This window comes from Streptomyces jeddahensis, assembly GCF_001642995.1.
In the GTDB taxonomy this organism is placed as follows: Bacteria; Actinomycetota; Actinomycetes; order Streptomycetales; family Streptomycetaceae; genus Streptomyces; species Streptomyces jeddahensis.
Genome location: NZ_LOHS01000088.1, coordinates 1 through 115,343, shown reverse-complemented (window position 1 = coordinate 115,343; position 115,343 = coordinate 1). Strand labels below are relative to the sequence as shown.

General features: G+C 70.5%; 96 protein-coding genes and 3 pseudogenes. 38 read left to right on the top strand and 61 right to left on the bottom strand.

From position 1 onward, the window contains the following. Nucleotides 1–78: 78 nt before the first annotated feature. Both STSP_RS19635 and STSP_RS19630 read right to left on the bottom strand, forming a co-directional pair. Nucleotides 79–1,737 carry an amidohydrolase gene (locus STSP_RS19635; RefSeq protein WP_067279800.1) on the bottom strand — a complete coding sequence of 553 codons (1,659 nt, stop codon included), beginning with the start codon at nt 1,735–1,737 and terminating at the stop codon, nt 79–81. A gap of 166 nt (nt 1,738–1,903) precedes the next feature. Continuing rightward, nucleotides 1,904–3,415, bottom strand: a complete 1,512-nt coding sequence (locus STSP_RS19630) for an APC family permease (protein ID WP_067279629.1) — start codon at nt 3,413–3,415, stop codon at nt 1,904–1,906. A 169-nt stretch (nt 3,416–3,584) separates the two neighbouring features. On the opposite strand from STSP_RS19630, the gene STSP_RS19625 reads away from it, so the two are divergent. Together STSP_RS19625 and STSP_RS19620 are read left to right on the top strand one after the other, a co-directional pair. Then, nucleotides 3,585–4,283 (top strand): TetR/AcrR family transcriptional regulator, encoded by a 699-nt coding sequence (locus STSP_RS19625; RefSeq protein WP_067279627.1) that lies wholly within the window; start codon nt 3,585–3,587, stop codon nt 4,281–4,283. 99 nt (nt 4,284–4,382) lie between these two features. Next, the gene (locus STSP_RS19620; protein WP_067279625.1) at nt 4,383–4,985 is read left to right on the top strand and encodes a YdeI/OmpD-associated family protein; all 603 of its coding nucleotides are present in this window, start codon (nt 4,383–4,385) and stop codon (nt 4,983–4,985) included. Between the two features lie 34 nt (nt 4,986–5,019). Here the strand turns inward: STSP_RS19620 and STSP_RS19615 are convergent, their stop codons facing one another. Further along, on the bottom strand, nt 5,020–9,327 hold the full coding sequence (locus tag STSP_RS19615; protein WP_067279622.1) for a cation-translocating P-type ATPase: 4,308 nt from the start codon (nt 9,325–9,327) through the stop codon (nt 5,020–5,022). Nucleotides 9,328–9,576: 249 nt separating this feature from the next. Here STSP_RS19615 and STSP_RS19610 point away from each other — a divergent pair, with 249 nt between their 5' ends. Next, complete coding sequence (locus STSP_RS19610; RefSeq protein WP_067279619.1) at nt 9,577–10,056, top strand: hypothetical protein; 480 nt, start codon at nt 9,577–9,579, stop codon at nt 10,054–10,056. Nucleotides 10,057–10,128: 72 nt separating this feature from the next. On the opposite strand, the gene STSP_RS39225 is transcribed toward STSP_RS19610, so the two are convergent. Both STSP_RS39225 and STSP_RS19605 read right to left on the bottom strand, forming a co-directional pair. After that, the gene (locus STSP_RS39225) at nt 10,129–10,266 is read right to left on the bottom strand and encodes a hypothetical protein (protein ID WP_157902870.1); all 138 of its coding nucleotides are present in this window, start codon (nt 10,264–10,266) and stop codon (nt 10,129–10,131) included. A 187-nt stretch (nt 10,267–10,453) separates the two neighbouring features. Beyond that, nucleotides 10,454–10,840: a PPOX class F420-dependent oxidoreductase gene (locus STSP_RS19605; protein WP_067279617.1), complete on the bottom strand. Its 387-nt coding sequence runs from the start codon at nt 10,838–10,840 to the stop codon at nt 10,454–10,456. A 336-nt stretch (nt 10,841–11,176) separates the two neighbouring features. Here STSP_RS19605 and STSP_RS19600 point away from each other — a divergent pair, with 336 nt between their 5' ends. Then, nucleotides 11,177–11,593, top strand: coding sequence for an SHOCT domain-containing protein (locus STSP_RS19600; RefSeq protein ID WP_067279615.1), 417 nt, complete (start codon nt 11,177–11,179; stop codon nt 11,591–11,593). A 36-nt stretch (nt 11,594–11,629) separates the two neighbouring features. Here STSP_RS19600 and STSP_RS19595 read toward each other — a convergent pair whose 3' ends face one another. Next, nucleotides 11,630–12,406 carry a ribonuclease H family protein gene (locus STSP_RS19595; RefSeq protein ID WP_067279613.1) on the bottom strand — a complete coding sequence of 259 codons (777 nt, stop codon included), beginning with the start codon at nt 12,404–12,406 and terminating at the stop codon, nt 11,630–11,632. A gap of 75 nt (nt 12,407–12,481) precedes the next feature. Between STSP_RS19595 and STSP_RS19590 the strand changes: the two genes are divergently transcribed. Both STSP_RS19590 and STSP_RS19585 read left to right on the top strand, forming a co-directional pair. After that, the gene (locus STSP_RS19590; protein WP_067279611.1) at nt 12,482–13,057 is read left to right on the top strand and encodes a dihydrofolate reductase family protein; all 576 of its coding nucleotides are present in this window, start codon (nt 12,482–12,484) and stop codon (nt 13,055–13,057) included. Between the two features lie 73 nt (nt 13,058–13,130). Continuing rightward, nucleotides 13,131–14,792 (top strand): serine/threonine-protein kinase, encoded by a 1,662-nt coding sequence (locus STSP_RS19585; protein ID WP_067279609.1) that lies wholly within the window; start codon nt 13,131–13,133, stop codon nt 14,790–14,792. A gap of 48 nt (nt 14,793–14,840) precedes the next feature. Here the strand turns inward: STSP_RS19585 and STSP_RS19580 are convergent, their stop codons facing one another. The 15 genes and pseudogenes from STSP_RS19580 to STSP_RS19520 form a co-directional block, all read right to left on the bottom strand. Continuing rightward, the gene (locus tag STSP_RS19580) at nt 14,841–16,421 is read right to left on the bottom strand and encodes an aspartate:alanine exchanger family transporter (protein WP_067279607.1); all 1,581 of its coding nucleotides are present in this window, start codon (nt 16,419–16,421) and stop codon (nt 14,841–14,843) included. 121 nt (nt 16,422–16,542) lie between these two features. Further along, nucleotides 16,543–17,403 (bottom strand): glutathione S-transferase C-terminal domain-containing protein, encoded by an 861-nt coding sequence (locus STSP_RS19575; RefSeq protein ID WP_067279604.1) that lies wholly within the window; start codon nt 17,401–17,403, stop codon nt 16,543–16,545. Nucleotides 17,404–17,627: 224 nt separating this feature from the next. Continuing rightward, the gene (locus STSP_RS41005) at nt 17,628–17,747 is read right to left on the bottom strand and encodes a putative leader peptide (RefSeq protein ID WP_332835382.1); all 120 of its coding nucleotides are present in this window, start codon (nt 17,745–17,747) and stop codon (nt 17,628–17,630) included. Between the two features lie 80 nt (nt 17,748–17,827). After that, a complete protein-coding gene (locus tag STSP_RS19570) occupies nt 17,828–19,276 on the bottom strand; it encodes a sulfatase-like hydrolase/transferase (protein ID WP_067279602.1) in 1,449 nt (482 codons plus the stop codon). A gap of 206 nt (nt 19,277–19,482) precedes the next feature. Beyond that, the gene (locus STSP_RS19565; protein ID WP_067279600.1) at nt 19,483–19,941 is read right to left on the bottom strand and encodes an RrF2 family transcriptional regulator; all 459 of its coding nucleotides are present in this window, start codon (nt 19,939–19,941) and stop codon (nt 19,483–19,485) included. Nucleotides 19,942–20,031: 90 nt separating this feature from the next. Then, nucleotides 20,032–21,246, bottom strand: coding sequence for an acyl-CoA dehydrogenase family protein (locus STSP_RS19560; protein WP_067279597.1), 1,215 nt, complete (start codon nt 21,244–21,246; stop codon nt 20,032–20,034). A 389-nt stretch (nt 21,247–21,635) separates the two neighbouring features. Next, the gene (locus tag STSP_RS41260) at nt 21,636–21,755 is read right to left on the bottom strand and encodes a putative leader peptide (protein ID WP_408646331.1); all 120 of its coding nucleotides are present in this window, start codon (nt 21,753–21,755) and stop codon (nt 21,636–21,638) included. A 103-nt stretch (nt 21,756–21,858) separates the two neighbouring features. Then, on the bottom strand, nt 21,859–22,935 hold the full coding sequence (locus STSP_RS19555) for an ABC transporter ATP-binding protein (RefSeq protein WP_078067324.1): 1,077 nt from the start codon (nt 22,933–22,935) through the stop codon (nt 21,859–21,861). Further along, nucleotides 22,932–23,834 carry an ABC transporter permease gene (locus STSP_RS19550; RefSeq protein ID WP_067279795.1) on the bottom strand — a complete coding sequence of 301 codons (903 nt, stop codon included), beginning with the start codon at nt 23,832–23,834 and terminating at the stop codon, nt 22,932–22,934. Before STSP_RS19550 ends, STSP_RS19555 begins: the two co-directional genes overlap by 4 nt. Before the next feature lie 77 nt (nt 23,835–23,911). Then, nucleotides 23,912–24,781, bottom strand: coding sequence for a molybdate ABC transporter substrate-binding protein (gene modA, locus STSP_RS19545; RefSeq protein WP_408646330.1), 870 nt, complete (start codon nt 24,779–24,781; stop codon nt 23,912–23,914). A 35-nt stretch (nt 24,782–24,816) separates the two neighbouring features. After that, entirely contained in the window at nt 24,817–25,203 is a 387-nt protein-coding gene (locus tag STSP_RS19540) for a TOBE domain-containing protein (RefSeq protein ID WP_198547389.1), read from the bottom strand. A 105-nt stretch (nt 25,204–25,308) separates the two neighbouring features. Beyond that, the gene (locus tag STSP_RS19535; protein ID WP_232789725.1) at nt 25,309–29,397 is read right to left on the bottom strand and encodes a molybdopterin-dependent oxidoreductase; all 4,089 of its coding nucleotides are present in this window, start codon (nt 29,395–29,397) and stop codon (nt 25,309–25,311) included. Nucleotides 29,398–29,602: 205 nt separating this feature from the next. Further along, nucleotides 29,603–30,172, bottom strand: coding sequence for a hypothetical protein (locus STSP_RS19530; RefSeq protein ID WP_067279593.1), 570 nt, complete (start codon nt 30,170–30,172; stop codon nt 29,603–29,605). Next, nucleotides 30,165–31,844: pseudogene (locus tag STSP_RS19525) on the bottom strand (helix-turn-helix domain-containing protein). The gene STSP_RS19530 and the pseudogene STSP_RS19525 overlap by 8 nt, the downstream one beginning before the upstream one ends. Beyond that, nucleotides 31,841–32,161 (bottom strand): helix-turn-helix transcriptional regulator, encoded by a 321-nt coding sequence (locus STSP_RS19520; protein ID WP_078067322.1) that lies wholly within the window; start codon nt 32,159–32,161, stop codon nt 31,841–31,843. Before STSP_RS19520 ends, STSP_RS19525 begins: the two are co-directional and overlap by 4 nt. 443 nt (nt 32,162–32,604) lie before the next feature. On the opposite strand from STSP_RS19520, the gene STSP_RS19515 reads away from it, so the two are divergent. Continuing rightward, nucleotides 32,605–33,705 carry a baeRF3 domain-containing protein gene (locus STSP_RS19515; RefSeq protein ID WP_067279587.1) on the top strand — a complete coding sequence of 367 codons (1,101 nt, stop codon included), beginning with the start codon at nt 32,605–32,607 and terminating at the stop codon, nt 33,703–33,705. A 139-nt stretch (nt 33,706–33,844) separates the two neighbouring features. Here STSP_RS19515 and STSP_RS19510 read toward each other — a convergent pair whose 3' ends face one another. From STSP_RS19510 to STSP_RS19485, 6 genes are all read right to left on the bottom strand, one after another. Further along, nucleotides 33,845–38,344: a galactose-binding domain-containing protein gene (locus tag STSP_RS19510; RefSeq protein ID WP_067279586.1), complete on the bottom strand. Its 4,500-nt coding sequence runs from the start codon at nt 38,342–38,344 to the stop codon at nt 33,845–33,847. 331 nt (nt 38,345–38,675) lie between these two features. After that, complete coding sequence (locus STSP_RS19505; protein WP_067279583.1) at nt 38,676–41,087, bottom strand: SpoIIE family protein phosphatase; 2,412 nt, start codon at nt 41,085–41,087, stop codon at nt 38,676–38,678. A 478-nt stretch (nt 41,088–41,565) separates the two neighbouring features. Beyond that, nucleotides 41,566–42,600 carry a LacI family DNA-binding transcriptional regulator gene (locus tag STSP_RS19500; RefSeq protein WP_067279579.1) on the bottom strand — a complete coding sequence of 345 codons (1,035 nt, stop codon included), beginning with the start codon at nt 42,598–42,600 and terminating at the stop codon, nt 41,566–41,568. Continuing rightward, nucleotides 42,597–43,502: a carbohydrate ABC transporter permease gene (locus STSP_RS19495; protein WP_067279576.1), complete on the bottom strand. Its 906-nt coding sequence runs from the start codon at nt 43,500–43,502 to the stop codon at nt 42,597–42,599. Before STSP_RS19495 ends, STSP_RS19500 begins: the two co-directional genes overlap by 4 nt. After that, nucleotides 43,499–44,422 carry a carbohydrate ABC transporter permease gene (locus tag STSP_RS19490; protein WP_067279573.1) on the bottom strand — a complete coding sequence of 308 codons (924 nt, stop codon included), beginning with the start codon at nt 44,420–44,422 and terminating at the stop codon, nt 43,499–43,501. The genes STSP_RS19495 and STSP_RS19490 overlap by 4 nt, the downstream gene beginning before the upstream one ends. Further along, nucleotides 44,419–45,750: an extracellular solute-binding protein gene (locus STSP_RS19485; protein ID WP_067279570.1), complete on the bottom strand. Its 1,332-nt coding sequence runs from the start codon at nt 45,748–45,750 to the stop codon at nt 44,419–44,421. The genes STSP_RS19490 and STSP_RS19485 overlap by 4 nt, the downstream gene beginning before the upstream one ends. 185 nt (nt 45,751–45,935) lie before the next feature. Here STSP_RS19485 and STSP_RS19480 point away from each other — a divergent pair, with 185 nt between their 5' ends. Then, entirely contained in the window at nt 45,936–48,011 is a 2,076-nt protein-coding gene (locus STSP_RS19480) for a beta-galactosidase (protein WP_078067321.1), read from the top strand. 213 nt (nt 48,012–48,224) lie between these two features. Here the strand turns inward: STSP_RS19480 and STSP_RS19475 are convergent, their stop codons facing one another. Beyond that, nucleotides 48,225–49,151 (bottom strand): class I SAM-dependent methyltransferase, encoded by a 927-nt coding sequence (locus STSP_RS19475; RefSeq protein WP_232789716.1) that lies wholly within the window; start codon nt 49,149–49,151, stop codon nt 48,225–48,227. Between the two features lie 188 nt (nt 49,152–49,339). Between STSP_RS19475 and STSP_RS19470 the strand changes: the two genes are divergently transcribed. Together STSP_RS19470 and STSP_RS19465 are read left to right on the top strand one after the other, a co-directional pair. Further along, a complete protein-coding gene (locus STSP_RS19470) occupies nt 49,340–51,394 on the top strand; it encodes an elongation factor G (protein ID WP_067279567.1) in 2,055 nt (684 codons plus the stop codon). Between the two features lie 202 nt (nt 51,395–51,596). Continuing rightward, entirely contained in the window at nt 51,597–51,896 is a 300-nt protein-coding gene (locus STSP_RS19465; RefSeq protein WP_067279564.1) for a hypothetical protein, read from the top strand. A 148-nt stretch (nt 51,897–52,044) separates the two neighbouring features. Here STSP_RS19465 and STSP_RS19460 read toward each other — a convergent pair whose 3' ends face one another. Further along, nucleotides 52,045–52,437 carry a hypothetical protein gene (locus tag STSP_RS19460; protein WP_232789715.1) on the bottom strand — a complete coding sequence of 131 codons (393 nt, stop codon included), beginning with the start codon at nt 52,435–52,437 and terminating at the stop codon, nt 52,045–52,047. Between the two features lie 211 nt (nt 52,438–52,648). On the opposite strand from STSP_RS19460, the gene STSP_RS19455 reads away from it, so the two are divergent. The 3 genes from STSP_RS19455 (at nt 52,649) to STSP_RS19445 (ending at nt 54,634) form a co-directional block, all read left to right on the top strand. Next, nucleotides 52,649–53,761 (top strand): glutathione S-transferase family protein, encoded by a 1,113-nt coding sequence (locus tag STSP_RS19455; protein ID WP_078067320.1) that lies wholly within the window; start codon nt 52,649–52,651, stop codon nt 53,759–53,761. 28 nt (nt 53,762–53,789) lie between these two features. After that, entirely contained in the window at nt 53,790–54,098 is a 309-nt protein-coding gene (locus STSP_RS19450; RefSeq protein WP_067279559.1) for a DUF4235 domain-containing protein, read from the top strand. 173 nt (nt 54,099–54,271) lie between these two features. Next, nucleotides 54,272–54,634, top strand: coding sequence for a four-helix bundle copper-binding protein (locus STSP_RS19445; protein ID WP_067279556.1), 363 nt, complete (start codon nt 54,272–54,274; stop codon nt 54,632–54,634). Between the two features lie 151 nt (nt 54,635–54,785). On the opposite strand, the gene STSP_RS19440 is transcribed toward STSP_RS19445, so the two are convergent. Further along, nucleotides 54,786–55,310 (bottom strand): hypothetical protein, encoded by a 525-nt coding sequence (locus STSP_RS19440; RefSeq protein WP_067279553.1) that lies wholly within the window; start codon nt 55,308–55,310, stop codon nt 54,786–54,788. Between the two features lie 386 nt (nt 55,311–55,696). On the opposite strand from STSP_RS19440, the gene STSP_RS19435 reads away from it, so the two are divergent. The 4 genes from STSP_RS19435 (at nt 55,697) to qcrB (ending at nt 59,823) form a co-directional block, all read left to right on the top strand. After that, on the top strand, nt 55,697–56,758 hold the full coding sequence (locus tag STSP_RS19435) for a PHP domain-containing protein (protein WP_067279550.1): 1,062 nt from the start codon (nt 55,697–55,699) through the stop codon (nt 56,756–56,758). Nucleotides 56,759–56,947: 189 nt separating this feature from the next. Then, on the top strand, nt 56,948–57,448 hold the full coding sequence (locus STSP_RS19430) for an SPW repeat protein (protein ID WP_078067319.1): 501 nt from the start codon (nt 56,948–56,950) through the stop codon (nt 57,446–57,448). Between the two features lie 300 nt (nt 57,449–57,748). Further along, nucleotides 57,749–57,994 (top strand): DUF5133 domain-containing protein, encoded by a 246-nt coding sequence (locus tag STSP_RS19425; RefSeq protein WP_067279548.1) that lies wholly within the window; start codon nt 57,749–57,751, stop codon nt 57,992–57,994. A 182-nt stretch (nt 57,995–58,176) separates the two neighbouring features. Continuing rightward, nucleotides 58,177–59,823, top strand: a complete 1,647-nt coding sequence (gene qcrB / locus STSP_RS19420; protein WP_078067318.1) for a cytochrome bc1 complex cytochrome b subunit — start codon at nt 58,177–58,179, stop codon at nt 59,821–59,823. A 32-nt stretch (nt 59,824–59,855) separates the two neighbouring features. Here the strand turns inward: qcrB and ctaF are convergent, their stop codons facing one another. From ctaF to STSP_RS19400, 4 genes are all read right to left on the bottom strand, one after another. Then, nucleotides 59,856–60,245: an aa3-type cytochrome oxidase subunit IV gene (ctaF, locus tag STSP_RS19415; protein ID WP_067279546.1), complete on the bottom strand. Its 390-nt coding sequence runs from the start codon at nt 60,243–60,245 to the stop codon at nt 59,856–59,858. Then, nucleotides 60,242–61,981 (bottom strand): aa3-type cytochrome oxidase subunit I, encoded by a 1,740-nt coding sequence (ctaD, locus tag STSP_RS19410; RefSeq protein WP_078067317.1) that lies wholly within the window; start codon nt 61,979–61,981, stop codon nt 60,242–60,244. The genes ctaF and ctaD overlap by 4 nt, the downstream gene beginning before the upstream one ends. Before the next feature lie 129 nt (nt 61,982–62,110). Beyond that, the gene (locus tag STSP_RS19405) at nt 62,111–62,947 is read right to left on the bottom strand and encodes a VOC family protein (RefSeq protein ID WP_067279780.1); all 837 of its coding nucleotides are present in this window, start codon (nt 62,945–62,947) and stop codon (nt 62,111–62,113) included. Nucleotides 62,948–63,215: 268 nt separating this feature from the next. Beyond that, the gene (locus STSP_RS19400; protein WP_067279544.1) at nt 63,216–63,785 is read right to left on the bottom strand and encodes an ATP-binding protein; all 570 of its coding nucleotides are present in this window, start codon (nt 63,783–63,785) and stop codon (nt 63,216–63,218) included. Nucleotides 63,786–64,197: 412 nt separating this feature from the next. Between STSP_RS19400 and STSP_RS19395 the strand changes: the two genes are divergently transcribed. The 4 genes from STSP_RS19395 (at nt 64,198) to STSP_RS19380 (ending at nt 66,765) form a co-directional block, all read left to right on the top strand. Continuing rightward, nucleotides 64,198–64,884 (top strand): HemK2/MTQ2 family protein methyltransferase, encoded by a 687-nt coding sequence (locus tag STSP_RS19395; RefSeq protein WP_067279541.1) that lies wholly within the window; start codon nt 64,198–64,200, stop codon nt 64,882–64,884. Continuing rightward, the gene (locus STSP_RS19390) at nt 64,868–65,119 is read left to right on the top strand and encodes a CDGSH iron-sulfur domain-containing protein (RefSeq protein ID WP_067279540.1); all 252 of its coding nucleotides are present in this window, start codon (nt 64,868–64,870) and stop codon (nt 65,117–65,119) included. Before STSP_RS19395 ends, STSP_RS19390 begins: the two co-directional genes overlap by 17 nt. Next, the gene (locus STSP_RS19385; RefSeq protein WP_078067316.1) at nt 65,116–66,198 is read left to right on the top strand and encodes an iron-containing redox enzyme family protein; all 1,083 of its coding nucleotides are present in this window, start codon (nt 65,116–65,118) and stop codon (nt 66,196–66,198) included. Before STSP_RS19390 ends, STSP_RS19385 begins: the two co-directional genes overlap by 4 nt. 120 nt (nt 66,199–66,318) lie before the next feature. Next, complete coding sequence (locus STSP_RS19380) at nt 66,319–66,765, top strand: nitroreductase family deazaflavin-dependent oxidoreductase (protein ID WP_067279537.1); 447 nt, start codon at nt 66,319–66,321, stop codon at nt 66,763–66,765. A 45-nt stretch (nt 66,766–66,810) separates the two neighbouring features. Here STSP_RS19380 and STSP_RS19375 read toward each other — a convergent pair whose 3' ends face one another. The 4 genes from STSP_RS19375 to STSP_RS19360 form a co-directional block, all read right to left on the bottom strand. Continuing rightward, nucleotides 66,811–67,317, bottom strand: coding sequence for a metallophosphoesterase family protein (locus tag STSP_RS19375; RefSeq protein ID WP_067279776.1), 507 nt, complete (start codon nt 67,315–67,317; stop codon nt 66,811–66,813). A gap of 81 nt (nt 67,318–67,398) precedes the next feature. Next, nucleotides 67,399–67,659 carry a hypothetical protein gene (locus tag STSP_RS19370; RefSeq protein ID WP_067279536.1) on the bottom strand — a complete coding sequence of 87 codons (261 nt, stop codon included), beginning with the start codon at nt 67,657–67,659 and terminating at the stop codon, nt 67,399–67,401. 140 nt (nt 67,660–67,799) lie between these two features. Next, entirely contained in the window at nt 67,800–70,406 is a 2,607-nt protein-coding gene (locus STSP_RS19365; RefSeq protein WP_232789714.1) for a SpoIIE family protein phosphatase, read from the bottom strand. A gap of 132 nt (nt 70,407–70,538) precedes the next feature. Further along, the gene (locus STSP_RS19360) at nt 70,539–71,558 is read right to left on the bottom strand and encodes a zinc-dependent alcohol dehydrogenase family protein (RefSeq protein ID WP_067279533.1); all 1,020 of its coding nucleotides are present in this window, start codon (nt 71,556–71,558) and stop codon (nt 70,539–70,541) included. A gap of 184 nt (nt 71,559–71,742) precedes the next feature. On the opposite strand from STSP_RS19360, the gene htpX reads away from it, so the two are divergent. Next, a complete protein-coding gene (gene htpX / locus STSP_RS19355; RefSeq protein ID WP_067279530.1) occupies nt 71,743–72,639 on the top strand; it encodes a zinc metalloprotease HtpX in 897 nt (298 codons plus the stop codon). A 111-nt stretch (nt 72,640–72,750) separates the two neighbouring features. Further along, entirely contained in the window at nt 72,751–73,329 is a 579-nt protein-coding gene (gene pspAB / locus STSP_RS19350) for a PspA-associated protein PspAB (protein WP_067279528.1), read from the top strand. A 135-nt stretch (nt 73,330–73,464) separates the two neighbouring features. On the opposite strand, the gene STSP_RS19345 is transcribed toward pspAB, so the two are convergent. After that, nucleotides 73,465–73,704 carry a hypothetical protein gene (locus STSP_RS19345; RefSeq protein WP_067279527.1) on the bottom strand — a complete coding sequence of 80 codons (240 nt, stop codon included), beginning with the start codon at nt 73,702–73,704 and terminating at the stop codon, nt 73,465–73,467. Between the two features lie 243 nt (nt 73,705–73,947). On the opposite strand from STSP_RS19345, the gene STSP_RS19340 reads away from it, so the two are divergent. Beyond that, nucleotides 73,948–74,217 (top strand): hypothetical protein, encoded by a 270-nt coding sequence (locus tag STSP_RS19340; RefSeq protein ID WP_067279524.1) that lies wholly within the window; start codon nt 73,948–73,950, stop codon nt 74,215–74,217. Between the two features lie 398 nt (nt 74,218–74,615). Further along, the gene (locus STSP_RS19335; protein ID WP_067279521.1) at nt 74,616–76,310 is read left to right on the top strand and encodes an RICIN domain-containing protein; all 1,695 of its coding nucleotides are present in this window, start codon (nt 74,616–74,618) and stop codon (nt 76,308–76,310) included. Between the two features lie 175 nt (nt 76,311–76,485). On the opposite strand, the gene STSP_RS19330 is transcribed toward STSP_RS19335, so the two are convergent. Further along, nucleotides 76,486–76,722: a hypothetical protein gene (locus tag STSP_RS19330; RefSeq protein ID WP_067279518.1), complete on the bottom strand. Its 237-nt coding sequence runs from the start codon at nt 76,720–76,722 to the stop codon at nt 76,486–76,488. A 261-nt stretch (nt 76,723–76,983) separates the two neighbouring features. Between STSP_RS19330 and STSP_RS19325 the strand changes: the two genes are divergently transcribed. Both STSP_RS19325 and STSP_RS19320 read left to right on the top strand, forming a co-directional pair. Next, nucleotides 76,984–77,685 (top strand): hypothetical protein, encoded by a 702-nt coding sequence (locus STSP_RS19325; RefSeq protein ID WP_067279515.1) that lies wholly within the window; start codon nt 76,984–76,986, stop codon nt 77,683–77,685. 342 nt (nt 77,686–78,027) lie between these two features. Then, a complete protein-coding gene (locus STSP_RS19320; RefSeq protein WP_067279512.1) occupies nt 78,028–78,837 on the top strand; it encodes a class I SAM-dependent methyltransferase in 810 nt (269 codons plus the stop codon). Between the two features lie 81 nt (nt 78,838–78,918). Here the strand turns inward: STSP_RS19320 and STSP_RS19315 are convergent, their stop codons facing one another. After that, complete coding sequence (locus STSP_RS19315; RefSeq protein WP_067279510.1) at nt 78,919–79,695, bottom strand: alpha/beta fold hydrolase; 777 nt, start codon at nt 79,693–79,695, stop codon at nt 78,919–78,921. 673 nt (nt 79,696–80,368) lie between these two features. Here STSP_RS19315 and STSP_RS19305 point away from each other — a divergent pair. After that, nucleotides 80,369–80,716, top strand: a complete 348-nt coding sequence (locus tag STSP_RS19305) for a hypothetical protein (protein WP_067279505.1) — start codon at nt 80,369–80,371, stop codon at nt 80,714–80,716. 63 nt (nt 80,717–80,779) lie between these two features. On the opposite strand, the gene STSP_RS19300 is transcribed toward STSP_RS19305, so the two are convergent. From STSP_RS19300 to STSP_RS19285, 4 genes are all read right to left on the bottom strand, one after another. Then, nucleotides 80,780–81,694, bottom strand: a complete 915-nt coding sequence (locus STSP_RS19300) for a YceI family protein (RefSeq protein ID WP_067279503.1) — start codon at nt 81,692–81,694, stop codon at nt 80,780–80,782. Between the two features lie 433 nt (nt 81,695–82,127). Continuing rightward, nucleotides 82,128–83,120: an aldo/keto reductase gene (locus STSP_RS19295; protein WP_067279500.1), complete on the bottom strand. Its 993-nt coding sequence runs from the start codon at nt 83,118–83,120 to the stop codon at nt 82,128–82,130. A gap of 72 nt (nt 83,121–83,192) precedes the next feature. After that, nucleotides 83,193–83,990, bottom strand: a complete 798-nt coding sequence (locus tag STSP_RS19290) for a VOC family protein (protein ID WP_067279497.1) — start codon at nt 83,988–83,990, stop codon at nt 83,193–83,195. 242 nt (nt 83,991–84,232) lie between these two features. Next, on the bottom strand, nt 84,233–84,940 hold the full coding sequence (locus tag STSP_RS19285) for a chaplin (protein ID WP_332835381.1): 708 nt from the start codon (nt 84,938–84,940) through the stop codon (nt 84,233–84,235). Nucleotides 84,941–85,381: 441 nt separating this feature from the next. On the opposite strand from STSP_RS19285, the gene STSP_RS19280 reads away from it, so the two are divergent. After that, nucleotides 85,382–86,905 carry an MFS transporter gene (locus tag STSP_RS19280; protein WP_067279493.1) on the top strand — a complete coding sequence of 508 codons (1,524 nt, stop codon included), beginning with the start codon at nt 85,382–85,384 and terminating at the stop codon, nt 86,903–86,905. 365 nt (nt 86,906–87,270) lie between these two features. On the opposite strand, the gene STSP_RS19275 is transcribed toward STSP_RS19280, so the two are convergent. Further along, nucleotides 87,271–87,741 (bottom strand): DUF5709 domain-containing protein, encoded by a 471-nt coding sequence (locus tag STSP_RS19275; protein WP_067279774.1) that lies wholly within the window; start codon nt 87,739–87,741, stop codon nt 87,271–87,273. Nucleotides 87,742–88,072: 331 nt separating this feature from the next. Here STSP_RS19275 and STSP_RS19270 point away from each other — a divergent pair, with 331 nt between their 5' ends. Both STSP_RS19270 and STSP_RS19265 read left to right on the top strand, forming a co-directional pair. Next, complete coding sequence (locus tag STSP_RS19270) at nt 88,073–89,347, top strand: DUF4032 domain-containing protein (protein WP_067279490.1); 1,275 nt, start codon at nt 88,073–88,075, stop codon at nt 89,345–89,347. A 178-nt stretch (nt 89,348–89,525) separates the two neighbouring features. After that, on the top strand, nt 89,526–89,996 hold the full coding sequence (locus tag STSP_RS19265; protein WP_067279487.1) for a GNAT family N-acetyltransferase: 471 nt from the start codon (nt 89,526–89,528) through the stop codon (nt 89,994–89,996). Between the two features lie 65 nt (nt 89,997–90,061). Here the strand turns inward: STSP_RS19265 and rocD are convergent, their stop codons facing one another. The 4 genes and pseudogenes from rocD to STSP_RS19245 form a co-directional block, all read right to left on the bottom strand. Then, on the bottom strand, nt 90,062–91,309 hold the full coding sequence (gene rocD, locus STSP_RS19260) for an ornithine--oxo-acid transaminase (protein WP_067279484.1): 1,248 nt from the start codon (nt 91,307–91,309) through the stop codon (nt 90,062–90,064). Next, entirely contained in the window at nt 91,306–92,151 is an 846-nt protein-coding gene (gene ddaH, locus STSP_RS19255; protein ID WP_067279483.1) for a dimethylargininase, read from the bottom strand. Before ddaH ends, rocD begins: the two co-directional genes overlap by 4 nt. 278 nt (nt 92,152–92,429) lie before the next feature. Then, nucleotides 92,430–92,927: pseudogene (locus STSP_RS19250) on the bottom strand (Lrp/AsnC family transcriptional regulator); the annotation flags it as partial. Nucleotides 92,928–92,953: 26 nt separating this feature from the next. After that, on the bottom strand, nt 92,954–93,859 hold the full coding sequence (locus STSP_RS19245; protein ID WP_067279773.1) for a LysR family transcriptional regulator: 906 nt from the start codon (nt 93,857–93,859) through the stop codon (nt 92,954–92,956). Nucleotides 93,860–94,599: 740 nt separating this feature from the next. On the opposite strand from STSP_RS19245, the pseudogene STSP_RS19235 reads away from it, so the two are divergent. Continuing rightward, nucleotides 94,600–95,020 (top strand): annotated as a pseudogene (locus tag STSP_RS19235) (hypothetical protein); the annotation flags it as partial. 46 nt (nt 95,021–95,066) lie between these two features. Here the strand turns inward: STSP_RS19235 and STSP_RS19230 are convergent. Continuing rightward, nucleotides 95,067–95,486, bottom strand: coding sequence for a TOBE domain-containing protein (locus STSP_RS19230; protein ID WP_067279479.1), 420 nt, complete (start codon nt 95,484–95,486; stop codon nt 95,067–95,069). Nucleotides 95,487–95,857: 371 nt separating this feature from the next. On the opposite strand from STSP_RS19230, the gene STSP_RS19225 reads away from it, so the two are divergent. Next, complete coding sequence (locus STSP_RS19225; protein ID WP_067279477.1) at nt 95,858–97,282, top strand: PP2C family protein-serine/threonine phosphatase; 1,425 nt, start codon at nt 95,858–95,860, stop codon at nt 97,280–97,282. Between the two features lie 211 nt (nt 97,283–97,493). Here STSP_RS19225 and STSP_RS19220 read toward each other — a convergent pair whose 3' ends face one another. After that, a complete protein-coding gene (locus STSP_RS19220; RefSeq protein WP_067279474.1) occupies nt 97,494–98,993 on the bottom strand; it encodes a DNA-binding protein NsdB in 1,500 nt (499 codons plus the stop codon). Nucleotides 98,994–99,228: 235 nt separating this feature from the next. Between STSP_RS19220 and STSP_RS19215 the strand changes: the two genes are divergently transcribed. Together STSP_RS19215 and STSP_RS19210 are read left to right on the top strand one after the other, a co-directional pair. Next, entirely contained in the window at nt 99,229–100,401 is a 1,173-nt protein-coding gene (locus tag STSP_RS19215; RefSeq protein WP_067279473.1) for an aminoglycoside phosphotransferase family protein, read from the top strand. A gap of 396 nt (nt 100,402–100,797) precedes the next feature. Further along, the gene (locus tag STSP_RS19210; RefSeq protein WP_067279471.1) at nt 100,798–102,786 is read left to right on the top strand and encodes an N-acetylmuramoyl-L-alanine amidase; all 1,989 of its coding nucleotides are present in this window, start codon (nt 100,798–100,800) and stop codon (nt 102,784–102,786) included. A gap of 79 nt (nt 102,787–102,865) precedes the next feature. On the opposite strand, the gene STSP_RS19205 is transcribed toward STSP_RS19210, so the two are convergent. Next, a complete protein-coding gene (locus STSP_RS19205) occupies nt 102,866–103,366 on the bottom strand; it encodes a hypothetical protein (protein ID WP_067279469.1) in 501 nt (166 codons plus the stop codon). A 171-nt stretch (nt 103,367–103,537) separates the two neighbouring features. On the opposite strand from STSP_RS19205, the gene STSP_RS19200 reads away from it, so the two are divergent. Continuing rightward, complete coding sequence (locus tag STSP_RS19200) at nt 103,538–104,299, top strand: leucine-rich repeat domain-containing protein (protein ID WP_232789712.1); 762 nt, start codon at nt 103,538–103,540, stop codon at nt 104,297–104,299. 96 nt (nt 104,300–104,395) lie between these two features. On the opposite strand, the gene STSP_RS19195 is transcribed toward STSP_RS19200, so the two are convergent. The 6 genes from STSP_RS19195 to STSP_RS19170 form a co-directional block, all read right to left on the bottom strand. Further along, nucleotides 104,396–105,310 carry a universal stress protein gene (locus tag STSP_RS19195; RefSeq protein WP_067279468.1) on the bottom strand — a complete coding sequence of 305 codons (915 nt, stop codon included), beginning with the start codon at nt 105,308–105,310 and terminating at the stop codon, nt 104,396–104,398. 154 nt (nt 105,311–105,464) lie between these two features. Continuing rightward, nucleotides 105,465–105,710 (bottom strand): DUF397 domain-containing protein, encoded by a 246-nt coding sequence (locus STSP_RS19190; RefSeq protein ID WP_067279466.1) that lies wholly within the window; start codon nt 105,708–105,710, stop codon nt 105,465–105,467. A gap of 105 nt (nt 105,711–105,815) precedes the next feature. Beyond that, nucleotides 105,816–107,015 (bottom strand): thiolase domain-containing protein, encoded by a 1,200-nt coding sequence (locus tag STSP_RS19185; RefSeq protein WP_067279464.1) that lies wholly within the window; start codon nt 107,013–107,015, stop codon nt 105,816–105,818. Next, nucleotides 107,012–108,076 (bottom strand): thiolase domain-containing protein, encoded by a 1,065-nt coding sequence (locus STSP_RS19180; RefSeq protein ID WP_067279462.1) that lies wholly within the window; start codon nt 108,074–108,076, stop codon nt 107,012–107,014. Before STSP_RS19180 ends, STSP_RS19185 begins: the two co-directional genes overlap by 4 nt. Beyond that, nucleotides 108,077–109,018: a Zn-ribbon domain-containing OB-fold protein gene (locus STSP_RS19175; protein WP_067279461.1), complete on the bottom strand. Its 942-nt coding sequence runs from the start codon at nt 109,016–109,018 to the stop codon at nt 108,077–108,079. A gap of 33 nt (nt 109,019–109,051) precedes the next feature. Further along, on the bottom strand, nt 109,052–109,852 hold the full coding sequence (locus STSP_RS19170; RefSeq protein ID WP_067279457.1) for a crotonase/enoyl-CoA hydratase family protein: 801 nt from the start codon (nt 109,850–109,852) through the stop codon (nt 109,052–109,054). Between the two features lie 174 nt (nt 109,853–110,026). On the opposite strand from STSP_RS19170, the gene STSP_RS19165 reads away from it, so the two are divergent. After that, entirely contained in the window at nt 110,027–111,661 is a 1,635-nt protein-coding gene (locus STSP_RS19165) for an acyl-CoA synthetase (protein WP_067279454.1), read from the top strand. Nucleotides 111,662–111,780: 119 nt separating this feature from the next. Beyond that, nucleotides 111,781–113,145, top strand: a complete 1,365-nt coding sequence (locus STSP_RS19160) for an MBL fold metallo-hydrolase (RefSeq protein ID WP_067279453.1) — start codon at nt 111,781–111,783, stop codon at nt 113,143–113,145. Nucleotides 113,146–113,157: 12 nt separating this feature from the next. On the opposite strand, the gene STSP_RS19155 is transcribed toward STSP_RS19160, so the two are convergent. Together STSP_RS19155 and STSP_RS19150 are read right to left on the bottom strand one after the other, a co-directional pair. Next, nucleotides 113,158–114,654 (bottom strand): acyl-CoA synthetase, encoded by a 1,497-nt coding sequence (locus tag STSP_RS19155; protein ID WP_067279451.1) that lies wholly within the window; start codon nt 114,652–114,654, stop codon nt 113,158–113,160. Nucleotides 114,655–114,840: 186 nt separating this feature from the next. After that, a partial coding sequence (locus tag STSP_RS19150; protein ID WP_157902869.1) for an AMP-binding enzyme occupies nt 114,841–115,343 on the bottom strand: 503 nt, incomplete at its 5' end.

The window sequence follows — 115,343 nt, the reverse complement described above, 5'->3', positions numbered from 1 at the left end:
CGCGTCAGGCACCGCACCCCACGCGTCAGGCACCGCACCCTACGCGTCGGGCCGCACCCACGCGTCAGGCACCGCACCCTATGCGTCAGGCGCCGCATACACCCGGCGGCCCTCGACGAAGGTCTGCAGCACTCGCGTCGCGGCGATCTCCTCGGGTGGCCCGGCGAAGGGGTCGCGGTCCAGGACGACGAGGTCGGCGAGCTTGCCGACGGCGATGCTGCCGGTGGTGTCGTCCAGGTGGTTCACATAGGCGCTGCCCGCGGTGTAGGCGGCGATGGCAGCCCCCAGGTCGATGCGCTGCTCGGGCAGGAACACTCCGGTGCCGTCCGGCGCGGCGGGCGCGATCCGGTTGACGGCGACATGGATCGCCGCCAGCGGGTCGGGGCTGGTGACCGGCCAGTCGCTGCCCGCCGCGAGGGTGGCTCCGGCGCGCAGCAGATCACCGAACGGGTACTGCCACGTGCCGCGTTCGGCGCCGAGGAAGGGCAGGGTGAGCTCGTCCATCTGCGGTTCGTGCGTGGCCCAGAGCGCCTGGATGTTGGCGGTGGCGCCCAGGGCGCGGAAGCGTGGGATGTCGTCGGGGTGGACGACCTGGAGATGTGCCAGGTGGTGCCGCGTGTCGCGCCATCCGTTGGCGGCGCGGGCGGCCTCGACGGCGTCGAGTGCCTCGCGCACCGCGCGGTCGCCGAGGGCGTGGAAGTGGACCTGGAAGCCGAGTGCGTCGAGCTCGGTGACGTGCTTCTTCAGCTCGCCTGGCCCGACGAAGCTGATGCCGCTGTTGTCGGAGGCGCACCCGCAGCCGGTCAGATACGGGTCTAGCATGGCGGCGGTGTGGTTCTCGGCGATGCCGTCCTGCATGATCTTCACGGTCGTGGCCTGGAACCGGCCGCGGCTCAACTCCTCACGCAGAGCGACGAGTTCGGGGATCTGCTCAGCGCCCCGGCCGCGGTCCCACCACAGGGCGCCGACCACCCGGGCGGTGAGCAGCCCGTCCGCCAGAGCCGCGTGGTAGGCGGGGGCCGGGTCGGTCATGTTCGTGTAGGTGCCGATGATGGCGTCCTGCCACGCGGTGACACCGTACGAGTGGAGCACGGCCTGCGCGCGCAGCAGGGCGGCGGTCTGCTCCTCGAGCGTCGGGTCGGGCACCAGCCGGCCTACGAGGTTGGCCGCGCCTTCCTGGAGCATGCCGGTGGGGTTGCCGTCGGTGTCGCGTTCGATACGGCCGTCCGCGGGGTCGGGGGTGCGGGCGTCGATCCCCGCCCGTTCCAGGGCGCGGGTGTTGACCCAGGCGCCGTGGTGGTCGCGGTTGGGCAGGAAGACGGGCCGGTCGGGGACGATCGCGTCGAGCAGAGCGGCCGTGGGGGTGCCCCCCGGGAAGGCCTCCATGGACCAGCCGCCGCCGGCGATCCACTCGACGTCCGGGTGCTCGTCGGCGTACGCCTTGATGCGCCGCAGGTACTCCGCCGGGTCGACGGTGTCGCCGAGGTGGCACAGCCCCAGTTCGAGGCCCGCGCCCTGCGGGTGGACGTGCGCGTCCTGGAAGCCTGGCAGCAGCAGCCGTCCGGCGAGGTCCACGACCTCGGTACGGGGGCCGATCAGCTCGTGGACCTCGTCGTGGCCCACGGCTGTGATCCGCCCGTCCCGCACGGCCACGGCGGTGGCGCGGCTGCGGGCGGGATCGATGGTGTGGACGGGTCCGCCGGTGAGGACGAGATCGGCGGCCTGGGGGTGCGACATGAAGGTGGACTCCAAGGTGGGTGCGGGCCGGACGGCTGTCCTGGCCATGGGCGGGGCCGGGGGCGGACTGCCGCATGGTGCCATGCGCAGGGTGGGCGCCAGACGGCCGTACCGCGAAGGGCAGGGCGGGAGTTGGGCGGCGACACGGTGCCGTGCAGGGTGGGCGTCAGAGGGCCGTGCGGTCCATGGGCAGGGCGAGGGCGTCGGCGTCGGTGCCGCGTCCGGTGGCGAAGTACGGCGAGCGGCGGGCGTACTTGGCGACGGCGGCCATCACGAGCCCGCTGACGACGATGGTGGCGGGCAGCGAGAACATGAACCAGCCGTTGTCGGGGCTGAGTTCGAAGTGGTCGCTCATGGTGAGGTACGAGTACCCGAGGTAGGCGCCGAGGCCGAGCAGGACCAGGCCGGACGCGGCGGGTACGCCGACCGCGAGCAGTGCCTCCCGGAGTCCGTCGCGGCGGGCGGCGCGGAAGCGGACGGCGCACGCGAGGGCGGTGAGGCCGTAGTAGAGGGCGACGACCAGGCCGATGGCGTTGACGGCGGCCAGCAGCATGTCGCTGAGCTTGGGGATGGCCACGGCCAGCAGGGCGATGCCGGCGGCGATCGACATCACGATGACGGTTCCGGCGGCGGGGGTGCCGTACTTGGGGTGGACGCGGGTCCACACCGGGCCCAGGGTGCGGTCGCGGCCCATGGCCAGCAGCCCGCGGGCGGTGGGGATGACGGCGGCCTGCACGGAGGCGACGGCCGAGAACATCAGCGCGAGCAGGGGCAGACTCGCCCACGGTTCGGCGGCCAGCTTGGCGCCGAGGTACGGGAGTGCCTGGGGGCCGTTCTTGATCAGTTCGGGCAGGCTCATCTCCCGCTGGAAGGCGACGGAGGCGAAGAGGAACAGGCCGAGCATGGCGAACAGGGCGATGAAGCCGCCGCGGGCCGAGTCGCCGGGGCTCCTGGTCTCCTCGGTGACGCTGAAGGCCGCGTCCCAGCCCCAGAAGAAGAACACCGCCAGGACCAGTCCCTGCGCGAACGCCGTGCCGCTGGACATCTCGAACGGGTTGAACCACGACAGCGAGAACTGCTGCTCGCCGGTGACCAGAGCCCACGTACAGAAGCCCAGCAGCACGGCGTACTCGAAGACCAGAAGCCCGAACTGCAGGCGGGTGGCACTGCGCACCCCGGTCACGGCCATGGCCGTGACCGCCGTCAGGGTCACCAGTCCGACGACGGTGCTGACTGCGGTGGACGTCGGATCGAGGGCGATCCCGGCGAGGCTGTCCAGGCCCGCCTTGTTGGCGAAGATCAGCACGACCGAGCCGGTGACCGCGCTGGTATAGGCGAGGAAGATGATCGAACCGACCAGGGTGACCCAGCCGGTCAGAAAGCCGGGCCAGGGGCCGAGGGACTTGCCGACCCATACGTAGCCGTTGCCGCAGTTGGGTTCCGAGCGGTTGAGGCGGGCGTAGGCGGTGGCGATGCCGAGCACGGGCAGGAACGCCAACAGCAGGAGGGCGGGCGCCTGGAGCCCCACGGTGGCGGCGATGGTGCCCATGCCGATGGCGATGCTGGTGGTGGCCGCCGTGCTGGAGGCGGCGATGGCGACGCCGTCGACGACGCCGAGGGAGCGGCGCAGTGGGGCGGGGGAAGCGGACTGGGCTGGTCTGGGTGCGTTGAGGGTCATCGGGAGGGCTCCTCGCGGGGACGGGGGCGGGCGGGGAAGAGCCGTGCGGAGATGCGATGGAACAACGAGGCTGCACTTTGCGTCAACGGTGTTGACATAAGCCTGTGCCGCGCCGTTCACTGCAACCGGCCGGCACAGAGCGCCGGGGCGGCGGAAGAGAGGAACCGGTATGACCACCCGTGTGCCCCAGGAGAACAGACGCCGTCGTCCCACCCGCTCGGGGGTGCTGCTGTCCCAGGACCTGATCGTGGAGACCGCGCTGCGGCTCATCGGCGAGCACGGTCCCGAGGCGCTGAGCGTACGACGTCTCGGCAGCGCCCTGGGATGCGACCCGAGCGCGCTCTATCGCTACTTCCGCAACACCGACGACCTGCTGCTGGCCGTCGCCGACCGGATCATCGGGGACGCCATGGAGGGGTTCACCCCGGGCCCCGACTGGGTCGCCTCGCTCCGCGAGATGGCGCTGCGCGTGCGCGCCGGTTACCTCGCCCATCCGCGTGCGGCCGCCATGGCCTCGTACCGCGTGACCCGCCGCGAGAACGAGTTCCGCGCCGTGGAGACGGGAGTGGGCTTGCTGCTGTCGGCGGGCTTCGCCCCGGATCGCGCGGTCCGTCTCTACCTGGCGTTCATCGACACCGTCCTCAGCCACGCGGCCATGGACGCCGCCTGCCTGGCCCTGCCCCCGCAACAGCGCGAGGCCGACCAGCAGGCGTGGACGGAGGTCTACCAGGCCGCGGACCCCGAGACGTACCCGGCCCTGAGCACGGCACGCGGCGAGCTGCACGCCATGGCCGAGAGCTCCTTCGAGGAAGCGGTGGACCTGCTGCTCGCCGCCCTCGCCGCGCGTGCGCCGGGCGGGCAGGACTGACGGCCCGGCAGTCGCTTCGTGCGTACGGCCCGACGGCGAATCCTCGGCGGCATCGTTGGCATCGTTGCACGGCCCGCCCGCCTCCGCTTGGATGCCGCCATGACGCCAGCTGAGCGCGCCGGACCCGGACCCCAGCCGGAGCCCACCCACCGCTTCGCCGACCAGGGGGCCTGGACGGCGTGGCTGGAGGAGCACCACGACCGGAGCACCGGCGTGTGGTTGCGGATAGCCAAGAAGGGCACAGGAGAGACCACGGTCACCGCGCCACAGGCCCTCGACGTGGCCCTGTGCTTCGGGTGGATCGACGGGCAGCGCAAGCGGGAGGACGACACGTACTTCCTGCAGCGGTACTGCCCGCGCCGTCCGCGCAGCGCCTGGTCGCAGATCAACCGGGAGAAGGTGCGGGTCCTCACCGAGCGGGGTCTGATGCGGCCGGCGGGGCTGCGCGAGGTGGAGCGGGCCAAGGCGGACGGCCGGTGGGACGCCGCCTACGCCGGGCAGGCCGCGGCCACCGTCCCCGAGGACCTGCAGGCAGCCCTGGACGCCGACCCCGTGGCGGCCGCGTTCTACGCCGGCCTCGACAGCCGTAACCGCTACGCCCTTTACCACCGCCTGCAGACGGCGAAGCGTCCCGAGACGCGGGCGCGGCGCCTGGCGCAGTTCGTGGAGATGCTGCGCGAGGGCCGGAAGTTCTACGAGTGAGGACCTTCCGCGGGTAAGGACGCCGGTCGGCCCTTCACAGCGCGGCGCGGACCCTGCTCACCACCGCCGGGGCCCTCCTCACCACCGGCGGGAGGAGGAGCGAGCTCGCCGTCGCGGCTGTCGCGGCGGACAGGGCGATGGCCCAGCCGACGGGCCCGAGCGGGGTGCAGCCGAAGAAGTGGCTGAGGCCGGGGATCTGGACGACGGCCGCGAGTGCGGCCATGGACCCCAGGGACGCGGCGACGATCGTCCGGCTCCGGCCGCCGGCCAGGAGCGTCTGCCCGAGCTGCGTACCGACGAGCGCCACGAGGGCGACGGTGCGGGCGCGGGCGGCGCGGCCCGTGAAGCGGGCGGCGAGCCAGCCGGCGGTGGCGCCCAGCGTGGTGGCCACGGCGCGTACGACGGTCTCCTCGGTGAGGGCCGAGCCGAGGGACGCCTCGGGCCCTTCGTGGAGCATGCGTTCGGCCGCCTCGGGGTGAGGCGGGCGCAGCGCGACGGCCATGGCCGGGGCGAGGTCGGTGAAGAGATTCACCAGCAGGAGTTGACGGGCCGTCAGCGGAGAGGTGCCGGTGGCGGCCGCGCCGAGCAGCGTGAACGCGATCTCGCCGAGGTTGCCGCCGACGAGGATCGCCAGGGCCTGGCGTACGGACGCCCACATCGCACGGCCTTCCACGAGGGCGGCGAGGACCGTCTCCAGCTGGTTGTCGGTCACGACGAGGTCGGCGGCGGCGCGTGCGGCCGGGGTGGCCCGCGTCCCGAAGGCGATGCCGACGTCAGCGAGCCGGATGGCGGGGGCGTCGTTGGCGCCGTCGCCGGTCATGGCGACCGTCCGGCCGAGGCGCTGGAACGCCCGCACCACGCGGACCTTGTGGACGGGTGTGCCGCGGGCCACGACGCCGACCTCCGGCAGCAGCTTGTCGAGCGCGCGGTCGTCGAGCTCGTCGAGTTCGGCGCCCGTCACCGTCCGGCGGCCGTCCAGCACGCCGAGGTCCCTGGCCGTGGCGTCGGCGGTGCCCGGGTGGTCGCCGGTGATCATCACGATGTGCACGCCGGCGTCCACGAGTTGGCGCACCGCGTCGGCGGCGGTGCCGCGCACCCGGTCGGCGAAGGCGAGGAAGCCGAGGAAGTCCAGTCCGGTGACCGCGTCGTCGGTGAGAGCGCCGTCGGTGGTGTCCCTCGACTCCGCGACGGCGAGGACCCGGTGGCCCTCGGCGGCCAGTTTCTCACCGGCCGCCAGGATGCCGTCCCTGCCCTTGTCGTTCAGAGGCTTGCCGCCGCGTGTGGCGCATCGTCCCACGACCTCTTCCGGCGCTCCCTTCACCGAAAGCATCCAGCTCCCGCCGTAGCGGCCGCGGGTGGCGTGGAAGCCGCGGCTCGGTTCGAACGGCAGGCTGGCGGACCGCCGCCAGCCCGGCGCGCTCGTCGTGCGGCTCACGCCCGCCTCCTCGGCGCCCGCGACGACCGCGCCGTCGGTGGCGTGTTCGAGGCCGTGGTCGCCGTGCGGGCGCGGCGTCGCCCGCAGCGCGGAGGCGAGTACGGCACGCTGAGGGTCCGCCAGGTCCTCGAGGGGTCGGCTGGCGCCGTCCGATGAGACGGCGACCAGGGAGATCCGGCCGTGGGTGAGGGTGCCGGTCTTGTCGAAGCACAGCACGTCGGTGCGGCCGGCGGCCTCGATCGTGCGGGGATCGCGTACCAGGGCACCTCGCGCGGACAGCCTTCGAGCGGCGGCGAGTTGGGCCGCCGAGACGAGGAACGGCAGCCCTTCAGGAACGCTGGCCACCGCAAGTCCGACGCCTGCGCCGATGGTGTCGCGGGCCGGCCGGCCGCGCAGCAGTCCTGCGGCCATCACCGCCGCGGCCGAACCGAGCGCCACCGGCATCGTCGTACGGGTGATGTCGGCCAGACGGCGTTCGACACCGACCTCCGGCGCGGCGCGGCGCTCGTCCACCGCGGCACGGCCCGCCTCCGTAGCGGTACCGGTGGCGACGACCACGGCCCGGCCTCGTCCGGCGGCCACGGTGGTGCCCTCGTAGACCATCGACGTACGGTCCGCCATGGCCGATGCCAGCACGGGCGTCGCATCCTTGGCGACCGGCAGGGACTCGCCGGTCAGCGCGGACTCGTCCGCCTCGAAGTGATGGACCTCCAGCAGGCGGCAGTCGGCGGGTACGACGTCGCCGGCGTTCAGGATCACCACGTCCCCGACGGCCAGTTCGTCGGCCGGGACGGTGGTCTCCCGCCCGTCGCGTACCACGGTGGCCATGACCGCCGACTCCCGGCGCAGCCGGGAGACCGCACGGTCCGTCGAGTGGCGTTGGATCGCTCCGATCAGCCCGGACACGGCGGTGACGGCGATGATCAGGCCGGCGTCGAGGACCGCGCCGACCGCTGCCGACAGAGCCGCTCCCGCGCCCAGGATCGGCGTGAGCGGGTTGGCCATTTCTGTGAGGTAGGCCCTGAACAGCGAGGGTGCTCGGGCCTGTTCACCCGCCGGTACGGCTCGTGCCCGGGCTTCCTCGGCCGTAAGTCCGCTGTCCCTGGCCCCGGTTCGGGCGAGCACGGTGGCCGGATCCATCGCATGCCACGGATACTGGCTGGTGGGGGGCGGGGCGGGATGCCGCAAAAGCCGCGCGGCCGACCAGACGCCGGTCGCGATGCCGAGGGCGGCTGCGCCGTTGAAGGCCGTCATGCTGCGGGCGGCCGTACGCGGTGATCGGCCGGCCATGGCCGTGGCCGCGCCGATGGCGGCCGATGCCTGTGCCAGGCGCACGCCGCGGTGTGCGGCTTCGCGTGCGGCGCGGCACGCTTCCACGACGACGACGGCCGCGGCGGGGTCGGCGTCGACGTACAGGTCGGCGCCCCAGGGCGGCGCTCCGTCCGCGCCGGTCACCCCCACGCCGACGTCTGCGGCCTGGAGCGCGGCCCGGTGCCGGGAAATGACGAGTACGCCGGTGCCGTCGCGCTGCAGGTCCCGTACGGAGTCGGGCAGCCGGTCGCCGCCGTCCATCACGCCGTCGGCCTCGCGGACGGCCGCATCGGTGGTGTGCCCGCCCGCGGTCAGGACGGTGAGCCCGGCCGCGTGGGCGGCGGGGACGAGCGCGCTCGCGGTGTCGTGGACCTCCGGTGTCACGCTGATGACGGCCATCAGGCGGCGGTCGTGCGCCAGGCCGAGTACGAGGTGCGCGCCGCCGCGCCGCAGTCTGTCCCGGGCCTGGGCGCCTTTGCGTCCCTGGAGAGGCAGGCGCTCGAGGGGGCCCAGCGCCCAGGCGCCGTCCCGGTGGGTCCGGTCGGGGGCGGAGCGGTCGAAGAGCCGGTGCGCGGTCGCGGCGAGTTCGCCCGGCTGTGCGTCCTCGTCGAGGGGCACCAGGTCGCTGAGGAGATACGCGCCGGTGCCCAAGACGTCCGTGTCGAGCAGGACGGTGCCGATCCGGTCGAGTCGGCGGAGTGCGTCCGGCCGCGCGACGACGGTGCCCCGTCGGGCCAGTCCTCTGCCCAGGACGCAGGCGAAGCCTTCGCGGGCCATCACCGGTGCTTTGGGGATCGCCGCGAGCGCTCCCGCCGCCGCTCGGGCGGGGCGCCGGGTCACGAGCAGCGAACCGGCGAAGGAGGCTGCCGCGACGGCCGCCGACTGGTTCTCGGCGTAGCGCTCGACCGGCCCGTCGTTCAGGGGCACTTCGCGTGGCGGTGGCGTTCCCGTCGCACCGGTGGCGCCGGCTCCGTGCGGCGCGCCCGTGAGGCGGGACTCGGCCGCGGTCCAGGCCGCACGCTCGGCGTCCGCCTCCAAGACGCGCAGGGCGTGCCGGACGGTGTCCACGCCGATTCCGAAGAAACCGCCGGTGCCGGCCTGGAAGAAGGCGGCTGCTCCCGTCATGAGCATGTCGGCGTTCCGGGGGCCGAGAGCGCTCTCCACGAGGCGCCGCAGCCGGGGCTGGTAGTCGACCAGCGGGACGAGTGCGGCGATCCCGGCCGGAATGGGGGTGCGGCGGGTGAGCCGTGCCGCGGTGGCCAAGGGCGCGGCGGCGAGATGCACGGCCATGGCGCCCACGGCGCGCCGGACCGGCCCTCCCGACTGCGGGTGTTCGGGCAGCGGCCCTTCGGCGCCGTGCTTCTCCTCGACGGCTTCGACCGCGGCGACCAGGGCCTCCACGACGGCCTCGGCCTCGGCCCCGCCGTCGATGGTGACGACGACATGTTCCAGGACGGTGTTGACCACGGCCCAGCGCACGGAGGGCAGAGCGGAGAGTGCTTCCTCGAGGTCCCGCACGAGCAGCGCGGCATCGGCCTCACTGCGGTCGCGCAGCCCGCGTACGCCGACGTGGAACCGCTCCTCGAAAGAACGCACCCGTGGCTCGGTGGCCCCACCCAGGACACCGGCAGCGGACGACGCGACGGCGCGCAGCAGTCCGCTTCCCGGAATTCCCACTGTGCGTCACCGGCTTTCTGGACTTGGGCAGGTCTTATTAGCCGTACCACGGGTAGCCGGGAATCACAGCTTCAATCGACGCGCTTTCGGCGGCGTCCTGCGTCCGTTTGCGCGTCAGAATGGAAAGTGAGGTGGGACGTACCGTTCTCGGACGAAAGGAGGAGACGGATGCCCACGACAGCGAGGACCACGCGGAAGACCACCGCGTCGCGAGCCACGCCCCGCAAGAAGGCCGAAGCGACGCGGGTCGAGGAGAAGACGCCCGCGAGGACCGAGAGGGCCGAGAGGGCCGAGAGGGCCGAAGAGACCCACGTCCATGAGGGACCAGGGGGTATGACCGTCCACACGCACACGTTCCACCCTCCGATGCCGGTTGCCTACCTGACCCGGCAGGACCTGGCCCACACCGCCCGAGCGGCCACGTCGATGCTGCCCAGGCCGGGCCGTCCGCAGGCCAAGGACGTCGCCTTCTACGGCGGCCTGGGAGCGCTGACCGTGGCCGGGGCCCTCGAGTGGCCCGTCGCCGTGGCCGTCGGCGGGGCCACCTGGCTGCTGCGCAGCAAGGGAAAGGAAGGTCGTAGGGAAGCCATGGAGTCGCGAGAGGCGAGCGGCTCCCGGACGGTCAGGCCCGCCGGAAGGGCTGTCTGACCGAAGTCACGTTCCGGCGCGCGGCGGCGTCAGCCCTGTCGTGCGCCGGAGGATTCAGATATCTCTGAAAGATCAGGCGGCGGCCATGACCGTCGCCGTGCGCAGCGACCGCGAGTACGCCGTCCACAGCTGCCACAGAACGCGAAGGATGATCGCCTCGGCGATCGCGGCAGCGGCGCTCGCGAGTACTGCCACAAGAAACTCGCCCATGGTGTCGTCTTTCTGTATTCGGAATGCTGGTATCCGCTTCCGAATGTGACTCGCCTGGTGACCTCAGGGCCGTCATCCAGACGTATCGTCGATGTCGCTTAGGTGAACGGAAGGTGTCGCAGGTCGTCCCGCGACGCTGCGTGCCGCGGCAGGCACTGAGGGCGCTCCCGCCGTCACTGCGTGGCCGTCACTGCGTGAGCGAGATACGAATACCGACCGTCCCGTTCACTCCGCGACGCAGCCGGCTGCCGAGCAGCGTCAACCGGCCGATGAGGCCGTATTTCCGAGCGATCAGCGACCGATAGCGGGCGGTGACGGCCTGGTCGCAGATCTCGGCGGTGGCCGGGACCTGGTCGCCGGTCGGATTCCCCCGTAGATCGCACGGCCCCACCAGCACATCGGCGCGGTGGCGGATCCGCTTCACCTTCCAGGAGTCCGCGACCGTCCACACCCCGAGCGCGGTCCCGTCCTGGACGACCCACACGGGCGTGGACACGGGAGTGCCGTTCCTGCGGTAGCTGGTGACCAGAAGGTACTTACCGCTTGCGAGCCGTGTCGGCAGAGTCTCATCCATGACTGCCCGGCCTATCACATACCGGCGAGTACGGGGATCGTCATGCGACCACATCCGGCCTCGGCCGACGCGGTCATCGACAGGGTGCCGTGGCGCCATGGACGGTCGCCGCCGCCCGAGGCTCGCGTAGCGATCAGCGACCGGTCACGTGACCATGGGGGTGGGCCTCGGTACGGGCGGCCGACACAGAGGCCGGCCCACCCGGGGCCCGGTGCAGCCCGGGCCCGGTACATCCGGCGCCGCGGACGATCCGGCCGGGTCACGGGCGACCGGGTCGCGGGTGTCCGGGGCGCGGACCATCCGACCGGTGGGGGGATGGCGTGGACAGGAGAAAGAATGGACGGCTACACGTACATCGCGTACGACTATCCGGTGCTGGGCGCGTTCTGGACCATGATGTGGATCTTCCTCTGGGTCATGTGGCTCTTCCTGCTCTTCCGGATCGTCTTCGACATCTTCCGCGACGACACGATGAGCGGGTGGGCGAAGGCGGGGTGGCTCCTGTTCGTACTGGTCCTGCCGTTCCTCGGCTGCTTCGTGTACCTCCTCGCCCGCGGCAAGGACATGGGCAAGCGTGAGATAGAGCAGGCGCGGGCCCAGCAGAAGGCGTTCGAGAGCTACATCCGCGAGACCGCTGCCGGTGCCGGCAAGCCGTCCGAGGTCGAGGAACTGGCGAAACTCTCGGAGATCAGGGCCAGGGGCGACCTCTCGGACGAGGAGTTCCAGCGGGCCAAGGAGAAGATCCTGCGCTGAACCCGCAAACACCCCCTGAGCGGGGGCCTTGTCCGCCTATGCCGGTCGGCACTCCGGGTGCCCCCACCCCTGCGCGTTCTTGGCGATGGACTCGCCCGCGGCGTACGAGCGGCCGCAGACGCACCGGCCGGGGAACTTCGCCTTGATCGTCCGCGAGCTTGTCCGCGAACCCCCCGAGCCGCGCTGGCGCGGTGAAGCCGTCGGCTGCAACGCCGGGCCGCTCGAGGAGCGGCCGCGCGCAGCACCACCAGAGCGCCCACCACCAGAGCGCCCACCGCCGGAGCGTCCACCGCCGGACGTGGCGACGTCGGGTGCGGGCGGCGGCTCCGGCGAGTCATACTCGCTGCCCGCGGGTTTCTGGACGAGCGCCGCGTGGCTTGCGGCCCGGTCGGCGAAGTCGTTGAGGCGGTCGCCGTCGACCTGGTGCGCGGGGACGTAGCGGAACTCCACGGAGCGGCCGTCGAGCAGCGCGTCGATGCGCTCGACGAGTTCCTGGTTGGCGACCGGCTTGCCCGCGGCCGTCTTCCAGCCCTTGCGCTTCCAGCCGGGCAGCCATGTCGTGACGGCCTTCATCGCGTACTGGGAGTCCATCCGGATCTCCATCGGCACGGACGGGTCGACGGCCGTCAACAGGCGTTCGAGCGCGGTGAGTTCCGCGACGTTGTTCGTCGCCGTGCCCAGCGGCCCGGACTCCCACCGGTCGGGGATCTCCTCGGCCCCGGCGATGACCCAGGCCCAGCCTGCGGGCCCCGGATTCCCCTTCGAGGCCCCGTCGCACGCGGCGACAACACGTTCCACCATGCCTCCGATCATGCCAGTACTGTGAGGGTGGCCCGGCACACGTGCCGGACGCCGCCGACCGCCTCGTCGACTTCCGTGGGAGCCGCGATGAGAAAGATCGTCCTGATGATGTCGGTGTCTCTCGACGGCTTCATGGAGGGACCGGACGGCGAGATCGACTGGCACCTGGTCGACGACGAGCTGCACAGCCACTTCAACGAGCAGCTCGCAGCGATGGGCGCCTTCCTCGACGGGCGCGTCAGCCACGAACTCATGGCCGAGTTCTGGCCGACCGCCGACTCCGATCCCACCAGTTCCGCACCCATGGTGGAGTTCGCCCGGATCTGGCGCGACATGCCCAAGATCGTGTACTCCCGGACCCTGGAGCGGGCCGACTGGAACACGACCATCGTGCGGGACGTCGTGGTCGACGAGGTCATGGCGCTCAAGGCCCAACCGGGCGGAGATCTCGCACTCGGCGGTGCCGGCCTCGCCGCGTCCTTCATGGAGCACGATCTGATCGACGAGTACCGCCTCTACGTCCACCCGGTGCTGCTCGGCCGGGGCAAGCGCCTGTTCGAGCAGGCGGACACCATGACCCGTCTCCGCCTGGTCGAGACCCGGACGTTCGGCAACGGAGTCGTGCTCCTCCGTTACCAGCGGGCGGAGACGTCCCCTCGCTGATCGCCACGAGCCCGGCACTGGCTATCGTGTCGCCACGAATCGAACGCAGGCGGGCAGGCAGAGGGGTTGCGCTGTGTCGGACGAAGGGCGGCTGGTCGCCGGGCGGTACCGGCTGGCCGAGCAGATCGGCCGTGGCGGCATGGGCACCGTGTGGCGTGCCCAGGACGAGCTCCTGGGCCGCCAGGTCGCACTCAAGCGCCTGCACGTGCAGCCGCATCTCGCCGACGACGAGCTCACCACGCTCTACGAACGCACCCGCCGCGAAGCGCGCAGCGCCGCCCGTATCACTCACCCCAACGTCGTCGTGGTCCACGACGTCGTCGAGGACGACGGACTGCCGTGCATCGTCATGGAGTACGTGCCCTCGACCACCCTCGGCACGCTCCTCAAGGGCGGCAGGACCATCCCGCCCACGGAGGCGGCCCGTATCGGCCGCGGCATGATCGCCGCGCTCAGGGCCGCACACGCGGCCGGAGTCCTGCACCGCGACGTCAAACCCGGCAACGTGCTGCTGGGCGCCGACGGCCGGATCGTCCTCACCGACTTCGGCATCGCCATGGCGACCGGCACCTCGACGCTGACGAAGCCCGGCGAGGTCATCGGGTCGATCGACTACATCGCGCCGGAACGGATCAGGGGCAGGACACCTGGCCCCGCCTCCGACCTGTGGGCGCTGGGTGCCACGCTCTACCAGGCGGTGGAAGGTCGGCCCCCGTTCCGCAAGGACACGGCGGTGGAGACGGCGTACGCGATCGCCGTCGACCCTCCGGCCCCCATGCAGCAGGCCGGGCCGCTCGAGCCCCTGATCGAGGCCCTGCTGGCCAAGGACCCCGACGAGCGGCCATCGGCTGACGAGGTCGAGCGGGTGCTGCGGGCGCCGGAATCCCAGGCGGCGACGGTAGTGATCTCGGCCGGAAAGCCGGCCGCGCAGCAGAACGCCTCGGACCCGGGAGCCCCGAGCCTGACGTGGGACGGCGTGACCGTCGTGGACGATGCGGCCTCCGACCAGGACGGCCGGCCCTCGCATGCGGCACCACCGGCCCCGGCGCCGGGCGGCAATGCGGCCGCGCCCGAGCCCGTACGGGGCGGTGACGACCGGGCGAGCCGACGCGCTCGCCGGGGCCGTGCGCCGGTGTGGACCGCCGTGGCGGTGGTGGTCGTGGCCGCATCCGTGGCCGGCGGGCTCTACGGAGCATCACGCAGCCCGTCCAGCGACACACACAGCTCGTCCGGCAACGGCAAAGCGACGACCGTAGCGGCGACGACCCCCGCCGCCACCTCGTACGCGCCCTCACCCGTCCCGCAGGGCTACCACCTGGTCGAGGAGCCGGAGCTCGGCGTCGCCTTCCCCGTACCGGACGGCTGGAAGCGCGGCGAGCGGTCGGCCGAACAGGTCACCTACATCGACAGCTCGGGCCTGGTCGGCATCACGGTCGCTGTCGTGAACCCCGCGGGCTCGGACCCCTTGGCCCACTTCGAGGACGTCGAGAGAAACACGAAGATCAACTATTCCGTGTACCGGAGGCTCTACCTGCAGCACGCCACGTTCCGGGGGCAGCCCGCGGCGGTGTGGGCGTTCACGTTCGAGGGGCGGGTGCGCGCGTTCCGCGCCGTCGAGCTCGGATTCACGCAGGACGGCAAGGAGTACGACATCTACCTCTCGGCCCCCGAGCAGACGTGGGACACCCACCAGCCGGTCTTCGACAAGGTCAAGGACGGCTTCCGCCTGGACTGAGACCCGCGCCCGGCCTGAGACCCGCGCCTGGACTGCGACCCGGCCGTCCTACAGGCCGACGATGAGCTGGATGCAGATGATCTTCACCAGGATGGCGAGGGCGAAGAGCGTCGAGTAGCCGGTGTTGACGCGGCTGTCGGTGACCCGGCTGTTGGCGTACGCGGTGATCGCCGGATTGCCGACGTACCCCGCGAGCAGACCCATGGTCCGCTCCCGGCTCTGCCCGAGCAGTCGGCACGCCACGACCAGCAGTGCGTAGCTGACGACGGCCCCGATCAGCAGGACGACCAGCAGTTTCAGCCCGAACAGCGAGAAGGCGTCCCGCCGGAAGGAGTAGCCGGAGGTCAGCCCGACGCAGGCGAGGAAGACCAGCAGGCCGATCTGCCGCAGGGTCAGGTTGGCCCGTGTGGGCAGCGTCCACACCAGCGGACCGGTACGGCGCCGCCAGCCCAGGACCATCGCCACGAGCAGCGGTCCTGCGGCGGTGCCCAGGGACAGCGTGGTGCCGCCGACGGTCAGGCTGGGGATGCCGATGAGGAAGCCGAGGGCGAGTCCGAGGCCCAGGCTCACGGCACTGACCTCGCTGACCTTCGCCTCGGTGTCGCCGAGCAGGTCCGTCACCTCGGCGGCCTTGTCGCGCGGCATCACCACGCGTACGCGGTCGTCGAGTTGGAGCAGCAGCCCGTCGTGCGCCAGCAGATCCACGTCACCGCGCCGCACCCGTGACGCCATGGCGCCGAAGCGGCCCTCGAGGTCCAGTTCGCCGACGGTGCGCCCGGCGAGGTCGGGGTTGGTGAGCAGCACGCGCCGGTAGTCGACGGTGTCGCGCTGGTCGAGCAGGTGGGCTGGCGCGTATTCGCCGAGGGCCTTGGCCCCTGCTTCGACCTCGGCGGGGCCGCCCACCAGCACGAGTTGGTCGCCGGCGGCCAGGTGGTCGAGGCTGTGGGCGACCCTCGTGGTCCCCTCCCGGGGGCGGATCACGCTGGCCCGAAGGCGCCTCTCCGCCACCCCGGGCACCTGTGCCCACTTGGTGGGTCGCGTCACGAGAACCGTTCGGGTGACGAGCCGGTCGGGCAGGCCCTCACCGGGATCGCGGCGGGCCGGCCAGTTCCGTCGCCCCGCGATCGCGGCGACGAACATGATGGTGACGATCACGGCCAGGGGGTAGCCGATCGCGTATCCGGTGGCGGGCTCGGTCGGGTCGGCAGAGGTGGCCTGCGCGGCGGCCAGGCCGGGTGTGGTGGTGCCGATGCCCGCGTAGCCGCCCGCGAGGAAGGGGCCGCTGATGCCGAACACCGAGTTGCCCAGCAGTCCCACCGCCAGGGCGGTGACCACGAGGGCTGCCACCGCGCCCAGCATGACGACCAGTTGGGGCCTCAGTTCGCGGAAGAAGGCCGGTCCGGACTCCAGGCCCACGGTGTAGACGTACAGCGCAAGACCGAACACCGACAGACCGGCGGGCACCGCAGGACCGATGTCCGGATCCAGCGCCCCCACCAGCAGGCCGACGAACAGGACCCCCGCCGCCCCCAGCTTCACCGGCCCGAAACGCACCATGCCGAAAAGCGACCCCAAGGTGATCACTACGAAGAGCGTCTCCCAGGGGTTGTCCGCAAAGAACTGCCACATACGCACACTCAGCCACACCCCCGGACGCTTCGCACGTCCACCCGGCCAGCCGAACGACGCATGGAGCGCGGGCGTGCGGGCACGCCCGGGCTCCCCGGCACGTCCTGCCAGTGCCCCTCTGTCAGCCCGCCTGCTCCCCCGCCGCGTATGCCGCCGCCCAGTCCACGATCTGCACCGCCGCACCGGCTGACTCCAGGCCCCGGCAGTGTGCGTCGTGCCTGCGGTCGATGCCGTCCAGGTCGAGGTGGGAGCCGAAGGCGGGGAGCGACGCCAGGCGGCGGGCGTACCCCCACAGCCGGGGATGGCCGACGATGCGGTGCACCGCTGCGGCGTCCAGATGGCGGCGGTGCACGGTGTCCAGCTGCAGCAGTGTGACCCACACCTGCACGTCGGCCGTGGTCAGTTCGCCGCCCATTACGTGGTCCTGGAACACGAGCCGCTGCTCCAGTTCGTCCAGCGCGCCGAAGAGGGTGCCGAGGGCGGCGTCGCGTGCCGTGCCGTCGACGCCGGGCTGCCCGGCGCGCTGAGCTGCTTCGTTGATGCCCTGCTCGCAGAGGCGCCCGATGGCGTCGATCTGGTCCTCGGTGCCGTAGTGCTGCAGCTCCGGGCCGCGGTCGCCGAACTGCCGCGCCAGGTCTCGCAGGATGTCCGGGGTGTGCGTACTGACGATCCGTCCCGTCCATCCGTCGCTGAGCACGGGTGCCGCGGCGGGTCCGCGGTACTGGTGCGCGCTGGCCTCGTACAGCGGGCGCAGGGCGGCGTGGCTGCCCTCGGGTCCGTCCGGCACGGCCGGCAGCAGGATGACGGGGAGCGCCTCGCCGAGGCCGAGCAGGCTGTGTGTGATGGCGATCTGGAGACAGTACGGGCAGGTCAGGGACAGATGGAGGCGGTAGCGGTGCGGTGCGGCGTAGTAGCCGCTGCGGGTGTCGCAGCCGATCCTTCCGCGGAAGGGCGGCGTGGCTGTCGAAGGTGCGGCGAGCATGAGTCTCCCTCGGTCCGGTCCGGGGTGCGGCACGCGGCTGGTGGTGGCGGTCTGCTCCGTCGTGTTCGGTACGCAGACATGCGGCGGCGTGAGGAGGCGCGGCTGCGTCGGCGCGCGACCAGCACTGGAGATCAGGAAGGGTGAACGGGACGTGGGAGGGAGCGCGGTGTCACAGCCGCGACGATGCTGCTGCGCTGCGGAAGTCCGCTGCTACCGCTGCCGCGTCACACGAGCAGACTTGCCGCGCTGCAGACGCGCAGCAGGTCGATGTGGCGACGGGAGGTCAGCAACGGCAGCTGGAGCGCGCGAACCGCGCGGATGGTGTCCAGCTCCGAAGTCCCCATGGTCTCCTGCCCGTTCACTCGCATCTGCCCTGGAGTCTCGAACCGCGCGCGGACTCCGTCAAGAGTGGCGGGTCGGTGCGCTACGTCGCGGGCGGCTGATGGCCGAAGCGGGCCTCCGACCAGGGGAGCGCGGCCACCTCGGGGTCGGGGCGCCGCTGGGCGGCGGTGCGCGGGGGTGCGGGGTCGATGACGGCGTCGTCCTCGCCCGCGCGCTCGAGCCAGGCCCGCAGCGCCTCACGCAGTTCGTCGGCGACGGCGCGGTGTGATGTGAGGCCCGCGAGGTTGTCCAGCTCGTACGGGTCGGCGTGCAGGTCGTACAGCTCCGTCTCCACGTAATGGGTCGCGGCGGGCTCGTTCCAGGCGTCGGCGCCGGGCGCGGCGACCGCGTACTTCCAGCGGTCGGTCCGTACGGCTCGGCCGACGTGGTCCTCGCTGATCTGGACGTAGGCCTCGGCGGGACGGCCGGGGTCGGTGCCGCCGCCGGTGAGCGGCAGGAGGGACCGGCCCTGCACACCGTCCGGCACGGGGATCCCGGCGGCAGTCAGCAGGGTGGGGACCAGGTCGATGGTGCTGACCGGGTGCCGGATGCGGCCCCCGCCGGTGAACCCGGGCCCGGTCAGGGCCAGCGGCACGCGCACAGACGCCTCGTGTGCGGATCGTTTGTACTCGCCGTTGCGGGTGCGGAAGTGCGAACCGTGGTCGGCGGTCCAGGCCAGGACCGTGTCGTCCGCGATGCCGAGGCTCCGCAGGGCGTCGCGCAGGCGGCCCACCCCTTCGTCCACCCGCTTGATCTGCCCGAGATAGCCGCCCAGGTGGCGGTGGGCTCCGCCCTGGGGGGCGTTCGGGCTCAGCGCGGCCAGGTCCGGGGGCAGCCATCGGCCCTGGTAGCGCTCGCGGTAGCCCTCGGGCGCCGGATAGTCGTCCGTGGCGTTCTGGTGGTGCGGTTCCAGCAGCGACAGGAACAGCAGGAACGGGCGGTCGTGGTGGTCAGCGACGAACCGGATCGCGGCGTCGACCAGGGCGTCCGAGCGGTAGCCGGGCAGCCTGACGGGCTCCCCGGCATCGTCGTACACCACGGTGCGGTACGCGTCCGAGGTGAACTCCAGCCGGTCGGAGGCGAGCCATTCCTGGTAGCCGCCGCGTCGCTCGGGCGGGACCGGGCCGTCCGGCTGGTCCGCGCCGGCGAGGTGCCACTTGCCGATGTAGCCGGTCACGTACCCCGCTGCCGCGAAGCTTCCGGCCAGCGTCGGGATGTCGGGTGGCAGAGGAAGGCCGTTGCGGAACACCCCGGTCGCGGTCGGGAAGCGTCCCGTCTGCAGCGCGGCACGCGCCGGGGCGCACACCGGGTTGGGTGTGATCGCCTGCTCCACGTGCGTGCCCTCACGGGCGATCCGGTCGAACTCCGGTGTCACGTCGGCCGGGTTGCCGTGCACTCCTGTGGTGTCCCACCGCTGCTGGTCGGTGAGCACGACGATGACGGAGGGCCGGGGGCGAGAGGAGGCCGGGGAAGGCGAGGCGGGGACGGTCATCGGTTCAGGCCTGCGCGAGAACGCCGTCGTCGGACGTACCGGTCATGTGCATGCTCCTGAGCATGGCCGTCGGCGCGGAGACCGGTCAATGACCTTCCGGCCGACTTCACGACCCTGCAATGTGCCCGGACGACCCTGCACCATGCCCGCCGGCGGCGATGCGCCCGACGGCGATGTACTCGATGCCGGGATTGATGCCGGGCTCCCTAGGGATTCGTCCAGGCGTCCGGGTCCTCGGCGAGGCCCACCACCTCGTCCGGCAGCTTGGCCGCCGCCACCTCGGCGAGGGTGACCTCGCCGAGGATCTTGCGGACGTTGGCGCGTACCGCGATCCACAGCGGCAGGAGGGCCTCCGCCGGTCCGCTGTACGACAGTTCCGGCGGGCGCACGCCCCGTACCGACACCAGCGGGCCGTCCACGACGCGGATCACGTCGGCGATGGCGATCGAGTCCGCCGGACGGGCCAGCCGGTAGCCGCCCTTGCCTCCGCGCTGGCTGGCCACCAGTCCACCCCGGCGCATGTCGCCCAGGATGCCCTCGAGGAACTTGTGCGGGATGCCCTGCGCCGTGGCGATCGCCTCGGCCTTGACCGAGGTGTCGTCCCCCGCCGCGGCCAGCTCCAACGCAGCCCGCACCGCATAGTCCGCCCTCGCCGAGATCCGCATGCCGCGATTATCCGACACCGGTGCGCGGGCGGATCTCGGGGCACGCGTGCGTGGCGGCGGAGGTCCGCCCCTTACATCTGATGCACGCAATCAGGAGGGCAGGACGAAGGGAGGATGTGAACCATTGAGGACGTAGTCCCCGACCTCGCGGAATCTGTGGGCCACGGGCTCGTACAGGGTGTGCGTGCGGGCGTTGCGCCAGAAGCGGTCGAGGCCGTGGCGTGAGGCGGCGGAGTCGGCGCCGATGACGTCCAGGGCGCGTGCGGTGATCTGCTGGGCGGCCCGCGATGCGGCTGCCTCGGCCGCGGTGGCGAGTACGGCGATCTCTGCGCACTCGTCGTCGTCGAGGTCCTCCCCGCGAGCGAGTCCCTGGTCGAGGGCGTCCAGGGCCTGGTCGGCGAGGGCGGACGCAGCGCGCGCGGCCACGGCGAGTTCTCCGTACGCGGTGAGCACGTAGGGGTCCTGGGGCGGGCTGTACGGCTGGGCGTGTGCGTTGACGGGCCTGCTGTACTCGCGGACTTCGGCGAGTACGCCCTCGGCGATGCCTAGGCAGAGCTGTACGGAGACCAGACGTGCGGTGGGTGCGGCGAGGCCGGCGAAGGGCGGCAGAACGCCCTCGTCCGGGGAGAGGGAACCGAGAACGTCATCGTCCGCGACCGGCACGGAGTCGAACCCCACGCTGCCGCCGGCCGCCAGCCGCTGCCCGAACGTCTCCCCGTCGTCGCTGCACACCACGCCCGGTTGGGCGGTATCCACGAGGACGGCCATGGGCTCGCCCGTGTCGGACCGGACGGCGCGGACCGCGAGCCGGTCGGCGACCCTCGCTCCGGTGGGATAGGACTGGTGGCCGTCCAGCAGACAGCCGCTGCCGGTCGCCGTGAGCGTCACATGCGGTTCACGGGCCGCGAAGCCGCCTCCCCAGCACCACTGGCCGGCCGCGGCCTCCCGCTCGACCCGTGCGGACACGTGGGGCCCGGCGAAGAACCGGGCGCTGAACGACAGGAAGTAGTGGCAGCCGAGCAGTTGGCCGATCGCGCCGTCGGCCGTGGCGATGCGCCGGACGACGGCGTAGGCCGTGCGCCAGTCCGCGCCTCCTCCGCCGTGCTCGGCCGGGATCAGCAGCGTCAGCAGTTCCGCCTCCCGCAACCTGGCCACCTCGTCGAACGGTGTTTTGCCGGCCTGTTCGCGGGCGACCGCGTCCATGGCCAGGTCGTCCGCCGCCTCGCGGGCGATGTGCAGCCACCGTGCGCGGTCGGAGCCTTCGTCCGCTTCCCGCTCCCCCACTGCCGTATCCACCACCGTCACGTCCGCTCTCCCCTGGCCGGGCGGCGTGGGCTCGTACAGTTGCCGTCGGTCGGGACCTCCCGGCTCCGGCGCGCGTGCGCGGTGCCGGCGCGGGAAGGCGGCGCAGCAACGCCGGACGGAGCTGGGGCAGTGCCCACTGAGGTCCTCCAAGACTGTCGGCAGGGGTGTGAACACAGCGGCCCGGAGGCTCGAACGCCCGAACTCACCGTGGTCGGAGGCGACTTGGCCTGTACGCGGCCTCCGTGTGCCTCCGTATGCCTCCGTGTGCCTTCGCGGACGGCGTGCGGTGGCGATGCGAATGGCGCCTCTTCGCTGCGGGGCCGCGGAGCGGCCTTGTGCGGGTGCTCGGCGTGCGGCGGACCGGGCAACGAGCGGCCCGCGGGAACGCTTCAGACGCGGCTCGGCACGCGACAGCAGACGGCGCTGACGACGCGACAGCAGGCGGCGCTGGCGACGCGACAGAGGTCGACATGCCTGCGGCGGACGAGCGGCTGCTGCGTGTGGGACATGCACCCATCCTGCTCAGCCCGCAGACCGGCGTCAACGTTTCCCTAGTAAATCGATAGGGAAACTGGGAATCTTGGGTTGGCGTCACGCATACCGGTTACCGTTTCAGGCCGGATAGGCGTGCGTCTGCGTCGCCTTGACGGTGGCCCAGACCTCGGCGCCGGGATGGAGGCCGAGTTCGGCGGCGGCGACAGTGGTGAGGTCGGCGGCGAGGGGAAGGTCGCCGACGAGATCGGCGCGGATCTGGTCGCCGTGGGACTCGAGGCCCGCGACGCTGCACTGCCAGAGGTTGCGGGCGCTGGAGCCGGTGGGGCGGTCGCGGTGGAGGGTGACGGCGCTGGGCGGGAACGCCACGAAGGCGGGGCCCCTGAGCTCTTCGGTGGTGGTGATGACCGGACCGCTGTCGAGCCGGACGCCGTGGCCGTCGGCCAGACCGCGGTAGAGGTTGAGGCCGACCAGGTGCGCGATGTAGTCGGTGCGCGGATGGCGGGCGATGTCCGCCGGGGTTCCGTCCTGCACGGCGCGTCCGTGCTCGATCACGACGAGACGGTCGGCGAGCACCATGGCGTCGAGCGGGTCGTGGGTCACCAGGATCGCGACGGCTTCGAAGTCGGCGAGATGGCGGCGGAGTTGGGCTCGTACGTCGAGCCGGGTGCGGGCGTCGAGGGCCGCGAGCGGTTCGTCGAGCAGGAGCAGGCGCGGGCGGGTCGCCAGGGCGCGGGCGAGGGCGACGCGCTGCGCCTGGCCGCCGGACAGCCGCCGCGGTTTCGCAGTGGCCTGGCCAGCGAGGCCCATCCGCTCCAGCCACTCCGCCGCCTGGGTCCGCGCCTCGGCCTTGGGCACGCCGTGGCAGCGAGGGCCGAAGGCGACGTTGTCGAGGGCGGTGAGATGCGGGAAGAGCAGGTAGTCCTGGAAGACGACGCCGACGGGGCGGGTTTCGGGCGGCGTACGGTCCAGGTCGGTGCCGTCCAGCCGCAGATGGCCACCGGTGAGCGGGGTGAGCCCGGCCAGCGCCCGCAGGGCGGTGGTCTTGCCGGCGCCGTTGGGCCCGAGGAGCGCGACGACCTCGCCGGGTGCGGCGGTCAGCGCCACGTCCAGGCGGAACGTGCCGCGGTCGACGACGAGGCGGGCGTCCAGTCCTTCGTCTGGGCGTACGTCCGTGCGTTCCGTGCGTATGGTCATGGCGTGGTCATCCAGCGGTCGCGCAGTCCGGCGAGGACCGCGATGGACACGGCGAGCAGGACCAGGCTCAGCGTGATCGCCGCGGCCGGGTCGTTCTGCAGGGCGAGGTAGACGGCCAGCGGCATCGTCTGCGTACGGCCGGGGAAGTTGCCCGCGAAGGTGATGGTGGCGCCGAACTCGCCCAGTGCCCGGGCCCAGGCCAGTACGGCGCCGGCCGCGATGCCCGGCGCGATCAGCGGCAGGGTGACGCGGCGGAAGGCGGTGAACCGGGAGGCGCCGAGCGTCGTCGCGGCCTCCTCGTAGCGGGGATCGGCCGCCCGCAGCGTGCCCTCCACGCTGATCACGAGAAACGGCATCGCCACGAACGCCTCCGCCACCACGACCCCCGCCGTCGTGAACGGCAGGCTCACGCCGAACCATGCCTCCAGCCACCGGCCGACCACGCCGTTGCGGCCCAGCGCAAGCAGCAGCGCCACACCGCCCACCACCGGGGGCAGGACGAGAGGGAGCGTCACCAGGGCCCGTACGAAGCCGCGGCCCGGGAAATCGGTGCGGGCCAGCAGCCAGGCCAGCGGTACACCCAGCACGATGCTCACGGCGGTGGCGGCCGTGGCCGCGATCAGAGACAGCCGCAGGGCCTGCCAGACACCCGGAGCGGCCAGCTGCTCGGGCAGACTGCTCCAGGGCGTGCGCAGCACCAACGCGACCAGCGGCAGGAGAAGGAAGGCAAGGCCGAACAGCGCGGGCAGCAGCAGCGGCAACGGTGTCCGGCTGCCGCGCCCGCTCCGGCCCCCGGGCCCGGATCCGGGCCCGGCACGACGCCCGGCCCAGTGGTACGGGCCTCGCGGACCACCCGCGAGGGTGTCGGCCTTGGCCGGACCCTCGCCGGACTGCGCCACGGCGCCGGTCCCTTCGGGGCCCGTGACGGCGCCGGCCCGGCCACGGTCGGCAGGCCTGCCTGGCTCGTCCGGGACGTTCACGGCTTGAGGAACCCCGCTGCGCCGAGGACCCGCTGACCGTCCCCGGACCTCACCAACGCGATGAACTCCTTGGCAGCGGCGGCATTGGGCGCGTCCTTGAGCAGGACGATCGGGTAGCTGTTGACGGCCTCGGCCGACTCCGGGAACTCCACGCCCTCGACCCTGCTGCCCGCCGCCTTCACATCGGTCTTGTACACGACGGCCGCGTCGACCTCCTTCAGCTCCACCTTCGTCAGGGCGCTCTTCACGTCCTGCTCGTAGCTGACCGGGGTGAGCTTCAGTCCGGCGGCGTCGAGGGCCTTCTGCGCGGCCGCACCGCACGGCACCTCCTTGTCGCACAGCGCGACCTTGAGCCTGGAGTCGGTGAGGTCCTTCAGCGAGGAGATCTTCTCCGGGTTGCCGGGCAGGGTGGCGATCTCCAGCTGGTTGCGTACGAAGGTCGCGGGCGTGCCCGAGGCGTCGCCGGCGTCCGTCACGGTCTTCATGGTCGTGTCGCTGGCAGCGGCGAAGACGTCGGCCGGGGCGCCCGAGGTGATCGAGGCCGCCAGCGTGTCGCTGCCGCTGAAATTGAAGGTGACCTTCGTGCCCGGGTGGGCCTTCTCGAACTCCTTGCCCAGGGTGGTGAAGCTCTCCTTCAGCGAGGCGGCCGCGAAGACGGTCACGGTGCCGGACAGCCTCTCCGGCGAGGACGACGAGCCTGCAGAACCGCTGGACGAGCCGGCGGAGGAAGAGCAGCCGCTGAGTGCCAGCAGCACGGCGGCGCCTCCACCCGCCAGCTTCAGCGTCCCCCGATTCCGAAGATGGCCCCTAAGGTTCACGCGGGTACGGCAGGTCAGGCGGATCCGGCGTACGGAACGATTCATCACGGGTCTGCTCCCCCAGGCTCGCTACGGCTCTGGCTCTACGGCCGCTCGACGACCACGTTGGTCGACTTGATCACAGCCACCGCCGGAACGCCCGGCTCGAGCCGCAGCTCCTCGGCCGACTCACGACTGATGATCGACACCACCCGGAACGGCCCGGCCTGGATCTCGACCTGCGCCGACACGTCTCCGAGGATCACGTCGGTGACGATGCCCGAGAAGCGGTTGCGTGCCGAGGATCCGGTGTTCTCGCGCTCGATGCGGTGCAGCTCCCGTGCGAACGCCGCGAGGTCCGCGCCACGGATGATGCGCCGGTCCTGCTCGTCGCGCTCGGCCGGCAGCCTCCCGCTGTCGACCCAGCGCCTGAGGGTGTCGGCACTGACGCCCATCAGGGCGGCGGCGTCTCCGATCCGGTAGCTGTGCATGCGAGGATCATACTGCCGCAGATGCGAGCTGGTAGGCCCCAGCAGCTTCGCAAGAGCCAGGCCATATGCAGAGCGGAGCTGGCACGTGCGGGGTCAGTGCTGGGGTCAGTACACGTCGCGGACGTACCGCTTGTCGGCAGCGAGCTGCTTGAGGTAGGCAGCGGCACCGTCCTCGTCCAGACCGCCGTGGGCGATCGCGATGTCGCGCAGCGCGCGGTCCACGTCCTTCGCCATACGGGACGCGTCGCCGCAGACGTAGAAATGGGCGCCGTCCTGGAGCCAGGACCACAGCTGGGGGCCGTGTTCGCGCATCCGGTCCTGTACGTAGACCTTGGCGCGCTGGTCGCGGGAGAAGGCGGTGTCCAGGCGGGTGAGGGTGCCGTCGTCGAGCAGGGCGGTGAGCTCCTCCTGGTAGTAGAAGTCGGTGGCGCGGTGCTGCTCGCCGAAGAACAGCCAGTTCGGGGCGCGGTGGCCGAGGGCGCGGCGCTCGTCGAGAAACCCGATGAAGGGGGCGACGCCGGTGCCGGGGCCCACCATCACCATCGGCGTCGCGGGGTCGACGGGCGGCCGGAAGTGCGGGGAGCGCTGGACGAAGACGGGTACCGGCGTGCCCGGCTCGGCATCGGCGAGGAAGGGTGAGCAGACGCCCTGCCGGGGGCGGCCGTCGAGGTTCTCGTAGCGCACGACGGAGACCGTCAGGGAGACGAAGTGGGGGTCGACAAGGGGGCTGGACGATATGGAGTAGAGGCGCGGCTGCAGCCGCTTGAGTATCCCGGCCCACTCCTGGGCCGAGGCGCGGACGGCGTACTCGGCGACGACGTCGACGGCCTGGCGGCCCCAGCACCACTGTGCGAGTCCGTCCTTGTTGTCCGGGCGGAGCAGCTTCTTGAGCTCTCGCGGGTCGTGGGTGCGTTCGCTGACGAAGCGCAGCAGGTCGTTGGTGATCCTGGTGATGTCCAGGTGCTGGTGCAGGGCCTCGCCCAAGGGGACCTCGCCGACGCCGCCCACCTCCACGGCGGTGGCGGCGTCGAGTCCGGTGACGGCGAGCCACTCGGTGACAAGATCGGGATGGTTGACGGGGCGTACGCCCAGTGCGTCCCCGGCCGCGTAGATCAGCGGGCTCTCGCTGTCGCGCGTGTCGAAGGTGAACCGCCGGACCTCCTTGCCCGCGCCGGGAAGGCTGAGCAGGCGGTTGCCGGTGAGACGGGCGGTGACCGGCGCGGGCTTTCTGGAGCTCGCGGTGGAGGACGGGGCGAGGACGGGGGCCGATCCGAGGCCCCCGGCAGAGGAGCCAGGAGCGGAGGGGCCCGGAACCGAGGTGCCCGGAGCGGGAGCGGCCGGTGCTCCGGTCAGGGCGGTGAGGACCTGGTCGAGCCAGGCCTGGGCCGAGGGCTCGTAATCGGGTTCGCAGTCGGTGCGCGGAGCGAGGCGCACCGCCCCCAGCTCGTCCAGGCGCTGGTCCAGGCGGCGGCCGTGGCCGCAGAAGTCGTCGTACGACGAGTCGCCGAAGGCGAGCACCGCGTACCGCAGACCGTCCAGGCGCGGGGTGTCGGGCGCGGCCAGGGCGTCCCAGAAGCCGGCGCCGTTGTCGGGAGCGTCGCCGTCGCCGAAGGTGCTGGTGATCAGGAGGACGTCGGCGCCGGGCGGGAGGGCTCGCAGGTCGGTGTCGTCCATGCCGGCCAGGGTCGCCTTGTGGCCGGTCGCGGCGAGCCGCTCGGCGGTGGCCGCGGCGAAGTCCTCGGCGTTGCCAGTCTGCGAGGCCCACAGCACGACGACTTCCCGTACGGGGGTGTGGGGTTCCGCGGTCGTCGCGGGGGCCGTGGTCCGTGAGTACATCCCGGCCAGCACGCCGTTCACCCACAGCGCGTGTTCGGGGCTGAAGGGCGCCCCGGGCGGGAGGACGGGCACGCCGGGGCTGCCGGAATCGATTCCGGCGAGGAAGCCGACCAGGTACTGGCGCTCCTGCGCGGTCAGCACGGGCGGCGGGCCCGGTTCAAGGCCGAAGGCGCTCGCAGCCGAACCGGGCGTGACGGCGGTGGGCACGACGGCCACGGGGCTGACCGCGGAGGGCGTGGCCACGTCGAGCGACACGGGCTCCGCCGGGGCACCCGGCGCCGACGCCACCTTCGTGAGCGACACCGCGCACACCTTCAGCTCCGGCTGGAAGGAGAGCGGGTCCACGGCGTCGCTGGTCACGGCGTTGACGCTCAGGTACTCCCCGAAGAGGTCGTTCCAGTGGAAGGGCGCGAAACAGCACCCGGGCTGCACCCGGTCGGTGACCGCCGCGGGCAGCACGGCTCGGCCGCGCCGCGAAGCGACCTCCACCGAGTCGCCCTCCGCGATGCCCAGTGCCTCAGCGTCCTGCGGATGCAGCTCGACGAACGGCCCGGGGTTGAGCTTGTTGAGCTTCGCCACCTTCCCCGTCTTGGTCAGGGTGTGCCACTGGTGCTGGAGCCGTCCCGTGTTCAGGACGTAAGGGTAGTCGTCGTCCGGCATCTCGGCTGCGGGGATGTGCGGCCTGGCGTAGAACACGGCCCGCCCGCTCGCCGTGGGAAAGACCGGCCCGGCGTCGCCGTCCACGTACCGGATCGGGTTGCGGTCCGGCCCGTCCTCGTCGGGAGCCGGCCACTGCACGGACGTGTCCCGAAGCCGCTCGTACGTGACACCCCGCAGGTCGTAGCCGGTCTTGGGGTTCCAGGCGCGCTTGATCTCCTCGAAGATCTGCTCCGCGCTGTCGTACGAGAATCCCTTCTCGTACCCCATCTCGCAGGCGACGGCCGCGATGATCCGCCAGTCCGCCAGTGCGTCGCCCGGCGCGTCCACCGCCGGCTGGGCCAGGGTGAGGTTGCGCTCGCTGTTGATCAGGACGCCCTCGGTCTCGGTCCACAGGGCGCCGGGCAGGACGACATCGGCGTACGCGTTCGTCTCGGTGTCGGCGAAGACGTCCTGCGTGACGACGAACTCGGCCGCCTCGAGACCCTCGATGACGGTCCTGCGGTTGGCGACGGAGGCGACGGGGTTGGTGCAGATGATCCAGCAGGCCTTGATCTTGCCGTCCGCCATCTGCTGGAACATCTCGACGGTGCCCTTGCCGACGCCGTCCTTCCTGATCGTCCCCGGAGGCAGCTCCCACAGGTCCTCGACGAAGGCGCGCTCGTCGTCCACCAGCACCGATCGCTGACCCGGCAGTCCCGGGCCCATGTAGCCCATCTCGCGGCCGCCCATGGCGTTGGGCTGGCCGGTCAGCGAGAAGGGCCCGCTGCCGGGGCGGCAGATCGCGCCCGTGGCGAGGTGCAGGTTGACCAGGGCGTTGGTGTTCCACGTGCCGTGCGTGGACTGGTTGAGGCCCATGGTCCAGCAGCTCATCCACTCCCCGGCCTCGCCGATGAGCCGAGCCGCCTGACGGATGTCGTCCTCCGGGATTCCGGTGATCTCGGCGACGGCGGAGGGCGGGTAGTCGGCGAGGAACTCCGGCATCGCCTCCCAGCCCTCGGTGTGCGCGGCGATGAACGCCTCGTCCGTGTGCCCGTTCTCGTGCAGCAGGTGCAGCAGGCCGTTGAGCAGGGCCAGGTCGGTCCCTGGCTTGATCTGCAGGAACAGGTCGGCCTTGTCGGCGGTCGCGGTGCGTCGCGGGTCGACCACGATCAGCTTGGCGCCGGCCTTGACCCGGTCCATCATCCGCAGGAAGAGGATGGGGTGGCAGTCGGCCATGTTGGAGCCGATGGCCAGGAAGACGTCGGCGCGGTCGAAGTCCTGGTACGAGCCGGGCGGGCCGTCCGCGCCCAGCGAGAGCTTGTAGCCGGTGCCGGCGCTGGCCATGCACAGGCGCGAGTTCGACTCGATCTGGTTGGTGCGGACGAAGCCCTTGGCCAGCTTGTTCGCCAGGTACTGGGCCTCCAGGCTCATCTGCCCGGAGACGTAGAAGGCGACCGCGTCCGGACCGTGCTCGTCGATGATCGCCCGCAGCCGCCGCGCCGTCTCGCTGATCGCCCCGTCCACGGGGCTGGGCACGGGCTCCTCGTCGCGCCGGTCCCGCACGAGCGCGCTGCCCAGGCGGCCGGGGGCGGTGAGCATGTCGGCCGTGGTGGCGCCCTTGGTGCACAGCCGCCCGAAGTTAGCGGGGTGCGCCTTGTCGCCGTACGCCTTGAGGACCTTCCGCCGCCCGTCGGGGCCCATGCCGATGTCGAGGACCATGCCGCAGCCCACGCCGCAGTACGAGCAGACCGTTCGCACCTGGTCGGTGGTCTCGGTCACGGGCGGCCCCTCTCGTGCGGTTTCTGCACGTCGACCGTACGAAATGCCCGTTACGCCGATGTGACATGAGTGGATCATGAGCGGTTACGCGGTCTGCACAGCGGGGGGCGGGGGTGTGTGAGCGGCCCGGTGGGGCGGCCCCGCGTCAGGCGGCGAAGCCGACGTTCGTGACGTACTCGTACTGGCCCCACTCGGAGCCCAGGTCGACGATCTGGTCGGTCCATGCGTCATCGAGCGCCTGCATGTCGCCTGCCGCCCAGGCCTCGACGATGCGGTCCCAGTGGCGAATGGTGAGGCTGCGGAACTCGACGACCCGCTGGCGTGTGCGGATGACCTGCGACTGGTTGAGGGGGTGAAGTTCGACACGGGTGTCGCCGCGGGCGTTGAGGCGGGCCAGAAGATAGCGCGCGACGTTGCGGCGGCGTACCGCGCGGTAGGCGGTGTCGATCCTCTCCAGGTTCTTCTTCGTCGGGCTGCGCCAGCCCTCGAGCCATGCCTTGAGCGTGCGATCCGTCATGGTCAGGCCCGCCTCGCGGGCCGCGGCGCGGGCGTGGTCGGACCTGGTCAGGTAGTGCAGGCGGGCCATGAGGCCGCGGCGCGTGGTGACGGGCGTGGCGACGAAGCCGGCGAGGGCGTCGAGCTGCCGGGCCACGGCATCGCTGCCCTTGATGCCGCGGGCACCGTACTTGCCGAACTCGATGGTGCGCTCAGGCACGTGCGGTCCCTTCCGTCACCTCGGTGTCGCCGTTCTCGCCGTCGGCCGGCGCCGTCGCCGAGCGGGGGTCCTCGCCGACGCTGTAGACGTCCTTGACCTTCACCTCGGCAACGCCGCGGCCCTCGGCGAAGACCCGCCGCCAGTCGCCGATGACGTGCAGTTCGTCGGTGCCCATCGCGCGCACCACGGTGAGCCCTTCGCCGTGGGCCTTGTACGCCTTCATCCATAGGTTGGCGAAGGCCTGGGAGCGGATGAGGTGCATCCAGTCGGGCCGGTACAGCTCGCGGTTGTAGTTCGACTCCCCCATCGTCGCGACGAACTTGGACTACATCGCCTTCACGTACTCCAGCGTCACCTCGTCCTCGTCGGCGATCGCCCTGTCCCGGGCGTCCTTGAGCGCGACGCGGAACTTCTCCAGCAGGTTCTCCGTCGCGCCGGACGTGAACGACTTCGTGGATCACCGGGGGTTCGCACAGCCCGTACTGCGGGCCGGACAGGCGCAGCAGCAGGCGCAGAGTAGGTTCCGTGACCCACAGCGGGCCGGGTTCGTCGCGGCTGCCCAGCGGGTTGGGCAGGACCGCGTCGTGCTCCCAGTCGGGCGGCGTGATCAGGTGCACGCCGGCGCGGCGGCGGTCGTGGCCGAAGCCGGTGGAGTGCTCCAGCTGACCGATCGGCAGATGGGTCTTGAGCGCGGAGAGATAGGCGCCGTTGATGTCCAACGCCGTCACCTCGTGCCGCCCCGCGGGCAGTTCGGGCCGTGCCCACTTGGGACGGGCCTCCCAGATCTGGTCGGCTCCGCGGGACGTCTGCTTGCGCAGGATGTCCGGGATCCAGGGGTACGCCACGATGTCGTACCGCCCGCCCTTGCGTGTCTCGTCCAGCAGCGCCATCGCGTCCGGGATGGCGCGCTTCACCAGGGCGGCGGTCGCCGCCTCCACGTCTCCGGCGTGCTGGGTGAGCGCCGCCGCGACCGCCTCGCCGATCAGGTCCCGTGTCTCGGAGGCCTCCTGCATCCGGCGGCCGACCGGGATGACCTTGACCGGCTGGCGCCCGGTTCGGCCGCCTCGGTCACCGCCATCGCTTCGAGCCGCTCGGTCGGCCTCATCTGTTCTGTCAGCTCGGTCCGCTCGGTCGGCTCGGTCTGCATGATCTGTTCTGCCTGTTCGGTCAGCTCGGTCCGCTCCCTCGGCTCGGCCCGTTCGGTCGGCCGCCCCGGCGCACTCGGCCGGGTCGAGGTGCTGCGGGAAACCGGCGACCTGATGGGCGGCGGGCTGCCCACACAGGACGCACGGCTGGGGCACCGCCAGCGTCTCGACCTCGTCGCCTGCGTGCTCGTGGCCCCCGTGCTCGTCGGCTCCGGGCTCTGCCTCCGTGGCGTCATGAGCGGCCGAGGGCGCCGCCTCTGCGTCCAGCTTCGCCTGCGCGCCCTCGGCATCCAGCTTTGCCTGCGCGCCCTGCAGGAAGTACGCGTACTTCTCGCGCGTGTCACCGCTGGGGTCCCGTCCCGCCTCCCAGCCGCCCACCGTCGACGGGCTGACCCCGAGCGCCTGCGCCACCTGCGTGCGCGACAGCCCCAGCGCCTCCCGCAGGGCGCGCCGCCGCTCGGGCGCGGGCAGCTCGGCCTCCTGCGGACACCGGCCAGGAGTGCGTCGATCGCCTCGAAGCCCGTCACCGTGCCGCCGCCCCCTTCGTCGCGCCTGAATGACGCCGACGGCCCGGCATCGTACGCGAAGAGCTGCGGCGACGCCTGGCGGGGAGGGATTCGCAGGCCCGGGTGGGGCCGGCCAGCAGGTCGAGCACATCGATGCCGTAGTGCGCGGCGAGCGCGTCGCAGTCGTCCAGGCTCCACGCGGCGCTGCCCGTCTGACGGCGGCTCACCTGGGTCTGGTTGACCCCGAGCGCGGAGGCGAGCTCCGCCTGGGACTCGCCTGTGATCTGCATCAGCGCCGCCACGGTGGCCCGCACGCGCTCGCCCAGTGACATTCCCACGGTCCAGATCCTAGCAAGTGTCATGCGAAAAAGGCCTGAATCTCGCGCAGTTGGCATGGCGCTGTGTCAGCGGTCCGAGTGGCAGCCGGCCCCGTAACGGCCCGTATCCGCGGCACGACGATTCGCCAGCCGCCTCAACCCCAGTCAGCCCGCGACGTCGGCGCACCAGGCGCACCGCAGGCATGATCACCGAATCAGACATATGGTGCATATTGGTTAGTCGGTCGCCCGGGAGGCACCATGTCAGAACGCATCGTGATCGGCTCTCCGCCAGCCCGGCACCGCAGCCAGGAACTCGCCGCCCAGCTCACCGGCGCGGACCGCTGAGGAACGCAGGCCGCGGGCGGGGCCTCGCCCACCAGGGCCAGAGCCCGCCGCACACGGCACACCGTGCAGCGCCCCGGCCATGTCGTCACCGACCCTCTGAACCCGGAAGGAGCGTCATGCAGCCCGCTCTCAGCCCCTCCGCCCTTGCCCGACTGCGCCAGCCGCGGCCGTATCCGGCGGTGTCCCTGCTGATGCCGACACACCGCCGGGAGCCGGACAGGACCCAGGACCCCGTCCGCCTGCGCAATCTGCTGGCCGACGCGAAGAAGCAGCTGGAGGCCGACCCCGCCGTCACCCGGGAGCGGCGGAACGACGTCATCCAGCAGCTCGAGAGGGCCACGGCGGACCTCGACCTGGTCCACGCCGAGGACGGCTTGGTGATCTTCGCCGCGCCCGGCGAGCACGAGGTGTGGTACTTGGGCCGCTCCGTGCCCGAGCGTGTCGTGCTCTCCGACACCTATCTGACCCGCAACCTCGTCGCCGCGCGGGCAGCCGAGCGCACGTTCTGGCTGCTGGCCGTCTCGGCCGACCGCGTCACGCTGTGGAACGGCGGCCCGGACCGCGTCGTCGAGGAGCGCAGGGCCGGCTTCCCGCTGACCCGGAGCCTTCAGGACCCGGACGCCGAGCCGCGCGGCCAGCAGCAGATCGGCGACGTGCCGAGCACCTTCCGTGACGAGGCGTCGCGCCTGTGGCTGCGGGACGCCGACAACGCACTCGGCCGCGTCCTGGACGCCGAGCCGCGACCGCTGTACATCACCGGCGAAACGGCGGCGCTCGCCCTGCTCCGCGAGGCCGGCACGGCAGCCAGGAACGCCACCGCCATCCCGCACGGCGGGCTCGCACACGGCACCCCCGAAGCGGTGTGGCAGGCGATCCAGCCGGTCATCGCCGCCGAGGAGGAGAAGGAGGTCGCCTCCGTGCTGGCGGACCTGGAGAAGGCCCGCGGCCGGAAGGAGTTCGCCGCCGGTGTCGACGAGGTCTGGCAGGAGGCGAACGCCGGCCGGCTCCGCCTGCTCGCCGTCGAGGAGAACTACCGCCTCACGGTCCGCGACGACGGCGACCATCTGATCCCGGCCGAGAGCACTGATCTGGACGCCCGCGACGACATCATCGACGAGATCGTCGAGCAGGCCCTGGAAACCGGCGCCGATGTCCGCTTCGTCCCGGACGGCACGCTCGACGAGACACAGCACATCGCCGGCGCCCTGCGGTACTGAGCCCAGCGGCGCCCACGGGAGGAGCACCTGTCTGGGCCGTGCCCGGCGGCGAGTATGAAGTGAGGCGCCCTGCCCGGCATCGGGCAGGGCGCCTCAACAGGCCCGCAGGCCCGCGCGTGCGGTCACCGGGTTCACCGGGTCATTCGGTGTCCGGCAGCATGTACCAGAACTCCACCTCCGCAAGATTGCAGCGCCCGTTGTGCCCGTCGTAGATGCGGATCCTCTGGTACGAGGCACGCTCGGCGAGCTTCACCTCGTACCATCGGGCAGCCGAGACGCCGCTGATGGTGTGCAGATCCGTCCAGGTCTGCCCGCCGTCGTTCGAGCCGCGGAAGACGGTGCCGTTGGAGCGGAGGATCTTGTCCGCCGCGTCCGAGCGCGGATAGAAGCGGATCCGGTCGACCGTGACCGGGCCCTTGCCACCGGCGTCGATGTCGATCCAGCTCTCGCTCGCCAGCGTGTCGGTGTACGTGGCGGTGTTGCCGTCGAACGCCTTCCAGCCGTTGGACGCCGTGGTGCCCGTCCCCGGCCACACGATGGTGGACGCCGCGACCATCTCCTGGGTGACCGCGAACTTCCGCAGCAGGGTCTCTACGGGGACCAGCAGCCCGTACGCCGCGTAGACGTCGTCGATGAGCTTGTCCTGGTCGGCCCCGGACTCGCCGCCTGCCTTCTCGATGCGGTCGATCTCGGCGGTGAAGGCCGCGTAGCTCTTCTTCGTCCATTCGGCCGGATCGGTCCTTCGGGCGCGGGTGAGCACCTGCGCGAGCGTCTCGGCGACGGCGACGGCCGGTTCGGTGCTCTCCCTGGTGCCACCGCCGACGAGAGCCGCGGTCACCCTGTAGTACCGCTGGCCGTGCCGGAACCCCTCGTCCTTGTGGGAGTAGTCGCGGGTGCCCTCGGCGACCGTCTCCCACTGCTCGCCGTCGCTCGACCGGGCGAGCGTGAACGCCAGGGCGTCCTCGGGCTTGTTCCAGCGGACGGTGACGGTGTCGGCATCCCGGTCGACGGACACGAGCACGACGTCGGCGGGAATCCGGTCCAGGGCCACCTTGGCGAAGGTGGCGTCACCGGTGGCGGCAAGCCCGGCGTGGAGGCCGTACGGGAAGGGCGTGAAGAGCGTCCCGACGGTCGCCCAGGTCTGACCGTCGGCCGAGGCCTGGGCCAGCACCCGGTGCGTGGCGAAGTCCCTCACGAGGCGGAGATACGGGGTGGCGGCGAGCGTCTGCCCGTCCAGCTTCCTGGTGATCGGTGAGCGCTTGTCGTCTTGCCAGTCGTGACGGCTGTCGCGGGTGCGGTTCTGCAGGACGAGGTCGCCGTCGGCGTCGGCGCCGAAGTACAAGTGGCGCGTGTCGGGGTGGATCCTGTCGCGCAGCATCAGGCCTGTGAGCGGCCCGCGGGCGGCATCGATCCGGGCCGTGAGTGTGAAGCTTCCGGTCGAGGGCCGGCTCACGTAGTGCAGCTCGTCCTCGATGGCGCGCTCCAGAACCTGGTAGTCGTCCCCGTCGCCGAGCCCATCACCATGGGCCCCGAGGACGCTGACCGTGGTGCCGCGGACGACGGCGCTTCCGGCGCGTGCCGTGCCGAGGGCGTCGTCGCGCCAGTCGGTGCCCTTGAGTCCCGGGGTGGTGGGCGCCTCGAGTGCCGCGGGAACGGCGTGGGACGTCCAGCCGGGTCCGGAGGCGTTCACGGCGGTGACGGTGTAGTAGTACGTCTCGCCGGCGTGTGCCGACTTGTCGTCGAAGTGGCGGCCGGTGACCTTGGGGGCGATCAGCGCGTAGGGGCCGTTCTTCCGGATGGCCCGGCGCACCTGGTAGTGGTCGGCGCCCGGGGTGGTCTGCCACGCGACGGTGACGGCTCCGTCGCCGGGCAGCGCCTGCACGAAGTCGACGTGCGCGGGGAGCAGTTCCCTCTGCCCGGTGGCGGAGAGCCTGAGCACCAGACCGGTCTTCGGGCCGATCTCCACCGCGCCTTCAGTGACCGGGAGTTCCTTGCCCGTGACAAGGTCGAGCACGGTGGAACCGGTGTGGTCGGCGGGCAGGTCGACGGTGAAGCTCCGCTCGTTGCCGTAGGCCTTGCGTGTGGTGTTGAAGACGAAGAGGTAGCGGCCGTAGCGGGCGGTCAGCAGATCCGGGTAGCCGGAGTAAGCGTGGTCGGCCTCGAAGTTCTCGCGCCGCACCGTGCCGACGCCGGGCTGGTAGGTGATGGGCGCGATCTCGCCGGCGAGCGCCTGCGGGGCCGTGCCGTCCCCGGTCTGCTGGTCCTCCATGAAGTCGACGTCGATGTTGTCCATGCGGGCCCAGTAGTCCTCGTACTGGAACAGCCCGTTGGTGTCGATCTGCACGATGTGGTCGCGGTTCGCGTGCCGGACGTGCAGGCGGCCGTTGCGGGCGAAGCCGCGCTGTCGCTCGTTGAGGTGGCCCCAGATGTGCGTGTCCCCGTCGCGCAGCGACACGAACATGCAGTCCACGTCGACCCAGGCGAAGCGCTCGTAGTCGGCCACCTTCACGCCCAGCGCCGACAGTTCGGCGGAGGTGTAGTACGCGAAGTCGGTGTGCGGGTGGACGATGCCGGTGGGCTCGTGCGCCTTCAGATACGCCCATGTCTCGGCGAGTTCGAGGTCGTACTTGTTCTTCGACCTCACCGAGGAGAAGGTGCTGAAGTACTGGTGGTCGGCGATCTGCTGCTGGGCGAAGCCGACGGCCTCGCGTGCGTAGGTGCGGGTGGTCTTCCACTCGTCGCCCGCGTACCGGTCGGCGTGCTCGGCCATGTGCCGGGCCAGCGAGACGTAGTGGAGGATCTTGCCCTCGGAGATCCGGAGCACATAGCCGGGGAAGCCGGGGTAGTTGGTGTTGCGCTCGTCGATCACCATCTCCATGCGCATGAACCGCTTGAGGTTGTCGTCGAGGTCGGTCATGCGGGCGTGGGAGCGGGCGTGCAGGTTGCGCAGCGCGATCTCGAGGATGCGGTCGTTGAGCTCCTCGTCGCCCTCGTGGCCCCAGGTGCGGTGGAACCACTCGGGCAGGTAATTGGTGGCCTCGCCATAGTTGGCGACATAGCCGTTCTCGCGGGTGTGCCCGGCCTCGGTCATCGTGGTGTAGTGCGTGCCGAGCGGCAGCCTGCGCACGACGTTGCCGTCCTTGTCGAGCTTGGACTTCGCCAGGCCCTTGATGACGTACTTGATGTAGTCGTCGGTCCAGCGGGCCGTGGTGTCGTGGTAGAAGAGCGAGTGGAAGAGGTCCAGATCCTGGCCGTCCGGCCCGACGAGGACCTCCTCGCCGAGGAAGGGCTCCCACCCGAGGGACTCCCCCACGATGCGGTGGCTGCGCGCCTTGCCCTCGTAGAACGTGGAGCCGATGACCCGCAGCCCCTCGTGGGCCTCCCAGGCGCCCTCGTACGTGTACATCACCTGGTTGTAGATGTACGACAGGCGGGAGCGGGCGTAGTCGAAGTTGGCCTTGAGGACGCGTTCCCAGGCGCCGCGGCGGGTCAGCGGTCCGCCGTCCCAGCCGACGTCCTTCAGGGACGTCTCGCCCTCCTGGGTGCCCGTCGTGAACGGCTCCTCCAGGAACGTCTCGAAGGCCTCGCGCCCGTAGACATCGTTGTCGGCGATGACGTTCTCGACCAGGTACAGCGCCTGCCCGAGCGCCCCGTAGTAACCGCCCCAGTCGCCCTGGTGGCCGCCGCGGGCCAGCAGCTTGGTGTTGCCGTAGTAGTCCTTGGTGTGGTTGTCGACGCACTTGAAGATCCGCACCAGGGCGGCCTTCTTCTCGGCGGCGGTCTTCGCCGGGCACCAGGAGGCCCGCGCCAGCGCGCCCGCGTAGAAGAACAGCTCCTCCACGTACCGGACGATCGACAGGTTGCCGGACGCGGAGCCGTCGACCTTCGCCGACAGGGAGGTGAAGAGTTTCACCTGGTCGGCGACGTACCCGTCGACGAGCGCCTGCTTCGCCGCGTCGTCGATGTCGGCGACGGTGTCCGTCGGCGGCGTGAAGTCCGCCTGCGGGTCGTCGCTCAGGTCGAGGTATGCGCCGATGTGCGTGTAAGCGCGGTAGTAGCCGCGGGAGTCGGCGGTTACCTTGTTGCTGAAGCCGCCGTCGTAGGTGCGCAGGGTGATCTCGGCCTGGGACTGTCCCCGCGTGTGCTCCAGGGGCAGCATGATCGTCGCGTAGAAGAAGCGGCCGGGGAGGGGGCGGCTGGTGCCGGTGTTGAGGGCCTCGTAGTCGCCGGAGCGGCGGTAGCCGATCTGCTCGCCGTTGATGTACGCGATGGTCTTGTACGTGGAGGTGTCGCCGCCCCAGAACTTCACGGTGAGGTGGTTCTGGTGGACCGGGTCGACCTTGAGCGTGAAGCGGAGGTCGCCGCCCTTGATGCCCGGCGTTGCGAGGGGCTTGGCGACGCGGGCCTTGTCGCCCGCGTTGCCGTCCACGACCGCGGTGTCCGGGCCGTCGAAGCCGTGGGCGGCCTCGGAGTCCGGGTCCCCGAAGTCGATCATGCCGAGGCGTCTCGCGCCCTCGGGGGCCGCCTCGGAATCGGCGGCGTAAGCCGGCTCGGCGGCCGTCCAGGACCAGCCGGTCAACGCCAGGCTGCCGGTGCCGGCGGCTGCTGTGGCCAGGACGGATCTTCGGGTGACAGGCATGCGGGATCCTCGCGGCAGAAGGGGACAGGGGCAACGGGGAAGACAGCGGACGGGTGGGAAGGCAGCTCTTGCGGCTCTTGCGGCCCTGATAGAAATCGGTCTCTGTGGAAGCTAGAAGTGCGGGCGCCGTTGGGCAAGATGGCGTACCCGAAAATCTTCCGCTGCCGGGCGACTTCCCCGGAACCGTCCGAGATAGCGAACCAGGGAACCGATTTCTACGAGGCCGCGGGCCGCGAGCTGACACGGACCGCTTGCGCGTCCGATGCGCCCCGCCTGTGAAGGGCGCACGGCTCTGTGAACGTACCTGTGAACGTCTCAGTACCTGTGAACGTCAGTAATCGACGAGGCTCTGCTCGGCCCAGATCGTCTTGCCCGCGGACGTCTGGCGCGTCCCCCATGCCTGGGTGAGCTGCGCGACCAGGAGCAGGCCGCGCCCGCCCTCGTCGAAGACGCGGGCGCGGCGCAGGTGCGGAGCGGCGCTGTTGGCGTCCGACACCTCGCAGATCAGTGTGCGGTCGTGGATCAGGCGCAGCTGGATGGGCGAGGCGCCGTAGCGGATGGCGTTGGTGACGAGTTCACTGACCACCAGCTCGGTGACGTACGCCGCCGCCTCGCCGACGCCCCACGTCGCCAGCTGACCGGCGACGAGCGAGCGCGCCTCGGAGACCACGGCGGGCTCGGAGGGGAGCGTCCAGGTGGCGACCTGGTCCGCGGTCAGGGCCCGGGTGCGGACGGTGAGCAGTGCGACGTCGTCGGCGGGGCGGTCGGACAGCAGGGCCTTGAGCGCCGACTCGCACGTGGCCTCGAGGGAGGGAGCCGGTTCCGCGAGAGCGCGCAGAAGTTCGTTCAGGCGGACTCCGAGGTCGGCATCGCGGGATTCGATGAGCCCGTCGGTGTAGAGCGCGAGCAGGCTGCCCTCGGGCAGTTCGACCTCCGTCGACTCGAACGGCATGCCGCCGAGCCCCAGGGGCGGCCCCGCGGGCATGCGGATGTAGCGGGCCGTGCCGTCCGGTGTGACGAGGGCGGGTTCGGGGTGGCCCGCACGGGCGAGGGTGCAGCGGCGGGAGACCGGGTCGTAGACCGCGTACAGGCATGAGGCGCCGATGTCGCCGCGGGCGCCGTTCGGCTCCTGTTCGGCATTGAGGCGGCTGACCACGTCGTCCAGGTGGGTCAGGAGTTCGTCCGGCGGCAGGTCGACGTCGGCGAGGGTGCGTACGGCGGTGCGCAGCAGGCCCATCGTCGCGGAGGCGTGGATGCCGTGGCCGACCACGTCGCCGACGACGAGGGCGACCCGGGTGCCCGACAGCGGGATGACGTCGAACCAGTCGCCGCCGACGCCGATCTGGGGGCCTGCGGGCAGGTAGCGGGATGCGACCTCGACGGCGGCCTGGGGCGGCAGATGCCCCGGAAGCAGACTGCGCTGGAGCGTGACGGCCGTGCTGCGCTCGCGGGTGTAGCGACGGGCGTTGTCGATGCAGACGGCGGCTCGCGCCGCGACCTCCTCGGCGAGGAACAGGTCGTCGTCGTCGAAGGGGAGCGGCTGCTCGTGGCGCATGAAGAGCAGGAGCCCGAGGGTCGTGCCCCGCGCGCGCAGCGGCACACTCATCAGCGAGTGGATGCCGTACCGGCGGACGCTCGCCTCGCGCTTCCGGCTGGCGTGGAGCCAGGCCTGGATCTCGGGATCACCGGTGTAGTGCCGCGTGGCGCGGCCGGTGACCAGGCAGCGGGCCAGCGGTGAGATGGCCGGATACTCGTGCGCCTCTCCCGATGCCACGACCGATTCGGGGTATCCCTCGAGGACCGACTCCTGGGCCATGCGGATCAGCGTGACCGTGCCGTCCGGCGGAGGAATCGCGCCCGGCGGCTCCAGCTCCTGTTCCAGCAGGTCGACGGTCGCGAAGTCGGCGAGCATCGGAACCACCAGCTGCACCGTCTCCAAGGCGGTGCGGTGCACGTCCAGACTTCCGCCGATGCGGGTGCTGGCCTCGTTGAGCACCGTGAGCCGCCGCCGGGCCCGGTACTGCTCGGTGACGTCGAAGAGAGCGGTGGACGCCGCGCGCACCTGTCCGGCCGGGTCCTTCAGCGGCGAGATCACCGTGGTCCACGCGCGGACCTGGGTCTCCGGCGGCACGCGGTCCAGGATCTCCTCCATGGACGGCTCGCCCGTCCGCAACGCGAGATCGAGCGCTCTGTCGAGGCGCTCGGCCGTGCGGCTGGCCGAGGCGATGTCCGGAGCCCTCAGGCCGCGCATCTGCTCCTCGGAGCGACCCAGGATCCGTGTCATCTCGCTGTTCGCCCGGATCATCCGCCGTTCGCCGTCGTGGAGGGTCATGGCGATCGGGGACTGGTTGAAGACCCATTCCAGGAGTTCGGCGACATCGTCGGATGTGGTCGGCTGCGCCGGTCGCCGCAGGGTGAGGAACCACTGCGGGCGGCCCTCCCCGTCCAGCAGCGGCACACCCCGCAGGCACATGTCCAGACGGCGGCCGTCGCGGTGCACCAGGGTGACCGACTGGGTCCACTCGGTGGCCTGCCCGGCCGCCGGGAACCCGGCCATGGCGGCCTCGCGGTCCTCCGCGTCGATCAGCCCGGCCAGCGGCCGGCCGACGACATCCGCCGGCGCATGACCCAGCAGCCGCTGGGCCCCGGGGCTCCAGGCCGTGACGTTCCCCTGCGCATCGACGGCGACGGACACCGTTTCCGGACCGGCCGTCCGCTGCTCCTCGTCGTGCCGCCCTGTCATACGAGGGCCCATCTCGTATCGCCGATCTTTCCTCGATGTGCTCCGGTCCAGGCACCAACCACGCGCCACCAACACCAACACTCGGCACTAACCATGCTGCCTCGACACCGCGGGATCGGCCGCTCGGCTGCGTTGTTCCGGGCGTCCGTGCGGGGGTGGCGCGATCTCAGACGGCCCAGGGAGCGCGCGAGAGAGCGGTGCTGGCCCGACCTTCGCTTGCTGCTCTGGCAAGGAATTTTGTCAGCGTTGGCTTGCGTCGGCGCCGCGGCTGCGGGGGGGGTGCGCGCCGCGGCGGCGATCAACGCCGATCTGGGCGCCGGGGAGACGCGCCGGGCCGTGGCGGGCGCATCTCGCCCCGTCGTCGGCCCGGATGCGGAGTCGCACCCTGTTGTCGCCCCGGTTGGGGAGTGACAAGCGGGTGAAGAGGTTCCGGCGGCCGCCGCCCCGGCGGCCCGTCCGGGCCCGCGCACCCCTGCCGTCAGGCTGATTCCCGCTTGACCAGCTCCGTCGGGAGTATCACCGCGGACGGATCCTCCCCGCCGATCTGCGCGAGCAGCACCCGCACCATCTCGGCGCTGATGCGGTCCCAGGGCTGGCGGATCGTGGTGAGGGCGGGGCTGGTCGCCGTGGCCGCGGGCGAGTCGTCGAAGCCGCCGACCGCGACGTCCTCCGGCACGCGCCGGCCCGCCCGCTGCAGCGCGCTGAGCGCACCCTGGGCCATGAGGTCGGAGGCGACGAACAGCGCGTCCAGGCCGGGTACGCGTGAGAGGAGCTCGGCCGCTCCGGCCTCACCTCCGGCCCGGCTGTAGTCGCCGGTGACGATGAGGCGTTCGTCGACCTCGACGCCCGACTCACCGAGCACCTCGCGGTAGCCGGCGAGGCGTTCGACGCCGCCCGGGGTGTCGAGCGGGCCGGTGATCATGCCGATGCGCCGGCGGCCCAGCGACAGCAGATGCCGGACCATGTCGCGCGCGCCGTCCCGGTCGTCCGCGGCGACGTAACTCACCTTCGACGCCTGCCCGATGGGCTTGCCGCAGGCCACCAGCGGGACCCCGGCGTCGCGCAGTTCGGCGGCGACCGGGTCGCCGGAGTGGCTGGAGACCAGCAGCACGCCGTCGACATGGCCGGCCGTGATGTACCGGCTGATCCGCCGCCGCTCGTCCTCCGTGCCCGCGATCATGAGCAGCAGCGGGATGTCGTGCGCGGCGAGCGCCTGCGTACAACCGCGCAGCAGCACGTTGAAGTTGGGGTCCTCGAAGAACTTCTCCTGCGGCTCCGTGAGCAGGAAGCCCACGGAGTCCGAACGGCCCGTGATCAGCGACCGGGCGTGCCGGTTGACGACGTACCCGGTCTTGCGGATCGCGGCGTTGACCGCCTCCTGCGCGGCAGGGCTGACGTAGTGCCCGCCGTTGAGAACGCGGGACACCGTGCCCCGCGAGACTCCCGCCTCGCGGGCCACGTCATGGATCGTCGGCGGCCTGCGCCTGCCCCCGCCCTGGTTGCTCATGGTCATGACTTTACGGCGCCGGACAGCAGGTCGAGGCTCCAGAAGCGCTGGATGACCAGGAACAGCGCGATGAGCGGCACGACCGCGAGCAGCGCACCGGTGATGACCAGGGTGTACAGCACCGGAGTGTTGGAGCCCTGTTCGAGGAGCGTGAACAGCCCGAGCGTGATCGGGAACTTCTCGTCGTCGCTGAGCATGATGTACGGCAGCAGGAAGTTGTTCCAGATCGCCACGAACTGGAACAGGAAGACCGTCACCAGTCCGGGGATCATCATCGGCAGCGCGATCCGGCTGAAGATCCGCCACTCGCTGGCGCTGTCCATACGGCCCGCCTCCACCACATCGCTCGGCACGGCCGCAGCCGTGTAGATCCGGGCGAGATACACCCCGTACGGGGAGAGGATCAGCGGCAGCAGAACGGACGCGTAGGTGTCGGTGAGGTCCACCTTGGCCAGCAGCAGGTACTGCGGCACGGCGAGGATGACCGGGGGCATCAGCACCCCGGCGAGCAGGATGTTGAAGATGGTCTCGCGGCCGCGGAAGCGGTAAATGGCGAGGGCGTACCCGCTGACCGCCGAGACGGCCGTGGACAGGAGGGCGCCGAGGCCCGCATACAGCGCGGAGTTGCCCATCCACTTCCAGTACACGCCGCCGCGGTACGCCGACAGGTCCTTGACGTTGTCGGCGAATCCGGTGCCCGGCAGGAACGTGAACGTGGAGAACAGCTCACGGCCCGACTTGGTGGAGGCGACCACCACCCAGGCCACGGGCAGCAAGCAGTAGAGCGCCCCCAGGAGCAGGGTGACGGTCGGGACGAGGGCGATACGGCGGCGCCGTGGCGGCCCCTGGACGGTGCCGGGGGTCGTGCCGGCGGCCGGTGCGGCCTTGCGCAGAGCGACAGAGCTCATCGTGCTTCCTCCTGCTTGTTACGGGAGTTCGCGGCGCGCAGGAAGCCGAAGGACAGGACGAGCGTGACGACGGCGATGATCACGGCGGTGGCGGCCGCCGAGTACGTGTCGCCCTTGCCGAACGCGTCCTGGTACACCTTCATGAGCGGACTCCACGTGGTGGAGAGGGAGTTGGTGAGGGGCCGGAGGGTGGTCGGCTCGCTGAACACCTGCAGCGTGGCGATGATCGAGAAGAAGAAGGTCAGCACCAGCGAGGGCGCCACCATCGGGATCTTGATCCGCAGCGCGATCTGCAATTGCGAGCAGCCGTCCAGCCTGGCCGCCTCGTACACCTCGGCCGGGATCGCCCGCAGCGAGGTGTAGATGACGATCATGTTGAAGCCTGTGCCGCCCCAGACGGCGATGTTCGACAGGGAGAGGTACAGCGGCCCGCCGTCCAGCAGGTCGGGCTGCGGCAGCCCCAGCTTGTCGAGGACGAAGTGGAAGGGGCTGAGGTCCGGCAGGTACAGGAAGCCCCACAGGAGTGCGGCGATGACGCCGGGGATGGCGTACGGCAGGAAGATCGCGAGCCGGCTGAAGGGGGCGAGCCGTACCCGGTCGGTGTCCAGCATCAGCGCGAAGAGCAGGGCGAGGCCGAGCATCACCGGGACGACGATGGCACCGTAGCCGAGGACGCGCAGGGCGCCGTCGAGGAGTTCCGGGTCGGAGAGCGCGTCGGCGTAGTTGCCGAGGCCCGCCCAGGTCTCCTGGCGGGCGCCCTTGCCCAGGCCGAGGCCCTTGACCTCGATCTTGTGCAGGCTGAGCCACAGCGCGTACCCGATGGGGAGCGCGAAGAACAGGGCGAAGAGCAGGGTTGCCGGGAGGAGGAAGAGGTACGGGGCGCCCTTCACCCCGTACGTCTTCCGGCGTGCGCTGGTCACTCAGCGACCTCGAAGCCCTGCTTCTTGAGGTCCGCGACGGTGGCGTCCTGCATGGTCGTCAGGGCGGCGCCGAAGTCGGACTTGTTCTTGGCAGCCTTGCCGAAGGCGTCCTTGAAGGTGGTGTAGGCGACGTTCACGTTCGGGCCCCATGCGGCGGGCGCGGTGTTCTTCGCGATCTCGGCGGCCTCGGTGTAGAAGTCGGGCTGGTTCGAGAAGAACTCTGGGGCCTGGGACAGTGCGTCACCGGTCTGAGCGGCGGTGGCGGCCGGGTAGATGCCGCCCTCCTTCACGAGCGCGGCCAGCGCCTCGGGGTCGGTGTTGAGCCAGGTGGAGAACTTGGCCGCGGCTGCCTTGTTCTTGCTGTCGTTGGTGACGGCGATGGTGGATCCGCCCCAGCTGCCGGTCACCGACTCGCCCTCGGTCCACTGCGGAAGCGGCGCCATGGCCCACTTGCCCTTGGTGTCGGGGGCCGCGGTGGTGAGGGTGCCGGGCGCCCAGACCGCGCTCACCCAGGCGATCTGCTTGCCGGTGTTGAGCGCCTTGTTCCAGGCCGGGGTGTACATCGGCTGGTTGTCGATGGCGTCCTCCTCGACGAGGCCGCCCCAGAAGTCGGCGACCTTCTGCGTCGCGGCGTCGTCGATGCCGACCTTCCACTTGTCGCCGTCGACGGTCCACCACTTGGCGCCGGCCTGCTGTGCGAGTCCGGCGAACAGACCGGAGTCGTTGGCGGAGAACGTGGTGAGGTCCTTGCCTGGGTCCTTCTTCTTCAGCTGGCGGGCGGTCTCGGCGAACTCGTCCCAGGTCTTCGGGACCTCGAGCCCGTACTTCTTGAAGAGGTCCTCGCGGTAGTAGAAGGCCATCGGCGCGGAGTCCTGCGGGATCGCGTAGACGGCGTCCGAGCCGAGCGTCACCTGCTGCCAGATGCCGGGGGCGAACTCCTTGTCGACCCCCTCGACCTCGCCGGATATGTCGGCGAGCACGTCGTTGCTCACGAGGGTCGCCAGGGCCTGGTACTCGGCCTGGACCAGGTCGGGGGCCTTGCCCGCCTTGGCCGCGGTGAGGATCTTGGTGACGAGCGTGTCACCGGACGCCTGCTTCTTGACCACGACCTTGATCTGCGCCTTCTTGCCCGGACCCTTGTTCCAGATGTCCGCGACCTTGTCCATCCCCGGCGCCCAGGTCCAGTACGTCAGCGAGACCGGCCCTGACTGGGCCTCCTCGCTGTCGTCGTCGGAGGAGCCGCAGGCGGCGAGCGTGGACGCACCGAGAGCGACGGCGACGGCGGTGGCAGCGGCTGGACGGAGCCGGCGGCGCAACGTGAACGGCATGGATGTATCTCCCCTGACCTGGGTCTCCACCTGCTGCGGAGACCTGCCATGCTTCTGTGAGCGTTCACAGTAGAGAAACATCCAGGACACTTGTCAATGGTTGTTGCTGTGCGGTTATGTTTGACTGACGTCGCCGCCGCTGTGTGTGCACGTTCCCAATTGATCGATTGTTTCAGGAGACATCCATGCCGGACGGCTCGGAAGTGGCGCAGACCGCGAAGTCGGCTCCCCCTGCGGTCGCGGGGGCCGCAGCACCCAAGGGCCTCACCCGGCTGGCCTTCGGCGGGGACTACAACCCCGAGCAGTGGCCGGAGAGCGTCTGGCAGGAGGACGTCGCGCTGATGCGGGAGGCCGGCGTCACCATGGTGAGCGTCGGGATCTTCTCCTGGGCCCTGCTCGAGCCGGAACCCGGAGTCCACGACTTCGGCTGGCTCGACCGGCTCCTGGACCTGCTGCACGAGAACGGCATCCGCGCCGACCTCGGCACCCCCACCGTCTGCCCGCCGGCCTGGTTCTACAAGGCCCATCCCGACGCACTGCCGGTGACCCGTGAGGGCGTCCGTCTGGGGTTCGGCTCACGCGGCGCGATCTGCCACAGCAACGCGGACTACCGCGAGGCCGCGGCGGCCATCACCACACAGCTCGCCGAGCGCTACGGATCCCACCCCGCACTGGCCATGTGGCACGTCCACAACGAGTACGGCGTGCCGGTCTCCGCCTGCTACTGCGACAGCTGCGCCGCGCACTTCCGCCGCTGGCTGGCCACCACGTACGGCTCGGTGGAGGCGGTCAACGAGGCCTGGGGCACGGCCTTCTGGGGCCAGCGGTACGCCGACTTCGACCAGATCGACCCGCCCCGCCTGACGCCCACGGCCGCCAACCCGGCCCAGCAGCTCGACTACCGCCGCTTCGCCGACGCCACCATGCGCGAGAACTTCGTGCGCGAGCGCGACATCCTGCACCGCCAGTCCCCCGGCGTCCCGGTGACGACCAACTTCATGACGGCGCTCAGCCAGTGCGACTCCGTCGACTACTGGGCGTGGGGCCGCGAGGTCGACATCGTCACCAACGACCACTACCTGATCACCGACGGCCGCCGTACGCACGTCAACCTCGCGATGGCCGCCGACCTCACCCGCTCCGTGGGCGACGGCGCGCCCTGGCTGCTCCTCGAGCACTCCACGTCCGGCGTCAACTGGCAGCCCCGCAACCCGGCGAAGGCACCCGGCCAGATGGCCCGCAATTCCCTCACGCATGTCGCGCGCGGCTCCGACGGCGCGATGTTCTTCCAGTGGCGGCAGTCCCGGCGCGGTGCCGAGAAGTTCCACTCGGCGATGCTGCCGCACGCCGGCACGGACTCGCGGGTGTGGCGCGAGGTGGTCCAATTGGGCGCGGACGTCGAGGCGTTGAGGTCGCTGCAGGGTACGCGGACCGTCGCCGACGTCGCGATGGTGTGGGACTGGCAGTCCTGGTGGGCGCAGTCCCTGGAGTGGCGGCCCAGCGAGGACCACGACGCACGCGAGCGTGCCGACGCGTTCTACGAGGCGCTGTACGACCGCCACCTCACGGTCGACTTCGCCCACCCCGAAAGCGACTTGTCGGCGTATCCCCTTGTCGTCGTCCCGGCGCTCTACCTGGCCACCGAGGCCGCGGGCCGGAACCTCCGCGCGTACGTCGAGAACGGCGGCACCCTCGTCGTCTCTTACTTCTCCGGCATCGTCGACGAGCACGACGCCGTCCACGAGGGCCCGTACCCGGGAGCCCTGCGGGACGTGCTCGGTCTGACCGTCGAGGAGTTCTCGCCGCTGCTGGAGGGTGAGAAGGTCCGGATCACCGCGGAGGACGGCTCCGAGCTCTCCGCCGACGTGTGGACGGAGTTCGTCACCCCGCGCGGCGCGGACACCGTCTGGACGTACGCGGACGGGCTCGCCGCCGGAGGCCCGGCCGTCACCCGCAACCGCCTCGGCAAGGGCACGGCCTGGTATGTCTCCACGCGTCTCGCGCCTCGCGACCTGGACGTCCTCCTGGGCTGGGCCTGCGACGACGCGAGGATCGCGCCGCGCGCCGACCTCCCCCGCGACGTGGAGGTGGTGACCCGCTCCGGCGAGTCCGGCACCTATCTGTTCGCGATCAACCACACGGCTTCGGACGCCAAGGTGCCGCTGGAATCCCACGGCACCGAGCTGCTGACGGGCGAGCGCGCCGCAGGCCGCCTCGCGGTGCCCGCGGGCGCCGTGCGGGTCGTACGCCTCGACGGCTGAAAGCTGCTGGTCGGTTTTCGCCTGGTTCGGGGCGCACCGGTAGGCCGACGGGGCGGCTGTCCCGGCCGTGTTCATGCCGGGACGGCGCGCCGCTGAGCCGGAACCCGCTGTCCGGGTGCGTCGTGGGGGCGCGCCCGGACAGCGGCGTCTCAGACCGCTCTCAGCGGCGTCTCAGACCCCTCTCACGGCCCGGTCGACCTCACGCGGTCGGCCTCAGGGCCCAGCCAGCTGGAAATGCCAGATGATCACCGCTGGAACTCCGGCGTTGGCGGCCCCCGCCGCTTCAGGCACCAGGTCCGCCAGACACCAGGGCCACAGTTCCCACGGCCCCAGTTCCGTCATGCGTGCCCTGGGCGGATCCTCCGCCTGCGACCGTTTGCCCGCCGGTTCCACGGGTTCCTCACACCGGCGCACCTGCAACCCCACCGGGAGCGCGGCGCGCAGGTAGTCCCCGGTCGGGTGGCGGTAGGTCTCCAGCCGTCCCGGTCGCCCGTCCGGCAGGCGCACGGGCGGAATCGAGCCCCGCGCCACCCACTCCGGATGCATGTCGGCGATCACCAGGTGTCCGCCCGGCCGCAGTACCCGGGCGAACTCCGCCATGACCAGCTTGAGGTCGGGAACATGCGTCAACGCCAGGCAGCAGACGACCAGATCCACGGCGTCGTCGGCCACCGGCAGCCGGTGCAGGTCGCCCAGGTGGAACGCGCCGTCCGGCACCCGTTCACGTGCCCGCGCGAGCATGTCGGGCGAGCTGTCGACGCCGATGACCTGGTGGCCCTGCTCGGCCAGCAGGGCGCCGATCCGCCCGGTGCCGCACGCGGCGTCCAGGGCGACGCCCTTCGGCAGCTCGGCGACGATCTCCTTGACCACGGGCTCGTCGAAGGCGAACGCCGAGTTGGGGCCGTCATACGTTTCCGACCAGATGCGGTAGCCGTCGACCGTGCTCACGCGAGCGACCTCCACGGCCGCGCCGGCCAGCGACTCGTCGTGGAGCAGCTTGCGCATCTCGGCGATGCGCGAGTCGACGAACTCGCGGTCTCCGAACTCGCGGCCTCCCTCGCCGGTGAACGAACGCAACAGGGCTATGCCTTCCAGGCCGAGCAGATAGGCCAATGGATGCTCGTAGATCACCGGCGTCACGCTAGCGACCCCCTCCCCCGTAGCGCCACCGAATTGGGAACGGAACAATTCGGTTGCCCGCCGGTCGGCCCGTCTGCTGCACTACCGAAGACCGAACTACCGACTGACCACCAAGGAGCAGTACATGCGCACTGCGTTCATGTCCACCAAGCACGGAATCGTCACGTATCCGAAGGACATGGCACGCAGTGAAAACACTGAACTTGGGAATTCTCGCGCACGTCGACGCCGGTAAGACGAGCCTGACCGAACGACTGCTGCACGCCACCGGTGTCATCGACGAGATCGGCAGCGTCGACCAGGGCAGCACTCAGACGGATTCCCTGGCACTGGAACGGCAACGGGGCATCACGATCAAGTCCGCCGTCGTCTCCTTCGCCATCGACGACATCACGGTGAATCTGATCGACACCCCCGGCCACCCGGATTTCATCGCCGAGGTGGAGCGGGTGCTCACTGTGCTCGACGGCGCGGTGCTCGTCGTCTCCGCTGTGGAAGGCGTACAGGCGCAGACCCGCGTACTGATGCGGACGCTGCAGCGGTTGCGCATTCCCACGCTGGTTTTCGTGAACAAGATCGACCGCAGCGGCGCGCAATACGACGGCGTACTACGGCGCATCTCAGAGAAACTCGGCCCGTCGTCGATCCCGATGGGCTCGACGGACGGGCTCGGCACCCGCGATGCCCGGTACACGCCCTACGCCGCAGACGACAAGGAATTCAGGTCCCTGCTGGTGGACGTGCTCGCCGATCCGGACGACGCGCTCCTTGCCGCTTATGTCGAGGATGAGACGACCCTTTCGCACGAACGGCTCCACGACCAACTGGCGGCACAGACCCGGCAGGCGACGGTCCACCCGGTGTTCTTCGGCTCAGCCATCACAGGCGCGGGGGTGGATGCGCTGATGGCCGGTATCAAGGAACTGCTGCCTGCGGCGCAGGGCGATGTGGACGGGCCGGTCTCCGGCACCGTGTTCAAGGTCGAACGCGGTCCGGCCGGGGAGAAGATCGCATACGTACGGATGATCTCTGGAACCGTGCGCACGCGGGACACGCTGAACTTCCGCCACGCCCACGGGAAACACGACAGCGATCCCGGAAATCCGCATGAACGGAATCCGGTGGGAAACCGGACAGACGAGGCAGCGAAAGTCACCGCGATCAGCGTGTTCGAGCACGGCTCGGCCGTCCGGCGATCGTCCGTCACGGCTGGGCAGATCGGGAAGCTCTGGGGCCTCGGCGACATCCGCATCGGCGACGAGATCGGCGTGCCGCGCGAGATCCCCTCGGCGGGCGGCCACTTCGCTCCACCGACCCTCGAAACGGTCGTGATTCCCGGCCACCCCACCGACAAGGGTGCGCTGCATACCGCACTGGCCCAGCTCGCCGAACAGGATCCGCTGATCAATCTGCGGCAGGACGACGTGCGCCAGGAGGTGTCCGTTTCGCTCTACGGTGAAGTGCAGAAAGAGGTCATCCAGGCGACGCTGGCGGATGACTTCGGCTTGGACGTCACCTTCCGCGAGTCGACGACCATCTGCATCGAGCGGCCCGCGGGTACGGGTTCTGCCGCCGAGATGATCGGAAAGCAGACCAATCCGTTTCTCGCCACAGTCGGGCTCCGGATCGATCCGGCACCCATCGGCTCAGGGATCACTTTCCGCCTGGAGGTCGAACTCGGTTCCATGCCGTTCTCGTTCATCAAGGCGGTGGAGGAAACCGTCCACGACACCCTGCGCGAGGGAATGCACGGATGGCAGGTCACGGACTGCACGGTCACCATGACGCACTCGGGCTATTGGGCGCGGCAGAGCCATTCCCACGGCGTCTTCGACAAGAGCATGTCGAGTACGGCCGGCGATTTCCGCAATCTGACACCGCTCGTCCTGATGACCGCCCTGCGCCAGGCCGGCACCACGGTGTACGAACCGATGCACCGGTTCCGGCTCGAGATCCCGTCCGATCTTTTCGGACCGCTGCTTCCCGTACTGGCTCGGCTGCGTGCCGTCCCGCGTACACCGTCCACGCACGGGACGACCACCGCGCTGGAAGGCGACATCCCCGCCGCCCGGGTGCACGAACTGGAGCAACTGCTGCCAGGCCTGACGCGCGGTGAGGGCGTACTGGAATGCGCCTTCGACCGCTACGAACCGGTCCGGGGCACACCACCGACACGCCCGCGCACCGACCACAACCCGCTCAACCGCAAGGAGTACCTGATCCATGTGGTGCGCCGGGTCTGACGGCCCGACGGGTGACGGTGCCGTGGCGGGCAGCGGAGAGGGTGGGCACAGATGCACCGGGCCGCGCCGTGGCAGGGGGGCAGCGCCGGCCTCGATCAGGCGTACGTCGAGTGATCGACAGAAATCGAGACCTTGATAACGGGACGGTTGCAGAACCACTCGGATGCATTGCCACGCGATCGCGACGGACGTTGGTCAAAGCATGAACGCTTCTGCTGGTAATCCGATTCCGACGCCCGACGCGCAGCTCACAGGGGCCTACTGGCTGGACAGCCCCGTCGGTCACGCGGAGGACTGCCCGTGGTGTGAACAGCTGCGCGAGTCGGAGAAACGTCGCACCGATGATCAGACAGTACGCAGGAACCTTTCCGCCCCCGGCTGGACCACCCTTGCGTACGCGGCGCAGCCGGGCGAGCTGAACGGCCTCACCGTCCGAGCGGCCATGCTCGCGACCTCACTCGCCACCATCATCGCGGCGGCTGCCTCGGTGGTACTGGGCTGAGGCACGGGAACGACGCGAACGGGCGACCGGTGCACCACCGGCACCGGTATCGCCCGCCCGCCACGGACCGGCCCGCCTCGGCGTCCGGCTTCGGCGTCGGATGCCGCGTCTGGCCGCGAAGCATTCCGCGCCTGCGGACGGCGGATGCTCAGTCCTCCCAGTCCAGTTGCTGGTCGGGAACGCCGACCGAGCGGCCGTACGCCTGCACCTCGGCCCGCGAGGCGGCATCCCCTCGTGGGTAGCGGAAAACACGACCGGCGAACACCACGAACGCCTCGGTCGTGGTGTTGTAGTTGACGTACCACCCGCCCGTCGGCTCCAGGCACCCGGCGATCGCCTCGGCCAGCCGCTCCGCGTCGGCCTCCGGGGCCTGGAAGTCCAGCAGGGTCCAGCGCCCGGGCTGCCCGTCCGCCGCATCGCCGACCTCGATCCTCCGCACCGACGTGACGTGCAGGGGAACGCTGTTCAGCACACTGCCCACACGCAGGCTCTCTCCGATCAGCACGCCACTGAGCACGCCGCACTCCTCGTATCTCGTCATCGACCTCACGACATCAGCGAGACCACACGCTACCTACGACGTCGACGCTCCGACGGCATGGCCGGACACCGACGTGGAGTGGAAACGAGCAGGCGGAAGAGGACGGAATAGGGGCACTCGTCCTATGACGCCTTCTGACCGGCCCGACCAGACACAAGTCGCACTGGTCTCACAGGCATCACTTCCCACAGGCTCAGAAGGGAGACCAGGAATGAGCCGGACCGACCCCGGCAGCCGCCGCCGCGACGGCAACAGCCACAGCCACAACGGCGGCAACAGCCTCGACCACGGCCACAACGGCGGCGACAGTAGCGGCGACGGAGGCAACGCCGAGTACGGGCGCAGGACCTTCACCCGGTCCAGGAGCCACTTCACGGACCGCATCACCGCGGACGGAAGGGACGGCTGGCCGGTCGAGGCAGGCCGCTACCGCCTGGTGGCCAGCCGTGCCTGCCCATGGGCGAGCCGTTCCCTGGTCTCGCGTCGCCTGCTGGGTCTCGAGAGCGCTCTCTCCCTGGCCGTGGCGGATCCCATCCAGGACGACCGCAGCTGGCGTTTCACGCTCGACCCCGACGGCCGCGATCCCGTGCTCGGCATCCGCTACCTCAGCGAGGCCTACGACGCCCGCGAGACCGGCTACCCCGACGGCGTCAGCGTGCCGGCGATCGTGGACGTACCCAGCGGCCGGCTCGTCACCAACGACTTCCAGCAGATCACGCTGGACTTCGCCACCGAGTGGACGGCCTTGCACCGCCCGGGCGCGCCCGACCTCTATCCGGAACGGTTGCGCGACGAGATCGACGAGGTCATGGCGGACATCTACCGTGACGTCAACAACGGCGTGTACCGGGCGGGCTTCGCGACGCGCCAGAGCGAATACGAGGAAGCCTGCACCGGTGTCTTCCGGCGCCTGGAAGCGCTCTCGAAGCGGCTCGCCGACCGCCGCTACCTCGTCGGAGACACGCTCACGGAGGCGGACATCCGCTTGTTCACCACGCTGGTCCGCTTCGATGCGGTCTACCACGGCCACTTCAAGTGCAACCGGTGGAAGCTGGCGGAGGATCCCGTCCTGTGGGCGTACGCCCGCGACCTTTACCAGACGCCCGGCTTCGGCGACACCGTCGACTTCGGCCACATCAAACGGCACTACTACCGCGTCCACACCGGCATCAACCCGACCCGCATCGTGCCCGTCGGCCCGGATGTGGCCGGGTGGCTCACGGCCCACCACCGGCAGGAACTGGGCGGGCGGCCGTTCGGCGACGGCACGCCGCCAGGGCCGGTGCCTCCGGCCGAGGAGGTCCCGGCAACCGGGCGTCCCTGACCCCACAGACCGAACGAAGGAGATTCAGGTGCGCAAGAAGAAGAAGCTTCCGGTCGTCTACAAACCGTTCGGCTTCTTGCTCGGATGGGCGAGTGGAGCGCTGGCCGGTCTGGCCTTCCAGGCGACGTGGAAGGCTCTGCGCCACGAGGAGGACGCCCCGGACGCCCTCGACCGGGAACGGAGCTGGCGCGAGGTGCTGCTGGCAGCCGCCGTTCAGGGAGCGATCTTCGCCGTCGTCCGCAGTGCGGTCGACCGGGCCGGCGCCAAGGCCATCGAGCGCACGACCGGCGTCTGGCCGGAGAGCGGGAAGGACGGCAAGGGTGGTGGCAGGGACTGACGCCGCCCGTCTGCTGCCTGACCGGCGCCATGGCTCGTTTCGGCTGCGCTACGGCTTACGCCGCGCCCTCGCATGGACTGTTCGAGTCCGCCCGATGGCGCGCCGTGGCGGGCAGGCGTACGACGGAAGGGCGAGGGGACCCGACCGGGGTCCCGTCAACCGGAGGAGGAGTCATGCAGCAGCCCGGAACCACCACCACGCTGAGCAAGGAGATGCAGGACTGCGTCGACGCGTGCATGTCGTGCCACAGCATCTGCGAGGAGAGCATGAGCTCCTGCCTGCAGATGGGTGGTCAGGCCCAGATGCAGATCATGCGGGCGCTGATGGACTGCACCGAGATCACCCGCATATGCGCGGACATGATGATGCGCAGGTCGCCCATGGCGGCCGAGATGTGCCGGATGTGCGCCAGGGCATGCGACATGTGCGCCGAGGCGTGTATGGGCATGCCGGAGGATCCGCTGATGATGCGGTGTGCGGAGTCCTGTCGCCGCTGCGCGGAGATGTGCCGCACGATGGCGGGCGCCGCGGCCTGAGCCACGGAGACCCGCTGATCCGACCGCGAATCGCGCGGCCGGTGCCGGAGGCGCCCCGCGCGTCTTCGGTACCGGCCGGTGCCGGAGGATTCCCGCGCGTCTTCGGTACCGGCCGGTGCTCTGCCGGTGCCGGAGTCGCGGCATCAGGCCGTCAGGCCGTGCCGGTCTCCCCTTCGAGATAGCGGCTGACCTGCGCGGCGATGCTGTCCTTGGCGGCGCCGGGCCGCTTTCCGCCGCACGCCGACGGCTGCGGCACGCCGATGCCGCCCACCCACACGCAACGCCGGGTCCATTCCTCGTCGGCCCTCAACTGGACCTGAACGTCGACGATCTCCAGCTGGTCCTCCGGACCGGCGGCGAAGATCGTCGCTGTGGCGCGGCGCAGGGGGTAGACGTCGAAGCCCTCGATGAACTGGGAATTGCGCCAGTCGAGAAACGCGCCCTCGCCGTCGCCGCCGATGCGGACGTCCAGTTGGCCGTCCTCGAGCTGAAGCGCGATCGATTCCCCCGAGCGATTCTCGACGGTTACGCGGAAGCTGAAGTACGTGAGATCTTTCGCGTGGTCGTCGCGACCCCGCGGCGGCTCGTCCTTTTTCAGATCATGGACACGAACCCGGAGACCTGGGTGCTCGTCGTCGTACTCCTGCCAGTCCCCCACGATGTTCGGTTCGTGCACAATTCACCCCTCGGCTCCACAGAGCTGTTTCCTACCCGCGCGCGCAGCGGGGTGTCAAATACCCGAATCCAACATCGTTCCCCACTTTTTTCGGTTCCGTACCCGGTGACCAGGGCATCCGGTCGGGAAATGATCAATAAGAGTCGTTTTCTGCTCGAGTCCCGGTGTCGCACATCACGTACGGTCTCTTGATCGCCGCTGCTGTGGGCGGAATGACACGCGTCTCAATGGGTCGCCAGTTCCCGTACGGCAGCCGCCACCGCTCCCTGGCGAGAAGCGGTGCGCACGCCGTGCGGCGCTCAGGCGCCTGAGCGAACCTGGAGCGGCGGGCCCGCGACGTCGCGGGCCAGGTCGCGCAGGGGCCGGTCCGCAGGCAGGAGGTGACCATGGACCCCGTCGAGGCGCTCAAGCGGATCGCGTTCCTGCTGGAGCGGACCCAGGCGCCCACCTACCGTGTGCGGGCCTTCCGCACGGCTGCCGACGTCGTCGCGGCCATGACGGACCAGGAGCTGGCGGACCGGCTCGCCGCAGGGACGCTGGAAGCGGTGAAGGGAATCGGCCCCAAGACGGCGAACGTGGTGCGCGAGGCGCTGGCCGGTGACGTGCCCGGCTATCTGGAACGGCTCGAGCAGGAGACCGCGTCGCCCCAGGGCGCGGACGGCGGCACGGACGGTGGCACCGGGAGCCACGGTGAGCGGCTGCGTGCGCTGCTGCGCGGCGACTGCCATATGCACTCCGACTGGTCCGACGGCGGCAGCCCCATCGAGGAGATGGGACGGACGGCGGCGCAGCTGGGACACGAATGGGCGGCGCTCACCGACCACTCCCCACGGCTGACCGTGGCGCGCGGCCTGTCGGCCGAGCGGCTGCGGGAGCAACTGCGGGTGGTGGCCGAACTCAACGCGACATGGGCGCCGTTCCGGCTGCTCACCGGCATCGAGTGCGACATCCTGCCGGACGGGTCGCTCGACCAGGAGCCCGAACTGCTCGAGCTTCTCGACGTCGTGGTCGTGTCCGTGCACTCCAAACTCCGCATGGACGCCGCCGCGATGACACGCCGTATGGTCACAGCCGTACGCAATCCGCTGGCGGACGTGCTCGGACACTGCACCGGACGGCTGGTCACCGGGCGCGGGCGGCCCGAGTCGGAGTTCGACGCGGACGAAGTGTTCGCGGCGTGCGCCGAGTCGGGCACGGCGGTGGAGATCAACAGCCGTCCGGAGCGGCTCGATCCACCACGGCGTCTGCTGCGTCAGGCTCTCGAGGCGGGCGTGCTGTTCTCCGTCGACACGGACGCGCACGCGCCGGGCCAGCTCGACTGGCAGATCCTGGGCTGCGCCCGTGCCGAGGAGTGCGGGGTGCCTGCCGAGCGCGTCATCACCTGCTGGACGGCGGAGGAGCTGCTGACCTGGACGCGTACGCGCGAGATGCCCCGTCACGCTCGCTGAAACCGCGCTGAGAACGCTCACCGGCCGGCCACGGCCGCCCGCCGCGACCCACCTCCCAGTAACCCACTGTAACGATTCGCCCCATTTCTCTGCTCTATCCATAAAGAAGAAATAAGCGCAGAATGAACATGTGCGGCATCCGCCGCGCGACGCGGTCAGACTTGCAGGAACTGTAAGGAGACGAGTCTCATGGCCGACGTTTCGCACCGGGGAGACATAACCGCCCACCCCGACGTTTCCGAGATGCGGGACCGATACGCCCGCATACTGGGCGGACGTGATGTGGTACTCGTGGATGCGCCGGTGTTCCTCATCGGCCTGTACTGTGCCGCATCCCCGTGGATCCTCCACTTCGGCGCCAGCGAGCCCGCGCTCGTGGGGCACAACCTCATCATGGGGGTCGCCATCGGCCTGCTGGCCCTGGGCTTCACTGTCAACCCCGCCAGGATGTACGGCCTGAGCTGGGCCATGTGCGCCATCGGCGTCTGGCTGATCATCTCTCCGTGGGTGGTCGGTCGAGGCCCCGACGCCGGCGTCATTCTCAACAACGTCCTCATCGGCGCCCTCACCGTCCTGCTCGGCCTCGTCTGCGCCGGAGCAGCAGCGAAGACCGGCCGCGAGACCACGACGCCCGGCCGGGCGACGACCGCCGAGCCGTTCACGCGCACGGAGACGCGGCCTGAGGTCTGAGACCGGAGGCGCGAAGCCCGAGGTGTGAATCCTTCACACAATGCGACCGAGGAGTCAGCCGCGTACCACGGAGCCTGCGGCCCGCGCGTACGCGGCTGCTCTGCTGTACGGGAGTACGGTGAAGTTGAAGGGCCAACAAGAGGCATTCGGGTGAAGGGGCGAAAATTACTCGTGGAGGAGCCCGGCGTACAGCCCGACGCACGGCCTGGCGTAACAACATAGCCCGCTCGGGTGGCTCTTGCGCTCGGCCGCTCGGCGCCCGGCATAACGAATTCCCATCCGTCCGGAGGGAGCAGTGCAATGCTTCAGCCCGACAAGGCACGGGTCGCCCGCCTTCTCAACCGTTATCGCGCCTGGGAACGCATGATGCTCGCCGATCCGACGAATCTCACGGTGCGCCGAAGGTTCGAGGACACCGCGTACACCTTGTGCGTACTCATGGGCCGGCGCAACGCACGCGAGGCCGCCCTCGCGGCGGAGAGCTATCTGTGGCCGTCGCACCGCTCGCGGGCACAGGCCCAGGTGCCGCACGAAGCCGATACCTGAAGTGATTGCTTAGTGAGAAGTGATTGCTCGGTAATTGCATGCCCTTCTGCGATTGCATGTCCTTGTGCCGCTGTTCTGCCTAATCCCGACTGCCCGCGCGATTGGCCGGACCGCTCCCCGGTTACGCATCAGCACACCTGAACACTCAGCGCGTCCGTGGTGACCAGGAGCGAAGGTGGCGCATGCTGTTCCGCAAGCGGAGGGAGAGGCTGACAGCGTCTGCGCAGGCGGCGGCGGTCACCGGTTTTGAGGCTCTCGACGGCCGGCTGCCGGCGTCCGAGGCGGGCCAGGGACTGTTGCGGAAAGCGTTCCCGGACCACTGGTCGTTCCTGCTGGGCGAGCTCGCGCTCTACAGCTTCGTGGTCCTGATCCTGACAGGCACCTATCTGACCTTCTTCTTCGACCCGGGCATGACCCCGAGCATCTACCAGGGAAGCTACGAGCCCCTGCGGGGCCAGGCCATGACGCAGGCGTATGCCTCCACGCTCGACATCAGCTTCGAGGTCCGCGGCGGGCTGCTGATCCGGCAGATCCACCACTGGGCGGCGCTGGTGTTCGTCGCCGCCATCGGCCTGCACATGCTGCGGATCTTCTTCACGGGTGCGTTCCGCAAGCCGCGCGAGGTCAACTGGACGATCGGGGTGACGCTGTTCCTCCTCGCCCTTCTTGAGGGCTTCGCCGGCTACTCACTGCCGGACGACCTGCTCTCGGGCACGGGGATGCGCACGGCGCACACCATCGTCATGTCGATTCCGGTCCTCGGCACCTATCTCAGCTTCTTCATCTGGGGCGGACCCTACCCCGGCGAGGACATCCTGCCCCGGCTCTACGTCGTCCACATTCTGCTGGTGCCCGGCCTGCTGGTTGCTCTGATCGCCGTCCATCTGATCCTTGTCGTGTATCTCAAGCACACGCAGTGGAACGCGCGCGGCCGGACCAACCGGAATGTGGTCGGTCACCCGATGTTTCCCCAGTTCACCGCCAAGTCCGCGGGCCTGTTCTTCATGGTCTTCGGTCTGCTGACCGGGCTTTCGGCGGTCGCGCAGATCAACCCCGTCTGGCTGTACGGCCCGTACCGCACCGACCAGGTCGCCACGGGCGCGCAGCCCGACTGGTACGTGGGTTTTCTGGAGGGGGCCATGCGCATCATGCCGCCGTGGCAGACCACGGCGGCCGGGCACACGGTGATGTGGAACGTGTTCCTCCCCGCGGTGGTCCTCCCTGGCGTGCTGTTCGTGGTGCTGTTCGCCTACCCGTTCTTCGAGAGGTGGGTGACGGGCGACCGGCGGGAACACCACCTGTGCGACCGGCCTCGCAACCGGCCTACCCGTACCGCTCTGGGCGTCGCCGCCATCGTGTTCTACGCGGTCCTGCTGCTGGCGGGCGGCAATGACGTGATCGCGTATTCGTTCCTGGTCTCCGTCAATGCGCTGACGTGGATCTTCCGTATCGCCGTCTTCGTCGGCCCCGTCGTGGCCTTCGTCGTCACGAAGCGGCTCTGCCTGGCTCTGCAGGACCACGAGCGGCGGTTGCTCCTCGAAGGGGTGGAGACCGGCGAGGTGAGCCAGAGCCTCTACGGCGGGATCAGCGAGAGCCACCGCCCGGTGGAGGCGGGACGGCGCTACCGCATCCTGGTGCGCGACGTGCCCCGCCCCTTGCCCCCGCCGCCGCAGGCCGCCACGCGTCTGCAGCGGCTTCGGTCCGGCTTGAGCTCCTGGTACTACGGCGACCGCGTGGAGATGCCGATGACGCCCGAGGAGCGGCGCAAAGTCGAGGAGGCCCTCGCCGAACCGTCCGGCGGCGAGGCCAGGAGTGAGGCCGGGCAGTAGTCGCAGAAGGCGGTCTGCAGCGCGGGAAGCCGTCACTCGCCCCTGTGGACGTACTCGAACACCAACCCGACCACACCGGCGCCGAGCACTCCCATCCCGATCACGAAAAGCCACAGGCCGTACACGACTCCCAGGGCTGCCACGGCCGCGCCCAGAGCGGTCACCGGCGGATAGGCGCTGCGCGGCGGGAAGAAGTCCAACGCGCCCACGCGTTCGGCCACTTCCCCGCGCCTCCGGTCCTCCGGCCGCTTCCCGCCGAGCCGGTATTTCCGTGTGAAGAAGAGCGCGATCAGGCCGGACATCAGAAACGACACGGTCAGCGCCGCAGTGCCGGCCGGGTCCTGGGCGAACCAGCCGTAGCCGAGGCCGGTGACGAAGAAGAATCCCGCGACCCCGGCGAAAAGCTGGGCTTCGGTTTTCACACGCTGTACCTTCCGTGCGAATCGGGGGTGGGTCTCTCCCTGTCCTCTCCGGCTGGTTCCTCTCTGCCAATCTCGGTGCGGATTCTCGTCCTGGCCTCGGGGTGGTGCAGGTCGAAGGCTGGCGAGTCGGAGCGGATTCTCGGCAGTGCAACGAAGTTGTGGCGCGGCGGAGGACAGGACGTCGCCCACTCGAGGGAACGCCCGAATCCCCAGGGATCGTCGGTCTCGGCCTTGGGTCCGTGTTTCGCGGTCTTCCACAGGTTGTAGAAGAACGGCAGATTGGACAGGCCCACCAGGAACGCTCCGATGGTGGAGACCATGTTCAGGAGGGTGAATCCGTCTGCGGCAAGGTAGTCGGCGTAGCGCCGCGGCATACCGATCTCACCGAGCCAGTGCTGGACGAGGAACGTCGCCTGGAATCCGATGAACAGCGTCCAGAACTGGATTTTTCCGAGGCGTTCGTCGAGCAGGCGGCCGGTCCACTTCGGCCACCAGAAGAAGAATCCGCCGAACATCGCGAAGACCACGGTTCCGAACAGCACGTAGTGCAGATGCGCCACGACGAAGTACGTGTCGGTGAGGTGGAAGTCGAGCGGCGGCGAGGCGACCAGCACACCGCTGAGCCCGCCGAGCAGAAAGGTGACCAGAAATCCGAGGGCCCAGAGCATCGGTGCCTCGAACGAGACGCTGCCGTGCCACATCGTGCCGATCCAGTTGAAGAACTTCACTCCCGTGGGTACCGCGATCAGGAACGACATGAGAGCGAAGAACGGCAGCAGCACCGCTCCCGTGGCGAACATGTGGTGGGCCCAGACGACCGCGGAGAGCATGGTGATGACGATCGTGGCCGTGACCATGCCCAGATAGCCGAACATCGGCTTGCGGCTGAACACCGGAACGATCTCGCTGACCACGCCGAAGAACGGCAGGGCGACGATATAGACCTCCGGATGGCCGAAGAACCAGAAGAGGTGCTGCCAGAGGATCGCGCCGCCGTTGGGCGAGTCGAAGATATGGGCACCGAATTTCCGGTCCGCGACCAGGCAGAGCAGCGCGGCAGCCAGTACGGGGAAAGCAAGAAGCGCCAGGATGGACGTGAAGAGGATGTTCCAGGTGAAGATCGGCATCCGGAACATCGTCATGCCGGGCGCCCGTAGGCACACGATGGTGGCGATGAAGTTCACCGACCCCAGCGTGGTGCTGAGGCCCGCAAGCACCAGCCCCATCGCCCACAGGTTCCCGCCCGCGCCGGGCTCGCGGACGGCGCTGTTGAGGGGCGCGTACGCGAACCAGCCGAAGGCGGCCGCTCCACCCGGGACCACGAACCCGGAGACCACGATCAGCCCGCCGAAGAGGAACAGCCAGTAGGTCAAGGCGTTCAATCGCGGGAACGCCACATCCGGTGCACCGATCTGCAGCGGCATCACGGCGTTCGCGAAGCCGGCGAACATCGGCGTGGCGAAGAGCAGCATCATCACCGTGCCGTGGATGGTGAACAGCTGGTTGTACTGCTCCGACGACATCAACTGCAGCCCGGGCCGGGCGAGTTCGGCCCGCATCAGCATCGCCAAGAAACCGCCGAACAGGAAGAACCCGAAGGCGGTCACCATGTACATGTTGCCGATGACCTTGTGGTCGGTGGTCGTCAGGTAGGTCAGCAGCCTGTTCCCCGCGCCGACACGGCGGCTCGGCCCCGCCTCAGCCGGCTGCGCCACCTCTTGGCCGAGCTGCGGCATGCACCCTCCGTACGCCGGCGACAGGCCTGACGCCACTACGGCATCAGCGCGGCTGGTGCTTAGCCGCGGCCGGGCACCCGCAAACCCGCGCTCGGCCGTTCGGTCCAGCGGCCCGGGACGCGTTCGGCGTCACGTGCGCAGCGCACCCTGGCCCACGTCGGCGGAGCGGGGTGCGATGGTGAACAGACCGCCCTCAGGGTCGCGCAGAGTGATCTCCTCGCCGAGGCTCGTCGTCTGCTCCTCCATGATCGTGCCGCCGAGCTTCACCGCCACCTTCGCCGCCTCGTCCACGTCGGGGACCGTGAAGATGACCTGCCAGCGGGGTCTGATCGTCGGGTCCGCCGCCGCTTCGAGGGCACCGGAGCTGAGGCGGGCGAGGACGTGTCCGCCGCAGCGCAGGTGCACTTCCTCGTCCTGGTACTCGACCTCGCAGGAGCCCGCTTTGCCGCTGGCCCAGCCCAGGACCTCGCCGTAGAAGATGGCCGCCTCGAAGGCGTCCCGCGTGCGCAGCCGCACCCACGCCGGCACCTCGTCGTCCTCCCATGTCCCCCAGCCGGCGAAGAGCTCGCCCTCCCAGATGCCGAAGACGGCGCCGTCACGGTCGGCTGCGAGCGCGCCGCGTCCCGCCGAGAAGGTCATCGGCCCGACCGCGATCGTGCCGCTCCGCTCCCGGATGCGCGAGGCGGCCTCGTCGGCGTTGCTGACGGCGAAGTACGGCGTCCACGCCACGGCCACCTGCAGGGCGTGTGCGAGAGCGCCGATGCCGGCGACCGGCCTGCCGTGCAGGAGGGCGATGCTGAACTCGTCGCCGAGCCTGGCCGGCCGGAAGTTCCAGCCGAGCACAGCGCTGTAGAACTCCTGCGCGTCTTCGAGATCGCGGGTCATGAGGCTGACCCAGCAGGGTGCTCCGTTGACGGCATCGCTCGTGGTCGTGGGTGCGGGGTGTGCCGTGGTCTTCTTGTCCATCGCAGTCAGCGTCTCGCTCGTGTGAAGGCTCGCCGGGCCCCTGGGGCCGACGATCGCCTCTGTCTTCCGGCCGAGGGGCGTCCGCCGGAGCCGCTGCCCCGGGTACGCACGGTGCAGGACGCCCATCGTCCGTCGGGAGGCCGTGCGGCGCTCGTCGGCGGCACCGAGCCTATGGGCAAGTACCCAATTCCGAGCGCCGGACACGGAGGGGCATTCCGTAATGAATGCACCAATGAACGCGCCATGCATCACGGCGGTCCGGGGACCGTCAGGCCCGCTGCCGCGCCAGACGGGCGGCGGCGGGCACGGCCTCGACCAGCTCGCGGTCCGGCTCCTCGACGTCGTCGAGGCTGGTGAGCGGCGGGCCCGCCGGGACCAGCGACGGGCTCTCCGGAGCCCGCTTCGCCTCCTGCAGGAACGGTGCGGGCTTGGACCAGGCCAGCGGCTCGCGGTCCAGGGCCTTGACGCGTCGCGAGAACCAGACGAGCTTGCCGTCGGGGGTACCGCAGGCGCCCCAGCCGTCACTCATGGCCGCGATCCGCGCGAGACCGCCCCGCGTGGGGCCCAGCAGCCGCGGCATACGGCGGTCGTAGTCGGCCACGGCGGCTATCAGGTTCTTGCCGTTCCACCACAGCTCGACGACGCAGCGCTTGTCGTCGCCCGTGTGCTCCAGGACGTTCAGCATCAGCTCGTCGACGCCGCGGCACATGGGGCCGATGTGGTTCTCCAGCCTCCAGTACCTGAGATGCGCGGCCACGATGCGCCTGACCTGCGGAACCCGTTCGCGGCGCGCCTCTACTTCGACCATGTAGTAGCTGCTGTTGACCGGAACGTTCATCGTTGGCTCCTCACCCGCGAAGCTCATTGCGTTCGCCTCCCGACTGGGAGAGCCCCGAACACGAAGCGTGAGCAGTGGTCGCTTCTGAGTTGCCTCCAGCGTGGGGGCATGAGTCCACTCCTGCAACAGGAGCACCCTGGGTAGCCGAGCACGGCTCTGACCTGCGGTTTTCCCTACGGCACAACAGCCGGTTCCGCCACGCTGTGTAACCCGACCGCAACATGGAGTGGCCTCTCGGGTCGGCCCGGCGCGCCCCATACGGAGTAGGGCGTGTGGCGAACGCGCGACCGCGCCGCCGGGACCTGCGGCGGATCTCTCTGCCACCGCTCCCTGACGTGTGGATCACCCCCGGCGGGGCACCCGCAGCCCGACAGAAGCGAGTGGCCGGTGTGCCGCGTGACGGAGGTGTCGGATGACCACGGCAGCAGCCGTGCGGCTGCCCGGGATGGACCATGTCTTCACGCTGCCGGGGGTGTACGCGCCGCAGTACGACACGTATCTGCTGGCTGAGGCACTGCGCCGGGAAGCCGTGGGACCCGGCGCGGACGTGCTCGACGTGGGGACCGGAAGCGGAGCACTGGCCCTGTACGCCGCGCGCCTGGGCGCCCGTGTCACCGCGACGGACATCTCGTGGCGGGCCGTTCTGACTGCCCGGCTCAACGCGCTGCTGGCCCGGCGGCGCATCGCCGTACACCGAGGAGACCTGCTGGAGCCGGTGCGCGGCCGGTCGTTCGACATCGTCCTCAGCAACCCTCCCTACGTGCCGACGCCGCCGGGCTCCCTGCCGCGGAACGGCGCGGCCCGCTCATGGGACGCCGGTCCCGACGGGCGGGCGTTCGTGGACCGCATCTGCGACACAGCGCCGTCCCTGCTGCGCCCGCACGGCAGGCTGCTTCTCGTGCACTCCGCCCTGTGCGGGACCGAGGCCACTCTGGAGCGCCTCTCGGCCGCCGGGCTGTGGGCCGAGGTCACCGACCGGATGTCCGTCCCGTTCGGGCCGGTCGTCCGCTCCCGGCTGTCGTGGCTGCGCTCGCGCGGCCTGCTGGGCGTCGACGACGAGCAGGAGGAGCTGGTGGTCGTCCGTGCCGAACGCATCTGACCGCCCCCGCCGCGTCACCATCGACCGCGACGGTCCCATCGTGGTGGAGGGACCCGTGGAGGTCGTCCTGGAGGACGGCAGCGTGGTGACCTCGCAACGGTTCGCCGCGGCCATCTGCACGTGCCGGCGCAGCCGTACGTATCCGTGGTGCGACACCAGCCACCGCCGCCGTACCAGCCGTGCCAGGGGCGAACCGCAGCAGCCGTGCCCCAGGTCGGACGGAGCCCCGGAATGACCACATCCCAGGAAGGCCCGGTGCTCTCGCCACGGGAAGAACGGCGCAGGCTGGTGCAGTCGCTCCGCCGGCGGCCCGCCGGTACCGTGCTTCCGCAGCCGCGCGGCGCCCTGTCCGCCTCGGTGATCCCGGCGCTGCAGGGTGCTGCCCACCCCTTGCCGGGGCACGCGGACGTGGCCCGCGCCGACCCGTACGGCGAGGATCTGCAGCTCGCCCTCTACATCCTCTACGAAATGCACTACAGGGGCTTCGAGGGGGTCGACGACCACCTCGAGTGGAACGCCGGTCTGCTGGGTCTGCGCGGCATCCTGGAGGACCGCTTCCTCACCGCGCTGCGGAAGGACACGCCGCATGGCCGGAGCGTGGACGACGCGCTCGCGGATCTGCTGGTCGAACCGGTCGGCGACGACGGCACCAGCGTCACCCACTTCCTGAGGAACGAAGGGCAGCTGTGGCACCTGCGCGAGTACGCGGCGGTGCGTTCGCTCTACCACCTCAAGGAGGCCGACCCGCACGCCTGGGTCATCCCTCGGCTGCGGGGCCGGGCCAAGGCCGCCATGGTGGCCGTCGAATACGACGAGTTCGGCGCGGGCCACGCGGAGGACATCCACGCCCAGCTCTTCGCCGACCTGATGGCGGACCTGGGTCTTGACACCACCTACGGCCACTACGTCGACGTCGCACCGGCCGAGGGGCTGGCCACGGTCAATCTCATGTCCCTGTTCGGACTGCACCGGGTCCTCCGCGGCGCGCTGGTCGGGCACTTCGCGTTCGTCGAGGTGACGTCGTCGCCCGGTTCACGGCGGCTCGCGGAGGCCATGCGCCGTACGGGTGCCGGTCCTGCCGCGGAGCGCTTCTACGCCGAGCACGTGGAGGCCGACGCCGTGCACGAGCAGGTGGTCCGCCATGAGGTCATCGGCGGCCTGCTCGCCGACGAGCCCGCGCTCGCTCCCGACGTGGCCTTCGGCGTCGAGGCCACCGGCGTGCTCGAGGAGCGGCTCGGGAACCGGCTTCTCGGGGCCTGGCGCGACAACCGCACCGCGCTGCGCACCCCTCTTCCGGACCTCTCGTCCTCGTAACCGCGTCTCAGGGTCGGCCGATCTCCTCCAAGTCCGTTTCGCGTAATCGCCCGAAGACCGTGTGCGGGCGAGGATGATGGGACATCAGCGAAGAGACGCAGTGGAACGACGGAGGATTCTGTGCCACTTGAGGGCGAGTACGAGCCGAGCCCAACCCTGTGGGCGCGTGATCAGGTCGAGCTCTACGAGAGCTCGGGCGGCACCGAGGGCACGACGATGCGCGGCAAGCCGGTGGTCATCCTGACGACCCGCGGCGCCAGGACCGGCAAGATCCGCAAGACCCCGCTGATGCGGGTGGAGCACGACGGTGTCTACGCGGTGGTCGCCTCGCTGGGCGGCGCCCCGAAGCACCCGGTCTGGTACCACAACATCGTGGCCGACCCCAGGGTCGAGCTCCAGGACGGTCCGGTACGCCAGGACATGACGGCGCGTGAGGTCACGGGCGAGGAGAAGGCCCTGTGGTGGGAGCGCGCGGTCGAGGCGTGGCCGGACTACGCCGAGTACCAGAAGAAGACCGACCGGGTGATCCCCGTCTTCGTGCTGGAGCCGGCGGCTGAGGATCACTGAGCGGGCGGTGCCGGCCGTCGCGTGACGGGTGGGCGGCGGGTCGCTTCACCCGGTCCGCGGCGGCAACCGGTGCAGGTGCACGTCGGTCAGCCGGCCCTTCTCCACGACAGCGGTCATGTACGTGCAGTGGGGCTGGCGCCGCCGGTCCGTGGGCGAACCCGGGTTCAGCAGCCGCAGGCCACCGGGCGCCGTGGTGTCCCACGGGATGTGGCTGTGGCCGAACACCAGGACATCCAGGTCGGGGAACCGCTCACGGCAGCGGCGTTCCCGGCCCTGGGCGGAGCCGGTCTCGTGGACGACTCCGAAGCGCAGACCGCCGAGCTCCGCCCGCGCCACCTCGGGCAGCCGCGCCCGCAGCTCGGGCCCGTCGTTGTTGCCGTACACGCCGATGACCCGCCGTGCCCGGCTCTCCAGCAGGTCCAGGGTGGCCGTGTCCACCCAGTCACCGGCGTGGATCACCACGTCGGCGTGCGGAAGTTCCGCGAGGAGCTCGGCGGGAAGTTCCCTGGCCCGGCGGGGCAGATGCGTGTCGGACATGATCAGCAGGCGCACGCTCTTCACCGTATCCGCGGCCTGCCGGCTGTGGTGCCGCGGAGCGCGTCGAGCACGACGGCACCCCAGCCGGCCGGGTCGTCACCCGGTGGGACCGGCGGGACAGATGTAGGTGAAGTCTGGATCGAACGCCTGGATCGCCCCGACCACGGCGTTGCACACGGCGCTCGGCAAGTCGGCGATGTCATCCGGCAGGACGATCGAAGGGATGGTGATCGAGAATCCCGGGATGTCGATGTCGATGTCCCGGGGGGCGTTGGTGTCGGCGACTGCGGCGCCTGCGCCGCCGAAGACCGCGCCGGCGGCCAGGGCGGCCGCGGCGACCGTGGTACGGATCCGCATGTGAATCTCCCATGGTCGAGGGGGAATGTGCGGATCCATAGGACAGTAGGACCGGGGCGGCGCGGCCGTGTTGATCCAGGCGTGGGCATGGCGAAGACGGCCAGGTGGAGCACAGCGTGGGCCACGGCGGGGACGAGGCGTCAACCCACTTCGATCTCACACCAGACCTGTTTGCCCCCGCCGGCGGGTACCGTGCCCCAGGCCGCCGAGAGGGCCTCGACGAGGAGGACGCCGCGTCCGCCGGTGGCCTCCCAGCCGACGTTCGCCGGCTTGACCGGGGTACGGGGTGAGGCGTCGGCGACCGCCACGCGCAGCCGGTCCTCGATTCGTGTGAGGTCGAGCCGCACCGGGCCGTCGGTGTGCACCAGGGCGTTGGTGACGAGCTCGGAGACGACCAGGAGCACGGTGTCGGTCTCACGTGTCACCGCCCATTTCCGCAGGGTGCGCCTGGTGAAGCGGCGTGCGTGGCGGGCCGCTTCCGGAACCCGCCACACCGTCCAGGTCTCGCGCGATGGCCTCACGGCCATGCCGTCGTAGCGCATCAGCAGCAACGCCACGTCGTCGCCCCGGTGCGCGTTGCCGAGCAGTGCGTCGGCCATGAGGCCCAGGTCGTCCTGGTCGGCGGCGGACAGTGCGCCGCTGAGCCTGCGCATGCCCTCGTCGAGTTCCAGATCCGCGGACTCGACCATCCCGTCGGTGGTGAGTGCCAGGAGCGTGCCGGGCCCGAGCCGCAGCGGGGTCATCGGGAAATCGGCCTCGGTGATCACACCGAGTGGCGGCCCGCCCTCGGCCTCCACGACCTCGGTGGTGCCGTCCGGGTGGCGCAGCACCGGGGGCAGATGGCCGGCCCGTACGCACCAGGCGGTGCCGTCCTCCATGTCGACGTCGACGTAGGCGCAGGTGGCGAAGAGGTCGGTCTCCATGCCCATGAGCAGCCGGTTGGCGTGGGAGACGACGACGTCCGGGGGGTGTCCTTCGATGGCGTAGGCACGCAGGGCCGTGCGCATCTGGCCCATGAGGGTCGCGGCTCCGGCGTTGTGTCCCTGGACGTCGCCGATGACCAGGGCCACGTGGTTGTCGTGCAGCGGGATCACGTCGTACCAGTCCCCGCCCACCTCCAGGCCCGCGGTGGCGGGCAGATAGCGCGCGACGGCCTCGCCGCCCGGCAGGGCCGGCAGCCTGCGCGGGAGCAGGGTTCGCTGCAGCATCCCGACGAGTTCGTGTTCGGCGTCGAACGCGCGGACACGCATCAGCGCCTGCCCGGCGAGACCCGCGACCGCGGTGAGCAGGGCGCGCTCGTCGGCGCCGAATTCGTGCGGGGTGTCCCAGCCGATCAGGCAGACGCCCACCATGCGGTCGCCGGCCGGCAGCGGCAGAACGGCGAGCCCGCCGCGTCCCACCTCGGCGAGCGGCGGCTCCAGCTCGGTCCCGGCGGGCCAGACCGCGGGACGCCCCTCGCGGAGCGCCGCCGCCAGCGTGGGCATGGCGCGCACGGGCGCGTCCGGCCACTCCGAGCGCCACTCGCTGCGCCACACCCCGGGCCAGGCCTCCGGCTCGGGCGGTTCCAGGACGGTGACCACCAGCCGGTCGCCTTCCAATTCGGCCAGGGCCATCCGGTCGGCCCCCATCGGCGCCCGCAGGGCTCCCACGACCGCCTGGCTGACCTCGCGGACGGTGGTCGCCGTGGCGAGCACGGCGGCCAGCCGCTGCACGCGGGCGACGTCGTTGACCTGCGTCCTCAGGTCGGAGGCGTCGACGACGGTGCCGAGCAGCCGGGCCGGACGGCCGTCTCCGGCGGAGAAGAGCTGCCCGCGCAGGCGCAGCCACCGCTGCTCGCCGGAGGGCTGCCGGATGCGGAACTCCAGTTCGCGGTCGCCGATGGTCATGTGGTCCGCTTCGACCACGGACATCAGGGTGGGCAGGTCCTCCGGCACGGTCAGCGCCAGCAGCGTCTCCACCTTCCCGTCGAACTCCGCCGGCGCCAGCCCGAACAGGTCGAGCACCTGTTCGTCCACGTCGATGCGCCCGGTGTCCATGGCGAGGCTGAACGAGCTGGCGCGCCTGTCCCCGTTCCGCTGGGCGTCGGCCGGATGCGCCGGGGCCCCGTTGTTATGCACGGTGAGGGCCGCGGCGTCGGAAATGTCCCGGCGCGAGGAAGGAGGCACATACGGTGCCGCCGGCTGCGACGGGACGTGCGAGGTGACGAGGGGCGGCGACACCGACGTGACCGCGCGTGCGGGCACGTTCGGAGACGGAGAGAGCGCCGTGACGGCCGTGGCGAACAGCTCCAGGCACCGCCGCTCATCGGCGTCGAAGCCGTCCGGGCCGTCGGTCACGGCGAGCAGGCACCCGGCCGTGCGCCTGGCATCGCCCAGCGGCAGGACGGCCAACGAGAAGTCATCGGCCGGCACACCCTCGGCCTGGACCGTGGCGGCGAGGTCCTCGGGCGTCAACCACAGCGACCCACCGGAACGGTGCGCGGCCGCCACCAGCGATCCCGATACGGGATAGACCTCCCGCAGCCCATACAAGGCGCGCGGCACGCCGGCCGACTCCACCAGCCGCAGTGTGCGAGCCGTCCCGTCGGCTGCGTAGACGGCCACCAGCATCGCCCTGGAGAAGACCAGTGCCTGCTCGACGAGCGAGCGGAGGCGCTCTCGGGGCCCGGCGTCACCGGGAAGCGACGTGAGGGCGAGTTCGGCACGCAGGGTCCGCGATCGGCGGTCTGCTGCACCCTCACTCACCACGTCCGCAATTACAGCGCTTTCGGAAGAGTTGCGCAGCCCTTGTGACCATTTCTCGAACACACTGCGTCCACCCCATGTCGCATGCTGCAGCGGCAGCGCAACGAGTCGCGAGGTCGGCGGAGGGCGGGCCGCTCAGTCCGCGACCAGCACGCCGACGCCTGTGATGCGTCCGTGGGCGAGGTCCGCCAGCGCCCGGTCGGCCTGCCGCATGGGGTAGCGCGCCAGCCGGACGCTGGGCCGCAGGCGCGCGGCCTCCGCGATGAAGGCGCGCCCGTCGTCCCGCGTGTTGGCGGTGACGCTGCGCAGGGTGCGTTCCTGGTACAGGTGGCGTGCGTAGTCGAGCCCTGGCACCGCGGTCAGATGGATGCCCGCCACCGCCAGCGTCCCACCACGGTCGAGCGCCATGAGCGCGACGGGCACGAGGACGCCGGCCGGCGCGAACAGGATGGCGGAGTCCAGTGGCTCCGGCGGCCCGTCCGCCGCGGCGGATGCGGCTCCCAGCTCGAGCGCGAGCCGCCGGGCCTCGGCGGAGCGGGTGACGACGTGCACGGTGGCCCCGCGAGCGATCGCGAGCTGGGCCGTCAGATGCGCGGAGGCCCCGAAGCCGTAGATGCCCAGCCGCCCTCCGGCGGGCAGATCGGCCCGGAGCAGTGCGCGGTAGCCGATGATTCCGGCACAGAGCAGGGGTGCGGCCTCCTCGTCGGTCCACCCCTGCGGCAGCTCGTAGATGTACCGTGCGTCGACGACGGTGTGTCCGGCGTAGCCGCCGTGGATGTCCCAGCCGGTGTACCGGGAGCGCGGGCACAGGTTCTCCCGTCCGGAGCGGCAGTAGCGGCAGTCCCCGCAGGTCCCGGCCAGCCAGGCGGCACCCACGCGCTCTCCGGCGTGCACGCCTTCCACGGACTCCCCCACGGCGACGACGCGTCCGACCACCTCATGGCCGGGGGTGCACTGCGGCATCCGCGGGGCCAGGTCGCCTTCCGCCAGGTGCAGATCGGTACGGCACACCCCGCACGCCCTGACCTCCAGCAGCAGCTCGTACGGCCCAGGCGCCGCCACGTCCCGTGCGACCCGGCGCAGTGGGCCGTCGTCGACCGGCCCGGGCCGGTCGACGACCCAGGCGGAGGTGGTCAGGACACCCCCTGGTGCCATGCCTCCATCATGTCTCCCGCTTCCTCGCCCACCGACAAACCGACCACCCAAAGCGACATGGGGCTCACCGTGTGTGCACCGGCGCTCGCGACCGCATCGCTGCGGATGCGCCATGATGGAGTGGACGCCGCGAGGCCGCCGCGACCCGGCGGCCGTTTCACGGGGTGACTGGGGTGATGACGACATGCGCTCCCGATTCCAGCCCGACCGGCAGCTGACCGCCCGCATGGGGCTGACGCTGTTCCTGCTCGGCCTGTTGTACGTGGCCTTCGTGGCCGCCCTGATCGTGCTCCTCAAGTCGTGGGTGCTGGTGGTGGTCATCGCGGCGGCGATGCTCGGCGCCCAGTACTGGTACTCCGACCGCATCGCGATGTACGCGATGCGAGGACGCCTGGTGAGCCGCGAGGAGCAGCCGCAACTGCACGGCATCGTCGACCGGTTGTGTGCGACGGCGGACATGCCCAAACCGCGGCTGGCCGTCTCCGACATGGAGCTGCCGAACGCGTTCGCCACCGGCCGCAACGCCGATCACGCGGTGCTGTGCGTGACGACCGGGCTGCAGCGCCGCCTGGAGCCGGAGGAGTTGGAGGGTGTGCTCGCCCATGAGCTCTCGCACGTGGCGCACCGCGATGTCGCGGTGATCACGATCGCCTCGTTCCTGGGCGTCATCGCCGGTCTAATCGTGCGCTTCGCGTTCTACTCCCAGATGTTCGGGCGCCGCGACCAGAACACCGCCGTCGTCTTCCTGGGCGTCATGGGGGTCTCCGCACTCGTCTACGCGCTCAGCTTCGTCCTCATCCGGGCGCTGTCGCGCTACCGCGAGCTGGCCGCGGACCGCGCCGCCGCCCTGCTCACGGGCCGCCCCTCCGCCCTCGCATCGGCGCTGACCCGGCTCGAGAGCGACATCGCCCGGATCCCGACGAAGGACCTGCGTACCGCGCAGGCGTTCAACGCCTTCTACTTCATCCCCGCGCTCGGGGCGGGAGCCTGGGTGGGACGCGTGTTCTCCACGCACCCCACCCTGGAGCAGCGCCTGGACCAACTGGCGAAGATCTCCGCGCAACTGGGACGGCCCGCCTGATGCCGGGCTCACACACGGATCCGGACCCGTACGCGCTGGTCACTCGCACAGGCGCTTGTCTCGCCCGTACGCACCGATCTCGCCTGGACGCACCGAGGAGTTGACGACGCCGTGCGTTTCCTGGACGTACTGCTGGGCCGCAGCAAACCGGCGCTGCCCGATCTCGACCGTCTCTTCGGGCTGCCGTCGGCGGCGGTCACCCTGCAGGCCGCCGTCGGGTTCACACCCACCGGACGCGGTTCGGTGTGCTTCGCCACCGCCGAGGGCGCGGCCTTCGAGCAGATCCGGCAGGACGCCGGGGAACTGCTCGACGCGGACAGCGGCCGGGGCGGCATCCCCGTGGAGTTCAGCCGCGACGAGTACGGCTACACGTGGCTGCTCTCGCAGCGCGACCCCGACGACCTGCCCGGTCTGGTCGGGGATCTGCACGCGGTCAACAGCACCCTCCAGGACAGCGGTTTCGCCACCGGGCTGCTGTGCTCGCTGGTGGGTTTCCGCGATGCGGAACAACGGACACTGGCGCTCGTCTACCTCTACAAGCGGGGTACGTTCTACCCCTTCGCGCCGCTGCCCGGCGAGCGCCGCGACCACGCCCTGGAGCTTCAGGTCAGGGCGGCGATCGCAGACGATCTTCGGATCGAGCAGGATCTGACGCGCTGGTTCCCGGTGTGGGGGGCGCCCGGGCTGTGAGAGTCCCGGGCTGTGAGAGGCAGGCGCCGGCTCGCTCGCCTCGGGGACCGGAGGCGAGGGACCGGGGGCCGGGGGCCGGGGCCCACCGGCCGACCGCTCCCGTCCGTGGCGTGGCGTCACCGGTGTCCGACAAGCTCAGTCGAAGGCGTGTACCGGGGTGTGGTGGAACTCTGGATGCGGGCTGTGCTGCGGCTCTTGTCTCCCGTCTGCCCCCTCGTCCGCGTATGCCGTGTCGTCCTGAACCTCATCCACGACGTACGGGCTGTGGGTGTATATGGGCGGCTCGAGCCAGTAGGCGTCGGTGAGTTCGGCATACGTCGCGTGATGGTGCGTGTGTCCTGGCAGGCACCCAGGGGTGGCGGATGTACTGTCCATGGCCTCATCCAACGCGCTATGGGGACCGGTGATGTGACGGCTTCGCGCCGCTCCACCGGAAGCAGTGAATGCACCGAATGTTACCCCGATCGTGTTGCGCGCCCCCTTCCGCGCCCCGCACGGGAGTGTTGCGCGGCAGCCCGGGCAACGCTCGGGCGCACTCTGACCGCCACTCGGGTGACGATGGGGCGTGGTGAGCCTCGATGCCGTTGCCCAACAGGCCGGAAGCCGTTGGCCAAAGGTATGGACGGCTTCGACAGACACGACGACATCCAGGCTTCCGGCGTCCGTCCGCCACGCGCGCGCACCGAGGTCGCACCGCCGAATCCGCCGGTGCATGCGGAGGACGAATGCATCTGGTGCATCCAGCTCCGCGAGGCGACACACACGCGCGACGATCAACAAGAAGCGCCCTGTCGCGACGGATCCGCCGTCTTCTGGATGCACGCGGGGATGGCCGGCATGGCGACCGTCGCGATCACCGCGGCCGTCGTGTGGATGATGCTCTACTGAGAGCCCCATAAGCCGAGAACGGTGAGCCACGAGTTGTGAGCTGTGAGCCGTACGGCCGGGCGCCGGTCATCGACGGCGGATCGCGGCCGCCGCCGCCCGCACGCCGAGCAGGCGCCTCAACTCCTGCGGTTCGAAAGCCGGTACGAATGACCACGGGCACCGCGCGCACCAACTCCCTTTCCTCCAAAAGCGGGTTGCTGGAATCCCTTGTTACGCCAGAGGACCCTGTGTAAGGGTGATGGCTTGTTCACGCAGGAAAACTACCGAGTTGAACAGTCCCGCAAGCCGAGTCCGCTTTCCCCGTCCCCATTGCCGAAAGGCTTGCACCAAGCGTGGCTCCCTTTCCTCGGACAGGGCTTCTGCGTGCCGCATAGTGCTGCCCCGGAAGGAACGTCCCTGTGCGCACCCCCCACCCCCCTCAACCGCCCTATCCACCCGCCCCCGGTCCGGACGCCGCGGATACCGACGCGCGCCTGGCTGCCGTACTGCGGGAGCCCGCCGAGACCGAAGACACACATGCCGTGGCCGTCCTGCTGGTACGGCACTGGGATCCCGTCCGCGACTACGCCGCCATCTGCTCCGCCTCCTCGGAGAAGGCGGCAGCGGTACTGGCGACCGCGGCATTCGACAAGGTGTTGGGGACCCTTCGGCGGTCGGAGCCATCCGCCGCCCTGCGCCCACAACTCCTGGTGACCGTCCGGGACATCGCCAAGGCGTGGTCCACCGATCAGCGGGTCTCCACCCTTCTCCCGGAGCCCAGAAAGCCGGTCAACGGCCGCGAGATGAGGACGTCGAAAGTCACCGCACCGGAGAACCGGATCCTCGCCGCACGCGCCTTTCAGGCGATACCTGCGGAAGCGCAGTGCCTCCTGTGGCACACCGAGGTAGAAGCCGAACCGATATCGTCACCCGCGGAACTCCTCGGCATGGATACCGACACGGCACTCGCCGAACTCGAGCAGGCCCGCGAAAAATTCCGGTCAGGATGTCTCCGCGCCCATACCGAACTCGCCGCGATCCCGGAATGTCGCTACTACAGCCGACTGCTCGACGTTCCCATTCGCCGCGGCGGCGCGCTGCTACCCGACGTACAACGCCATGTGGACGAATGCCGGCACTGCCGGTACGCGGCCGAGCAGCTCGGCCACTTCGACGGGAGGCTGGGTGTCCTGCTGGCCGAGTCCGTGCTCGCCTGGGGCGCCAGACGCTATCTCGACACACGGCCCGGCCGCCGCCGCCCCGGACCGACACCGGCACCGGCACCGGCACCGGCACCGGCACCGGCACCGGCACGATCCGAACCCTCGCCCGTGCCCCCACGTCGCCATTCCGGACCCGGACGCCACCGCCACCTGCCACGTGTCACCGCCGCAGGCATGCGCTCTCTTCTTGCCCGGGACAACTCCAGGGCGGTGATCACAGGGATGGGCGTCGGATCGGCCGTCCTGCTGGCCGGACTCCTCGCCGCGAGCCTCTGGCCGGACACCAGCAGCGACGCCGGACCGGGGCTCCCAGGTGGAGCCGCCTCCACTACGGCCGCCCCCGGCTCGCAGGCCCCCACCGATTCATCCACGTTCCCGCCGTCCTCCACCGGGATCTCCACGTCCCCTCTGCGCACCAGGCTGCGCAATGCCGCCGCTGACCTGTGCCTCGACTTCCAGGACCGCACACCGAAGGCGGGTACGGCGACGAAGCTGGCGACATGCTCGTCCGCGACGTCACAGCAGTGGTCGTACGAGAGTGACGGGCTGCTGCGCAGCGTGGCCGAGCCCGGCCTCTGCCTGGATTCCCATGCCGACGACGGGGTCGTCGCCCTGGGTGAGTGCGCGGGACGCAAGACACCGGATGCCGCCGATGTACGCTACGACCTCACCCTGCAGGGCCGGCTGATTCCCCGCTGGCGCGCGGAGCTGGCCGTGACTCCGGCCGCGCCGACCGGGGGCTCCCAGATCGTGGTCAAGATCCGCGACGAATCCGCAGAGCAGGTGTGGTTGATCGACTCCGCGACGGCCTCCCCGGCGTCGCTGACGGTCGCCGGGGCCGCCTCACGGCCATCGCGAACAGGTGCAGGGGTGACCTCGCCACCGGTCTGAAGCACCGCGGCCCGACCGTCTGCAGGCGGTGACAGCGGCGCACCGCCGACGCCGCTGTTGCGGGCCGAGGCGGGTGCGCCCCAAAGGGGCGCGGGGAACTGCGCGAGCAGCCACGACGGCGCCGCAGACGATCGACGGCACATCGCAGCACTTCGCGGCACCCCCAGCGGAGCGCTCAGTGCACCTTCCAGGTGTACTTGTCGCCACCCACCCAGCGCACCACGTCCGGATCGTCGAGGTCATGGACCGTGATGCCGGCGACCGCCGCATGGAAGAGCACGTCCGTCATGGTCCTGGCCTGGCCGACCACAGCTCCGTCGATCTCCACGATGCGGAAGGGAGGATCACCGGGCTGCACCGCCAGCACAACGATCCGCGGGTTCGAAATGTAGGGGCTCGCACTTTCGGTCATGCATAGACCGGTTCCACACAGACGGCACCTGTATGCCCGGCAGCGGACACCGTCGCTGCCGGGCAGCCCCCAGGCCCTCGCCGACCATGGGCGGGCGGCGTCGCGACGGTGCCCCTGGTCCCGCGCGGCGTCACATCGACGCCACGGTGACACCACCCGGGCGGGTGGGCATCACCCACTCCGCCTCCTCGCCTGCCATAGGTGAGTACCATTCCGGCACTGACACCACATCATCTCGACACACCAGGGAAGAAGGCCGTTATGCCGGAAGACACGTTGGACGCCACGAACCTCAAGTCCCAGTACGTCACCCAGGTCGCCAGCGACCTGGAACGCAACGTCAAGGAGCAGGAACGTATTGGTGCCGAACTGGCCGCTCTCGAGGACCAGTTGCAGGCACTGCGACGTGACCACGCCCTGCTCCTGAGCGTGCAACAGGCCCTCACGGACGAGTCGTCCACGCCTCTGTCCGACGTGGCGAGCACCGCGTCGCCGGAACCGGACTCGGCCCCGAAGCCGGCGGCGGTGCCCACTGCCCGCAAGCCGAAGGACGGCGGCAAGACCGCCGAGAACAAGACGGCGGGGCGCAAGGCGGCCGCGGGCAAGGCGACCGCGAAGGGCAGGAAGAAGTCCCAGCCCGCGGCAGCCCCCGCCAAGCAGCCGAAGGCCGCCGCGGCGCCCACGCTCCGTGAACTCGTGCTCGATCACCTCGGCGGGCAGAGCGAGCCGCGCTCGGCCGCCGAAGTCACCACGGGCCTGGCCGAGGCGCACCCGGACCGCACCTTCCAGGGAACCGTGGTACGCAACACCCTCGAAGCTCTCGTCGCCAAGGGCCAGGTCCAGCGGAACAAGCAGCAGAAGTCCGTCTTCTACTTCGCCGCCGGCAGCACGCCGGTGACCACCTCACCGGCCCCCGCTGCGGAGACGGACGACATGACTCAGAAGGACGGTGCCACCGCCTGACGCGCCACGCCGGATCAGGATCAGCGTCGGATCACTCTGAGAGACGGATCGACCTCAGGACGCAGCAGGAGGCCGGGGCACACGCCCGCCTACGGGGGCATCAGCCCCTGGTGCGCAACGAGACCGGGCGGCGCCCAGGAATAGTCCTCCGGCGCTCGGGCGACGTCGAGGCACAGGTGCCACCCGGCCGCGACCTGGGGGCGCGGATCACGTCGGCCGTCATCGGATGGCGGTCGGCGCCCTGGCACGCGGGAGAGCGCTTCCAGCATGCACGTAAGGCGTCCACGGGGGCCGTCTCACACCTCTCGTGCGGCATTCCACGCATGACTACGCTGATCACTGATGTTCACTCCACAGGGCCCCACCTTCCTCGAGCTCACCGTGCAGGCGCTGTCGTCCACCGAGCGCGGTTACGACCTGCTCGCGCCGAAGTTCGACCAGACGCCGTTCCGGACCCCCGACCGGCTGCTGGACGCGGTGGCGTGCGCTCTTCGGCCGCTGGGCCCGTTCCAAAAGGGCCTCGACGTCTGCTGCGGCACGGGCGCCGGTGTGGGCGTACTGCGGGAGCTGTGCGAGGAACGGGTCACCGGGGTGGACTTCAGTGCCGGCATGCTGTCCGCCGCACGGTCCGCCTTTCCTCACGACCAAGGCGGTACGGACCCAGGCTGTACGGATGATCACGGCGATCGTGCCGAGCCAGGCGGGCCGGGCGATCGGGGCCGTACGGGCGGAGGCCCCGTGGTGGACTGGGTGCGCGCCGATGCGCGGGCGCTGCCCTTCCGGCCGGTGTTCGATCTGGCGGTGAGCTTCGGCGCGTTCGGGCATTTCCTGCCTCACGAGCAGGGTGTGCTGTTCGCGCAGGTGCATGCCGCACTGCGGCCGGGCGGCCGGTTCGCCTTCCCCATCGTGGCACCGCCCCGGGTGGGCTCACGGCTCTACTGGGCGCTGTGGTCCTTCGATGTGGCCATGCGCGTGCGCAACGCTGTGTGGCGGCCCCGTTTCGTCATGTACTACCGCACGTTCCGGCTGTCCCACGTATGCCGGGAGCTGAGAGCCGCCGGGTTCTCGGTGGAGCTGCTGCCCCTGCTGGACCTCGGCCGGCAGCCGGACGGAAGCCCGCGCTGCCGGCTGGTCGTGGCGCGCCGCGTGTGAACAGGACCGCCATGCAACCGAGACGGACCGCCATGCAACCGAGACGGTTACTCAACCGGGACGGTCACGTGAAGGCACCGTTCACTGGGACTGGGCCCAGTCGCTGATGAGCCGGGAGGTGCGCTTGGGACGCTCCTCGTGCAGGTAGTGGCCGGTGGCCGACCAGTGCTCGACGCGGGATTCGGGCATGTTCAACGTGGTGCGCTCCCAAGCGGCCATCGCGTCGGACGTCCACACGGTCAGCGACGGGCAGGACCGCATGCGCAGATACTGCTCCGAGTACGGGCGGACGCCGACGGCCCCCGCGTCCAGATACATGCCCCCGTACGACTGCGCGATGACATGGCCGGGCGTCCCGAGAATCGTCCGTACGTGTGCGGCGCGCAGGCCGGGCGGGGCGGTCTTGGCCAGCATGGCCTCGATGAAGTCGGCCGCTTCCTCGGAGCCGTTCTTCTCGTACGCGGCGAGGTTCGGGCGGATGAAGGCGAGGTCGGATTCCGGGGCACCATGGGCGGGTTCAAGTGCGATCACGGAATGCACCACCTCAGGGTGATGAACGGCCATCAGATTCACCACCTGCCCACCCATCGAGTGACCGACGGCGACGACGGGCCCGCAGCCCAGGCGTGCCACGAGCACCGCCAGGTCGTGTGCCATCTCGAGTGGTGTGTTGTTCTTCTCCAGCACCGGCGAACGGCCGTGGCCCCGCAGATCCGGCACGATCACGCGGAAGTCGTCCTCCAGTGCTTCCGAGTGCCAGGACCACTCCCGGCCGTCGCTGCCCCAGCCGTGCACCAGGAGCACGGCGGGCGCGTCTTCGGGACCCAGGTCGGTGTGGAAAAGGTCGACGGTCGTCATGGCTGCCCGCTCCGGTAGGTGATCAGCGCGAAGTCTGTGTGACGTGACGGCTCACATCACGTACGGCGCATACGAGTTGAACCCGACACCGGCGGCACAGTACCCGAGTACGCGCCGACCGGGAGCGTTCGTTGCACGAGCGGCTCCACTCGTGGTAGAAGCGCCGCATCGGCGCGCTGTTCTTCGCAGTGCCGCTGCCGGCGCCGTACCGCTTGACGGGGCAGTAGCCAGACGCACGACAGCGCGCCCGCTAGTGGCGTGAGTTTTGTTCGTTAGCCTGGTCGTTCTGTCGACGATTGGAAGCTCTCATGGCGGATGAGCCGACACCAGGGCCCACGGAGATCCGGGAGGCGAGACTGCCGGACGGCAGGAGGTTCGTCATCGCTTGTAAGCCGGGCCTGTCGCAGGACCAAGTTGATATGGTGGCCGCCAGGATCTGGCAGGAGATTCCGGAGCGTGCCGAGGAGTCAGGCGGCCGTGCTGGCTGACGCGCTGGCGCGCACCCTTGCCGCCGCTGCCGGAGTCTATCGGTGACCCGCCTGTAGCTCGGCACACGACGTCACCCCAGCCGACTCGGGGCGGCGCGTTCCGGGCGTTTCCGTGTGCGCTCTGCCGAATACCTCGTTCCATGTGGATCCTGCACGCATCGCCGTGACGGACGAAGGGGGCGGGGATGGCGTTGGCGTGCCCGCAGTGCGGGGGATCGAGTCAGGTAGTCAACCTGGAAGGGCAGTGGCGGGCGCTGTCGCAGGACGCTGAGGCGAAGAAGGATCTCGCCCCGCCGCCGGGCTATGAGACCCGGTACACGTGGCCGGTGCTGGGCGTGGTCCTGGCCGTGCTGGTGATCTCGTCGGGCGGGGTGCTCCTCGGGCTGCTGATCCTGCTCGTAGCGGTCGCGGCGGGGGCACGGATGTGGAATCAGGCTGAGGCGGCGCGGGAGAAACGGGCGGAGTGGAAGCGCGCTCTGTACTGCGGCACATGCAAGCACAAGTTCGACCCCAAGGAAGCCAAGCTCGTGTAGCGCCCACACATGAAGGCGCCCCGCTCTGAAGTGGTTCGGCGGGGCGCTTCGCAGGTCAGATGCCTACTCCGGCGGAACCGGAGTGTCGTGGCTGCGGTACATCGCCTGGACGTCGAGCTCCAGCTTGATGGTCGGGCCGACGACGGCGATGCCGCGGGCGAGCATGCTCCGCCAGTTCAGGGTGTAGTCCTCGCGGTGGAGTTCGGCCTTGGCCAGGGCGGCGCAGCGCAGCTCCTCACCGTATCCGCCGTTGACCGCGCCCAGATACGTGGTGTCGAGCGCCACCGTGCGGCTCACGCCGTGCATGGTCAGTGAGCCCTGCACCGTCCACTTCGTACCGCCGCGGTAGATGAAGCGGTCGCTGGCGAAGTGGAGGTACGGGAAGTGCTCCACGTCGAGGAAGTCGGCCGACCGCAGATGGTTGTCGCGGGTCTTGTTGCCGGTGTCGATGCTCGCGGCGTCGATTCTCACCTCGACCGATGAGCGCTCCATCTCGTGCTCGACGCGTATGCCGCCGTTGAAGCGTGTGAAGCGGCCGTGGACGTTCGCCATGCCGACGTGCTTGGCGATGAACCGGATCGCGGTGTGCGGCGGGTCGAAGAGCCACGTGCCGGGCGGCGGCAGTTCGAGCTGAGGGGCCGTCGCCATGTGCACGGTGTCCGCCGGCAACATCGCGTCGGGCACGATGTCCACGCTCTCACGATGCGGCTGCAGGCCCTCGGCTGTGATCATCACGCTGTAGCCGCCCGGCGGCAGCAGCGCGCTGAACGTCCCGTACGGATCGGTCGTGCCCTGCGCGGCGATGCGCTGCGAGTCCGCCGAGGTCACCGTGACGTCGGCGCCGCCCAGCGGATGGCCCAGCGGGTCCACCACCGTCCGGCTGAAGCCGCCTGCTCCCGCCGGGAGGGGAAGCACAAGCCCCGCTCCGGCGCGCGACCCGCCCAGAGGGCGCCTTCGTCGGAACAGTGCCAGTGCCATGTCGTTCACCTTTCTTCGTGCTGCATACGCTGTGTACTCCGTGCGCGTACTGCGTGGCGCGGGGGCTGGTCCGTGCACGGCCCGCCCTCGTGTGCAGCCCGCAGCAGGGCTAGGACACCGCCCGGCGAGGCGGGTATCCCGCGGTCCGGCGGATTGGCGTACGGCCCAGCCGTGGCCGCTGGGGCCGCTGCGGTCCACATCAGCGGAGGCCGGTCGACGTGTGCGAGGGGCGCCTGGCGGGCCCCCTCGCGCCACCCCGGGCGTCGCTGGTGTCCAGCCGACTCGGCATGCGTCAGAACCGCCTGAGATCGATCGAGTACATGACACATCTTAGGGTGCTGTCCCACGGCGATCACACCCGGGCCGGGTCCGCATGGCCAGGCACCGTGCAGGAGCCTCCGGCCCGGCCCTCAGGCCACCGGGCTACCGCCGCCTACCAACGGTGGTGCACCTGCGGCCGGATCCGCGTGTCGTAAAGCTCCCGCACCGCCGCCAGCGTGGCCTCGGAGAGCGGGGGCAGCTCCGTGGCCTCCGCGTTGGCACGGGCCTGGGCCGCCGAGCGGGCGCCCGGGATCACACTGGTCACGCCCGGCTGCTGGATGATCCACCGCAGAGCCGCCTGCGCCGGCGTGGCGCCCTCGGGGGTCAGGGCCGAGAACTCGGCGGCCGCCTCGAGACCGCTCTCGTAGTCGACTCCGGAGAAGGTCTCACCCTGGTCGAAGGACTCGCCGTGCCGGTTGTACGTCCGATGGTCGTCGGGCGCGAACACCGTGTCCTTCGTGTACTTGCCGGACAGCAGCCCGGAGGCGAGCGGCACGCGCGCGATGATGCCGACTCCGGCCTCGGCGGCGGCCGGCAGGACCTCCTCGAGCGGCTTGAGCCGGAACGGGTTCAGGATGATCTGGACGCTCGCCGTTCCCGGCCGGGCGATCGCGGTCAGCGCTTCGGCGCACGTCTCGACGCTTACGCCGTACGCGGCGATGCGCTCTTCGGCGACGAGGGTGTCGAGCGCGTCGAAGACGGCGTCAGACGAGTACACCGCGGTGGGCGGGCAGTGCAGCTGTACGAGATCGAGGGTGTCGACACCGAGGTTCTTGCGTGAACGGTCGTTCCAGACACGGAAGTTGTCCAGCACGTAGTTCTCGGGGATCTGCTCGACCCGGCGGCCCATCTTCGTCGCGACGAACACATCGGCGTCCGGGCGCTCCCGCAGGTAACGACCGATCAGTTGCTCGCTGCGGCCGTCGCCGTACACATCTGCTGTGTCGAAGAACGTGACACCCGCGTCGACGGCCGCGTCGAGGACGGCCAGTGCGTCCTCTTCCCGTACGTCACCCCAGTCGGCGCCGAGCTGCCATGTGCCCAGCCCGACCACGGAAACGTTCCGGCCCGTCCTGCCCAGTACTCGCTGTTCCATGACGCGCATGGTACGTCGTTGGCCTGGACCGTACGTCGTCCGGCCCAGGCCTGATGAGAGCAGTCTCTCGACGAGTGGGGCTCAGGACGCGTTTGACATCTTGGGCATCTCGCCCTCGGTCGTGCCGATGTCGATCACGGAGAACGACGCCCCCTGCGGGTCGCTGAGCGCCGCAAAGCGGCCGAACGGGCTGTCCATCGGCCCGAACCTCAGCACTCCGCCACGCTCGGTGGCCTTGGCCACGGCAGCGTCGCAGTCGTCGACGGTGAAGTAGACATTGATGTACGGCGGCACTTCGGGAGGGAACTCCTCCGTCATCTTCATCCGCCCCAGGACCGTCTCGTCACCGATGTTGAAGAGCTTGAAGTCCATCCCTTCCTCCTCCAGCCGCTTCACGCTGTACGGGAAGACGGCGGGGAAGAAGGCGTCCGACTTCTCGGGCTGCCGTGTGAAGACCTCGGCCCAGCAGTACGCGCCCGGTTCGGCCTTGGCCTCGAAGCCCTCATGGGTTCCCGCCTGCCACACCCCGAAGGCCACGCCGCCGGGGTCGCGGGCCAGGAGCATCGAACCGAACTCCCCGACCTGCATCGGCTCCATCAGCACCTGGCCGCCGGCCTCACGGATCTTCTCGGCGGTGGCGGCGACGTCCGGCGACGCCAGATACAGGCACCATGCCGACTGGCCTTCCTGGCCGGGCATCGGCGGCACGACGGCGGCCACCGCCTTGCCGTTCGAGTACGCCTGCGTGTAGTTGCCGTACTCCGACGACGACTCGCCGAACGTCCAGCCCAGCACGTCACCGTAGAAGCTCTTCGCTCCCTCGAGATCGCTGAACATCGCGTCGGCCCAGCACGGTGTGCCCTCAGGTTCTACGGCCATGACTCTGCACTCTCCTGGTCGGCGATTCGGTCCTCGGCTGTCGGCGCTGCGTGACGGCTGCTCCCCTTCGCCCGTTCGGCGGCTCCTCTGCCACGCTAGCCAGTCACCCGGCCCCTCGCGCGCCGAACGGGGGACCTCCCGGGCCACCTCTGGGAGAAACGCGGGCCCCACCGCCATGCGGCGACCGGTGGGGCCCGACCCGTACGGCGCTGTGCCGTCGGGTGCCAGGGGTGCTACGGCGGCTACGCCAGGCCGGCGGGCCTGAAGCGCCGGTACAGAATGGTTCCGCCGAGCAGTGCCAGACCGGCCGGGAACGCCAGGATCACGGCGTCCGCGCCGGTGTCCGCGAGGGTTCCGGCCGAGTGCCCGGCCGAGTTTCCGGCCGAGTTCCCCAGCGGGTGCCCCGCCGGGACCAGCTCCGGCTCGTCGCCGCCCTCGGGGGCCCCGACCGTCTCCGGCGTGGCGTCCTCGTTCGGCACCGAGACCGGGGTCTGCGGCTGCGGCTGGTCGTTGCCGCACGGCACCGAAGTCGCGTCCCCGCACGTCTGCGGCGGGTTCGCGGGCTCGGACACCGGCTCGGTGACGTTATCCGAGCCGTTCGAGGACTCGTTCCCGGAGGCGGCGTTGCCGACGCCGACGACGTTCACCGAGTTACCGGACGCGTTGACCGGCACATCGATCGGCACCTGCACCACGTTGCCGGACACCACCCCCGGAGAGTCCTGCGCCTGGCCCACAGCCGAAGCGCCGTCCCCGCTCTGGTCCGCCCCGTTCGTGCAGGCGTTGTCCGCGGCAGGATTCAGCACCCCCACGACATTGACCGTGTTGCCGCACACATTGAGCGGCACGTGCACGGGGATCTGGACCGTGTTGCCGGAGATCACACCCGGTGAGCCCGTCGTGCTGCCGTTCGCCCCGGCGTCCGCGTATGCCGCCCCCACGGAGGCCATGGCGCCTCCGGCAACAGCTGCGGCGATCAGTCCATTACGGGCAACCCGTTTCATCGGTTTCCCTGCCTTCCAGACATCGTCGCGAGCACTCGCTCGCACCGGAGAAAACGCCGAAGGGCCAACAGAGTTATGGCCAAGGGCCCTCACTCCATCGAGTGGCCCATTTGTCGAACCGGGCATGCGCGGACGGCGGGCAGGCGGCGATCGCCTGATCCACCAGCGCATATCCGGCGACGACATGCACGCGCACGGACGGGGTCCGGGGGGCCCTGAGACCACTCGCCCAGGTGCCCGAGCAATAGCCTGTGGGGTGAGTGACTGTGTGGTGAGTGACGGCAATGCGTCCGGCCGAGGGTCGCCGGCATCCGGACAGGACAGTGAAGTGACGCCGATGGAGCACGCGGGTCATCTGGAGCGCCTCAGGCGGTCGGCAGGCAGGCCGTGAACGCCACCGGGTCCGATGCCGCGGGCGGCGTCCGGCTGTCCTCGGCGCGCGGCCGGTGGGTGCTGGGCTGCGTGGTGCTGGCGTCCGGGATGGCGATGCTGGACGGCACGGTCGTCAATGTCGCCCTCCCGAGGATGGGCCGGGACCTCGACGCGTCGCTGTCGGCACTGCAGTGGGTCGTGAACGCGTACATGCTCACGCTGTCGGCGTTGCTGCTGTGGGGCGGTGCCCTGGGAGACCGTATGGGCCGCCGGCGCACGCTGGTGCTCGGCGTCGCAGGGTTCGCCGTGGCATCCGCCCTGTGCGGGCTGGCCCCCGACGAGGGCACGCTGATCGCGGCGCGTGCCCTGCAGGGAGTGGGGGGTGCCCTCCTCACGCCGGGGTCGCTGGCCCTTGTGCGCTCGGTTTTCCACCCGGACGACCAGTCGCGCGCCGTCGGCGCGTGGTCGGGCCTCACGGGCGTCGCCGGGGCGCTGGGGCCGTTCCTGGGCGGCTGGCTGATCGACGGCCCCGGATGGCGGTGGATCTTCCTGATCAACGTTCCGCTGGCCGCGCTGGTGCTGGCCGTCGCGCTGCGCCACGTACCGGAGAGCCGCGACACCGAGGCCGCGGCGAAGCCCTTCGACGTCCTGGGCGCCTGTCTCGGTGCGCTGTTCCTCGCAGGGGTCACTTATGCGCTCATCGGCGCCTCGGGAGACCCCTCCCCCGTCGCCGTCGTGCTGCCCGGTCTGCTCGGCCTCGCGGCGGGCGCCGCCTTCCTCGTCGTGGAGCACAGGCGACCCGACCCGATGCTGCCGCTCACGTTGTTCCGGTCCCGGCTGTTCAGCGCCACCAACGCGATGACCCTGGGGCTCTACGCGGGCATCGGCGGCATCCTGTTCTTCCTGCCCGTTCAGCTGCAGACGGCGCTCGGATACGACGCTCTGGAGGCCGGCGTCGCGACGCTTCCGGTGACGGTGCTGATGCTTCTGCTGTCCGCGCGCGCCGGTGACCTCGCCCGCCGGGTGGGGCCCGCGCTGCCGCTGACGGTGGGGCCGCTGATCGCCGCGGCCGGTGTCCTGCTGATGCTGCGGGTGCGGCCCGGATCCCCGTACGCCACGGACGTGCTCCCGGCCGTCGTGGCTCTGGGACTCGGCATGAGCGTCTTCGTCGCGCCGCTGACGGCCACGGTGCTGGCTTCCGTCACGGCGGACCGGGCCGGGCTCGCCAGCGGGGTCAACAACACCGCGGCGCGCATCGCCCAGCTCCTCGTCGTCGCCGGGCTGCCGCTCGCGGTCGGCCTGTCGGGCGACGCCTACCAGGACGCCCAGGCCGTGAACACCGCGTTCCACCGCGCCGCGGTCGGCTGCGCGCTGCTGTTCGTGGTCAGCTCGGCCGTGGCGGCGCTCTTCGTCCGGCCACACGGCCCGAGGTGCCTGCGCGGTGCCCCGGAACCGATGTGCCGCTCCCACCTCGGAGTGAACGCCCCGGCTCTGGAGCCGGGCTCCACCGCCGGGCGGGCGGGTGGCGGGGCGGACTGAGGGCGGCGTGGCACGGGTGAAGTGCCGCGATGTGCCGTCGATCGTCTGCGGCACCATCGTGGCTGGTCGCTCCCCCAAGTTCTCGGCTTCGCTCGAACAGGGGGACCCCCATCGCGGCGGAGCCGCATATGTCACAGCCCCGCGCCCCTTCGGGGCGCTGCAGAACCGCAGCGGACTTCGCCCGACCTGCTCGACCTTGCCGCGCGGACGGCTCCGCCTGGCCGGAAGCGGTCTCTCCGCTCGCAGGCGACGGCAGGCATGCGCCGGGCCAAGGGCGGTTCCCCTCCACGCGCGCGTGCGCGCCGGGCTCGGCTGGGGCAAGCGCGTCGGGGCAGGCCCTTCGGGGCGAGGCCGACGGAGCCCGCTCACTCGGTCTCGACGGTCTCCTCGACGATGTGTACGGCGGCCTCCTCTGCCGACGCGGCCGCCCCGTCGATGCCCACGTCGTAGGCAACCAGGTGGCTCTCGTGGTCTTCGCGTACCCCTTCGTCGGGCGCCACGAGACGCCCTGCTCGTGCCCCGCCGACCTCGTTGTCGAGTACCTCGCCGTCGGTGTCCACGGTGTCGCCGATGCCGTCGCCCTCCGGTGGGGCGATGTCCGGCAGCTCCTTGGCGAGGCGTTCGTCGAGCGATTCGCCGTGGAGCTGCTCCGCGGCGGTGACGCCGGTGCTCTCGACAGCGCGCGGGCGTTCGGGCGGTGAGTAGCCCTCGTCGAAGGGGTCACGCACGCCTTCGTCGATCAGCGTGTCCTCGGCGTCGAGCAGGCCTTCGTCGTCCTGCACCTCGGACCCGTCGGGCTGATAGACGTCGTCTCCCCATGCTGCGTCGGTCTCCATGCGCACCTCCTCCGGAGCGTCGGGCCGGACCGGGGCGGAACCGTTCGGCAGGGCCTGTCCCAGCAACCCGGCTTCACCGTCTATGGCCTGTGACTTCCTTTGGCCTGTGACCGTCTCTGACCCAGACCGTCTCCGACCTACGACCATGGCGTCGTCTACGACCATTGTGGAGCGTCCGGGGCCGCATTGGCCTGCCGGAGCCGCCACGGACCCCCACCTGCGCGTATGGCCTGCCGGGGACCCCGTCCGGCCTATCAGGACCCCCGTCGCACCCGGCGCGGGCCGCCGGGCCACACTGGTGGCCTCTGCCCCCGAGCGACGCGAGGCATGGATGGCTTTGCAGATCAGCGCCACGAACCCGGAGCACCCGGCGCTCCTCCTGGAGCTGCCGTGGCATGTGCCGCTCGAGGAGTGGCCGGAGGAATACCTGGTGCCGCTCCCGCGCGGCATATCCCGGCACGTCGTGCGCTACGCGCGCGCGGGAGCCGAGGTCGTGGCCGTGAAGGAGCTCGCGGAGCGGCCCGCCGTGCGCGAGTACGAGCTCCTGCGCACCCTCGACCGGCTGGGCATCCCCGCCGTGGATCCCCTGGCGGTCGTCACGGGCCGGACCGACCAGGACGGCGCGCCGCTGGAGCCGGTGCTCATCACCCGCCATCTGGGCGGCTCGATGCCCTACCGCTCGATGTTCGAGACCACCATGCGGCCGACCACGGTGCACCGGCTCATGGACGCACTCGCCGTGCTTCTCGTCCGGCTGCATCTGGCGGGCTTCGCCTGGGGCGACTGCTCGCTCTCCAACACGCTCTTCCGGCGTGACGCCGGCGCCTACGCCGCGTATCTGGTCGACGCCGAGACCGGCGATCTGCACCCGAGCCTCAGCCGGGGACAGCGCGAGTACGACATCGACCTCGCTCGCGTGAACATCAGCGGCGAGATGCTGGACCTGGAGGCGGCCGGCAACCTCCATCCCTCAGTGGACCCGATCGCCTTCGGCCACGAGATATGCGACCGCTACAACGCTCTCTGGGACGAGCTGACCCGGACCTCCGTCTACCCGGCGGGCAAGCACCACTACATGGAGCGCCGTATCCGCCGCCTGAACGATCTCGGCTTCGACGTCGCCGAGATGCAGATCGAGCACTCCTCTAACGGCGACACCGTCACCTTCGTCCCCAAGGTCGTCGACGCCGGCCACCACCAGCGACAACTGCTGCGCCTGACCGGCATGGACGCCGAGGAGAACCAGGCCCGCCGCCTCCTCAACGACCTGGAGAGCTGGATGGCCACCCAGGACGACTACGCCCCCGGCGACCCGCTGGGCGCCCGCCCCGAGGTGCTCGCGCACCGCTGGGTCCGCGACGTCTTCCGGCCCACGGTGCGCGCCGTCCCCAAGGAGCTGCGCGGCTCCATGGACCCGGCCGAGCTGTACCACGAGCTGCTCGAGCACCGCTGGTACCTGTCGGAGCGCGCCCAGCACGACATCGGTCTTGACGCGGCCGTCGAGGACTACGTCACCAACGTCCTCTCACGCCAGGTGGGCACCGTCCCGCACGCATCGGACGAGGACGAGGACGAGGCGCCGGACGGCGCGGCGACGCCGGTGTGACGGAGCGGGCTGACGGGCTCGGGAACGCGATGGCGCAAGCCGCTCTCACGGAGCCTGGTCTGACGCGTGCTGCCGACCTGGGGCATCCTGGCCGGAGTCGGGCCTGGCTGGGCGAGCAGGCCCAGCTCCGCCTGCTCGCCCAGCAGGCCGAGTAGGCCGAGCCGCACAAGGAGGTGCCGTGGCCATCACAGTCCGGCCGTTCCGCTCCGGCGATGCCCCGCGAGTCGCCGAGATCGTCCACCGCTGCCTGCGCGAGGTGAACAGCCGTGACTACCCCGCCGACATCATCGACAGGATGTGCGCGCACTTCACGGCCGAACGGTTCATCGAACTGTCACGGTGCCGCCTCGTCTACGTCGCGGTGGATCACGGGAGCACAGCGGTCGGCAGAGTCGTCGGCACCGTCTCGCGGGACGGCAACAGGGTCTACAGCATGTTCGTCGACCCTGATCTGGCCCGGCGGGGCATCGGCCGCCGGTTGATGCAGCACATCGAGGCCCTGGCCGCGCACGACGGCTACGACCACATGGAGACGGGCGCCAGCCTCACCGCCCACCGGTTCTACCTCAAGCTGGTCTACTCCGATGTCCGTGACACGGAGACGGAGTTCGGACTCAACCACATCCTCCGAAAACCCCTGAAACCCTGAAAACCCTGCCCCGGCCCGATCGCTCGGCCTCGAGGACGTGAGCCCGAGTACGTGAGGACGGATCCTCACGCACCGAGCACCTTCCCCAAAGCGCCGATGGCCGAGTCCAGTTCCTCCCGGGTGATGGTCAGCGGCGGTGCGATGCGGATCGTCGAGCCGTGGGTGTCCTTGACCAGGATGCCCTCGGTGAGCAGGCGTTCGCTGATCTCGCGTCCGGTGCCGATCGCCGGGTCCACGTCCACGCCGGCCCACAGTCCGCGCGAGCGATAGCGCAGCACACCTCGTCCGACCAGACCCGCCAGGCCGTCCGCCAGCACGGCGCCGAGTGTCCGGGCATGCTCCTGGAACTCGCCGGTGCGCAGCAGGTCGACGACCGCCGAGCCGACGGCCGCGGCCAGCGGGTTGCCGCCGAAGGTCGAACCGTGCTCGCCGGGCCGCAACACGCTCATGACGTCGCGGCGGCCCACGACCGCGGACACCGGGACGATGCCGCCGCCCAGGGCCTTGCCGAGCAGCAGCAGATCGGGCAGTACATCCTCGTGCGCCACGGCCAGGGTGGTGCCGGTGCGTCCGAGACCGGACTGGATCTCGTCGGCGATGAACAACACGCCCGCGCGGTGGGTCAGTTCGCGTACGCCCGCGAGGTAACCGTCGGCCGGGATGCGGACGCCGGCCTCGCCCTGGATCGGCTCGATGAGCACGGCCGCCGTGGTGTCGTCGATCGCCGCTTCGAGGGCCGCGAGATCGTCGTAGGGCACCGTGCGGAAGCCGGGGGTGAAGGGTCCGAAGCCGGTTCGTGCGACCGGGTCGTCGGAGAAGCTGACGATGGTGGTGGTGCGGCCGTGGAAGTTGCCCGCCGCGACGACGATCGTGGCCTGGTCGGGGGCCACGCCCTTCACCTCGTACGCCCACTTGCGAGCGATCTTGAGGGCGCTCTCGACCGCCTCGGCGCCGGTGTTCATGGGCAGCGTCATGTCGAGGCCGGTGAGGTCGGCGAGTGCTTCCGCGAAGCCCGCGAGGCGGTCGTTGTGGAACGCGCGCGAGGTCAGGGTGACCTGGTCCAGCTGGTGCCGTGCCGCCGCGATGAGTGCCGGGTGGCGGTGGCCGAAGTTGAGGGCCGAGTAGCCGGCGAGCATGTCGAGGTAGCGGCGCCCTTCCACGTCCTCGACCCAGGTGCCCTCGGCGCGCGCGACCACGACGGGCAGCGGATGGTAGTTGTGCGCGACGGTCTCGGCCTCCGCCCGGATGAGTTCGGCCGACGAGCGGAGGGCGGTGGACAGCGGCGCGCCGGTGGTGTGCGTGGTCGCGGTCATGCGGAACGTACCTCCTGGGTGCAGCACTTGGCGCCTCCGCCGGCCTTGTGCAGTTCGGACAGGTCGACGGGGACGGGAATGTATCCGCGGTCGGCGAGCTGGGCGATCAGTCCGGTGGCCCGGGGCGCGATGACGACGTGCCTGCCGTCGGACACGGAGTTGAGACCGAAGGCCATGGCGTCGTCGCGGGTGGCGATGACCGCGTCCGGGAACAGCCGGCGGAGCACGTCCCGGCTGCCGGCCGTGAAGGCGCCCGGGTAGTACGCGATGGTGTCGTCGTCGAGCGCGAACAGTGCGGTGTCGAGGTGGTAGAAGTACGGGTCGGTCAGCCGCAGCGTCACCGTCGGCATGCCGAAGTACTCCTGGGCCTGCTGATGTGCCGCAGGTGTCGTACGGAAGCCGGTGCCCGCCAGCAGAAACGGGCCGACCGGGACGAGGTCGCCCTCACCCTCGCAGACGGCGTCCGGTTCCCGGACGTCGAATCCGGCCGCCTTGAACCACGCCTGGTACGCGGCGGCCTCCGGCTGTCGCTGCTCGGCGTGGAAGCGCGAGCCGAGGACGCGTCCGCCGACGACGAGGGCGCCGTTGGCGGCGAACACCATGTCGGGCAGGCCCGGCACCGGGTCGATCGTCTCGACGATGTGACCGAGGCCCCGGTAGGTGTCGACGAGGCACTGCCACTGTGTGAGGGCCTTCGCCGGATCGACTTCCGTGGCCTCCTGCATCCAGGGGTTGATGGCGTACTCGACGGCGAAATACCTGGGCTGGCACAGGAGATAGCGGCGCGTGCGCGCGCGACGGGTGGGTGTGGGCCGCGCGGGCGCGGGACGGGTGAGCGGCACCAGTGCTTCCTTTCCGCGAAGGAGTGCTGACACCGGGTGATCCGGGGTGTGCAACAAACGGTAAAAAGACCGGGAAACGCCGCACAACCAGCGGCGATTGCGTGTCCGCGCAGGATTTTTGCGTTCTCGGCGGTTCAGCGGCGGTTCTTTTCGCCAGACGGTCCATCCGGGGATCTGTCGGGCGGCTGGACCGAGGTGGCGCCGGACGGCTGGGGCGAAGCGGTGTCGGACGGTTTGCCCGAGGGCCCGTCAGCAGGCCGGGCCGAGGCGCCGCCGGTCAGCGCGGCGGAAGCATCGGCGGACGGTTCCGTCGAGGCGGCCTCCGGGCTGCCCGGCAGCAGATGGCTCAGGACGATCACGCTGTTGGTGCGCTGGACGAAGGACTCCGCCCGGATGCGTTCGAGCACCTCCTCGAAGTGCTCGATGTCCGCCGCACGGATGTGCAGCAGCGCGTCGGCATCGCCCGTGACCGTCATGGCCGCCACGACTTCCGGATACGTCCGGGCCACCTCCGCCAGCCGCCGCGGCGGCGCCGCGCTGTCGCAGTACACCTCGACGTACGCCTCCGTGCGCCAGCCCAGCACACTGGGGCGGACGAGGGTGGTGAACCCCGTGATGATCTCGGCCTCCCGCATCCGGTCGACACGCCGCTTCACGGCCGCCGGCGACAGCCCGATGTCGTGGCCGATCTCCACGAAACTCGTTCTGGCGTTGGCGACGAGAGCCGCGAGGATCTTGCGGTCCAGGTCGTCCAGGGAGATCGGCTGGTGCGCCATGGGATTCGGGTCCCTTTCTTGCTGTGTCAGGCCACGGCGGTGGGCGCATGCGCACGCAGCTCCTCCAGGGCGGCCGCCACAGCAGGGCGCTGCCGCGCACCGCTGCGCGTACAGGTGAGAAGTTTCCGGTGCGGCGTGCCCGCGCAGGCCACGCGGGTGACCGGCAGGTGCGGCGGGATGAGGGCCAGGCGGGGGACGAGGGCCACGCCGAGGCCGTGGGCGACCAGATGGGCGGTGGCGTTCCACTCCTGGGCCCGGTGGACGACGTGCGGCGTGAACCCCACGGCGCTGCACGCGGCTACGACGTGCGGCCAGCACGGGCAGCTGGGCAGCGGCACGATCCAGTCCTCGGCCACGCATTCGGCGAGCTGGACGCTGTCGCGTGCGGCGAAGGGATGGTTGTCGGGTACGACGAGGTCGAACGGGTCGTCCATCAGCGGCTGCTGGTCGAAGCGCCCGTCGCTGCGCGGCGGGTTCTCGGGTGTGGCCTCGATGATCGCGAGATCCACCTCCCCGTCGAACAACAGGTTGAAGCTCTCGGGGACCTCGGCCTCCTGGATACGTACGGTCAGCCGCGGATGACGCGCTCTCAGAGTGGCCGCCAGCGGGGCCAGCAGGTTCGAGATCGCGATGGGGAACCCGCTCAGGCGCAGCAGTCCGGCAGGTCGGTCGTCACCGTCGCGCAGTTCGTGCTCTGCCTGCTCCCAGCGTGCCTCGATGGCGTCGGCGTGCGCGAGCAGGCTGCGCGCGGCGGGCGTGAGCCGGACCCCTCGGCCCTGCGGCTCGAGGAGTACGACATCCAGTTCGCGGGCGAGCTGGCGTATCTGCTGGGAGGCGGCGGACGGCGTGAAGTGCAGGGCCTGTGCGGCGGCGGTGACCGTGCCGTAGTGGTCGACCGCGCGCAGGACGTGCAGACGGCGCAGGTCAATCATGTAGCCCACGCTTCAAGGTCTGCTCCAGAAAGTCAACCTGGACGAACAAGGAAGACCACGACCAGGCTTGCTGTAGCGGCGGGGGGGCGGACAGGCCCTTGGCTTGCCGGCGCGCCCGCATGCCCGTGAACAGAAGCCGACGGACCGGAACGGGAACGGAAGCCGACGGACCGGAACGGCAACCGCTCGACCGGACCAGCGACATGACGAAGGAGCACGCCATGACGAGCCACTGCCCCCACTGCGGGTGGCCGGACGCCCAGCCGTACGAGGTGGTGTCCCGGCACGCGACCGCCCAGGGACAGACAGTGTGGACGCGTTGCGCCTGCGGCTCCCTGCAGATGCGCGTCGTGCGCCACTCGGCCCGCGCAGAGGACACCGACGTACGGATCGTGTCACGGGGCCGCCCGGCAATGACCCGACCGGCATGCGGACCGCCCCAGAAACCCTGCGGGTTGCAGCCGCAGGCCGGCGCACCCACCGGTACGGAGAAGCGGTACGGGCATGAGTGAGCGCACCGTGGCCGACACCAGTGTGCGGATCGACGGCGACAGCCTGCTGCTGCCGCCTCGCCGAGCGCGCGGCCATGCGGCCGCCAGGCTTCCACGGCGCTCGGTGCTCCCGGCGCGCTCGGGGCTCCCGGCGGGTTCGGGGCAGCGGCCGCCGAAGCGTACGGCGGCGCAGTACCCACGGCTGCCGGGGCGCCGGCCGCGTGGGGCGCCATACCACCTGCACCGAGTGCCGTCCCGCCCGCTCCCGGTGCCGCGCCGCAGTCCGCGGTCGCGATGGGCCTCGGGGCCGGCGGCACCATGCGCCAGCAGGTCTACCGGGACGACCGGCCCGCAGACGGACTGGGCGCAGGAGCAGGCCGGGCGTGTGTTCGTCCATCTGATGACGTCACCGGAGTGGCGGCGCGTCACCGGCGAGGAGCCGCCGCCGTCCCCGGTGGACCGGGCCGCATATACGAGGGCCGGACTGCCCTGGTTCGACTACTACGACGAGGACGGCGCGGACCTGGCGCCCTCGGGCACCCTGGGCGCGGTCAAGCCGGTCGGAGACTGGCTGGGCGCCGCCCACGAGCCCTGGCAGCAGCCCTCGCCGGGCCAGGTGAAGCCGCTGGGCGACGCACCCGGCAGCCCGGTCGCGGACGGTGAGTGGTGAGGCCTCCGCACTGACGCCGGAGGCCGGAAGGCCGGTACTCCCGAGGTCAGTCGGCAGCCAGTGCGATCTCGGTCGACTTGATCAACGCGACGACGGAAGAGCCGCTGGTCAGACCGAGTTCGTCGACGGCCTCCCGGGTGATCGCGGCGGTGAGCTCGCCGCCCTCGACGCTCACCCTGACGCAGGCCATGGCCCCACCGACACGGACGCCGGCCACCGTGCCCGGGATCTGGTTGCGGATACTGATCCCCGCAACCGGCCCCGTCGCCAGCGCGACCTCTGTCGACTTGAACAGCGCGCGGACCGCGGATCCCTCGACGAGGCCGAGTTCTGTGACCTCTTCCAGGGTGATGGCGGCGGTGATGTGCCGCCCACTGGCGAGGCCGACCCTCACGGCGGCCATGGCCTTCCCGGAGGTGATGGAGACGACGGTGCCGGGGATCTGGTTGCGAATGCTCACGCTCACGGCTGCTGGCCTCGTCTGACGCTCGGAAGCAGGCGAGGGAAAGGACAGCCTCTCGTCCGCTCTTGCGCGGGCACTGTACGCACGGTTCCGGCGGCAACGCGAGAACAGCGACGCAAGGTCTCACGCGTGTCGCGGATGGTTGCGTGGCGCGGGCAGCGGGCCGGCGAGCGGTCCCCGACAAGGACGACGCCAACTCCTTTTTGCCGGAGCCCCGTTCAGGAGCACGCCGTCAACCAGGGACGTTGACATATGCCAGAAGCATCACCGAATCGTGTGTTGCCAAATCCCTTACATGAGGTTCCAGGCTGTGCGACAGTCATAACCGGTCCTTCTTCCAGCGTTGGTCGTGCCGTCCTGCATCGGAGTGCGTCATGCCGTCCCATGTCTCTGCGGACCGCTCAGCCGCCCAGCCGCCGCAGCGCGGCTCGGTCGATGCGTTGATCTCGCAGACCCGTAGGCTCCTCGGCGATGTCGACGCCGTACGGCGCGAGGGACTGCCAGACGACAGCGACCCCGAAGCACGCTGGCAGCGGGCGCTGTGCGATCTGGCGGTGCATCAGCTCAACGATCTGGACGAGCACCTCGCGCAGCTGCGCGACGGCCCTCAGCCGGCGGTCCTCGAGACCGCCGCGCCCCACCCCCGCACAGCGCCCGGCGGTGCCCGGCACGAGTCTCTGCTGAGCCGGGTGGGCAGCGCGGAGTGGAATCTGCTGACGGACGAGGCGACGTGGTCCGGAGAGCTGTACCAGATCCTCGGCCGTGACCCTGCCGCTCCCCCCCTCACGCTGGACGAGCTTCCGTCGCTGGTGCACGAGGATGATCAGGCCGGACTGACCGCGATGGTGACGGACTGCCTCGTCGACGGGAAGCCCATCGACGGGGAGTTCCGCATCGTCCGCCCCGACGGCGGCGTCCGGACCGTGCACATGATGGGCGAGCCAGTGCTCGACACCGACGGCACCACCGCCTCGATGTGGGCGGTCCTGCGTGACGTCAGCGAACTGCGCCGCAGCCAACGGGCGGTGAGCGAGACCCGTGACTCGCTGCAACGCCAGCGGCACATCGCGCAGACCGAGCACCGGCTTGCGGTCGAACTGCAGGAGGCCGTGCTGCCGCAGTGGCGCGGCGCCCTGCGGTTCCCGCACGGCGGTCCCGAGACCCTGGACCTCGCCGCGCACTATCTGCCGTCGTCCGAGAGCGCACTGATCGGCGGAAACTGGTACGACGCACTGGAACTGCCCGACGGCCAGTCGCTGTTAACCGTCGGCGACCTCACCGGACAGGGCATCGCCGCCACCTCCGGCATGGCCATGCTCCTGGGCGCCCTGCGCGGCATGGCAGTAGCCGGGGCGCAGCCAGCCCAGCTGATGGGCTGGCTGAACCAGCTACTGGATGCCTCCGTCCAGCCCACTCTCGCCAGCGCCGTGTACTGCCGCTACACGCCCGAGACCCGCACCCTCGCATGGGCCCAAGCAGGCCATCCCGCCCCGCTGCTGTTCCGCAGCGGAACGGGATGTGTGTTGGCGCCCCCGGCCGGCGTACTGCTGGGGGCCACCTCCGGCGCGACATACGAGCAGGCCGAAGAGACCCTCGAACCCGGCGATCTGCTCCTGCTGCACACCGACGGACTGGTTCCGCGGCACACCGGCGACGCCGCCCAGCACAGACTGCTCGCACTCGCACCACGCCTCACCGAGGCCCGCACCGCCCAGGACTGTGTGCGGACGGTGATTGAGGAGTTCGGCGAGACCGAGCGCGAGGACGACGCCTGCGTACTGATCGCAAGGATCTACTGAGAGAGTCGTGCGCGCCTGAGTCCGAGGGGTCCGGAGAACCGAGCCTGAGGAAGACGGACGACCTGAGTCCCGTGACCGGTTGAGCCAAGGCCACACTGACACCACGGACTCGGGTGGAGCCAAGGCCACACTGACACCATGGACTTGGTCAGCCCCGTTTCCGTGGACGTGGTCGGTCCCGTTCCGAGACCTGCTTCTCGGGCCTCTCCCGTCAGGCCTGCGCCCAGCGTCCGCCCTTGGGCTTCACGGAGCCCTTGGGCAGGGCGAGCTGGATCTCCTCGCGCAGGTCCTCGATCTTCGGATAGCCGGCGTAGTGAGCCGTCAGACGGTACATCTCGCGCAGCCGGTCCCAGGTGCGCTGCGAGGAGTTCGACCCCATCGACACCAGTGCCAGCCGTGCGTAACGGTCCGCCTGCTCGGGGTCGTCCGCGATGAAGCAGGCCGACGCCAGCGAGATGTAGTCGAAGATCTGCGACCGCTGCCGTCCGTTCGCCCGGAGCTCCAGGGCCTGCTTGGCATGGCGCTGCGCCGTGCCGGCCGCGGACGGATCGTGTTCGGCGAGGGTGCGGTACGCGAGGGCCTGCATACCGTGCATGTCCGCCTCGTCGAACATCTGCATCCAGCTCGGCGGCGGTACGTCACCTTTGTCGGAGACGAAGAGGTCCTCCGCCTGACCGAGGGTGCGCCGCATGGCCTGGCTGCGTCCCATCGACGCCTGAGCCCAGGCCTCGATGGTGTACAGCATGGCCTTGGTGCGCGGCAGGGTCTGGTCGCCCGAGCCGGACTTGGCGAGCTTCATCAGGTCGAGGGCGTCGTCGGGCCGGCCGAGGTGCACCATCTGACGGGCGGCGCGGGAGAGCGCCTCCCCGGCGCGCGGCCGGTCACCGCCCTCACGTGCCGCATGGGCGGCGATGACGAAGTACTTCTGGGCGGTGGGTTCGAGGCCGACGTCGTGGGACATCCAGCCCGCGAGGACGGCGAGATTGGCGGCGACGCCCCACAGGCGGCGCTGCAGATGGTCGGGGTGGCGGTAGGCGAGCATGCCGCCCACTTCGTTGAGCTGGCCCACCACAGCCTTGCGCTGCAGCCCGCCGCCGCGGGCCGCGTCCCAGGCCCGGAAGACCTCGACCGAGCGCTCCAGCTCCTCGATCTCCTGGGACCCGATGGGGGCGGCCTCATAGCGGTCGAATCCAGCGGGGTCGGCGTGAAGGGGATCGTTGAGGTCGGGAGAGTCGGCCACGAGGGCCGGGTCGGTGTGCAGCCAGTCGTGCATGGCGCTGCTGAGTGCGGATCCTGCGGCGAGCGCGGCACCCGCGCCCACCAAGCCGCGTCGGTTGAGCATGAGGTCCATTCCCGTGAATTCGGTGAGGACCTGAGCGGTCCGCTCGGGCGCCCACGGCACTCCGTCGGGATGTTCCACACTCCCGTCATCACGCCGTTTCCCCGTGCGCCCGTGCCGGACCAGACCGAGGTCCTCGATGGTCACGACACGGCCGAGTCGCTCTGTGAACAACGCCGCCAGCACCCGCGGGACCGGATCGCGCGGGATCTCTCCCATGTCGATCCAACGCCGCACCCGCGAGGTGTCGGTGGCCAGCTGGGGGTGGCCCATGGCCGCCGCCTGCCGGTTCACCAGTCTCGCGAGCTCGCCCTTCGACCAGCCGGCGAGGCCGAACAGGTCCGAAAGACGGGTGTTGGGTTGTCCGCTCACGTCAAGCCCCCAGGTTCTCGGCTGAGTTGACAGTAACCCGCTGTCAGTTGCTGGGCGACTATTCGCCACGGTTCGCCAGGGTGCGCCAGATGGTCTGCCACTGGCCATCCGGTGTCAGGTAGATGTGCGCCACCCCGACCCGGCGGCCCCAGGGACATTCCCCAGGGTGCACCGAGGCGGCCGGGGAAGGGCGGCGTCAGCTACTCGCAGGCACACGAAGGGATCTGTTTCGCCCATGTACACAGCATCGTCCTCCGTGTCCGCACCCCCCCGGCCGCTGCACAGCTACCCCCCTGCCCGGAGAACCCGGGACGTACCTTCACAGCAGGGCAGCGGCCCGTATCTCGACCCCGCACGCACGGCGGCCGGGACGCTCGGTGCAGGCCGGGCGCGGCGCGCACCGGGGTTCGGTACGCAACCGCTCAGCGGGAGAATCGACTTGTCCGGCCCTCAGGGCGCGCAGCTGCGCACGGCGATCGCGTCGGTGCACCGGATCTGCCCGGAGTTCAGCCCCGTGCAGGTGCTGCGGCGCAGCGGACGCTCCGTGCTGCTCATCGGCACGACGGGCCGCAGCACCGCCGTCGCCAAGTGTTTACTGGATCACGCGCCGGCCTGGGTGGAGCGGATCCGCCATGAGATAGCGACATACCGCTCGTTCGTCCGGCACCGGCCGCCGGTGCGGGTGCCCCGGCTGATCGCCGCGGATCCGGACAACGGCACGCTGGTGCTCGAGCGGATGCCGGGCCGGGTTGCGGCACTGCAGCGACACCCCCTGGAGGCGCCGCCCCGCGCGGACATCCGCGCGGCGCTCGGTGCGATCTGCCGGCTGAACCAGTGGCAGCCGCCCGAGGCGACGTTCGGCAGGCCCCTCGACTACGGTCGGCAGATCTCGCGCTATCACGACCTGGGGCTGCTCACCGACCGGGACATGGGCGATCTGCAGAAGCTGCTGCACGTGATCGCGAAGTCGGCGGGCAGGCACGAGCTCTGGCAGTTCTGCCACGGCGATGCACTCCTGTCGAACGTCCTGCTGTCGCCCCCGGGTCCGGTGCTGGTCGACTGGGAGCATGCGGGCTGGTATCTGCCGGGGTACGACCTGGCGACCCTGTGGACGGTGCTCGGTGACGCACCGGTGGCGCGGCGGCAGATCAGTCAGCTGGCGCAGTCCTCAGGACCCGCGTCACGCGACGCGTTCCTGATCAATCTGATGCTCATCCTCACGCGTGAGATCAGGACGTACGAGACGGCTGTGCAGCGTTCGATGCACGACGTGACCCCGGCGGCACCGGGTCCTGCCCACCCGGGTGCCGTACCGTCCGGCGAGGAACAGCGGCTGCTGCTCAGGCGGCTGCACGACGACTGCCAGATGGCCCGCCGGGCCGTGCGTGCGGCGGTCGGCACTCGCTGACGGGGATACAGGTCCGCGGTGCGCCCTCACGAGGGCGTGCCGCGGACCTTCGTGCGTGCGGCGGCGGTCGGCAGCAACCGGCCCCCGGGCGCCTGGCCGGGTGCCTGGGACTCAGCCGGACGGGTGGACGTATTGAGGCCGTCAACGGCCACGTAAGGCCCTGTGCGGCCAGGCGGTGCTGCGCGTCGCGGGACGCCGTCCAGGCTGCTCATTGGTCCACTCCACTGACGCATCGCTGGCCGTGGCACCCTCCCCGCGAAAACCCACGCCAACCGGCGCTGACTTGGGAAAACCCTTGTGCTGAGCGTGATTGACGGATCGTCGGAGAGCCGATACCACTGACGCACGTCACGGCCCCGCACGCACCAGAACGCTCGACTGTCCCGGGAGGCTGCATTGCGAGGATCCGCCCCTGTCCGCGCCCTGGCCGCACACAAGAGTGCGCGTCGCACGGCGGGAGCCGTCGCGTCGGTCGCCCTGTTACTGCCTCTGCTGGGTGCCGCACCGTCCGGCACAGCCGAACAGGCCCCAAACGAGCGTCTGCAGAAGGCCTTCGCCGCGGCAGCCGCCGAGTACCACGTGCCGCAGAGTGTGCTGCTCGGGGTCTCGTATCTGCAGTCGCGCTGGGACACGCACGGCGGGGCTCCCAGTGTGGCCGGCGGCTACGGCCCCATGCACCTCACCGACGCGCGCACCGCGCTCGCCGAGGCCACCCAGCACCACAGTGAAGGCGACGAGGACGCCCGCGGCGACTCCTCACGCCCCGCCCGCGTCCCGGAGGTGTCTCCGGCGGCCGTCCCCGAGATCTCCCAACTCCCCGCTCGCCTCAAGACGTTGTCCAAGGCAGCGGGGCTCACCGGGCTCTCCGCCGAGCAACTGCGCACGGACGCGGCCGCGAACGTACGAGGCGGCGCGGCACTGCTCGCCGCCGCACAGAAGCAACTGGGCCGGCCGCTCAGCGACGACGCGGCCGACTGGTACGGGGCTGTGGCGCGCTTCTCGGGCGCGGACGACAGCGCGACCGCGGCGACCTACGCCAACGACGTCTACGCCGTGATCCGCGACGGCGAGCAGCGCACCAACGACGAGGGCCAACGCATCGACCTCGCGGCATCGCCCGGGCTGCGGACGGACGCGGCCCAGATCGAGCGGATGGGCCTGCGCAAGGCGGACGGAGACGACACGGAGTGCCCGCCGACCGTGGCGTGTGAGTGGATCCCGGCGCCGTACGAGGAGTTCGGCGACGGCGACTACGGCAACCACGACCTGTCCGGGCGGCCCGCGTCCCAGAGCATCGACTACATCGTCATCCATGACACCGAGGGCAGCTGGGACACCACCCTGAAGCTGGTGCAGGACCCGACCTATGTGTCGTGGAACTACACGCTGCGGTCGACGGATGGGCACATCGCCCAGCACGTGAAGGCCAAGGACGTCGCGTGGCACGCGGGCAACTGGTTCGTGAACGCCAAGTCGATCGGCCTGGAGCACGAGGGCTTCCTCGCGGATCCCGATGCCTGGTACACGGAGGCGATGTACCGGACGTCGGCGCGGCTGGTGCAGTACCTGGCCAAGAAGTACGACATCCCGCTGGACCGGCAGCACATCCTCGGGCACGACAACGTCCCCGGGCCGACCACCGCCAACATCCGGTCGATGCACACGGACCCGGGCCCGTACTGGGACTGGCAGCACTACTTCACGCTGATGGGCAAGCCGTTCCACGCCACGGCGAGCGCGAACGGCGGGCTCGTGACCGTACTGCCGGAATTCACCGAGAACCAGCCGGAGTTCACGGGCTGTGCTGCACAAGGCGAGCCCTGCCGTGCGCACGGGTCCAGTGCCGTGCGGCTGCACACTCGGCCCAGCGAGGACGCTCCGCTGATCAAGGACATCGGCCTGCGGCCGGGCGGTGAGGACTCCACGATCGATGTGAACGACACGGCGTCGCGCGTGTCCACCGGCCAGCAGTACGCGGTCGCAGGCCGCGAGGGCGACTGGACGGCGATCTGGTACCTGGGGCAGAAGGCCTGGTTCAGGAACTCGAAGACGCAGCCGACCGCCGTCAACGCGTCCGGGCTCGTGGTGACGCCGAAGGCCGGCGCCGCGGACGTTCCCGTGTACGGGCGCGCGTACCCGGAGAAGGAGGCGTATCCGGCGGGCGTGCCCGCTCAGGCGGTCTCACCTCTGCCCTACAAGCTGCTCGCCGGGCAGAGGTACGTGGTGGGTGACAAGGTTCCCGGCGAGTACTACTACTCGACGACCTTCGACACGGCGCCGCACAAGGTCGTGCGGGGTGCGGACGAGTACTACGAGATCCAGTTCGGGCACCGGGTAGCGTTCGTGCGGGCGGCCGACGTGGATGTGGTGTCGTCGGGTTCGTAGGGCCGCTGTCGACTGCGTACCCAGCAGCAGATGGGGCCGGGTCTGCCTGGTGTGGACCCGGCCCGTGCGTACGTGAAGGTCAGCGCTGCTGGAACAGCTCGGCCGGCAGAGGCTTGAGCAGCGCGTACAGGTCTTCGGTGATCGGCCGGTCCCACGCGGCGATGGTCACGAGCACCCCGTCGCTGCGGTCGAACTGCACGCAGGAGATACGGCTCTCGGAGAGCTTCAGGCGACGGACGATCAAGAGGTTGTCGCCCTGCATCACCGGCATGTCCTCGGTGTCGAGGAGGGTGACCTCTTCGTCGTTCTCCAGCGCCAGCAGCAGCTGCGCGACCTCGAACGGGATCTGCCCCTCGGCGGTCTCGCGGGCCGGCGAGCCCTCGGGGAGATTGCCGATGATCATCGCGGGGCCGCGGCCGCCGAACAGGTCGTAGCGCAGGAACACTCCCTGGCAGCTGCCGTCCGGTGCGGGCAGCAGGCCCGCGCCGAGATTGCCCGGCCAGTCGCCCGGGTCCATGGCCAGGACGTCGAAGTCCGGGCCAGCGGGTGTGGCGGAGCTGCGGCGGCGGAGGAAGGACATGCGGCCATGGTACGTGTCCGCGGTGGCTTTGCGGCGTCGGGGGCAGGGCTTGATCAACGTGCCATACGCCGTGGTCGGGGCCGCGCCGGTGACGGGCCTCTGCCATGGTGAGGACTGTGCGTGTCCATGACTCATGGCATGACCATGAACCACTGAAACGGAGCCATCGGTTTGACCGTGAACGAGCCGGAGGATGTGGCCGGTGTGGCCGGCGATGACAGCATTCTCAATTACTGGCGGGCGGGACTCCACGCCGTCCCCGAGGAGGTCTGGCGCCATCCGGATCTCACCGTCCTGCTGCTCCCGGACAACGCTCTCACCAGCATCCCGCCGCGCATCGGCGCGCTGAAGGCGCTGCACACCCTGGACCTGGGGCACAACAAGCTCACCCACGTGCCGGACGAAATCGGCGACCTCGCCGGGCTCCACCGGTTCCTGTATCTGCACGACAACGAACTGGTCTCGCTCCCGGAGTCCTTGGGTCGCCTGACGCGGCTGGCCTATCTGAACGTCGGCGAGAACGCTCTTACGGAGCTGCCCGCGTCGCTTGGCTCGATGACGGGTCTGGTGGAGCTGCGCGCCCAGCACAACCGGCTGACCGCGCTCCCGTCCTCCATCGGCGGCCTGGCGGCACTGCGCGAACTGTGGCTGCGGGGCAACAACCTCACCGGCCTTCCCGACTCCGTACGGCATCTCGGGCACTTGCGGGAACTGGAGCTGCGCGAGAACGCTTTCATGGCCGTGCCGGAGGCGCTGCGTGGGCTTCCTCGGCTGCGGCGGCTCGATCTGCGCGGCAACCGACTGCGGCGGCTGCCCGGCTGGGTCGCCGAGCTCCCCGCGCTGGAGAAGCTGGATCTGCGGTGGAACGACGTCGAGGTCCCGCGCGATGTGCTGCGGGACCTCGAGAGAAGAGGCTGTGTCCTGCTGCGCTGAGCGCCCGGCGTCTGCCAGGACACGGCCGGGCGGCAGTCACTCGGCGACTGCCGCCCGGCCGTCCGCCCGCTCCGTCGAGCAGAGATCAGTCGTTCCTCAGTCGCCGTCCTCCCGTGCCGGCGGCACGACCGCCACCGGGCTCGCCGCGTGCAGCAACACCGCATGCGTGACCGAGCCGAGCATCCGTGCGGGCTGGAGCAGCCGCCTGCGATGGCGTCCCACCACGACCAGGTCGGCGTCCTTGGACGCGGCGACGACATGACCGGCGGCGTCACCGCCCAGCACGGACACGTCCACGCGCAGGTCCGGGTGTTGCTTGCGGTGGACGGCGAGGACGTCGTCGAGCAGGCGCTTCGTGTCGGCTTCGACCGCGTCCTTGTCGACGACGGCCATCGCCGCGAAGTCGGTGGGCACCGACCATGCGTAGAAGGGCCAGGGGTAGGCGGAGACCACCTCGAGGCGGGCGCCGCGACGGCCGGCCGCGGCGAACGCGAAGGTCAGGGCCTGGTGGTCGGGCGACTCCGCCGAGAGACCGACCACGACGCGCGGGCCGGGCTCGGCGGGACCATCGCCGTGCACCTCGCGTCCGGGGCGCGGCACCACCACGACCGGGCAGGCGGCGTCACGTGCGGTGGCAATGCCGTTCGAGCCGAGCAGCAGGCTGGCGAAGCCGCCCCGGCCGCGCGAGCCCATCACGATCAGCTGGGCGTCGGAGCTGAGCTCCGGCAGTACGACGGAAGGCGCACCGTCCAGCGTCAGGTACTCGACGGGAGGCAGACCCTCACGGCCGGCGAGCGAGGCGCGGACCTGGTCCCCCACCGGATCGCCCTCCGGGACCGGGGGCGGGGGCATCACCACCGCGGCGCCGGGCTGTGTCCACTCGGTGTACTGCCGCACGTGCACGACCCGTAGCGGCGCGTCCCGCAACCGTGCTTCCAAAAGGGCCCACTCCAGGGCGCGCAGGCTGTCTTCCGATCCGTCGACTGCCGCGATGACCGGCAGGGTGCTCATGGGTTCCTCGTCTCCGGCACGGTGCCACGATCGACCAGTTCCTCGGGCCAGACTCGCTCAGGCGAGTACCCGAGAAAAGGGTCAAAGGTCACATGTCCGGAAGAATCGATGATCCATGGGCGCCCTGCCGTGATCGGCGCTCAGGGGCCGACGCTCAGGTGAGGTCGAACTCCCCTTCGCGCGCTCCCAGCACAAACGCTCCCCACTCGGCCGGAGTGAAGATCAGGGACGGGCTCTCCGGGCGGCCGCCGTTGCGCATCGCGATGAAGCCCTCGACGAAAGCGATCTCGACGTCCCCCATCCCTCGGCTGCTGGAGCGCCACTCGGCGCCGCTCAGGTCCAGCTGCTCCGGCTTCTCCCAGCCCGCACGCGGATGCTGCGTGATGGTGCTCTCGGCCACGTCCCTGCTCCTCCCGGCTCGTCGTCCGCGGCCAGACTAGCGAGCGGTTCGCGTGCCGGACAGGCCACAGGCGGGGACGTGGCCGCGTCCGGCCCGCCAGTCCGCTCAGACGGTCGGCGGCTGTGCTCCGACCAGCCACATGGAGAAGAACTGAGAGCCGCCTCCGTAGGCGTGTCCGAGGACCCTGCGGGCACCGTCGACCTGGTGCTCCCCCGCCTGCCCGCGCACCTGGAGCGCCGCCTCGGCGAACCGGATCATGCCGGAGGCGCCGATGGGATTCGTCGACAGGACTCCCCCGGACATGTTCACCGGTAGATCGCCGTCCAGTTCCGTGACCCCGGACTCGGTGAGCTTCCAGCCCTCGCCCTCGTCCGCGAAGCCCAGGTTCTCCAGCCACATCGGCTCGTACCAGGAGAACGGCACGTACATCTCGACGGCGTCGATCTCCCGTCGCGGATCGGCGATGCCGGCCTGCCGGTACACATCGGCCGCGCAGTCCATTCCGGCCTTGGGCGACACGAAGTTCTTGCCGGCGAAGAGCGTCGGTTCGCTGCGCATCGCACCGCCCAGCATCCAGGCGGGCGGCCGCGGTGAACGGGCGGCGCCCGAGCGGTCGGTCAGGATCATGGCGCAGGCGCCGTCGGAGGACGGGCAGGTCTCCGAGTAGCGGATCGGATCCCACAGCATCGGGGACGCCTGGACCTTCTCCAGGGTGATGTCGTGCTCGTGGAGGTGTGCGTAGGGGTTCTTGAGAGCGTTCCGCCGGTCCTTGTATGCGACGAGGGAGCCGACCGTGTCGGGCGCGCCGCTGCGTCGCATGTACGCGCGCACGTGCGGGGCGAAGAAGCCGCCGGCGCCGGCGAGCAGCGGCTGCTGGAAGGGGACCGGCAGGGACAGGCCCCACATGGCGTTGGACTCGGACTGTTTTTCGAAGGCGAGGGTCAGGACCGTTCCGTGGACGCGAGCCGCGATCAGATTGGCGGCCACGAGCGCCGTGGAGCCGCCGACGGAACCCGCCGTGTGCACCCGGAGCATGGGTTTCCCGACGGCGCCCAGCGCGTCGGCGAGATACAGCTCGGGCATCATGACGCCCTCGAAGAAGTCGGGGGCCTTGCCGATCACCACGGCGTCGATGTCCGCCCAGGTCAGCTCGGCGTCTTCGAGAGCGCGCACGGCTGCCTCGCGGACGAGTCCCGCGATGGACACGTCGTGGCGCGCGGCGACGTGCTTGGTCTGGCCGATGCCGACGACCGCCACGGGCTCCTTGCCCGCCCTGCCCGCTGTCGCGGCTCCCACTGTGCTCATCGCGGGTCTCCCTCCAGTACGGCGACCAGGTTCTGCTGCAGGCACGGGCCGGACGTCGCGTGACCGAGGGCACGGTCCGATTCGCCACGGTGGATGCGTGCGGCGGCCTCCCCGATCCGGATGAGGCCCGCGACCATCACGGGGTTCGCTGAGAGCGCTCCACCGGACGGGTTGACGTTCACCGTGTCGTCGAGCCTGAGCGCCTTGCGCAGCACCACCTCCTGGGATGAGAAGGGCGCGTGCAGCTCCGCGGTGTCCACCGGCCGTTCGAAGGCTCCGGCCCGTTCGGCGGCCAGCCGCGTCGACGGCGAGTCCGTGAGATCGCGTACGCCCAGGCTGTGCGCCTCGATGCGGTGGTCGATCCCGCGGATCCAGGCGGGCCGCTCGCACAGCTTGCGGGCCCGGTCGCCCGCGGCGAGGATCACGGCCGCCGCTCCGTCGCGCGAAGGGGGACAATCCCCGGTGCGCAGGGGCCGTACGACGTACTCGCCCTGGGGAGGCGGACCGGGCACCTGGGCGTGCGGGTTGTCCGCTGCGGCCGCACGGCTGCGCGCCGCGACGCCCGCGAGGGCGCTCTCATCCGTGTCCCCGGCATCGATCAGCGCCTGCGCCTGCAGGGCCGCCAGCGCCACCGCGTCCGGCCATAGCGGCGCCACGTAGTACGGGTCGAGTTGACGGGTCAGCACGTCCCGCACGGATCCCGGCGACGACTTGCCGTGCGCGTACACGAGCGCCGTGTCGGCCTCGCCGGTCAGCAGCTTGATCCATGCCTCGTACAGCGCCCAGGCGCCGTCCGTCTCGACGTGCGACTCGGAGATGGGCGGCCAGGCGCCGACCCCGTCGAGCGCCATGGTGAAGGAGAAGGGGCGTCCGGCGAGGTAGTCGCTGGAGCCGGAGCAGGTGAAGCCGATGTCGCTGGTCTTCAGGCCGGTGCGGTCCAGGACCTCGTGCAGCACCGGCATGAGCATCTCGACCTCGGAGAGCTCGTCGGTGGTGCGCAGGTGGTCGGTCTGTCCGAAGGCGACGACGGCGATCTCGCGCGCCGGTGGGGTGCCTAGCATCTAGACCAGCTCCTTGTACGTCTCGTAGTCCGCGTCGGGTTCGCCGGTGGGCCGGTAGTGGTCCGGGTAGCGGCCGCCCTCGCTCCACACCGGCTCCACGCGCAGGCCCATCCGCACCTGGTCGTAGGGGATGCCGCCGATGCGGCCGTGCAGGGCGAGGTCGGCGCCGTCGAGGGCGATGTGCGCGTAGACGTACGGCACCTCGATGTCGAGGTTCTTCGCCTTGATGTTGACGATGCAGTAGGTGGTGACGGTGCCGCGGGGGCCGACCTCGACCTGTTCCGATGTGGCGACGCCGCAGGTCGGGCAGGCGCCCCGTGGCGGTACGTACACCTTGCGGCAGGACGGACAGCGCTCTCCGACCGTCCTGCGCTCCGCGAGGGCGTTGATGTAGTCGGCTTGGGCGCGGCCCGGCGCATAGGTGTAGTCGAGGCGGGCGGGCGCGACGATGCCGGTCACCATCTCCTCGAACCGCCCGTCGTGCCCGCCGGGTTCGGGTGCCGCACCGTCGTACGGCTCGAAGCAGGCGATGTCCGTGATGGCGCCGGAGCGTTCGCCGGCCCAGCGGATGCGGACGCGCATGCCCGTGTGGACGGCATCGGGTCCTGGAGCGTCGAGGGCATGCAGGAGAGCGGTATCGGCACCGTCGAGTTGCACGAGGACCCATGCGAAGGGCCTGTCCAGGGGCTGGCCGCGGCGGGGCTCGTGGTTCCAGGCCCAGGTGGTGACGGTGCCGGTGGGGGCGACCTCGACGAGGTCGCGTATGTCTTCGGCGGTCACGGGGTCGTACTCGACGGGCGGCACGAGGGTCCTGCCGTCGGCGGTCTTCACGCCGAGCACGACGCGTTCGCGCAGCCCGGTGAGAAAGGCGCTCTGGACGGGGCCGAGTGAGCGGGTGAACGGGAACTCGACGACGAGGGGGGCTTTGAGGACTTCGGGCACGGGGTCTCCTCGTGGGAGGGTCGGGGTGCGGAGTCAGGCGCGCCGGTAGACGGGTGGGCGTTTCTCGGCGAAGGCGCGGGCGCCTTCCTTGGCGTCGGCGGTGTCGAAGATCGGCCAGCCGCGTTCGAGTTCGGACTTCAGCGCGTCCGCTTCGGTCATCTCGGCGGTCTCGTAAACGGAGGCCTTGACCGCCTCGACGGCGAGCGGGCCGCAGGCGTTGATCTGCTCGGCGATGGCGAGAGCGCGCTCAAGCGCCGTGCCGTCAGGGACGACATGCCCGATCAGCCCGATGCGCGCGGCCTCGTCTGCGGTGTACGGGCGGCCGGTGAGCAGCATCTCGAGAGCGTGCGTACGAGGGATCTGCCGCTGCAGGCGGACCGTGGAGCCGCCGATGGGGAAGAGTCCGCGCTTGACCTCGAAGAGCCCGAAGGTGGCGGACTCCCCTGCGACCCGGATGTCGGTGCCCTGGAGTATCTCGGTGCCGCCCGCGACGCAGTGTCCCTCGACGGCGGCGATGACCGGTTTGCGCGGGCGGTGATGGCGCAGCATCGCCTTCCAGTGCAGATCCGGGTCGGCCTTGAGCCGGTCGCGGTACTGCTGGCCCTCCATCCCCTTGCCCGAGAGCGCTTTCAGGTCCATGCCGGCGCAGAACGCGCCGCCGGCGCCGGTCAGTACCACGGAGCGGACCGTGTCGTCCTCGTCGGCCTCGACCCATCCGTCGTACAGACCGACCAGCATCGGCAGAGAGAGCGCGTTCTTCGCCTCCGGCCTGTTGAGCGTGAGCACCAGTGTGGCGCCTTCGCGCTGCACGGTGAGGTGTTCCGTCCCACCCATGTCCCGTCCTCCCGTCTTCAGACTGGAACAGGTTGCAGGAGGCGCGGGCCCAGTTCAATAGTTTTCTGACAGGCAGTCAGATTTCTTGGGCCGGGGCCTTCACAGTTGCGGCGGGCTTTGCTCTGATGGCGGACGAGCCGATGGCCGCCATGGATGCCGGTGTCAGGAGGAGCGGTGGAGTACAACCTTGCCGATCTGTTCGAATCGGTCGTCGATGTCGTGCCCGACCGCGAGGCGCTCGTGTACATCGACCACCCAGGCACGGGGCAGGAACGCAGACTCACCTATGCCGAGCTGGACGCGGCCGCCAATCGCATCGCGCACCATCTGACCGACAGCGGCATCCGGCCGGGTGAGCACCTCGGGCTCCATCTCTACAACGGCATCGAGTACCTGCAGACGGTGCTCGGGTGCCTCAAGGCGCGCATCGTGCCGGTGAACGTCAACTACCGGTACGTCGAGGACGAGCTGGTCTACCTCTACCGGGACGCGGACCTGGCGGCTCTCGTCTTCGACGCGGAGTTCACCGGGCGCGTCGCGGCCGCACTGCCGCACACGGACAAGCTGCGGCACCTGCTGCGCGTGGGGACGCCGCCGGAGGGCGCACCCGATGTGCCGGCCGTGCCCTTCGCGGAGGCCGAGGCGGCCGGCTCCGCCGAGCGCGGGTTCCCGGCCCGCTCCGGCGACGACCTGTTCATCATCTACACCGGCGGCACGACCGGGATGCCCAAGGGCGTGATGTGGCGCCAGGAGGACCTGTTCTTCTCCGGGCTCGGCGGCGGCGCACCGACCGGAGAGCCCGTGAAGAAACCGGAGGAGCTGGCCGAACGCGTCGCGGCAGGCGGCGACGGCATCACCTTCTTCCCCACTCCCCCGCTGATGCACGGCACTTCGACGCTGACCGCGTTCATCGGTTTCAACTTCGGCCAACGCGTCGTGGTGCACCGCAAGTTCGTACCCGAGGAAGTCCTGCGCACCATCGAGAAGGAGAAGGTCACCAGCATGGCGCTCGTGGGCGACGCGATGCTGCGGCCGCTCATCGACGCACTCAACGGCCCGCTGAAGGGCACCGACTGCTCCGCCCTGTTCAGCGTGTCGTCCTCGGGCGCCGTCCTGTCGGAAACCGTGCGGAAGCAGTTCCTCGCGCTCGTCCCGAACGTGATGCTGCTGAACAACTTCGGGTCGTCCGAATCCGGTTTCAACGGCACGGCGACGCCCGACTCGGGCCCTGACACGGGCTTCCGGATCCGCGTCAACGCCCGTACGCAGGTGGTGGACCCCGCGACGTACGAGCCCGTGGCGCCCGGCGAGATCGGGCGCATCGCACAGCGCGGCCACGTGCCGCTCGGCTACTACAACGACCCGCGGAAGACGGCCGAGACGTTCTTCCAGAAGGGCGACGAGCGGTGGGTGCTCCTCGGCGACATGGCGACGGTCGACGAGGACGGCATCGTCACCGTCCTCGGCCGGGGCTCGCAGTGCATCAACACCGGCGGCGAGAAGGTCTATCCGGATGAGGTGGAGGAGGCGCTCAAGGCCCATCCGGACGTGTACGACGCACTGGTGGCGGGCGTGCCGGACGCGAAGTGGGGCAACCACGTGGCCGCCGTGGTGCAGCTGCGCGACGGCGCGGCGCGGCCCTCCCTGGACGACATCCAGGCCCACTGCCGTACCCGTCTCGCGGGCTACAAGATCCCGCGCCAGCTGGTGCTCACGGAGCGGATCCAGCGCTCGCCGAGCGGCAAGGCGGACTATCGGTGGGCGCGGGCGGTGGCGCTGGCGGCGGACGGGTCGGCGGGGGGCGAGTAGGGCGGCCGGGCCCAGGCCTCACACGCCGTGCCTACGCCGTGGTAGGCACCGCCACTGCGGGTACTGGCCCAGCAGAGCGTGCTGGAGCGCCGGGACAGCCGTGGCACCTGGAGGACCCGATGGGCTTCGCCGACGATCATCTGATTCCGCTGGTCGACGCAGGTCTCGGCAACAGCGCCTATCTCGTGGACCTCAGCGACGGGCGGGCCCTGGCCGTGGACGCGAGCCGGGACCTGCGTGCCCTGCGGAGATCGGCCGAGCGGCACGGGGTGCGGGTCGCGTTCGCGGCCGACACGCACCTGCACGCGGACTTCCTGACCGGGTCCGTTCAGCTCGCTCATGACGAGGGCGCCACGGTCCTCGCGTCCGCCGACGGACACCGTGCGTACCCTCACCGGCCCCTGCGCGACGGCGACGAGATCAACCTCAGCGGACTGACCCTGCGGGCACTGGCCACGCCGGGCCACACCGACGAGCACCTGTCCTACCTGCTCCTTGACGGCTCCCGTCCGCTCGGCGTGTTCACCGGCGGATCGCTGATCGTCGGCTCGGCCGCCCGCACCGACCTGATCGGCGCCGACCGCACGGAGGAGCTCGCCCGGGCGCAGTACCGCTCGCTCAGGCGGCTCGCCAGGCTGCCGGACGAGGTGGCCGTCTGGCCCACGCACGGCGCGGGCTCGTTCTGCTCGGCCCCGCCCGGCGCCGAGCGCACCACGACCATCGGCGCCCAGCGCCACTCCAACCCGCTGCTCAGGGCGCCTGACGAGGACGCCTTCGTACGGCAGATGCTGGGCAGTCTCGGTTCCTACCCGGCGTACTTCGGCAGGCTCGCCGAGATCAACCGGCGCGGTCCGGCGGTCCTGCGCTCCCACCCCGGACTCGCCCGCCTGACACCCGGCGCTGTGCGGGCCGCGGTGGCCCAGGGTGCGCAGATCGTGGACGTACGCCCGGTCGCGGACTTCGCGGCGGGACACATTCCGGGAGCGCTCTCCATCCGGCTGCGCGACCAGTTCGCCACCTGGCTCGGCTGGCTGCTGTCCCCGGAAACCCGGCTGGTCTTCGTCGCCGCGCCCGGTCAGGACCTCGCGGAACTCACCTGGCAGGCCCTCAAGATCGGATACGAGCGACTCGCCGGGCATCTCGCGGGCGGCATGGACGCGTGGGTCTCCGACGGCGGAGAGCAGCAGACGGTCGAGCTGGTGACGGCCGACGAGATCGCCGACCGCCCGGTCCTCGACATCCGGCAGCGTTCCGAGCACGTCGCCGGGCACATCCCCGGCGCGATCAGTCTCGAACTCGGCGAGCTTCCGGCTCGTGCGAGCGAGGCACCCGCCCGTGCGGTGGTCGCCTGCGGGCGGGGCCTGCGCGCCATGACGGCTGCGAGCATCCTGCAACGCGCCGGCCGGCACGACGTCGCCGCCCTCGTCGGCGGGCCCCCGGACTGGGCCCGCGCCACAGGGCTCCCGTTGCAGGAAGGCGAGTGACCGCGTGCAGGCTCACTGACGGAAACGGTCCCGCAGCTCCCTCTTGAGGATCTTTCCGCTGGCGTTGCGCGGCAGTTCGTTCACGAAGAGGACGCGCTTGGGCGCCTTGAAGTGGGCGAGCTTCTCGCGTGCGTGGGCGATGAGTGCGGCCTCGGTGACCTCGCCGCGCGGTACGACCACCGCGGTGACGGCCTCGATCCACCGCTCGTCCGGGAGGCCGATCACGGCGGTCTCGGCGACCCCGGGGTGTTCGTACAACGCGTCCTCGACCTGCCGGGACGCGACCAGGACGCCACCGGAGTTGATGACGTCCTTCACCCGGTCGACCACGGTGAAGTAACCCTCGGCGTCCCGGACGACGAGGTCGCCGGAGTGGAACCAGCCGTCCCGGAACGCCTCGGCGGTCTCCTCGGGCTTGTCCCAGTAGCCCTGGCACAGCTGCGGAGAGCGGTAGCAGACCTCGCCCGGTGTGCCGTCCGGGACCTCCTTGCCCGACTCGTCGACGACCCGTGCCTCGACGAACAGCACCGGGCGGCCGCAGGAGTCCATGCGCCCGTCGTGCTCGTCGGGTCCCAGGACGGTGGCCAGCGGGCCGATCTCGCTCTGCCCGAAGCAGTTGTAGAAGGCGAGCCCCGGCAGCCGTCCGCGCAACCGCTCCAGGACGGGCACGGGCATGATCGACGCCCCGTAGTAGGCCTTGCGGAGAGCGCTCAGATCCCGTGTGGCGAAGTCGGGGTGGTTGGACAGCCCGATCCACACGGTGGGCGGCGCGAACAGGCTGTCCGCGCGGCCCGCCTCCACCAGGTCGAAGATCTGGCCTGCATCCGGCGCGTCGAGGATCGTGTTCTCGGCGCCCACGGCGAGATACGGCAGCAGGAACACGTGCATCTGCGCCGAGTGGTAGAGCGGCAGCGAGTGGACGGGCCGGTCGCCGCCGGAGAGATCCAGCGCGTGAACGGCGCTGACGTACTCGTGGACGAGGGCGCGGTGCGTCATCATCGCGCCCTTGGGCAGCGCGGTGGTACCGGACGTGTAGAGCAGCTGCACGAGGTCCTCGGACGCCGGCTCCGGCCCGTCGTACGGTGCCGTGGACGCGAGCCGGGCGAGCAGGGAGTCGTCCGTGTCGCGCAGGGCCAGGGTGCGGACCCCGGTGGGGAGGCGGCCGGCGAGATCGGGGTCGGCGAGCACGAGGGCGCTCCCGGACTGGCGGACGATGTACGCCAGGTCGTCGCCGGTGAGGTTCTGGTTGACGGGGACGTGCACGAGCCCGGCCCGGGAACACGCGAGGAAACCGATCAGATACGCGTCCGAGTTGTGCCCGTGGGCGCCGACGCGGTCGCCGGGAGCGAGCCCCGACTGGCGCAGCACGCCTGCCGCGCGGGAGACCGCCTCGTCGAGTTCGGCGTACGTCCAGGTCCGGTCCCGGTACCGGACGGCGGTCCGGTCCGGCGTTCGCCGTGCGCTGCGCCGGACCATCCCGTCGACCGTGCTGCTGCGTCCACCCGTCATGCCGTGATCTTCTGGGCCGCCGTGCGGGAGGTCAAGACGTCTGCGTCTGCGCGGAGGCACGTCGGACGGCGCACTTCGCTACCGCAGGCCGTCCCTGCCTCAGCCAGACCGCCTGCCGCTGCTGACGGCGCCCGCGCCTCGGCGGCCACCGAGGTCCACCGGGTATGCCCACCTGGAACGGGCCGATCACATGGCCCGGGTGTGTCCCTCCCAGTACGGATCACGCAGTCGCCGCTTGTACAGCTTTCCGTTGGGGTCGCGCGGCATCGACGCGATGAAGTCGACGCTCTTGGGGCGCTTGTACCCGGCGAGCTGCCGCTCGCAGTGGGCGAGGATGTCGGCGGCCAGGGACTCCCCCGGCTCGTGGCCGTCGGCCGCTTCGACGACGGCCTTCACCTCCTCGCCCCAGTCGTCGTGCGGGATGCCGAAGACGGCGGCGTCGGCGACCGCGGGGTGGGTGAGGAGGGCGGCCTCGATCTCGGCCGGGTAGATGTTGACGCCACCCGAGATGATCATGTCGATCTTGCGGTCGCGGAGGAAGAGATACCCGTCCTCGTCGAGGTAGCCGAGGTCGCCGACGGTGAAGAAATCGCCGATGCGGTTCTTCTTCGTCTTGGACTCGTCCTTGTGGTAGCTGAAGCCGCCGGTGGACATCGTCATGTAGACCGTGCCGAGTTCGCCGGGCGGCA

Bases quoted from the DNA above. Each gene is read 5' to 3' on its own strand.
- STSP_RS19575 (WP_067279604.1), bottom strand. From the start codon at position 17,403: ATGCTCGCCGCACCTTCGACAGCCACGCCGCCCTTCCGCGGAAGGATC.
- STSP_RS19630 (WP_067279629.1), bottom strand. From the start codon at position 3,415: ATGACCCTCAACGCACCCAGACCAGCCCAGTCCGCTTCCCCCGCCCCA.
- STSP_RS19315 (WP_067279510.1), bottom strand. From the start codon at position 79,695: ATGACGACCGTCGACCTTTTCCACACCGACCTGGGTCCCGAAGACGCG.
- STSP_RS19580 (WP_067279607.1), bottom strand. From the start codon at position 16,421: ATGTGGCAGTTCTTTGCGGACAACCCCTGGGAGACGCTCTTCGTAGTG.
- STSP_RS19205 (WP_067279469.1), bottom strand. From the start codon at position 103,366: ATGTCCTTCCTCCGCCGCCGCAGCTCCGCCACACCCGCTGGCCCGGAC.
- rocD (WP_067279484.1), bottom strand. From the start codon at position 91,309: ATGACCGCGACCACGCACACCACCGGCGCGCCGCTGTCCACCGCCCTC.
- STSP_RS19565 (WP_067279600.1), bottom strand. From the start codon at position 19,941: ATGCGGATCTCGGCGAGGGCGGACTATGCGGTGCGGGCTGCGTTGGAG.
- STSP_RS19405 (WP_067279780.1), bottom strand. From the start codon at position 62,947: ATGGACAAGAAGACCACGGCACACCCCGCACCCACGACCACGAGCGAT.
- STSP_RS19540 (WP_198547389.1), bottom strand. From the start codon at position 25,203: ATGCACAGCTACCGGATCGGAGACGCCGCCGCCCTGATGGGCGTCAGT.
- STSP_RS19445 (WP_067279556.1), top strand. From the start codon at position 54,272: ATGCAGCAGCCCGGAACCACCACCACGCTGAGCAAGGAGATGCAGGAC.
- STSP_RS19185 (WP_067279464.1), bottom strand. From the start codon at position 107,015: ATGAGCACAGTGGGAGCCGCGACAGCGGGCAGGGCGGGCAAGGAGCCC.
- STSP_RS19460 (WP_232789715.1), bottom strand. From the start codon at position 52,437: ATGACGAGATACGAGGAGTGCGGCGTGCTCAGTGGCGTGCTGATCGGA.
- STSP_RS19300 (WP_067279503.1), bottom strand. From the start codon at position 81,694: ATGGCACTGGCACTGTTCCGACGAAGGCGCCCTCTGGGCGGGTCGCGC.
- STSP_RS19180 (WP_067279462.1), bottom strand. From the start codon at position 108,076: ATGCTAGGCACCCCACCGGCGCGCGAGATCGCCGTCGTCGCCTTCGGA.
- STSP_RS19455 (WP_078067320.1), top strand. From the start codon at position 52,649: ATGAGCCGGACCGACCCCGGCAGCCGCCGCCGCGACGGCAACAGCCAC.
- STSP_RS19570 (WP_067279602.1), bottom strand. From the start codon at position 19,276: ATGACCGTCCCCGCCTCGCCTTCCCCGGCCTCCTCTCGCCCCCGGCCC.
- STSP_RS19195 (WP_067279468.1), bottom strand. From the start codon at position 105,310: ATGAGCACCCTGCCGGTCATCGCGGCAGTCGACGGATCGGAAGACAGC.
- STSP_RS19485 (WP_067279570.1), bottom strand. From the start codon at position 45,750: ATGCCGTTCACGTTGCGCCGCCGGCTCCGTCCAGCCGCTGCCACCGCC.
- ctaD (WP_078067317.1), bottom strand. From the start codon at position 61,981: ATGCCGCAGCTCGGCCAAGAGGTGGCGCAGCCGGCTGAGGCGGGGCCG.
- STSP_RS19160 (WP_067279453.1), top strand. From the start codon at position 111,781: ATGGGCTTCGCCGACGATCATCTGATTCCGCTGGTCGACGCAGGTCTC.
- STSP_RS19600 (WP_067279615.1), top strand. From the start codon at position 11,177: ATGGACGGCTACACGTACATCGCGTACGACTATCCGGTGCTGGGCGCG.
- STSP_RS19155 (WP_067279451.1), bottom strand. From the start codon at position 114,654: ATGACGGGTGGACGCAGCAGCACGGTCGACGGGATGGTCCGGCGCAGC.
- STSP_RS19590 (WP_067279611.1), top strand. From the start codon at position 12,482: ATGAGAAAGATCGTCCTGATGATGTCGGTGTCTCTCGACGGCTTCATG.
- STSP_RS41260 (WP_408646331.1), bottom strand. From the start codon at position 21,755: ATGTCCCACACGCAGCAGCCGCTCGTCCGCCGCAGGCATGTCGACCTC.
- STSP_RS19515 (WP_067279587.1), top strand. From the start codon at position 32,605: ATGCAGCCCGCTCTCAGCCCCTCCGCCCTTGCCCGACTGCGCCAGCCG.
- STSP_RS19620 (WP_067279625.1), top strand. From the start codon at position 4,383: ATGACGCCAGCTGAGCGCGCCGGACCCGGACCCCAGCCGGAGCCCACC.
- STSP_RS19340 (WP_067279524.1), top strand. From the start codon at position 73,948: ATGGACGGCTTCGACAGACACGACGACATCCAGGCTTCCGGCGTCCGT.
- STSP_RS19370 (WP_067279536.1), bottom strand. From the start codon at position 67,659: ATGCGGATCCGTACCACGGTCGCCGCGGCCGCCCTGGCCGCCGGCGCG.
- STSP_RS19605 (WP_067279617.1), bottom strand. From the start codon at position 10,840: ATGGATGAGACTCTGCCGACACGGCTCGCAAGCGGTAAGTACCTTCTG.
- STSP_RS19285 (WP_332835381.1), bottom strand. From the start codon at position 84,940: ATGGCCTCCGTGGGGGCGGCATACGCGGACGCCGGGGCGAACGGCAGC.
- STSP_RS19430 (WP_078067319.1), top strand. From the start codon at position 56,948: ATGGCCGACGTTTCGCACCGGGGAGACATAACCGCCCACCCCGACGTT.
- htpX (WP_067279530.1), top strand. From the start codon at position 71,743: ATGCGCTCCCGATTCCAGCCCGACCGGCAGCTGACCGCCCGCATGGGG.
- STSP_RS19635 (WP_067279800.1), bottom strand. From the start codon at position 1,737: ATGTCGCACCCCCAGGCCGCCGATCTCGTCCTCACCGGCGGACCCGTC.
- STSP_RS19480 (WP_078067321.1), top strand. From the start codon at position 45,936: ATGCCGGACGGCTCGGAAGTGGCGCAGACCGCGAAGTCGGCTCCCCCT.
- STSP_RS19625 (WP_067279627.1), top strand. From the start codon at position 3,585: ATGACCACCCGTGTGCCCCAGGAGAACAGACGCCGTCGTCCCACCCGC.
- STSP_RS19505 (WP_067279583.1), bottom strand. From the start codon at position 41,087: ATGACAGGGCGGCACGACGAGGAGCAGCGGACGGCCGGTCCGGAAACG.
- STSP_RS19225 (WP_067279477.1), top strand. From the start codon at position 95,858: ATGCCGTCCCATGTCTCTGCGGACCGCTCAGCCGCCCAGCCGCCGCAG.
- STSP_RS19305 (WP_067279505.1), top strand. From the start codon at position 80,369: ATGGCGTTGGCGTGCCCGCAGTGCGGGGGATCGAGTCAGGTAGTCAAC.
- STSP_RS41005 (WP_332835382.1), bottom strand. From the start codon at position 17,747: ATGGGGACTTCGGAGCTGGACACCATCCGCGCGGTTCGCGCGCTCCAG.
- STSP_RS19425 (WP_067279548.1), top strand. From the start codon at position 57,749: ATGCTTCAGCCCGACAAGGCACGGGTCGCCCGCCTTCTCAACCGTTAT.
- STSP_RS19330 (WP_067279518.1), bottom strand. From the start codon at position 76,722: ATGACCGAAAGTGCGAGCCCCTACATTTCGAACCCGCGGATCGTTGTG.
- STSP_RS19295 (WP_067279500.1), bottom strand. From the start codon at position 83,120: ATGCGCGTCATGGAACAGCGAGTACTGGGCAGGACGGGCCGGAACGTT.
- STSP_RS19360 (WP_067279533.1), bottom strand. From the start codon at position 71,558: ATGGCACCAGGGGGTGTCCTGACCACCTCCGCCTGGGTCGTCGACCGG.
- STSP_RS19170 (WP_067279457.1), bottom strand. From the start codon at position 109,852: ATGGGTGGGACGGAACACCTCACCGTGCAGCGCGAAGGCGCCACACTG.
- STSP_RS19610 (WP_067279619.1), top strand. From the start codon at position 9,577: ATGCCCACGACAGCGAGGACCACGCGGAAGACCACCGCGTCGCGAGCC.
- STSP_RS19385 (WP_078067316.1), top strand. From the start codon at position 65,116: ATGACCACATCCCAGGAAGGCCCGGTGCTCTCGCCACGGGAAGAACGG.
- STSP_RS39225 (WP_157902870.1), bottom strand. From the start codon at position 10,266: ATGGGCGAGTTTCTTGTGGCAGTACTCGCGAGCGCCGCTGCCGCGATC.
- STSP_RS19395 (WP_067279541.1), top strand. From the start codon at position 64,198: ATGACCACGGCAGCAGCCGTGCGGCTGCCCGGGATGGACCATGTCTTC.
- STSP_RS19290 (WP_067279497.1), bottom strand. From the start codon at position 83,990: ATGGCCGTAGAACCTGAGGGCACACCGTGCTGGGCCGACGCGATGTTC.
- STSP_RS19500 (WP_067279579.1), bottom strand. From the start codon at position 42,600: ATGACCATGAGCAACCAGGGCGGGGGCAGGCGCAGGCCGCCGACGATC.
- STSP_RS19535 (WP_232789725.1), bottom strand. From the start codon at position 29,397: ATGGTCCTCGACATCGGCATGGGCCCCGACGGGCGGCGGAAGGTCCTC.
- STSP_RS19595 (WP_067279613.1), bottom strand. From the start codon at position 12,406: ATGATCGGAGGCATGGTGGAACGTGTTGTCGCCGCGTGCGACGGGGCC.
- STSP_RS19510 (WP_067279586.1), bottom strand. From the start codon at position 38,344: ATGCCTGTCACCCGAAGATCCGTCCTGGCCACAGCAGCCGCCGGCACC.
- STSP_RS19435 (WP_067279550.1), top strand. From the start codon at position 55,697: ATGGACCCCGTCGAGGCGCTCAAGCGGATCGCGTTCCTGCTGGAGCGG.
- STSP_RS19495 (WP_067279576.1), bottom strand. From the start codon at position 43,502: ATGAGCTCTGTCGCTCTGCGCAAGGCCGCACCGGCCGCCGGCACGACC.
- STSP_RS19400 (WP_067279544.1), bottom strand. From the start codon at position 63,785: ATGAACGTTCCGGTCAACAGCAGCTACTACATGGTCGAAGTAGAGGCG.
- STSP_RS19345 (WP_067279527.1), bottom strand. From the start codon at position 73,704: ATGGACAGTACATCCGCCACCCCTGGGTGCCTGCCAGGACACACGCAC.
- STSP_RS19325 (WP_067279515.1), top strand. From the start codon at position 76,984: ATGCCGGAAGACACGTTGGACGCCACGAACCTCAAGTCCCAGTACGTC.
- STSP_RS19215 (WP_067279473.1), top strand. From the start codon at position 99,229: ATGTACACAGCATCGTCCTCCGTGTCCGCACCCCCCCGGCCGCTGCAC.
- STSP_RS19275 (WP_067279774.1), bottom strand. From the start codon at position 87,741: ATGGAGACCGACGCAGCATGGGGAGACGACGTCTATCAGCCCGACGGG.
- STSP_RS19245 (WP_067279773.1), bottom strand. From the start codon at position 93,859: ATGATTGACCTGCGCCGTCTGCACGTCCTGCGCGCGGTCGACCACTAC.
- qcrB (WP_078067318.1), top strand. From the start codon at position 58,177: ATGCTGTTCCGCAAGCGGAGGGAGAGGCTGACAGCGTCTGCGCAGGCG.
- STSP_RS19555 (WP_078067324.1), bottom strand. From the start codon at position 22,935: ATGACCATACGCACGGAACGCACGGACGTACGCCCAGACGAAGGACTG.
- STSP_RS19465 (WP_067279564.1), top strand. From the start codon at position 51,597: ATGAACGCTTCTGCTGGTAATCCGATTCCGACGCCCGACGCGCAGCTC.
- STSP_RS19320 (WP_067279512.1), top strand. From the start codon at position 78,028: ATGTTCACTCCACAGGGCCCCACCTTCCTCGAGCTCACCGTGCAGGCG.
- STSP_RS19270 (WP_067279490.1), top strand. From the start codon at position 88,073: ATGGCTTTGCAGATCAGCGCCACGAACCCGGAGCACCCGGCGCTCCTC.